Origin of the sequence: Mycobacterium gastri, assembly GCF_002102175.1 — a bacterium.
Taxonomy (GTDB): domain Bacteria; phylum Actinomycetota; class Actinomycetes; order Mycobacteriales; family Mycobacteriaceae; genus Mycobacterium; species Mycobacterium gastri.
In genome coordinates, this window is sequence record NZ_LQOX01000006.1 from 1 (window position 1) to 115,343 (window position 115,343).

A 115,343-nucleotide genomic window follows, 5' to 3' on the forward strand; every position below is an offset into this window, starting at 1 on the left:
TACGAGCAGGCCAACGCCCACGGCCAGAAGGTCCAGGCCGCCGGCAGCAACATGGCGCAGACCGACAGCGCCGTCGGTTCCAGCTGGGCCTGACTTCTGCCGGCCTGAGAGGTTTGCGTTTCCGGCGGCTCATTGCAGCCGGTGCGCTGGCCTCGGCGAGTTGATTGCGCACGCCTACGCATGGGATGCCCTATGCGTAGGCGTGCGCACTTTTTGTTGCGCTGTGACGTGCGGGTCCGGTCGCTAAAATCGCCCGCCGCCACCCATGAACCCGCCGCCGGACGAGCCACCGGACGAGCTGGAAGAACCACCGAACGACGTCGGGCTCCAGCCGCCAAAACCACCCCGCAGGCCTCCGCTGAGCAGGTTGCCGATGATGATGCCGCCGAGGATCGCTCCCGCGTTGTCGCCGCCCTGCCGGGTATAGGCGCGCTGAGCCGCCTGCACGTCGGCGTTGGCCAGCGCCTGGGCGTTGGCTGCCAGCGTCGATGCCGCATTGGCGTGACCGATCGCTTCGGCGACGTTGGTCGAACGTGAGTCACGTGCCGCGTGCAGCTGACGCTTCGCCTCGGCCAGCCGGGTCCGTGCTTCGGGCCCGATACTGCCGCGGCGAGTGTCGATATAGTCCGACACCGCGCGCACCCGCGACTCCGCAGTGAACAACGCCTGCTCGAACGAACGGTTGAGTCGCTCAACGTTGGCCTGCTCTTGGGCCACGGCGGTCAAGAGGCGATTGAGATCCGTGCCGGCTTTGGTCAGCCGGCCAAAAGTGGCGAGCGGATCTACGACGCCGGCGCCGCCAGCGTTGCGGGTATCTTCCAGGGCTTGCGCGGCTGCATCCCGCGCAGCGACGAGTTCGCGGGTTTGCGCCGACGTGTTGCCCGGTGTCTTCTGCAGTTGCTCGTCGGCTTGCTCGATGCCCGCCGCAACGTCAGCCAGGACCGACGGCAGCTCGGCGACCGCGTGCCGGATGTCGCCGGCTGCGCTGTCCACCGCGTCGAGTAGCGAACGGGCTTGTCCGAGCGCGGATTCGGCAGCGCGAACGGCATCCACCAATCCGGACTGCCGGCCGCTCACGGCTTGTGTGGCGAGCTCACGCGCCATGCTGATGTTGCGGTCGGCGAACGCCAGTCGTTCCTGGGCTGCGGTGACGTTGGCGGCGACGGAAGTCAGCGCCATCTCGCCGAATTCGTGGTGCAATTCGGCCAGCCGCTGCTGTGTCGGGGCGATGCGGGTGGTGAGTTCGACGTACTGCTGGGTCAGCAGATCCAGCCGGGACGGGGCGTTGATCACCAAGTCGCGCAGCTTCTCGAAGGCCTCCGTCTGCGCCTCCAATTCGCGGTCGGCCGATGCCGCCGACACGATGACCCGGGTCAGGAGCTCGCGCCGCTGTGCCGGTGTCTCGGGAGCGCTGTCGTCGAGCTGTTGGCGCACGCTGAACGCCTGGGCCAGAGCCGCTTTGGCGTTGTTCACGGCACGGGTGAACGGTGCGGTCCGCTCTTCGCCGAACTCGTCGATCGCGAGCGCGAGCTCGTTGGAGCTGGTGCGCACCGCATTGTCGACAGCGACCACCATCGACCGGGACAAGTCGTCGAGGATGTCCAGCGGCACGGCGGCCAGTGCCCGCTCATCGGTGGGGTCCACGCGTCGTGCCGCAGCCAACGCGTCAGCGCGCCGCCGGCGGGCCCGGTAACGCATCACCACCAGCAGGATCACCACCGCGACGCCAATGAGGCCCAGAGCCACCAGCAATATCACCCGGCCCGACGAACTCGGTGACTTGTTGAGCCCGTTGGCCGCCGCAACAGCGGCACCGGCCCAGTCGCCGCTGCGCAGTGCGGGTTCGATCTGATTTCGGCGGAGCTCTTCGACCTGGCCGGCGCTGACATCTGGCACGGTGGACGGCACCAGGAAGACATAGGACCGGTCGACGGTGGCGACGGCCAGCAGGGCGTCATAGCTCCCCAGCTCGCTGCTGCGGAACGTGCTCTGTCCCCAATTCATCGCGCTCTGCCCGGAGAAGTTGTCGACATAGACCACCCACAGCCTGATGTGGCGATCGGCGTAGAGCTCGTTGACGGCCGATGTGACTTCGGAGCGGTCAGAACCGCTCAGCACGCCGGAGTTGTCGGTCACGTAGCCCGGCAGCCGAAACGGCGGTTGCGCCCCTGAGGGCGGCGCCAGCAGCACGCCCCCGGCGAGGCCCATGGTCAAGATCGTCAGAACCACGCCGAGCAGGCGAGCGATGCGCATACGGCTAATTTAGCCCCGCGAGCGCGCCGGCTTGAGGCACGCGAGGCTCGGATGCGTCCGCCTTGCCGGGACGGGGCCGCAACGACACCACCGGCAGCGACCTGCCTGGCAGACTGTCGGTCGGTGACCACGAATCAGCAACACCCCTATGGCGACTTCGACCGTCGGCGGCGGGTAGCCGAAGCGCCGAAGTCGGCTGGTCTGCCGGGCACGGAAGGGCAGCACCGCACCGACTTCGCCCGGGATCGCGCCCGGGTGTTGCACAGCGCTGCGCTGCGCCGCCTCGCCGACAAGACGCAAGTCGTCGGACCGCGGGAAGGTGACACACCGCGCACCCGGCTGACACATTCGCTGGAAGTGGCACAGATCGGTCGGGGCATGGCGATCGGATTGGGTTGCGACCCGGACCTTGTCGAGCTGGCCGGTCTGGCCCACGACATCGGGCACCCCCCCTACGGGCACAACGGTGAGCGCGCACTCGATGACGTCGCGGCCTGCTGCGGCGGCTTCGAGGGCAACGCCCAGAACTTCCGCATCCTGACCAGCCTTGAGCCGAAAGTCCTTGATAGCCAAGGGCTCAGCGCGGGGCTGAACCTGACCCGCGCAGCATTGGACGCGGTCACCAAATACCCGTGGACGCGCGGTGACGGGCGACGCAAGTTCGGCTTCTACGAGGAAGACCGGGAACCGGCGGCCTGGGTGCGCACCGGCGCCCCGGCTGATCGGCCATGCCTGGAAGCGCAGGTGATGGACTGGGCCGACGATGTCGCGTATTCGGTGCACGATGTCGAGGACGGCGTCGTTTCCGAACGCATCGACTTACGGGTGCTCGCCGATCACGACGACGCGGCCGCACTGGCCAAGCTGGGGGAACGCGAATTCACCAGGGTCAGTGCCGATGAGTTGGTGGAGGCCGCCCGCCGGCTGTCCGGGTTGCCGGTGGTCGCCGCGGTGGGCAAATACGACGCCACCCTGGCGGCGTCGGTCGCGCTGAAGCGATTGACCAGCGAACTGGTGGGGCGGTTTGCTTCGGCGGCCATCGCCGCTACCCGTGCCGTGGCCGGTTCCGGGCCGTTGACGCGTTACCAGGCCGACTTGCAGGTGCCCGACCTGGTGCGGGCCGAGGTGGCGGTGCTGAAAATCCTGGCGCTGCAGTTCATCATGTCCGACCCACGGCATCTGGAAACCCAGGCTCGCCAGCGGGAACGCATCCACCGGGTGGCGCAGTGGCTGTACGCTGGCGCGCCGCGAACGCTCGACCCGGTGTTTGCCGCGGCATTTCACACCGCGACCGGCGATACGGCCCGGATGCGGGTCATCGTCGATCAGATCGCCTCCTACACCGAGGGGCGGCTGGAACGCATCGACACTGGCCCTTCGGCGAGAAGAACAAGGTTTTTCACTGAGCCCTAAGATGAGCGAATGTCGAGTCCGGCAGGGCGCTCCAGGATCTCCGACCGCGACATTGCGGCCATCCGTGACGGCGCCCGCATCGACGACGTGGTCGGCGACTACGTCCAGCTGCGGCGCGCCGGGGCGGACTCGCTGCGCGGTCTGTGCCCGTTTCACAACGAGAAGTCGCCGTCGTTTCATGTGCGGCCCAACCACGGTCACTTCCACTGCTTCGGCTGCGGTGAAGGTGGCGACGTCTATGCGTTCATCCAAAAGATCGAGCACGTCAGCTTCGTCGAGGCGGTCGAACTGCTGGCCGACCGGATCGGTTACACCATCAGCTACACCGGAGCGGCCACCAGCGTGCAGCGCGACCGGGGCAGTCGCAGCAGGCTCATCGCGGCCAACGCGGCCGCGGCCGAGTTCTATGCGGCCGCCTTGGAGTCCGACGAGGCGGCGCCGGCCCGGGACTACCTGACCCAGCGCAACTTCGATGCCGAGGCGGCTCGTCGTTTCGGCTGCGGGTTCGCGCCGTCGGGCTGGGACTCTCTGACGAAACATCTGCAGCGCAAGGGCTTTGAGTTCAAGGAGCTGGAGGCCGCGGGACTGTCCCGGCAGGGGCGGCACGGCCCCATGGACCGGTTTCATCGGCGGCTGCTGTGGCCCATCCGGTCGTCGGCCGGCGAGGTGATCGGGTTCGGAGCTCGGCGCCTGTTCGACGACGACCCGATGGAAGCCAAGTACGTCAACACCCCGGAGACGCTGCTGTACAAGAAGTCGTCGGTGATGTTCGGCATCGACCTGGCTAAACGCGACATAGCCAAAGGACATCAGGCGGTGGTCGTCGAGGGCTATACCGACGTGATGGCCATGCATCTGGCCGGGGTCACCACCGCGGTCGCGTCCTGCGGCACCGCATTCGGCGACGAGCACCTGGCCATGCTGCGCAGGCTGATGATGGACGACAGCTTCTTCCGCGGCGAGCTGATCTATGTTTTCGACGGCGATGCCGCCGGCCGCGCCGCCGCACTGAAGGCCCTCGACGGCGAACAGAACCTGGCGGGTCAGTCCTTCGTGGCGGTAGCCCCGGACGGCATGGATCCTTGCGACCTGCGGCTGGCATCGGGGGACGCGGCCTTGCGGGACTTGGTGGCACGGCGAACCCCGTTGTTCGAGTTCGCAATTCGATCCGCGCTCGCCGAGACGGACCTGAACAGCGCCGAGGGTAGGGTGGCTGCGTTGCGTCGGTGTGTGCCGATGGTGGGCCAGATCAAAGACCCGATGCTGCGCGACGAGTATGCCCGGCAGTTGGCCGGCTGGGTCGGTTGGGATGACGTCGCCCAGGTCGTCGACCGGGTGCGCAGTCAGGCCAGAACCGTAAAAACGCCGGGTAGGGGTGGTCTCGGAGCGCCCGGATCGAAGGCGACCCGGCGGCCTGGCCAGCAGCCCGCTGATGCGCCTTCGGCCGAGCCCGCCGCCGCTCGTCCCGACCCCCGGGAGCCGACGCTATGGCCGCAGCGTGAGGCGCTCAAATCGGCTTTGCAGTACCCGGCGCTGGCCGGACCGGTTTTCGACACGTTGACCGTCGAGAGCTTCACCCACCCCGGCTACGCGGCCGTGCGGGCGGCCATCGAGGCGGCGGGAGGGACATCGGCCGGCGTCACCGGGGCGCAGTGGATGGACATGGTGGCCCGGCAGACCACGTCGCCGTTGACCACCGGCCTGATCAACGAATTGGCGGTGGAGGCGATTGCGGTCGACGACGACAAGCTGCCGCGCTATATCGGCGGAGTGCTGGCCCGCCTACAGGAGGTGTGGATGGGCCGGCAGATCGCCGAAGTCAAATCCAAGCTGCAGCGTATGTCGCCGATCGAACAGGGCGACGAATATCACGCGCTGTTCGGCGATCTGGTGGCCATGGAAGCCTACCGGCGCAGCCTGCTGGAGCAGGCCAGCGGCAACGACCTGACCGCGTGAGGGTGACGCGGCAGGGCGCTATTTCGCCTGGCGCTCGACAACTCTTTCGGCCCGCTCGGCCCGCTCAACTATGGCTGTCTGCTCGTCGATCTCGGTCACCGTCACAAAGCCCGAGTCGGGGGAGATTCGATCGGCGATCTTGCGGCGGCCCCCCTCGATCATCGACCTGGCCACCGGACTCCCGGTCAGCGCGCGGTAGGTGCCGGCGATCTGCTCATAGCGGCGACGGCCGGCCTTCGCCCCCAACACGTACCCAATCCCCAGCACGGCGACATACCCGATCAAAGCGGTCCCTCCGACTATCAGCGCGGTTCGTTCCATCCTGCCTCATCCGCCGGAGTACGGGCGCGCCGACGCCGCGAGGCGGGGGGCCACCGACGGGGCTCGGCAGTCTGGCTGATCCCGCTAGTTGGCGCGGATATGCCAGTACGCTAGAGTCGTCCCGCGATCCGCGACAGCATTGGCGCGGACGTGCCGGTCCCCTGTAGCTCAACTGGCAGAGCATTCGGCTGTTAACCGAAGGGTTGAAGGTTCGAGTCCTTCCGGGGGAGCCAGGTCTGCGCCGGCCTTGACCCGTAGCCGGACTATTCACAGCCGTCTCGGTGTCGGTTAGGGATGTGGCGCTTGGTCCGCCGGCGCTCGACGGAGCCGGGCGACGAACGGGTAAAGCTGACAACCCAGGCAGATGCCGAAGGCGGCATTCAGGAAACAGGCGAATAGCGCGAACGAGGTCGCGACCACGCCTAGCACCGGGACCGCCACGGCGAAGCCGACTACGCCGATGACCGTGAAGACAAGCCCGACCAATTGGGCGAACTTCAACGGTGGCACCGGTTCGCGTTCGGTCACCGGTCCCAGCCGGGGCGCCACAAGCGTGGCGAACAGCAGGCCGTAGGGGCTATTGCGCGGGCCGCGCAGCGCACTGATGGCGAAGACGACGGCCTGGGCAACCAGTATCACCGCCGCCGCCGTGGTGCTGAACACCGAGACGATCAAGGCCACGATGAGGACCGTCGTGGTGATCCACGCGGCAAATCGCGGACCGCGGACGTCCACTTGTCCGGGATGGTTCGACATCAGGACCGCTCCTTTGCGAATGATTTCAGTTGAGCAGGGGCTGTAACGCTGCTCGCAGGTCAGCCACCTTCGGCACACCCGCGGTGCGGTATCGCTGCCGCCCGTCCGCGTCGAAGATGAGGGTGGTGGGTAGCGAAAGCACGGCGATTCGTTGTGCGGCCACCGGATTGGCGTCGATATCGATCTCGACATGTGCCACATCGGGCAAGCCGGCGCACACCTCGTCGACCACGCGGCGCACCGCTGCGCACGGACCGCACCACGCTGCACTGAAGTGCACGACAGTGGGGCCCGTGGCGGACAAGCCGAGATCGGAGGTGTCCTGATGAACTGCGGCGTCGGTTTTCCGCAGCACGCCGGACCGTCGATTGACCATCCACCCGATCGCCGTCGCAGCTGTCAACGCTGCGATGAGCGCAGCCGAGGCCATTGCGATCGAGCTCATCGGCTCGCCACGCTTCCCGTCGTCGTCATAGTCGGGTCTTCCTCAGATCGATCAGATGGAGAAGTCCTCGCCATGCCACACACCGGCTTCGGGCGGCCGGATCACCCGTCCGGCCGGGGGGTGGTGGTCGACTTTCGCCTCCAGCCTGGCCACCCGGGTGAGCAGCGACTGGAGACTGACCCCCACCAAATCGGGCAACACCGAGTCGTCGGGTCTGGACGAACCGTTGCGGTTGATGACCTGCCCGGGGACGCCGACCACCACCGCGGCGGACGGAACCTCTTTGACCACAACGGAGTTCGCGCCGATCCGACTGCCGTCGCCGATCTTGATCGGGCCGAGGATCTTAGCGCCGGCTCCGATGATCACCCGGTCACCGACAGTGGGGTGGCGCTTACCGATATCCGTTCCGGTGCCGCCGAGCGTGACGCCGTGGTAGAGCGTGACGTCGTCACCCACTTCGGCGGTTTCACCGATGACCACGCCGGTCGCGTGATCGATGAACAGGCCCGAGCCGAGGACGGCGCCGGGATGGACATCGACACCGGTCAGGATGCGGGTGAGTTCGGCCAACGCCCGGGCGGCCAACCGCGCACCGTGCAGCCATAGCCAGTGGCTTATCCGGTGGCCCCACACCGCGTGGACACCCGGGTAGCAGAAAACGACCTCCAATACGGTCGGCCGGGCCGGGTCGCGCTGCCTGGCCACCCGGATGTCGCGCCGTATCTCTGCCAGCATGGCTAATCACTCAGGTCCGCGAACAACGGCGTGCTCAGATAGCGCTCGCCAAAGTCGGGGAGTACGACGACGACGAGTTTGCCGGCGTTCTCCGGCCGACGGGCCACTTCCACCGCGGCCCACGCGGCCGCGCCCGAGGATATGCCGACGAGCAGACCTTCCTCCTTGGCCAGCCGCCGCGCCAGGTTGAACGCGTCGTCGTTGGCCACGGTGATGACCTCGTCGACCAAGCCCATGTCGAGCACCGGCGGAACGAACCCGGCGCCGATGCCCTGGATGGGGTGTGGTCCCTTCTGACCCCCGGACAGCACCGGCGACGCGGCCGGTTCGACGGCGACGAACTGCGCCGACGGCCTGCGTTCCTTGATGACCTGCGCGACACCGGTGATGGTGCCGCCGGTGCCGATGCCCGACACGAAGATGTCAACCTTGCCATCGGTGTCCTTCCACACCTCCTCTGCGGTCGTCACGGCATGGACCGCGGGATTCGCCGGATTTTCGAATTGCTGCGGGATGAAGTACCGCTCGTCGGTTTTGGCCAGTTCTTCGGCCTTGGCGATGGCGCCCGCCATCCCGTCGGCGCCGGGCGTGAGCACCAGCTCGGCGCCGAAAGCGCGCAGCAGCATCCGTCGCTCGATGCTCATGGTGTCGGGCATGGTGAGCACGCATTTGTAGCCGCGCGCCGCGGCCACCATAGCCAGCGCGATGCCGGTGTTCCCGCTGGTCGGCTCCAGGATGATGGTGTCCGGCTTGATCAAGCCCGCTTTCTCGGCGGCGTCGATCATGGCTACCCCGATGCGGTCCTTGACACTTCCCGCCGGATTGAAGGATTCCAGCTTGGCCACCACGTCGGCCACTGCGCCGTCGGTGACCCGTCGCAGCCGGACCAGCGGCGTGCCCCCGATCAGTTGAGTGATGTTCTCGGCGATGGTCATTGGCGATCTCCAGCGATGTCGGCGCGGGCCTCGGCGGCCTGCCAGTCGATGTCGAACTCGATTGTCACGTGCACGGGTGTCGTCAGCGCAACCGGCGTGAGCCGCTGAGTTGCACTCTCCAATGCCACTCCGGTCAGCACCTTTCCACCCAGGTGGTTGTGGGTAGTGGTGGCAGTCAGTGTCGTCGCCGTGGCGCCGGGTGCTCGGCGCAGATAGAAGTCCGCACCGGGTTGAACGGTTGCGGTGACGGCACGCCCGTCGGCGTCGACCAGTTCGTGGCCGTCAGGCACGCTGAACGTCAAGGGAATTCGGACCCGGAACGGCCCCACGAGTTCCGAGTCGACAGCGGCGGCGGTGTCGAGGAGGTGCGGTTCGCCATTCTCTCGCAAGGCCGCGTACGCCCCCGCGAGCAGGTAGTTGTAGAGGTGCACGACTCGGTCGGCGTTGCGATAGTGGCTGGAACCGGTCAGCCAGAAGTCGACGTGGTCGATCACCGGCGTGGTGTCGGAAGTGGCGACCAGCCGGTAGCAGCGGTAGCCGTGCGCTCCGTACCCGTGGCTGCTTGTCGATAAGGTGCTGCCGACGCCGAGGGTGCGCTGATAGCGTCCTCGGCCGGCGTCGGTGGTCAGTTGGGATCCGGAGATGTCTTGCCAGACAAGGCCATCCGTCGACTTCTGCAGCTTCACTGCCACCGGGGTGTCGGACGCCGCCCATAGTGAATAGCCGCCCAGCTGTGGGCGCCCGTCGAATTCGAAGGTGAGCACCGGCCCCGGTCCGCGGCACACCGCGATGGGGGCATTGAGCGGGCGGGTGTCCAGCGCCATGCCGTTGGTGAAGTACCAGATCGCCGCCTGCGTTGCGGCGATGGCTTCGTGTTCGCTGATGTTGGCCGGCCCCAGCGGGTACCCGGCGGCGCGCAGCCGTCGGCTCAGCTCGGCGATCGGGCACATCGGGAAGGAGTTGCGCAGTATCCAGTCCACCTCGGCTTCGCAGTCGCGGGTGCGCAGATGTGGCAGTGCGGACCAGGTGCCCAGGCGGTAGGGCGACGGGTGGTGCGGTGCGACGCCGGTGAAATCCAGCGAGTAGGCCTGCACGTTCGGGTGCAGCCTGATCAGGTCGGTGCGGGCGGTGGTGCCGTCGGCGAACACGATCCGGTCGACGGTATGTGAGTACGTCCCGCCTCGGTAGCGGGTCATCCGGGTCAACTCGGTGGGCGGTCGCACCCGGATGCGCCGACGGGTCGCCACCGGGGCCGGCGCGCGGTGCGGGATGGACAAGACAGTCATAGGGGCGGTTGCTCTTCCTGAGGACTTTGGGTCGCGCGCGTCATCATGGCGTGAAGCGCCGCAGCGCGACGATTGCTGAACGGTCAGAAGACGTCAGGAATCAACAGCAACAACAACAGTCCGCGGCGATGCAGCGCGTACGGACAAAGCGCAGCGGTACGGCCTGTTGCATGGCATCCATTATAAGGCATGCCGCATATCAGCTGTTCGGCTCAGCGAAGGTGTAACGCTTTGCGCGGGCAACGGCGTCGAATACGCTCAGCGCACGTCGGGGGCGCGGCCGACGATGACTGCGCCCGACCTCCTGGCCCGGCGCCTTGCGCAGGGATCGATCACGCACGAAAGGCATGGAAGGACAGCGATGAGTTCGCCGCAAAACGAGTCTCAGGCACTGGGTGATCTTGCTGCCAGGCAGCTCGCCAACGCCACCAAGACCGTCCCGCAACTTTCGACGATCACACCCCGCTGGTTGCTGCATCTGCTCAGCTGGGTGCCGGTGGAAGCGGGTATCTATCGGGTGAACCGGGTGATCAACCCGGAGCGGGTGGCGATCAAGGCCGAAGCGGGCGCCGGCACGGACGGGCCGCTGCCGGAGACTTACGTCGACTACGAGACCAGCCCGCGGGAGTACACGCTGCGAACGATCTCCACCCTGCTGGATATCCACACCCGGGTGTCCGACCTTTACTCCAGCCCCCACGACCAGATCGCGCAGCAGTTGCGGCTGACCATCGAAACCATCAAGGAGCGCCAGGAGTTCGAACTGGTCAACAGCCCCGAGTACGGCCTGCTCGCCCAGGCGACACCCGGGCAGACCATCCGGACGCTGGCCGGAGCGCCCACGCCCGACGATCTGGACGCGCTGATCACCAAGGTCTGGAAGACGCCCAGCTTTTTCCTGACTCATCCGCAGGGCATCGCGGCGTTCGGCCGTGAGGCCACCTACCGTGGCGTGCCGCCGCCAGTGGTGAGCCTGTTCGGCGCGCAATTCATCACCTGGCGCGGCATCCCGTTGATTCCGTCGGACAAGGTGCCGGTTGTCGACGGCAAGACCAAGTTCATCCTGGTGCGCACCGGCGAAGAACGCCAGGGCGTGGTGGGCCTGTTCCAGCCCGGGCTGGTGGGGGAGCAGGCGCCGGGGCTGTCGGTGCGGTTCACCGGCATCAACCAATCGGCGATCGCGACCTATCTGGTGACTCTCTACACGTCCTTGGCGGTGCTCACCGACGATGCGCTTGCCGTGCTCGACGACGTGGCGGTGGACCAGTTCCATGAGTACAAGTGAATACCCGCCAGACGCCGCGGGCGACCCGCCGATCAGCGCCGCGGAGCTGGCCGCATTGGCCGGTCAGCTCTACGCCGCCGGCATTCGGCCGGGCTTCGACAGCCCGCCGCAGACGGCTCCGGTGGCCCCGCGCGGCAACGTGCCCGACACGACGGCCGCGGCGTCGACCGGGCGGGCGGCCGCCGGCGCGTCCGATGCGGTGCCGGCCGCGGTTCCGTCGGTCGGCGTAGCAGACATCTACATTCCGGCGCCGACGGCGCCGACGGCGCCGGGGGTGCTGGCGGGGGTGGCGCCCCACGTTCCGGTCGCTCCCCGCGGCTCGATGCCGGTTCTGCGGCCCGACTGGCCGGGTGCGGCGCCGTCGGTTGGCGACCTCGGTTGGTCCGACACGGTGCCGGTCCGCCGCGATACGCCGCTCGGCGACGAGCGCAACTACTCCTTCCTCACCCCATTGCCCACCCCGTTGCTCACCGGGGCCCACCCGGCGCCGAAGCCGGCCGACGATCACCGGGCGATCGATGTCTTCGACGTCGAGGCCGTGCGCGCCGACTTTCCGATCCTTCGGGAGACGGTCAACGGCAAGCCGTTGATCTGGTTCGACAACGCGGCCACCACTCAAAAGCCGCAAGTGGTCATCGACCGGCTCGCGCACTTCTACGCCCACGAAAACTCCAACATCCACCGCGCCGCGCATGAGCTGGCGGCCCGGGCCACCGATGCCTACGAAGAGGCCCGCGACACCGTCCGCCGATTCATCGGCGCCGCCTGTGACGAAGAGATCATCTTTGTCCGCGGCACCACCGAGGCCATCAATCTGGTGGCCTACGCATGGGGCGGAAAACATCTGCGCCCGGGCGACGAGATCGTCATCACCCACTTGGAGCACCACGCCAACATCGTTCCGTGGCAACTTATTTCGCAGCAGACCGGTGCCGTGCTGAAGGTGGCACCGGTTGACGAAGCCGGCAATCTGCTGCTGGCGGAGTTCGAGGCCCTGCTGGGTCCGAAGACCAAACTCGTTGCGGCGACGCATGTCTCGAATGCTCTGGGTACCGTGACACCGGTACACCAGATCGTCGAGCTCGGACACCGATACGGCGCCCGGGTGCTGATCGACGGCGCCCAGTCGATTCCGCACCTGCCGATCGACGTCGCCGAGCTCGGCGCCGATTTCTTCGCGTTCTCCGGGCATAAGATCTACGGCCCCACCGGAATCGGTGTGCTCTACGGGTGCGAGGACGCTCTCGCCGAGACACCGCCGTGGCAGGGGGGCGGCAACATGATTACCGACGTCACCATGGAGCGCTCGCTGTATCAGGGGCCGCCGAGCAAGTTCGAAGCCGGCACCGGAAACATCGCCGATGCGGTGGGTCTCGGGGAGGCGTTGCGTTACGTCGAGCGGGTGGGGATCGAGCGCATCGCCGCCTACGAGCACGGGTTGCTGCGGTACGCGACCCCGCGGCTGGCCGATGTCCCTGGTGTTCGTCTGGTGGGCACCGCGACCGAGAAAGCCAGCGTGCTGTCGTTCGTGCTGGCCGGACACGAGCCGCTCGAGGTCGGCAAGGCACTCAACGCCGAGGGCATCGCGGTGCGTGCCGGACATCACTGCGCCCAGCCGATTCTGCGTCGCTACGGCTTGGAGGCCACGGTTCGCCCGTCGTTCGCTTTCTACAACACCTTCGACGAGATCGACGTGTTCATCAGCGCGGTACGCCGGATCGCCGAGGGCGGCACAAACGCCGGCTGAGCGGGATTATGCCCCGTATTCAGTCGTAGACCGGCAGCCACATGGTGTCGAGGACGGCTTGCTTGACGTCAGCATGGGTTTTGGTGGCTACGCCGTCGTCGACTGCGGCGTGATAGACGGCCTCGGCGACCGTCGCCGAAATCCCGCGGAGGTCCTGAACGTCGGGCAGCAGCGAATCCCCGGTCTTGGCCGGATTAGCCCGGCGCGCAAGGGCTTTGGCCGCCGCGCGCAGCATACCCTGGGTCAGCAGCCGGGCTCCGGCCACGACGACGCCCAGACCGATGCCCGGAAACACCAGCACGTTATTGGCCTGGCCGATGGTGTAGGTGGTCTGGTGGTGCTCGACGGGCGCGACCGGGGTACCGGTGGCAACCAGAGCCTTTCCGTTCGACCACGTCAGAACGTCGGCCGGCATGGCTTCCATCCGCGAGGTCGGATTGGACAGCGGGAAGATCATCGGGCGTTCGCAGGATGCCGTCATCGCTTCGACGACCTCTTGGGTGAACGCGCCGGAGACCGTCGAGGAACCGAGCAACACGGTCGGCGAGGCCAGCTTGATCGCGTCGACCAGTCCGATCCGTGCCGCGGGCTGGACGCCCAGCCGGTTACGGTTTTTCGCATACGGCACCTGGAATTCCCGCAGACCCTCCATGTCGTCGAACAGCAGACCCTGCTTGTCGATGGCCCAGATCTGCGACGTCGCCTGCTCGACGGTGGCGCCGTCGGCCACCATGGCGTCCCGGATCTGGTCGGCGACACCCATGCCCGCGGTGCCGGCCCCGAAGACGATCACCTTCTGGTCGCGGACCGGGACGCCGGTGACATGCGATCCACCGTCGATGGCGGCCACCACCACTGCGCCGGTGCCTTGCACGTCGTCGTTGAACACGCAGTACTGCGCACCGTAGGTCTGCAGAATCATCCGTGCGTTGGCCGGCCCGAAGTCCTCGAAGTGCAGCATCGCCCGCGGAAACATCCGGTGGGCGGTCTCGATGTAGCGCTTGACGAACTCGTCGTACTCGGCGCCGCTGCGCCGGGCGTGCCGATTGCCCAGATAGAACGGGTCCTGCAGCAGCTGCTCGTTATCGGTGCCGACGTCGAGCGACACCGCCAGGCAGCGGCAGGGATCGATGCCGCCACCGGCGGTGTAGAGCGCCAGTTTGCCCACCGCGATCTGGATGCCGCCGACACCCCAGTCGCCGATGCCCAGGATGGCTTCGGCGTCGGTGCACACGATCAGGTCGACATCGTCGGGTCCGAGCCCCAGGGTTTCGAAGGCCACCGCGATGTCGTCGGGTTCGTCGATGCTCAGGAACAGACCGCGTTGCCCACGGTATTCATCGGAGAACCGTTGGATCGCTTCGCCGACCGTGGGCGTGTACACCACCGGCATCAGTTCGGGCAGATGGTCGATCAGCACCTTGTAGTAGAGCAGTTCGTGGCGGTAATGCAGCTGCTCCAGCAGCAGGTTACGGCCCAGATCGGTGGCCAGGCTCTGCAATTGATGCCACACCCGGTCGGCCTGCTGGTCCAGGGTGAGCACCGCGGCCGGAAGCCGACCGACAAGGCCGAGCTGCCGGCGTTGCTCGTGGGTGAAGCCGACCCCGCGATTGAGACTCGGGGTGGACAGTGCTGCCGGAAACCGCGGCACCCGGGCATCGCTCATCACCATCTCCGTCCCTGACCTGACGCGTCAAGTCAAGTCACGGTAACGCCGGGGACGTGATCGCGCGTTGAAGAGCCCGAAGAAGAACGGGATCGGGTCAGTAGACGTCGCGGTGGTAGCGCTTGGCCGCGCTCAGCGACCGCAGGTAGGCGGTGGCCGCTTCGGTATCGAGGTGTCCGTGTTCGGCGGCGATGTCGCGAAGCGTGCGGTCGACGTCCTTGGCCATCGGGTCGGCGTTACCGCACACGTACAGTTGCGCTCCGTCTTGCAGCCATCGCCACAGCTGCGCTCCGCGCCGGCGCATCAGGTGCTGCACATAGACCTTCTCGTGCTGATCGCGCGAGAATGCCAGATCGAGTTCGGTGAGGAAGCCGTCGGCGTGCATCGCCTGGATCTCCTCGCGGTAGTAGAAGTCGGTGGCGGCGTGGCGTTCTCCGAAGAACAACCAGTTCGGCCCGGTGTGGCCGAGCGCGCGTCGCTCCTGCAGGAAAGCCCGGAAGGGCGCGATGCCGGTTCCCGGACCGATCATGATCATGGGTGTGTGCGGATCGCTGGGGGGCCGGAAGCTGCTGGATTTCTGTACATAGACCGCGATCTCGTCGCTGGGGGAGCGGTTGGCCAGATAGGTCGAGCACACCCCGCGCCGGGGCACGCCCTGGAAGTTGTATCGCACCGGCGACACGGTCAGGTGCACTTCCCCCGGGTGCTGTTTGGGGCTGGACGAGATCGAATAGAGCCGCGGCTGTAGAGGTTTGAGTACGGTCAGCCACTCGTCGGCGGTCGCGGTGACCGGCGCCTGAGCCAGCAGGTCGACCAACTGGCGTCCCCAGGACCAATCGGCAAGCGCGGCTTTGTTTTCCGGGCGCATCAGGTTGGCGAGCTGGTCGGCGACGTCGCGGGCTGCGGTGCGCTGCTGGACGAAGTGCAGCAGGGCGGGGCTGATGTGGGCGATCTCGAGCCGATCGGTCAATGCGGCACGCAGCGGCATCGAACCGTGGTTGGCGACCTCGACTTCTGTGTGACCGTCCAATCCGGTCACTGTCAGCCATTCGTCGACCAGCCGGGCGCCGTTGTGTGGCCACACCCCCAGTGCGTCGCCGGCCTCGTGGCTCACCGTTTGCTGGGGCACGCGAAACACCAGTTGCCGCACGTCTTTTGCCGAACGCGGCTTACTGAGCGTGATATTGCGGACCACGCTGGTGACCAGTGGGTTCTTCTTGGTGCAGGCCGTGGGCTTAGCGGTTGGTGACGCGTGCGGTGACGTGACAGTGGTCGGTGCCGTACCGCGCAGCTCGTGCAGAACCCGGCTCAGCCAGCCGGCGGCGGGATCCTCGTAGTCGGGTTCGCAGTCGACGCGGTCGACGATGCGCGTGGCACCCAACTCGGCAAATCGCTGGTCCAGTGCCCGCCCGTGACCGCAGAAATTGGCATAGTTGGAGTCGCCCAGCGCTAGGACGGCGTAGCCGATACCGGTCAGCCGCGGCGCGGTTTCAGCCGCCAGCGCGCGCCAGAAAGCTGCGCCGTTGTCCGGCGGATCGCCGTCCCCGGTGGTGCTGGTGATCAGCAGCAGCCGCCGAGCCGTCGGCAGCTGCGACACCGGGAACTCGTCCATGCCGTGCAACGCGACCGGCAGCTGGGCCGCGCGTAGTTGCGCGGCGACGTCAGCGGCGAGTTCTTCCGCCGTCCCGGTCTGCGACGCCCACAACACCACGATCGGCGCGGTTGCCTCGGCGGCCTCTTCGGGGCGGGTGTCGGCACCGCGAGGTCGGGTGACCGGCACCGGTTGCGGCGTCTCGGCGCGCGCGAACATGCCCGCGAGCAAGCCGTCCAACCATAGCCGGGTGGGGGTATCGAAGGGAGCGCTCACCGGCACGGTGGGCACCCCGGCCATCCGCCGACCGGTTTCGGTACGCAGCCCCGCCAGCAAACCGGCAAGGTAGCAGCGGGCGAACGGATCGAACTGCGGCATCGGCTCGTTCGCCAACCCGAGGAACTCGGCGAGCGCGTCGACGTCAGCCACACCGAGGTGCGGTGTGCCGGCGAGCAACGTCGGTTCCGGTCGGTCGGCCGCGCCGGCGGTGGGTTCGTCTGCCGAATGTGGCCGGGCCGCGGGTTGGGCGACCTTCGTCAGGGTGACCGCACACACCTTGTACTCCGGTTGCCGCGATATCGGGTCGACGGCGTCGTTGGTGACCGCATTGATCGAGAGGTACTCGCCGAAGACGTCGTTCCAGTGGAACGGGGCAAAACAGCTGCCCGGCCGCACCCGGTCGGTGACCAGGGCGGGCAGCACCGCGCGGCCGCGGCGAGACGCTATCTCGACGTGGTCACCGTCGCGGATGTGCAGCTGCGCGGCGTCATCGGGGTGGATCTCGACCAGCGGGCTCGGGTTGAGTTTGTTGAGTTTGGCGACCTTGCCGGTCTTGGTCAGCGTGTGCCATTGGTGCGGCAGGCGTCCGGTGTTGAGCAGGAACGGGTAGTCACCGTCGGGCATCTCGTCGGGCAGCAGATGGGGGCGGGCGAAGAACACCGCCCGTCCGCTGGCGGTCGGGAACGCCAACCGCGGCACCGTGCCGTCGTCGCGCACCAACCGTGTCTGGCTGACCCCGTCGTTGCGGTAGCGGATCGGGTTGCGCCCACTGCTGCCATCGGGTGGGCAGGGCCACTGCAACGGTGTCTCACGCAACCGGTCGTAGCTGATCCCCCGCAGGTCGTACCCGGTTGCCGGGTTCGAGAACCGCCTGATCTCTTCGAACACGTCCGCGGCGGATTGGTAGCTGAACGACTCCGAATAGCCCATCTCGCAAGCGATCCGGGCAATGATCTGCCAGTCCGGCAGCGCCTGTCCGACCGGGTCGACGGCCTTCTGGAACAACGTCATGGTCCGCTCGGAATTGACCATCACCCCCTCGGACTCGGTCCACAGGGCGGCGGGCAGCAACACGGTTGCGTACTCGTTGGTCTCGGTCTCGGCGAACGCGTCCTGGCTGATCACCAGTTCTGCCTTCTCCAGACCGGCCAGCACGGTCTTCCGATTAGCCACGGTGGCAACGGGATTGGTGCAGATGATCCAGCATGCCTTGATGTCGCCGGCGGCCATCCGGGAAAACATGTCCACCACACCGGCGCTGACCTCGGCGCGCAGCGACCCCTGCGGAATACCCCACTGCTGCTCCACGAATTCGCGGTCGGCGGCTGAGAGCACCGAGCGCTGTCCTGGCAGACCCGGTCCCAGGTAACCCATTTCGCGTCCGCCCATGGCATTGGGCTGCCCGGTGAGGGAGAAGGGGCCATTGCCCGGCTTGCAGATCGCGCCGGTGGCCAGGTGCAGGTTGCACAGCGCGTTGGTGTTCCAGGTGCCGTGGGTGCTCTGGTTGAGTCCCATTGTCCAGCAGCTCATCCAATTGGCGGCTTCGCCGATCCAGCGCGCCGCGGTGCGGATGTCTTCGACAGGAAGGCCGGTGATTTCGCTGACCACCTCGGGCGTGAACTGCTCGAGGAAACTCGGCATCATCTCCCAGCCCTCGGTGAACTCAGCGATGAAATGTGGTTCTGTATAGCCGTTTTCGACGATCAGCTGCAGTAAGCCGTTGAGCAGCGCCAGATCGGTGCCGGGGGCGATCTGCAGGAACAGGTCCGCCTTGTCCGCGGTCGCGGTGCGGCGCGGGTCGACGACGATCAATTTGGCGCCGGCCTGGACGCGTTCCATCATTCGCAGGAACAGGATCGGGTGGCAGTCAGCCATATTGGCGCCGATGACGAGAAACACGTCGGCGTGGTCGAAGTCCTGATACGAGCCGGGCGGTCCGTCTGCTCCCAACGACAGCTTGTAACCCGAACTGGCACCGGCCATGCACAGCCGCGAATTCGCCTCGATCTGGTTGGTGCCGATGAACCCCTTGGTCAGTTTGTTGGCCAGGTACTGGGCCTCGATGGACATCTGTCCCGACACGTACACCGCGACGGCGTCGGGGCCGTGCTCGTCGATGATGGCGCGTAACCGCTTGGCGCAGTGGGTGATCGCATCGTCGGTCCCGACCGCTTCGAGGGGCTCCCCGCGGTCATTGCGCAGGTATGCCGACTCCAGCCGTCCCTGTGCGGCGAGCAGGTCGGCGGTGGTGGCGCCCTTGGTGCACAACCGCCCAGAATTAGCCGGATGCGAGGTGCGGCCAATTGACTTGGCAATGTGGCGCTTTCCGGTTGCCGGGTCCGTTGTGACCTGCAGCACAATGCCGCAGCCCACGCCGCAATAAGCGCACATAGTCTCCACGGCGTCCTTACCGGGCGCCATGAGTTCCCTGGCCACGCCTTACGTCCTTTCTGCAACCGCTGCTTAACGCACCGCTGCGCAACGGGGTATTCGCCAAATCCTGCGACAAGGATGTTTCGGTACGGGATGTCCGACGTTTCGGCCGTCTTACGGTTTCGTCGCACCGGGTTAGCCGTGGGTTAGCCGTGCCAGTGCGGTGCTGGGAATCGGCGAACACGCTTGTCGGGCCGTCGCGCTGACCCGGTCATCCCCGGGTCGTCATCGACCGGTGACTCGAGGTCAGATTACCCGCGAGTTAGCTGCGGCGACGCCCGTCGGGGCGGTGCAGCTGCAGTTTTGACCAAACTTGGGGAACATTGACAGTTTTCGCCAAGCTCCCGGACCGGATCTGAGGAGACCCCAAGAGGTTTGCCCACAGAGATTTACCTGGTACTGCACAGATTTCGCTAAGCTCGCGAGGTGTGTCGTAGGCCGACTGTGATCCGTCTGTGCCTGGGTGTGTTGCTGGGGATCGCCGGGATTGCCGGGGCTGCGGGTTGCGCGGGGAAATCGTCGACACCGCCGTCTCCGCCGCCGGATACCTGCAAGCAATCCGACGGCCCGGCAGCCGACACGGTGCGACAGTCCATAGCCGCTGTTCCGATCGAGGTGCAGGGCTCCAGCTGGGTGGAAATCGCACGGGGGCACACCAGGAAATGCCGCCTGTACTGGGTGCAGATCATCCCTACCATCGCCTCCGAGTCGACTCCGCAGCAGTTGCTGTTCTTCGACCGCAACACCCCGTTGGGTTCGCCGACGCCCGATCCGAAGCCCTACATAACGGTGCTGCCTCCCGGTGATGACACCGTGACGGTCCAGTACCGGTGGCGAGTCGGCGGTGATCCCGAATGCTGTCCCAGCGCTATGGGCACGGTGCGATTTCAGGTCGGACCTGACGGCAAACTGAAAGCACTGGGGCCGATACCGCACTCGTAGCGACCGGTAGCGGCCAGTGGCTTTGACGCACAGGCCGGTTCCGGTGACATCACCAATCGGTCACGGTGGGCGCCTACAGGTGTTATCCAGCTGTTCTTCAGCAGATTCAGGCTGCCCACAACGTGCCGCGCGACTGCAAGTTTGGCACTCTGGGAGTTCGTTGTTGCTTCCCGGCGGGAAGCAACGTGGCCGGGGCTAAGGATGGGCTAAGGAGAGTGATGGAACAGCAGATGCTGCTGCAACGCGAGGAGCCGCTGAGCAATTCCGGCCAGGCTCAGCACAATTCGGACACTTCAGCAAGGCGCAGGAGTAGTTCGCGGCATATTTCGCATTGGGACGCCGAAGATGTGGCGGCATGGGAAGCCGGCAACAAGGTCATCGCCCGGCGCAATCTGTTCTGGTCGGTGGTCACCGTGCATCTGGGCTACTCCGTGTGGACGCTGTGGCCGGTGCTGGTGCTGTTCATGCCGCAGAGCGTCTACGGTTTCTCCGCCGGCGACAAGTTCATGCTCGACACCGTCGCAACCTTGGTGGGGGCCTGCACGCGGCTGCCCTACTCGCTGGCCACGACGATCTTCGGCGGTCGCAACTGGGCGATTTTCTCGGTGACCGCGCTGCTGGTCCCCACCATCGGCACGTTGGTGCTGTTGACTCATCCGGGGCTGCCATTGTGGCCGTATCTGGTGTGTGCTGCGCTGACCGGGCTGGGCGGCGGTAATTTCGCGGCGTCGATGAGCAACGCCAACGCGTTCTACCCGCATCGGCTGAAAGGCTCGGCGCTCGGCATTGCCGGCGGCGTGGGAAATCTCGGGGTGCCCACCATCCAGCTTGTCGGACTCTTGATCATTGCCGTGTTCGGGGACGGAAAGCCGTACCTGGTGTGTGGGCTCTACGCGGTGCTGCTGGTCGGCGGGGCCATCGGAGTGACGCTGTTCATGAACAACGTCGAGCAACACCGGGTGAAAGCCAACCGGCTGCGCCCGATCATCTCCGCGGTCGTGTCCATTCGCGACACCTGGTTGCTGTCGCTGCTCTACCTCGGCACCTTCGGCTCGTTCATCGGGTTTTCGTTCGCGTTCGGGCAGGTGCTGCAGACCAACTTCGTGGCAGCCGGCCAAAGCACCGCGCAGGCGGCGGTGCACGCCGCCGAACTTGCATTCCTGGGACCGCTGCTGGCGGCGCTGGCCCGGGTCTACGGCGGCCGGCTGGCCGACCGGCTCGGCGGCAGCCGTCTCACCCTGGCGGTTTTTGTCGCCATGGCGCTGGTTGCCGGGCTGCTGATCGGCGCCGGCAGCCTGGAAGACCGGCACGCCGGTCCCATGCGGGGAGCCAGCATGGCCGGTTACTTCGTCTGCTTCATCGCGTTGTTCATCCTGTCCGGGTTGGGCAACGGGTCCGTGTACAAGATGATCCCGACGATCTTCGAGGCATGCAGCCGCGAGCTGCATCTCGGCTCGGATCTCAGCGAAGCCGAGCGCCGGGACTGGTCGAGGCTGATCTCCGGGGTGGCCATCGGGCTGGTGGCGTCCTTGGGCGCGTTCGGAGGCGTCGGCATCAACCTGGCGCTGCGCGAGTCCTACGTGGCCACCGGCGCCGCGACCGACGCGTTCTGGATCTTCATGCTGTTCTACGCCGGTGCGGCAGCCCTGACCTGGAAGGTCTACGTTCGCCGGCCGGTGGGATACATTCCGGCTCTGCCGCCGGCCGCCGTCGAGCTCGTGGCGCAGCCGGCAGTCGTCGAGTTGGTCGGTCGCTGAGCTCAGTCGGGCAGGTTCTCCGGATGCAACATCTCGGCGTAGCGCAACGGTTCGGGGATCCCGAAGCCGTCCACCACGTCTTTGCGTGGGGGCGTAGCACCCGGCACCGGTCGTTGATGCCGCGGGTAACCGCCTTGGCTCGTTCCGTCGACAGGAACCGGTGCTCGATGTAGCAGGCCTTGTCGTCCTCGATCACCGACAAGGCGTACAAGTCGCACACCGCCTCAAGCACTTCGCGGGCCTCGCGGTCCGGGCACGATTCGATCCCGGCGACGAACGCCTCCAGTACCACCCGGTCGATGTGCGACTGCGCGGCGTGCAGCACGTGATCCTGGACCGCGTTGAAGGCGTCGAACGCCGACATCTGGTTGGATTTGCTCTGCAGCCGGCGCGCGACGGAGGACAGCAGATACTCCTCGCGGTCCTCGAACATCTTGACCTGGGGGCCGCGGTTGAACAGGCTGCCCTCCTCGGCCATGTAACCGGCCCCGCCGCAGGCCTCCCGGGCCTCCTGGATGGCGCGGCTGGTGTGCCAGGTATTGGCGGCCTTCAGCCCGGCGGCCCGGGCTTCCAGCTCACGCAGCTCCTCGGCGTCCGGGTCGTCTGCCGTTTGCAGGTCATGGCACCTCGACACCAGCTCGTTCTGGGCGAATTGCAGCGCATACGACCGCGCGATCAGCGGGAACAACCGCCGCTGGTGGACCAGGTAGTCGATGATCAGAACTTCGCTGTCGTCGTCGTCGGGTGCGCTGAATTGCCTGCGCTGCAACGCATATCGGGTGGCACTGTCCAGCGCGACGCGGGCGGCCGCTGCCGCGCCGCCGCCGACCGTCACCCGGCCGCGGATCAGCGTGTCGATCATGGTGAAGAAGCGGCGGCTGGCGTTTTCGATCGGCGAGCTGTAGGTGCCGTCGGGCGCGACGTCGCCGTACCTGTTGAGCAGATTCACCCGCGGAATACGGACGTGGTCGAACATGATGCGGCCGTTGTCGGCGCCGGGCAAGCCACCTTTGTAGAGGCAGTCCGACGTCGTCACACCCGGCAGGTCGTTGCCGTCGTCGTCGCGGATCGGGACCAGGAAGCAGTGCACCCCGTGGTTGGCCCGCCCGCCGTTTCCGGTGGTGATCAGTTGCGCGAAAACCGCTGCCAGGCAGGCGGTTTCGGCCACCCCACCGATGTAAGTCCTTGCGCGCCGTCGGGGTGGGGGAGTCGATGACGAACTCTTCGGTCTCGGCGTCGTAGGTGGCAGTGGTCTCCAGCGACTGCACGTCGCTGCCGTGCCCGGTCTCGGTCATCGCGAAGCAGCCGCGGATGTCGAGGTTGATGACCTCGTGATGGCGCTGGGTGCCCAGGTTCTCGACGGCACCGCCGAACAGGCCCCACCGCACTCCGGCCTTGACCATCAGGGACAGATCCGACATGGCCAGCATCTCGATCATCGTGATCGCCGCGCCCACGTTGCCGGTGCCGCCATGTTCCTTGCGGAAGCTGTCTTCGGCGGCGCCCGCGGCGGCCAAAAACTGCATCTGCTCGGCCACCTTGGCGCGGGCGATGACGGTGTTGGGTGTGTAGTGCGGGCGGAAGATCTCCAGGTTCAGCCGCCATACCCGAACCGTAACCTCGTCAACCACGGTGTCGGCAAGAGACGGTATCGGCGTCCGAATACGGAAGGCACATATGTCGTTTCGCCCCGGTGGGTTTAGATAGCGCGATGGCGAATCCTGAAGCCGGGTCACAACCAGGCGACTCGGGTCGATCCGGCGAACCGGCCTGGTGCGTGAGATCGGTGTCGATCCGGCCGCCAAGCCGTCGGCGCGGGTGGCAGCCGGGTCGTCGTTCGCGATGTTCGCCATTGGTGCGCTGCTGCCGCTGATCCCCTACCTGCTCGGCTTCGGGTCGTTGGCCGCCGGGCTGGCGTGCGGCGGGGCCGGGCTGTTGGTCGCCGGCGGCCTGACCGCCCGGTTCACCAGCAAAGCGGTGTGGTGGGCGGCGTCGCGGCAACTGCTCTTCGGCGCCGCCGCCGTGGCGGCCACCTATCTGGTGGGATTGCTGATCGCGGCCGTGCTGTGAGCGGCCCGCGACGTCACGATCGGGTACGCAGGGTGCGACCGGGCGGACGCAGCCGGAACAACACGAAACCGGCCCACAACGCGCCAAAGATGACCAGCATGGCCATGTCGAAGGCCCACCAGCCGGTGTAGTGTGTCCACACCCCGTTATGGGCCGCCAGCGGGTCGACCCGGCGCAGATCAACGGTGGAGGCGGCCGCGGCGAAGCCCCAGTGGGCCGGAATCAGCCAGGAGATCTGGTCGAACCCCCAGGTGCCCACCAGCGGCAGCATCCCCCCGCCGAAAAGCGCGGACGCCAGGATCACCGGCACCGCCAGCGGCAGAACCTCCCGTTGCGACCTGCCCAGCGTCGACAGCGCCAGACCGATGATCGCCGAGACGACCGCCGTGGCCGCCACGCTCAGGTAGAGCTCCACAGCGGTATTGCGCAACAGGACCGCATCGTGGACGGGCGGACCTTTGACGGCGACGACGATGGCGGTGAGGATGGCCGCCTGGATCGCCGCGACCAGGCCGAACACCGTGATCTTGGCGACCAGATAGGCCGGCGTCGACAACCCGACAGATTGCTCGCGCCGCAAGATCCGGCGCTCGCCGACCAGATCACCAACCGTCAGCAGGGTGCCCATCAGCACTGCGGCGAGGTTCAGCGCGGCCAGGATCTCGGTGGCCTCGTGCGGGTTGGGCGCCGACCGGCCGGGGCGGTCGAAGCCGGAATCTCCGGGAATCAGCAGCGTCAGGCCGCCCAACACAAACGGCAGCAGCAACAGGCAGACGAAGGACACCCTCCGGGTGACGAACAGGCGGACCTGGCGACGAATCGCCAACCAGAGCTGCTGGTCGGCAGTGAGTTTGGCGGGCGGCCGCCCGGGGGCTGCCACCGCGGGCGGCACCGGCGGTAGTGAACCAGATGCCTGCTGCCGGTTCAGGAACGCCTGATGCGCGCCGCCGGGATCGGCACGGACCTGTGCGAAAACCTCGGACCAGTCGGTAGTGCCCATCGCCGGTTCCAGCTGCACCGGCGGCTCGGCAAAGGCCAAGGTGCCGGCCGGGGTGAGCAGCAACACCTGGTCGCACATGTTCAGGTGAGCAAGCGACTTGGTCGCCACCACGACGACGCAGCCGAGGTCGGCCTGCCGGCGCAGGATCGCCATGACGTGGTTTTCCTGCGGCGGATCGAGACCGGCGCTCGGTTCGTCGACCACCAGCAGCGAGGGCCTGGAGACGAGTTCCGTCGCCATCGACGCGCACCGGCGCACCTCGGGCGTAAGTTTGGCCACCCGGGTGTTGCGATGCGGCGTCAGTTCGAGTTCGTCGAGAACATGGTCCACCACCCGGCCGCGGGTCTCGGGAGTGGTATCGGGCGGCAGCCGCAACTCTGCGGCATAACCCAGGGCCCGTTCGACGGTGAGGCAGCCGGGAACAGCCTCCCCGCGCGGCACCACCCCGATGCGTGATCTCACCCATTCCGGCTCGGCCTGCACGTCGTGGCCGTCCACGGTCAGCACTCCGGAACCGAGCGGTCGAAGGCCCGTAAGCAACTCGATCAGGGCGGTGTTGCGGTTTTCCGACGGCCCGATGACCGAGATCAACGAACCCGGGCGTGCGGTGAACGAGATGTCAGAGAGCAGTTCGCGCCCGTCGACGGTCAGTCCGATTCGATATGCCGCCACGCCGACAGTGCGCGCACCGGGTTTCAGCGGCAGCCGGCTGGTCGCCGGACCCTCCTCCGCCGGGCCGGCGTCGGGTCGAGCCGTGAGCAGCTTTCGGGTGGCGTCGGTCATGCGCTCGACCAGGCCACGTCCCTTGGGCTGCTCACCGGCCGGCGCGGGCTGGTCAGCCGGTGGCGGGTGCCCGGTCTCCGGCGCGGGCGACGTTCCCTGTGGTGTCAATCGGATGGGCTGGGTAGTCCTGCCGAATGTCGGGGCTGCGGGGATTCGCTGAGTCGCCGACTCCGCGACGATGTGCTGCGCTACCGGCTGGGCGGGTTCTGGATGGGTGATCGACTTGGCCGGCATCCGCTGCGTGGGTTGCTCGGTCGGTTTCACAGGTTTGCGCCACTGACCGGTAGGCGGCGGGGTCGGCCGATGCGGCTGCGGCGGACCCGCCGATGCCGTCGGCGCTCCCGCGGGCACGGCGAGCTGGAAGGTAAGCCGGGGCCCCGTGCGGGGATCACCGACCGCGATCGTCTGGCCGTCGCGGATGTCGACCGTCGACAGCCGGGTGCCGTCGACGAAAATGCCGTTGCCGCGGCCGTCCATGGCCACCCAATGGGTGCCGAGGAACCGCAGCACCACATCCGGGGCGGGCCGGTCAACGGGACCGGGGTGGTCCAGGCGGATGTCGCAGTGCTTGCCGGGCCCCACCAGCACGTCCCGGCCCGGGGCAAAGACGTACCGCATCGATCCGAACCAGACGGTCAATGGCGGGGCGTTCGATATCAAGATGCGGCCGCCACCTTTCGTCACCGAATGTCGTCACCGCAGCGACGACCGATATTGACTGAGTACCCGGCGGGCGGGTCTATCTATCCAGGATGCACCGCAGCGGTCACAAGGTGTTGCGGCCCGGGGTGGCCGCCGCGTTGTCGAGCAGCCGGCGCAGCACCTCGACGGCCTCAGCCAACACCTGCCGGTCCGCCGGCCCCAGTCGGGCCAGTTGCGGTTCGATCGCGGCAGCACGGTCGGCCCGCACGGCGGCCAGCGTGCGCTGCCCGTCCGGCGTGATGCGAATGCGGACCGCGCGGGCGTCGCCGGGGTCGACGGTCCGGGTCACCAGCCCGGCCTCTTCGAGGCGTCGCACCTGGGTGGTCATCGTCGGCTGGGAACAATGATCGACCGCGGCCAGGTCGCCGATGCGGGCTTCGCCCTTGGCTTCGATGGTTGCCAGCAGCCGGGCCTGCGCCGACGGCAGCGGCATCTGGATCCGTTGGGTCGCCAGCCGGTTGAGTCGCGCGACCACGCCCAGCAAATCGGCGCCGAGGCCCTGATGGGGCACCGCGGTTCCGGCGTGGTCGGTGGCGGCGGATGAACTCATGGTCCCATCGTTGCATAGCTTTGCTATGTGAGACCAATCGTGGGCGCTGGCAAGCCAATCCGGCGGACGGCTGTGTGCTGCCGCCGCATGCGGCTTCACCTGGCAGAATCGGTGAGGTGACTGTGCCGGCCCCCGTTGCTTCGCGACTTCCGCGACATCGACACGGGCCGCTGCAACCGGTGGAACTGGCCCAGGCGTCGGTGATGGCCGCGCTATGCGCGGTGACCGCGATCGTCTCGGTCGTCGTTCCGTTCGCCGCGGGACTGGCACTGCTGGGCACCGTGCCCACCGGGCTGCTGGCCTACCGCTTCCGGCTGCGCGTGCTGATTGCCGCGACGGTGGCCGCCGGGGTGATCGCCTTCCTGATCGCGGGAATGGGCGGCTTCATGGGAGTGGTCCACAGCGCCTACATCGGTGGCTTGACCGGAATCGTCAAACGCCGGGGCCGGGGCACGCCGACGGTCATTGTGTCGTCGCTGATCGCCGGGTTGGCCTTCGGCGCGGCGATGGTCGGAATGCTGGCGGCTCTGACCCGGCTGCGGCACCTGATTTTCGACGTGATGACCGCAAACGTGGAGGGCCTTGCGTCCTTTATGAGCCGGATCCATCTGCAGGGCGCTGCCGCCGACCTGAAGCGATACTTCGCCGACGGTCTGCAGTACTGGCCGTGGGTGCTGCTGGGCTACTTCACGTTCGGGATCGTGATCGTGTCGCTGATCGGTTGGTGGGCACTGTCGCGGCTGCTGGAGCGGATGCGCGGCATTCCCGATGTGCACAAGCTGGACGCTCCGGCCGGTGATTCAACGGATCCGATAGGGCCGGTTCCGGTGCGATTGGACCAGGTGCGCTTCCGATATCCCGGTGCCGCCCAAGACGCGTTGCGTGAGGTCAGCCTGGCTGTGCGGGTCGGTGAACACGTGGCGATCACCGGCGCCAACGGCTCCGGCAAGACCACGCTGATGCTGGTACTGGCGGGCCGGCAGCCGACGTCGGGCACGGTGGAGCGTCCGGGCGCGGTGGGTCTGGGCAAGCTGCGCGGCACGGCGGTGGTTTTGCAGCACCCGGAAAGCCAGGTGCTGGGCACCCGGGTCGCCGACGACGTGGTGTGGGGCCTGCCTCCGGGCACCAGGATCGACGTCGCCAAGTTGCTCACCGAAGTGGGTCTGGACGGGCTGGCCGAACGTGACACCGGCAGCCTGTCCGGTGGTGAGTTGCAGCGGCTAGCGCTGGCGGCGGCGTTGGCCAGAGAACCGGCGCTGCTGATCGCCGACGAGGTCACCACGATGGTGGACCAGCAAGGCCGCGATGCGCTGCTGGGCGTGTTGTCCGGCCTGACGAAACGTCACCGCACTGCGCTGGTGCACATCACGCACTACAACAACGAGGCCGATTCGGCCGACCGCACGATCAACCTCAGCGACTCTCCCGACAACGCCGACATGGTCGAGACGGCAGATGTTCCGGCGCCCGCCGTTGCGGTGGGTGACCTGGGGCACAAACCGGCCCTCGAACTGATCGGCGTCGGACACGAATACGCCAGGGGCACACCGTGGGCCAAGACCGCGTTACGGGACATCAGCTTCGTGGTGGAACAGGGCGACGGGGTGCTGATCCACGGCGGCAACGGCTCGGGCAAGTCCACGCTGGCGTGGATCATGGCCGGGCTGACGGTTCCCACCGCCGGGGTTTGCCTGCTCGATGGCAGGCCCACCCACGAGCAGGTCGGTGCGGTTGCGTTGTCATTCCAAGCGGCCCGGCTGCAGCTGATGCGCAGCCGGGTGGACCTGGAAGTCGCCTCTGCGGCCGGCTTTTCGCCCCGCGATCACGACCGGGTGGCCGCGGCGCTGCGTGTCGTCGGGCTGGATCGCACGCTGGCCGGGCGCAGCATCGATCAGCTCAGCGGTGGTCAGATGCGCCGGGTGGTGCTGGCCGGGTTGCTGGCATGTTCACCGCGGGCGTTGATTCTCGATGAGCCGCTGGCGGGTTTGGATGCCGCCAGCCAACGCGGTTTGCTGCGGCTGCTGGAAGACCTGCGCCGCGAGCAGGGTCTGACGGTGGTGGTCATTTCTCATGATTTCGCCGGTATGGAAGAGCTTTGCCCGCGGACCCTGGATCTGCGCAACGGCGCCATGCAACCGGCCTCGACGAGCGCCGCGGGCGGGACGGGGAGCATGTCATGACGCTGTCGGCAGCCGGCGCCTCCGACGCGGCAGGAGGCAGCACCCGGCACCCCACCCGACCGGTTGTCCTGCTGGTTCCGGTACCGGGCAGCTCGGTCATCCACGACTTGTGGGCTGGCACGAAACTGCTGGTGGTCTTCGGCATTTCGGTGCTGCTGACGTTCTATCCGGGCTGGGTGACGATCGGGCTGATGGCGGCGCTGGTGCTCACGGCGGCCAGGCTCGCACACATCCCGCGCGGTGCGGTGCCGTCGGTACCCCGCTGGTTATGGGTGGTTCTGGCCATCGGCGGCATCACGGCTGCGCTGGCCGGCGGCACCCCGTCGATCACGATGGCCGGAGTCGAGCTCGAACTGGGTGGAGCGTTGAACTTCCTGCGGATCACCGCGCTGTCGATCGTGCTACTCGCATTGGGTGCGATGGTTTCCTGGACCACCAACGTCGCCGAAATCGGGCCTGCGCTGGCGACTTTGGGCCGGCCGCTGCGGCTGCTGCGGATCCCGGTCGACGAGTGGGCGGTCACCCTGGCGCTCGCGCTTCGCGCTTTCCCGATGCTGATCGACGAATTCCAGGTGCTCTACGCGGCCCGCCGGCTGCGGCCCCGACGGATACCGCGCAGCCGCAAGGCCCGGCGGCAGCGGCGCACTACCGAAGTGATCGACCTACTTGCGGCTGCCATCACCGTGACGTTGCGGCGAGCAGACGAGATGGGCGATGCCATCACCGCCCGCGGCGGCACCGGCCAGCTGTCGGCGTACCCGGCGCGACCCAAACTCACCGACTGGGCGGCCCTGACGATCACCGCCGTGACCGGCGGCGCCGCAGTGGCGATCGAGACGCTGTTGCGGGTCACCTAAGCGGTGGTTCGATGCCGAGCCCATTCAGCGGTTCGCTGCCGGTTTGCGGCAAGCCGGGTTGATAATCAGCCTGGTCCAGTACCAGGAGGGCACTTGCCGGCAACTTCGGCCAGTCTGAGAGAGCAGATGCTGCGGCGCCGCCCGGTGGTCGGTGCCACGGTCGCGGCGGGGGTCGACGGAGGCCTCAAGCGCAGCATCGGCACCTTTCAGCTGACCATGTTCGGGGTCGGATCGACGATCGGCACCGGGATCTTCTTCGTGCTGTCCGAGGCCGTGCCGCAAGCAGGCCCGGGCGTGATCGTCTCCTTCGTCATCGCCGGTATCGCTGCCGGCCTCGCGGCCATCTGCTACGCCGAATTGGCATCGGCGGTACCGGTTTCGGGTTCGTCGTATTCGTATGCCTACGCCACCTTGGGCGAGGGGGTGGCAATCTGCGTGGCAGCCTGCCTGCTGCTGGAATACGGCGTGGCCACTGCCGCTGTCGCGGTCGGCTGGAGCGGTTACGTCAACAAGTTGCTGCACAACGTGTTCGGCTTCCATTTGCCGAGCGCGTTGTCGGCGGCGCCGTGGGATTCGCAGCCCGGCGAACCGCACGGATACGTGAACCTTCCGGCGGTCATTCTCATCGGGCTGTGCGCGTTGCTGCTGATTCGGGGCGCCAGTGAGTCGGCGAAGGTCAACGCGATCATGGTGCTGATCAAGCTCGGTGTGCTGGGCATGTTCGTGGTCCTGGCGTTGACCGCCTGCAGCGCTGATCATTTCAGGAACTTCGCCCCCTTCGGCGTCGCCGGAATCGGCGCCGCGGCGGGCACCATCTTCTTCTCCTTCATCGGTCTGGACGCCGTGTCCACCGCCGGTGAGGAAGTCAACAACCCGCAGCAAAGTGTGCCGCGGGCATTGATGGCGGCGCTCTTTGTCGTCACCGGCGTCTACGTGCTCGTCGCATTTGCCGCGTTGGGCACCCAGCCATGGCAGCGTTTCCAAGGGCAGGAAGAGGCCGGGCTGGCCACGATTCTGGACAATGTCACCCACGGCGCCTGGGCCAGCACCATTCTGGCGGCCGGCGCGGTGATCTCGATTTTCACCGTCACGCTGGTCACGTTGTACGGCCAGACCCGCATCCTGTTCGCGATGGGCCGTGACGGGCTGCTGCCGACACGGTTCGCCGCGGTGAATCCGCGCACACAGACTCCGGTGAGCAACACCGTGATCGTCGCGATCGCCGCGTCGATCCTGGCCGCCGTCGTGCCGCTGGGCCGCCTGGCGGACATGGTGTCCATCGGCACGCTCACCGCGTTCATCGTGGTGTCGGTCGGCGTGATCATCCTGCGGGTGCGTGAACCCGAGCTGCCGCGCGGGTTCTGGGTCCCCGGTTACCCGGTGACACCCGTCCTGTCGGTGCTGGCCTGCGGGTACCTGCTCTACAGCCTGCACTGGTACACCTGGATTGCGTTCACCGCCTGGGTTGTGGCCGCACTGCTGTTCTACCTCTTCTGGGGTCGCCACCACAGCGCGCTCAATAACCCTGCGCTGCTTACGGATCCACGTGCGGAGCAGCTGTGACCGTCGTCGTCGGGTACCTGGCCGGCCGGGCTGGTCCGTCGGCGCTGCAGCTGGCCGTGCGGGTGGCGCGAACGCTGAACACGTCACTGACGGTGGCGACCATCGTGCCGAAGCCATGGCTGTCGGGTTCGCTGTCTCAGCCCGAGTATCAGCGGTGGGCCGATGAGCTGGCTGCTGACTCTGCGATGGAGGCCCAGCGTTACCTTCGCACCGCGGCCGACGGGGTTGAGGTCAGCTACCTCCATCACGAACACCGGTCGGTATCGGGCGGACTGATCGAGGTGGTCGAGGAAGTCCAGGCCGAAATGCTGGTCCTGGGTTCGTTCCCGAACGGGCGACGGGCGCGGGTATTGATCGGCTCGACCGCCGATTGGCTGTTGCATTCGTCGCCGGTGCCGGTGGCGATCAGTCCCCGCCAGTACGATTCCCGCACCGGCCGGCTGACCAGGCTCACCTGCGGTTACTCGGCGGCGCCGGACTCGGCCGGGGTGGTGACGCGGTGTTCCGAGCTGGCCCGGCGATACGGCCTGCCGTTGCGGGTGATCACTTTCGCGGTCCGCGGCCGGACGATGTATCCACCCGAGGTGGGTCTGCACGCCGAGTCGTCGGTGCTGGAGGCATGGGCGGCGCAGGCCCAAGAAATGCTGGAAAAGCTCAAGACCGACGGGGTAGTCGGAAAAGACGTTGTGCTGCAAGTGATTACCGGAAACGGGTGGCAGCACGCGCTGGAGCACACCGACTGGCAGGACGGTGAGATTTTGGCGTTGGGCACCTCACCGCGCGGCGATATCGCCAGAGTCTTTCTCGGCTCCCGCAGCGGCAAGATCATCCGCCACAGTCCGGTACCGGTATTGGTGCTGCCCGGCTAGGAGCGCCGGTCGGCGCTGAGCGGAGTCCTGGACCAAGCGATCACATCGTTAACATTGACCCCAAGTCGATTCGGTGCGCGTTGACTGCCTCACTCGGAAGTTCATGGTGACCACAAATGCTGCTGGTCAACGATGCCGTCGTGCGCAGCCTTGGCCGCCTGGCTCTGTTTCCGGCACACCTTGGGCTCTGTTTCGGCACGCCGATACCGCACCTTCGCTCAAACCTCTTGTGATGGTAGGCGTTCGGGGGATATCTCCCGTGCTCACCGAGTCGGCTGTCATGCCGCCGCATCGAGTGTGCAGTGACGGGTGCGACTGTGTATGGAGGGCGGGAACCGCCGCGATCGGCCGCCCTGACGGCACAGTCGACGCCGTCAGCGCACAGTCGACGCCGCCAGCGCACACTCGCCGCCGTCAGCGCACAGTCGCCGCCGCCAGCCACCGACCCAACCGCACCAGCACGCGATTTCCATCTCCCCACACCGGGGCGCAGCCCCACGACCGCTTTGAGCGAGGAGCCCAGGGGGCGCAACGAATTTGTCGCTACCAGGTGGACAAAACGAGACATCCCGAACCCGCGGAGACCGATGTGGCTGATGGGAAAGCCGCGGTTGCATCCTACAACTTGGGGCACTGGATCAGCGCCGTCCAGCGCGTTCCTAGGGCCCCGCATGTCCGGCCATCAGCGCTGGGCGGCGGCGTTGGCCGCGGTCTGCGCCTGCCTCAGGATGGTCGCGACATCGCCGCGGCCCAGGAACATGTCGTCGAAATAGGGCTTGAGGGCGTCGTTGCCGGCAGCGAATCCGGAACCGCCGGGCGCCGGAATGCGCGGTCCGTTCAGCACGGCGAAAAACGGGGTGACGTCGACGCCCTTGGCTTTCCAGTAGGCGAAGTAAACGGGCTGGGCCGCCAGCACCGCCGGGATGGCCGCACCTTCGCGGCCCAGGTATGTGTTGCCTTCGGTGCTGCCCATCCAGGCCAGTACCTGGCGCACCGCGTCTGGGTGCTTGGTGGCTGAATTGCCGGCCGCAGCAATGCCATTCGTGACGCTTACCCGTCCCACTGGCCCGATCGGCAGCATCGCCACACCCCAGCGGAAGGTGGCGTCGCGGGCCACCGGCGCCAGGCTGTAGGTGCCGGACTGAAACAGCGCCATGCGGCCGGCCAGGAACTGGTTGCGGGAGAAATCGCCGTTGTCGTTGGTGTCGGAGGCGGGCGGTGCGACGTGGTCGTCGTTGATCAGGCCGACCAGATACCGGAAAGCCGTGATGGCAGGCGGATTGTCGAAGGCGAACTCGTTGCCGCGCTGGAATACGCCGCCGGCCGAGCCGATGTAGTTCAGATATATGCCCTGCGGGTCGTTGGCGGCGTCGTAGCCCCACTGGCGGACGCGTCGGGCCTCGAAACCGGGTGTGCCGGCGACATGTCCGTCGCTGTCGACGGTGAGCCGGGCCAACAGCGGGCGCAACGTGTCGTCGACACCCGGGCTCCAGCGCACCCGGTCCAGCTCGGCCGGGTCGACACCGGCGGCGGCCAGCAGGTCGGCGTTGTAGAACACGGCGACTCCGGCGTCGGTCAGCTGCGGCACTCCCCACAGGACGCCGTTGCGGGTGAACTGGTCGACCACCGACGGCTCCCAGCCACCCGGATCGAGCTTTGGGTCGATCTTCATCAACCGGCCGCTGTCGGCATAGGCGGCCAGGTGGGCGTTGGACAGCCAGAAGATGTCGTCGGCGCTGGCGCCGGCCACGTCGGTGCGCAGGGTGTCGAAGTAGGTCGAATAGGACACCAGATTCGTGCGCACTTCGATGCCGGGATGGGTGCGGGTGAACTCTTCGAACGAGCGCTGATAGGCCAATGCGATCGGATCGGCCCACAGCCGGACGGTGACGACGATCCTGCCGCCAGCCGGTTCGCCGGCGCGGTCCAGCATCACCGCCGTAACCCCGAGAAGCGCCGCGATCGACGTGAGCGCGGCGGCGACCAGGGTGGAAAAGCGGGGGCGAGTCATGGTTTGCATCCAGATTGCCGTGACGGTCGTGGATCGGCCAGCACAACAGCCCTGATGGCAATCTCGGCGCAATGACGCGTCATTTGAGCCCCGAGACCAGGATCGACGAGACGATATGTCGCTGAGCCGCGACGAACAGCGCGATCAGCGGCACGATCGCGACCGTCGTCGCCGCCATCACCAGCGTCCACTGGGCGTTGTACCGCGACTGCAGGTCGGCCGTGGCCACCGTCAACACCCGCCACTTGTGGCCGCTGGTGATCACCAGCGGCCACATGAAGTTGTTCCACTGGGAGACCACGGTGATCAGCGTCAGGGCGGCCAGGACCGGACGGCTGGACGGAATCACCACGTGCACCAGCACGTCCAGGGTGTTGGCGCCGTCCAGGAAAGCGGCATTGATCAAGTCGTTCGGGATGATGCGAAAGTGCTCGCGCAGCAAGAAGATCGCATACGGCGACCCGAACATGAACGGCAGCACCAGTGCCCAGAACGTGTTGCGCAGGCCCAGCTGGGCCATCATCAGATACAGCGGCACCACCGTGACCGTCGCCGGCACCATCAAGGTCGCGATGTAGACCCAGAACAACACGTCTCGTCCGGGGAATTCCAGCCGGGCGAATGCGTAGCCGGCCAGCACCGAAAACGTCATCTGCCCCAGCAGGATCACCGCCGTCATCAGCGCGGTCACCACCGCCGCACGGCCGAAGCCAGCACCGGCCAGGTCGGTGTAATTCGACAGCGTCGGCGGGCGCGGCAACTGCAGCGGCGTACCCGTCGCGAACTGGTGGGCGGAGGTGAACGACGTCAGCAGCCCGAGCAAGAAGGGCAGCAGCGTGATCACCGCGCCGAGGATCAGGCCGGCGTAGCTGACGGCGCTGGAAAGGCGCTGGCCGGATGGTCCGGCGCCGCTTCGGGCCGTGCCGGCCCGCGTCGTCGCCGAACGGCGGCTAGGTGAGGTCATAACTGATCCGTCGCCGGAAGTACGTGTGCTGCACGAAGGTGACGCCGACGAGAATGACGAACAGCACCACGGCCATTACCGACGCCCGCCCGATGGCCGCCGAACCGAAAGCCTCGGAATAGATCTGGTGAGCCACCAGGTCGGTGCTGCCCTCCGGTCCGCCGCCGGTCAGCGCGTAGACAATATCGAAAATCTGTGCGGCGCTGACGATCCCGGTGACCAGCACAAAAAAGGTCGTCGGCCGCAGCATCGGCAGGGTGATCCGCCAGAACCTTTGCCAGGCGGTCGCGCCGTCGGTGCGCGCGGCCGCGTGGATGTCGTCGGGGATGGCCAACAAGCCCGCCAGGAACGACAACGAGACATAGCCCACGTTGGTCCAGACGACGACGGCGGCCACCAAGGGCAGGGCCAGGTCGGGGTGGCTGAGCCATTCGACGCGGCGGCCCAGCACGGCGCTGACGGCGCCGTCGGTGGGCGCCAGGATCCAGCGCCACATCACCGCGATCGCCAGTGGGGCGCAGACCCACGGCAGGACGTAGAGCGTGCGGAAGAAATTCGTGCCCGGAAGCCTCCGGGCCAGCATCATCGCAGCCAGCAACCCGAGCACAGTCTGCGCCGGAACCACGATGGCCACGAAGATGGCGGTGACCACCAGCGAGCCGCCGAAGTCGGAGTCGGCCAGCACCGACCGCCAGTTGGCCAGCCCGACGAAGCGCAGCGGGCCCAGCAAATCCCACCGATACAGGCTCAGCCAGACGACCACCAGGATGGGCAGCAACAGGAAGGCGAGCACGCCGAACAGGCTGGGCGCCAGCAGGGCGTACGCCAGCGCGGTGGGTCGGCGTGGCGTGGCGCGCATGGGTGTATTAAAGCGTGGTCGATACGGTGGAGTCGTGACACCGAGCCGTGGGATCGATTCCGACTTCATGGACCTGCCACGCCACGCGCTGGCCGACGCCGCGTTGTCAGCGGCCACCGCCGTCGGGGCCAGCCATGCCGACCTGCGGATTCATCGCACCAGCACCGAGATCATCCAGCTGCGCGACGGAGAGCTCGAAACCGCGATCGCCAGTCACGACCTGGGCTTCGCGGTGCGGGTGATCGTCGACGGCACGTGGGGCTTCGCCTCGCACGCCGAGCTGGCGCCGTCGGTGGCAGCCGATACCGCGCGTCGCGCGGTGCAGGTGGCCACCACCCTGGCCGCGTTGAACACCGAGCGCGTCGAGCTGGCGCCCGAGCCGGTCTACGCCGACGTCAGCTGGGTGTCGGACTACCAGATCGACCCGTTCGGCCTGCCCGCGACTGAGAAGATCGCCGTGCTGCAGGACTACTCCGGCCGATTGCTGAGCGCCGACGGCGTCAATCATGCGTTGGCCAGGTTGAATGCGGTCAAGGAGCAGACCTTCTACGCCGACACTTTCGGCTCGTCGATTAGCCAGCAGCGGGTGTGGTTGTACCCGTCGCTGGAGGCGATCACCGTGGATGCGACGGCGGGCATCTTCGATTCCATGCGCACCCTGGCGCCGCCGGCGGCCCGGGGCTGGGAGGTGGTCGCCGGCGACGAGATCTGGAACTGGACCGACGAACTGGCTCAGCTACCGTCGTGGCTGGCCGAAAAGCTCAAGGCGCCCAGTGTGACCGCAGGCCGCACCGACCTGGTGATCGACCCGACCAACCTATGGCTGACCATCCACGAATCCATCGGCCACGCAACCGAATACGATCGCGCCATCGGCTACGAGGCGGCCTACGCCGGAACCTCGTTCGCCACACCGGACAAACTCGGCACCATGCGCTACGGCTCACCGGTGATGAACGTGACGGCCGATCGCACCGTCGAATTCGGCTTGGCCAGTGTCGGTTACGACGACGAAGGCGTGGCCGCGCAGAGCTGGGATCTGGTGCGCGACGGGGTATTCGTCGGCTATCAGCTCGACCGGGTGTTCGCCCGGCGGCTGGGGCAACAGCGCTCCAACGGCTGCTCGTATGCCGACTCGCCCCATCATGTGCCGATCCAGCGGATGGCGAATGTGTCGTTGCAGCCGGGGTCCGAAGACCTCAGCACCGCCGACCTGATCAGCCGGGTGCGCGACGGCATCTACATCGTCGGCGACAAGTCATGGTCGATCGACATGCAGCGCTACAACTTTCAGTTCACCGGCCAGCGGTTCTTCCGCATCCGCGACGGCCGCCTGGACGGTCAGTTGCGCGATGTCGCCTATCAGGCCACCACCACCGATTTCTGGAATTCCATGGAGGCCGTGGGCGGCCCGTCGACCTGGCGGCTGGGTGGGGCGATCAATTGTGGCAAGGCCCAGCCCGGCCAGGTCGCCGCGGTCAGCCACGGCTGTCCGTCGGCGCTGTTCCGCGGCGTCAACGTGCTCAACACCCGTACCGAAGGCGGCCGATGATCAGTGCGCAGCACGTCGTCAACATCGTCTTGACGGAAGCGGCGCAGCGTGGCCGCGCCGACGAGACCATGGTGCTCGTCGTCGACCGAACCGAGGCGACGTTGCGTTGGGCAGGCAATTCCATGACCACCAACGGGCTTTCGACAAGCCGCAGTGTGACCGTGATTTCGATTGTCCGCCAAGGTGATAACGCCTTCGTCGGCGCGGTGGAGACCGGTGAGGTCGACCCGTCGGTGTTGCCCGGGCTGGTGGCTGCGTCGCAGGACGCGGCCCGTTCGGCTCCCGAAGCCGGTGACGTCGCAACCCTGCTGGCCGACGCCGGGGTGCCCGTCGACTGGGACGCGCCGGTTTCCCGCACCGGTGTCGAGGCATTCGCCGACGTCGCGGCTTCGCTGAGCCGCGAGTTCGGGGGTGGCGACCGGCTGTACGGCTATGCGCACCATAGCCTTTCGACGACATTCCTGGCGTCGTCGACCGGTTTGCGGCGGCGTTACACGCAGCCGGCCGGCGCGGTGGAGATCAACGTCAAACGCGGCGACGCCAGCGCCTGGGCCGGAGTTGGCGCTCCCGACTTCGCCGGTGTGCCAATCGATGTGCTGCTCGATCAGCTGTCGACCCGGCTGGGGTGGGCGCAACGCCGGGTCGAGCTGCCCGCGGGACGGTACGAGACGATCATGCCGCCGTCGACGGTGGCCGACATGATGCTGTACCTGTCATGGTCGATGGCCGGCCGCGGCGCACAAGAGGGCCGCACCGCGTTGTCTGCCCCCGGCGGCGGGACCAGGGTAGGAGAGCGGCTCACCGAACTGCCGCTGACCCTGTTCTCCGACCCGATGGCGCCGGGCCTGGCATGCCGGCCGTTCGTCGCGGTGAGCAACTCTTCGGAGACGCTGTCGGTGTTCGACAACGGCATGGACATCGGCCACGTGGACTGGATCCGCGACGGGGTGATCAACGCGCTGGCCTATCCTCGGGCCACCGCCGCCAAGTACGACGCCCCGGCTGCCGTGGCCGCCGAGAACCTGTTGATGACGGGCGGTTCGGCTGGCCTGGCGGAGATGATCGCGGCCACCGAGCGGGGTCTGTTGCTGACCACGTTGTGGTACATCCGCGAGGTCGACCCGACCACGTTGCTGCTCACCGGGCTGACTCGCGACGGTGTCTACCTCATCGAAGACGGCACGGTGACGGCGGCGGTCAACAACTTCCGGTTCAACGAGAGCCCGCTGGACCTGCTGCGACGCGCCACCGAGGCCGGTGTCAGCGAGATCACCCTGCCGCGGGAATGGGCGGATTGGGCCACCCGGGCGGCGATGCCGTCGCTGCGGATACCGGACTTCCACATGTCGTCGGTCAGCCAGGCGCAGTAGCCGATTGCCGGGACGGGGGGCACGTCCTAGCGTGTGAAAGATGGCGGCGGAGATACCGGTTGGCGTGGGGCTTGCCCGGTTGGTTGCGTGGTCTCCGGACGACGGGAGGGTTGCCGGATTGGTCCGGCAGGTATGTGCGCGAACGCTGTCGCTGCCCGCGGCGCCTTGCGAGGTGGCCGTCGACGAACCGGAGTCCGAGGCGGAACGCGCCGTTGCCGAGTTCGCCGAACAGTTCAGTGCGGACGTCTCCCAGATTAGTGCCGAGCAGCGATCTGGTCTGCTTGAGCAGTTGGGGGACAGCGCATTTGGGGCTGTTGTGTCGATATTCATCGCCGACTTCGTGCCGCGGGTGCGCGCCGGTCTGGAGGCGCTGGGCATCGGCTCGGAGTACCTGGGATGGGCGCGGGGACCGATCAGGTGGAACCACGCGGCGACCGAGGGGCCCGGCGTTTTGTTCAACGACTTTTTGCCCGCTGTGGCCCGGATGCGCGCACTCGATCCCGTCACCTCCGAGTTGGTCCGGCTGCGGGGCGCGGCTGCACACAACTGCCGGCTATGCAAGTCGCTGCGTGAGGGCACCGCCCTGGATGCTGGTGGTTCGGACACGCTGTACGACGACGTCGAGCGCTTCGAGACTTCGATCTTGCTCGATGATTGCGCAAAAGCCGCCCTGCGGTATACGGATGCGTTAATTTGGACGCCTGCGCACCTCGCCGTCGACGTTGCCGCCGAGGTGCGCTCCAGGTTCTCCGAGGCTGAGGCCATCGAGCTGACTTTTGACATCATGCGTAACGCCAGCAACAAGATTGCCGTGTCGCTGGGTGCTGACGAGCCGAGGGTGGAGCAGGGCACCGAACGGTATCTCATCGGGGCCGACGGTCAGACGGTGTTCGGTTGACGATGGGCACCGGAACCATGGTCCGGGCGATGTTGGCCACCGCGGTGGGCGTGGCGTCGGCGTGCGGGCTGGTCGGCTGTTTCGGGACAGGTGGCAAATCCGCCAGGCCGACGACGCCGGTTCACGACCGGGAGGAATCACGACTGCCGCCGATCTATCCCGGGACGACGGTGTCGATCCCGCCGTCGACTACGCCGGCGGGTCCGGCAAGCACCATTGCGGGTGACGGCACCTACCGGGTAGGGGTGGACATCCGGCCCGGAACCTACCGGTCGCAAGGCAGCAATGCCTGTTATTGGGAACGGCTCAGGGGGCTCGGCGGAACCGTCGAGGACATCATCGCCAACGGCGCCGGAACCGGGCCGCAGGTCGTGCAGATTGCGCCGACGGACGTGGCGTTCAAGACGAAGCGCTGCCCGACGTGGACGCCGGATTCCGGCGCTTCGACGAGTTCGACGACTACGACGACTTCGACGACTTCGACGACGCCGGTGACGCTGCCCGAGGGTGCCCACGCATGTCCTGCCACGGCCGGGCCCGCCGGCGGGTTGAGCCAGTCCGCGGTCGGATCGTCGGCGACATCCTGCCAGTTTGCCGAACAGGTTCGGCTTGCCTACGGAGCCAGCGGACCTGCCGGCCCTTCACCTCGGCAGGTCAACGCCGTCAGCCCCGTGACCGGCCAGTCCTACACCATGACTTGCTCGGCCGACGGGGGATTGGTGGTGTGCAGCGGCGGCGACAACGCCGTCGTCTACCTGTACTGAAGCGTTTGACGATCCACGAAAACGCTTGCGTTCGTTGGACTTTGCGGTGGCCAGGCCCTGCCGTCGAAATCCGTGACATAACCACGGGCAGCGACCGTTACGAGTAGGGTGCGTGGATGCCCCACTATGAACCGACCAAGGAGTCACTCGCGACGCATCCGGTGCCCGAGTGGTTCGAGGACGCCAAGTTCGGGATCTTCATCCACTGGGGTTTGTACTCGGTGCCCGGCTGGGCTCCGCTCGAGGCCGACACCCAAGAGCTGATGGCTACCAAGGGACCCGCGTATTGGCTGAAGTACAACCCGTATGCCGAGTGGTATCAGAACACCATCGGAATCCCGGGCAGCCCGTCGCAGCGACACCACGCCGAAACCTATGGCCCCGACTTCACTTACGACGACTTCAAGCCGATGTTCAACAAAGCGTCGAAGCAATTCGATCCCGACTCCTGGGCCGAATTCTTCGAGCAAGCCAACGCGCGGTACGTGGTGCTCACCACCAAACACCACGACGGGTTCACGATGTGGCCCAGCCGACACCCCAACCCGCACAAGGACTCCTGGCATGCCGACCGCGACCTGGTCGGCGACCTGACGAGCGCGGTCCGCGACCGCGGCATGAAGATGGGTCTGTACTACTCGGGCGGGTACGACTGGACGTTCGACCCGACGGTCATCACCGATCTGCCGGGGCTGGCGAGCTCGCTCGTCCAGACAGACGAGTACGCCCGATATGCGGACAACCATATTCGTGAGCTCGTCAACCGCTACCAGCCGTCAGTGCTGTGGAACGACATTGGTTACCCGCCCCAGTCCAAACTCGCTGAGCTGTTCGCGCACTACTACAACCAGGTGCCCGACGGAGTCATCAACGACCGCTGGGCCCAGCTGCAGCTGCCCAAAGTCCCCGGGGTGGAACCCCTGGTCATGGGAGGTCTCGGGCTGGCCGGTGCCCTGTGGAGGTTCCTGCCCGACCGGGTACGGGTCCTGGACTTCCCGACCGGTTTCCACTACGACTTCCGCACCCCGGAATACGCCCAGTACGACGAGATCAAACCGGACAAATGGGAATCGACCCGCGGCGTGGGGAACTCATTCGGCAACAACCGCCAAGAAGGTCCCGACGAGATGCTGACCCTCACCGATCTGGCCCGCAGCTTCGCCGACCTGGTGAGCAAGAACGGCAATCTATTGCTTGGCATCGGGCCATACCCCGACGGGACGATCCCGGAGCTGCAAGCGCGGCTGCTCGCCGACTTCGGCGCATGGCTCGACGTGACCGGCGAAGCCTACTTCGACACCCGCCCCTGGACGACCCCGCAGTCCGCTGCCACCGACGGCTCCCCGCTGCGCTTCACCCAGACCGATAACGCCCTGTATGTGACGTTCCTGCAGGCCCCGGGGGAGCGCCGGGTCGGGCTGCGCGGCCTATCGGGGACCTCGGAGACCACAGTCCAGTTGCTTGGTGGCGGCGCACTCGAACACGAATGCGCCGCCGATCGCATCAACGTCACATTCCCCGACGCGTTGGACGTCTGGCCGGCCTACGCGGTCAAGATCACACCAAAGCCCTAGCCTCGTGAACTGACGCGCGCCTGAGACGTCGCACGCGGCACCGCGGCTGGCACGCCTTTAAGTACTGGCACTGTGCAATATTTCGGCGTTGAATTAGATTTATATGGCCAGGATCGGATTTCCCTCAATGGCAGGTTGAGAAATGAACGCCCATCAGATGAGCTCGCGGGGTCGGTTGATTACCGGCCTCGCACTGATGGTCGTGCTGCTATGGCAGGTTCTGACGTTGCCGCCGCGTGCATCGGCGGACTGCGTCTTGAGCGCGCAGGATCAGCGTTACATCGCACTGCTGGCACACCGCCAGATCGGTGCGGCTTCCGGGAGCACCGACTGCGACGTGGCAGCGCAGGGCCGGCAAATCGCCGACGACGTTCGCGTGGCAGACAACCCGCCGTTGCGGGCATCGACCATTGCGGAGGCCGTGTACGATGAAACGGACTTGACCGTGGAACAGGCTGCGTTCGAGGTCGCGGCAGCGATCTACGTCTACGCACCGGACATGGTCTGGGTAGTTGAAAACACAGCGTTGTAATCAGCGCCCGGGTAGGGCGGCTACGCGCACAAGGAGAACGTCCAGATGATCACCAAAGCGCTGATCAGTGTTGCTATCGCGGTCGGTGCCGCGATCGGGGTGGCCGCACCGGCTATGGCTGATGAGCCGGACGCCCCCGTGACCACGTGTAACTGTGACCAGCCTGTCAACAAGCCCCCTGCCCCCAGCCCACAGCAGATGAACCAGGCCATCCGAGAGGCGCTCGCCACCCTGGAAGCCGGCGAAGTCTGATCCGAAGGGTGGGCCGCACCGCTTAGCCGCCACGTCCTCGATTCCCTCGGAAAGCGCCGAAGCTGATAAGGATCAGTGCCGGTCTTCAGGCAGTCTTTGATGGTGCGCCGCAACCGTCGTGACGGGTATGCCGTCGACCGATGTAACGTCGGTTGCCCTGAGGTCGCGGCGGTGCATCTCGGTACAACTCGCCCCCCTGCCGCGCGTGGATGGTTGTCGCGCGGGACGGTGAGGTGGATGCGCGACGGGTTGACGTCAGCGAGAGCGTGAAGCGCCAAGGCCGACTCATGCGAGACGACACCACGGCTCAAAGTCCACGAGACGGCGGCGGCGAGATCGTCGTGCTCACCACGCGGCAGCACGGGCACCCGGTACACACCGCGTCCGGCACGCTCAAGACGTCCCCGGGCGGCAAGAAGGCGGAGCTGTACAGGGTCGACACCGATGTCCCGTGCATCACGAATCGTGACGTAGCCATGTTGCTCGGCGGCCAGTTCAACCAGCCGATCCCAGATCGCAATGTGCGCAAACGGATCAAATAGATACGCTTTTGCACACAGTTTTGGGCGTCTTGCAACACGTTCAATTCCGTCTCACGCAACGGTGGTGAACTGGTGATCAGCAGCGTCGGAAGCCGGTCGGCGGCGGCGTTGCACAGCGAGGAGAAGGCGTTGGCGAAGCCGGGTCCGGCGGTGGCGAACGCCACCGCCAGGCCGCCGGTCGCGTGGGCGTAACCTTCGGCGGCGTTACCGGCGGACGCTTCGTGCCGGTGGTCGATGATCCGCATGCCCAGCGCCTGGCATTCGACGAGGAAGGAGTCCAGATGTCCGCCGTGCACCCCGAATATGGACCGCACCCCGAACGAAGCCAGGGTGCGCGCGGCGAGTTGACCACCGGTGGCGAGTCCGGCCGCGGCGGGGGAACTGGTCGTGGAGCCGTCTAGCGACAAAGGGTCGCTAGATCTGATCGAGTCCTTACGTTGGTTACAAGTCAGGAACCTACCCACTGCTCCGACTCCCCATCGGAACGCCCGGGAACGCTGCTTACGATGGCCCGCAGGCCGCGCCCGGGATCCCCGAACTCGGCATCGCTCCCGGACGCGCCAGGTTGCTCCGATCCCGTCTGGCGCGGCGACACGGGAGTAGGTCGTCCCAAACTCTGCGCGCGTAGGCATCGACGGCGAAGGTTGTTGGGAATCGCGCAAAGACTCGTCACCATGTCTGTCGCCAGTGCGCGAAGATCGATTCGGTGGCCATGCTATTGGTCGACGGGAGCGGACAGTGCCGGGAACCAGATGTCTGTGAGGACCTCGGCAGCCAGGTCGGCGGAGACGTCGATCGTCGCTTGCATCGCCCAGCGGGTGAAGAATCGCCCGAGCTGGGTCAGGAGGAGTTCGACACGTAACCGTGCCTCATCGCGCCGCCCTTCCGGCCAACGCGACAGATAGCTCGTCATCGCGTTGAGGAGAGCGAGTATCCCGGCCCGGGCGGTAGCTCGGAAATCGGGGTCGAGCACGGTCGCCTCGTCCCAGGCCGGGAGCATCTGCTTGTACTGGTGAAACCATTCGATGGCCCGGGTGATCCAGGCCGTGAACTCCGCACGGGATCCGGTATCGAGCACCCGATCCAGGTCCTGGTAGAACGACAGCGCACTCGGTGCCATGCCGTCGGCGGCGAGCGCCCGGATGATGTCCACCTTCCCCGGGAAATGCACGTAGACGGTCGCCCGGCTGCAACCGACGGCGGCGGCGATGTCGTCGACGGTAACCGCCGCGTATCCGCGCGTGGAGAACAGCACGTGCGCGGACTCCATGAGCCGGGCACCTGCCTATCGAGGAATACCGCAGAGCGTTCGACAAAGCTTGTAATGCTATGGGGATCGCCGGCCTTGTACCGCACGGGCTACGCCATACCACGGCGTCGTTGGCAATCAGCGCGGGCGCTAATGTCAAGGTTGTGCAGAGGCTCTTAGGATAGGCGACAGCGGCCATGACGCTCGACCGCTATGGGCACTTGCTAAGCGACGACTTGGCAGGCGTAGCGGACGCCCTGGGCAAGGCGATCGAAAGCGTTGCGGTATCACTGCGGTATCCAAGAGTCGATTACAACGAGGCAGAACCTATATCTGCAGCTAGTTAGGATCAGGGGCGGTAGCTCAGTTGGTTAGAGCCGCGGACTCATAATCCGTTGGTCGCGGGTTCGAGCCCCGCCCGCCCCACCGAGAAACGCCTGGTCAGACGGTATTAGTGGCGGTCGGGTCGGCTAGGCGGGCTGGGCTTTACCGGCGTCGTACCGGCGTGCGGCGCGGTAGATGCGGCGCGAGCTAACACGCTCGGGGCCATCGAACACACGGACGACACACCCCCGCAACACGCCGAGAAGTGTCGTAGAGCCGCCATAGTGTTGGGGGGCATTCAGGTTGAGCACCAGGGGGTAGAGATCCGGCACTGACCGTGAGCAGCTGGAGCAAATAATTAGCGAAGTCCCAGGGTCACCGATGGTGCGGCGAACCGCTTCACCAGTTCATGCTCGGTGTGTTTGTCCTTAACAGGCCAGTACCACAAGGCGAAGGTGATGCGGATAAGCCATTGCGCGGCTAGTGGGTCGCTGCGCCCGATCATTTCTTCGGCCATCTTGACCACGAAGGGTGATGCGGTCACGGTTCCGGTGTCGTGGTCGGGGCGAATGTCGCCCATCATCAGTTTTCCGAGCGGTTCTGCCCGCATGAAGTCCAGCCCGACGGAGATGGCTGTCGCGACCCGCTCAGTTCCTTCAATCCCGGCTATGGCTTGCCGTATCGAGTCGATGATCCGCTGGGAGAACGCGGAGATCAGGCGTTCGAGGATCGCCGCCTTACCTCCTGTATGGCGATAGATGGTTGCCGGCGAGCAGTTCAACTGCGCGGCCAGCGCATCGATGGTGAAGGCGTCGAACCCATTGCGTGAGACGAGCTCTGAGGCAGCCGACATAATCCGATCACGCGCCTCCGAGCTACGGTCCGCCCCGAGGACCCAATCCTTCCGTGTCACGGCCGTCAACCTTCCCCTTAAATCAGCGATAGACAACAAATCCGTTCTATCACCGCGAGACACATTCGACTAATTGTCTCATCAATATGCGCAGCTTCTGGTCATTTTGAGACCAGGAGTGCTCGTCAGCCCTGTGCGGGGTCTTTCAACTTCGCTGCCACGTATTGACCGTGTGGGCGGCCGGCACCGACTCTGAGATGAGTGCTGTCGGGAAGGGTGCGCTGAATCTTGAAGCTTGGAAAGGTCGCTGACGGTGCGGCCTCGATGTTCTCGCCCCTCATTGCGGCGGGACGATTAAACGTCTCTGCGGCGATCCGCACGCACAGACGTGGCTACAGCGGGTGGACGGGCGCGGTCAATACCGACTATGACCCGTTGGACCCAGCCGTCGCCGCACAACCCCACGCTGCCTATGACGCCTTGCACCGCAGCGGACGTGTTCATTACAACCCTCGGCGCGCGACATGGATTCTGCACCGACTCGACGATGTCCGCGCAGCCCTACGCGACACAGACCGGGTAACCAGCAGCCATGGAGTGACCCGAGTACGGATGGTCGCCGATCTCGTCGTGGTCACCGATGGCGAGCAGCATAGTCGCCTCCGCAAACAAGTCCAGCCGGCGTTCACGAAAGGTGCTCTGGACAGTTGGCGCAACATCATCGACAAGCTTGCCGCCGGACTCGTCGACGACATGATTGCTGCTGGCAACTGTGATGCCGTACAGCGGCTAACGATGCCGATGCCGCTTCGGGTGATCGCCGCCATCCTCGGCGTCCCCGAGAGCGACATCGCCGACTTCCGCCGTTGGTCAGACGACAGCACCCAACTGATCAACTTCACCCCCACGGTGAGTGGCGTTGTGAGTACAGCACGATCCATGCGGGCCGCTGTAGCGCTGCGCCGCTACTTCTTGAAGCACCTCGCAGATGGACACCTCAAGGGATCGGACACCGTCCTTGGCCGGCTGTTGCAACACAGCACCGACGGTGCCCTGACCGACAACCAGTTGTTCTATATCGCCATCCTGCTGCTGATCGCCGGTAACGAGACCACCACCAACCTTCTCGGCGGGATGCTGCACACCTACGCGGAAGAACCCGATCAATACGACATGATCCGCGACAAGCCCGACCTCATACCCCAAGCCATCGAAGAACATGTCCGCTACACCAGCCCCATACAAAACCTCTACCGCTACACCCGTGCCGACTACCGAGTAGGGGATGTGACCATCCCATCCGGTTCACGTGTGCTGATGTCGTTCGGGGCAGCCAACCGCGACCCTCTTGCCTTCGACGACCCCAACACCTTCCGCGCGGACCGAAATCCGCGCTCCCACGTCGGCTTTGGCTACGGCCCACACCTATGCCTCGGAGCCCCGCTGGCACGCATGGAAGCACAAGCCGTTCTCCGTGAACTCGTCGATCGCGTAACGCGAATCGAGATGACCGGACCCACCACGTGGTCGACCAACAGCTCACTACGCGGCCCGATACACCTTCCCGTCGTTCTTCACGCGAAGTCAGCCACATGACATCTATTAGCAAACGTTCCGAAAGATGGTCCTTAATCGGAGGTTCGGCGCTCGCCGCGTCAGGTATCGCGCACCTGCTGTGCCCCCGTGCGTTCGAACCGGTAAACCGGATGGCCTTCAAAGACCGCATACGCGCCCACGTGCTCATCAACGGCAGCATCGAAACAGGACTGGGTCTCTAGCGCTGCTCAACACCCGAACTCGCCGAACCGCCCTCACGGCCACAATCGCCTACCTGACGTACTTCAATGCCAGCCTGTTATGTCGGCAGCGCCCCGGCCCCACCCTTAGCTAACTCGCTCGTACCGGCGAGATACCGGCGACTGAGGGCGTTTTGTAGCCAGATCGGAGGCTGTCGCCCGCCACGGTGATGGGACCGGTTTGAGCTGGGTTTAGCCACGGTCATGGGACCACCCGTTTGCCAGTAATGGGACCACCGGCGTGTCGTGCCGGTGGTTGCTCGATTACTGGATCGGGTCGCTTCACATTGATCGATGTGGAGGAGGTCCGCTGGACGTTTCGGGAGGTTTCGGTGATCGAGGTACGTGAGATGTTGCGGGTGTGGATGTTGGGTGCTGGCTTGCGCAGGTTCGCCACGCTGCAGCTGTCGCCGGGTACACACTTCATGCAGGTGTCGAAGTGGCTGGGCCACAGTACATTCACGCTCACGCTTGACACCTACGACTACATTCCCGAGCAGGACGGTGGGGCCGCGAACAACCTGCCCGAGCCACCCACCGAGGCGATGCAGACAACCCCAGGGAGCAACGTCGTCAGCCTATCCAGGCGATAGTCGGGTTAGTGAGAGAAACTGCCGCCGCATGCAAGCAGAGCAAGGGGTCCGCTGGAGACGCGCTTTAATTCTTCTCCGCGTCCGGTGACCACATGACTACCCCGCAAGGGTTGTTCCCGCGAAACGCCACGCTCACATTCGGTGCCGTGCTCACGTTGGATAGCTTGCACGACGCGGAAGGGCAGGCGTCGCCGGCCGTTTCGACACCCATGACGACAGTCGCGGCTGGCGTTACTGCTTGGTCATCGCGATGTTGAATCGGTCCTTGGCCGTGATCAAGTGGTCGTGGCTGTCCTCGCCGAGGTCGATTTGCACCCAATCGATGACCCCGGAAAACGCATTGCCCGTCGGGCCATACTCGGGGGACGCCGGCGAGCCGCTGTCGGCGCCGACGTCGCACGCCTCGTCGGCCGAGAACGCCATCGGCTGTGTTCTGTCGACCCGTCCGTTTCCGACGGCCTTACCGTCGTAGTACAGCGTGACCGTGCCACCCTTGGCCAATCCATCGCCGTCGTAAGCGAACTCCATGCGCACCTGGTGATTTCCGGCAGGGATCGGGTGCTCGGCCGCCACGATGTAGTAGTCGATGCCAAAAAAGCTGTAGCAATACTTGAGCTTGCCCTCGTGCGCGTACAACGTCCAGCCGCCGACGCTGCCGCCCTGAGTGATGACGACGCCGTTGGCTCCGGTTTCCGGCACCACGACATTTGCGGTCACGGAGTGCGACTTGTTCTTCACGTTCACCACGCAGTTCTCGCTGACCCGCATGCCTGCAAACAGCAGTTGATGGTTGCCGCGAATCAGTTGTGGACGCCCGGCCATGTCGGGGTTAAAGCGCTCGACAGATCGGTCGTCGAGCGGCACCACGTTGTACTTGACCGCCTCGATGAGCCAAAGGCGTTGCAGTTCGCTGAGTTTGTCCGGATTCTCCTTCGCTAGGTTGTGGGCTTGCGTCCAGTCGTCGGGGCCGTACAGTTCCCAGATGTCGTTGGCAAATGGCGGCGCATCTTGCAGCCACGGAGTGCGGTGCTTAGTCACTGCGGTCCAGCCTTGATGGTAGATGCCGCGGTTGCCCATGATTTCGAAGTACTGGACGTCGTGGGTCTCGGGTGCGTCGTTGTCGCGCAGCATCGCCAGCATGCTCACGCCCTCCAGCGGCGCCTGTTGGATGCCGTTGACGAAGGTCGGGGCAGGCAGCCCGGCAGCCTCCAGGATGGTCGGCGCGATATCGATGACATGGTGAAACTGATCGCGGGTCTTGCCTTTATCGTCGAAGCCGGCCGGCCAGTGCACAATAGTGCCGTTGCGGGTGCCGCCCCAGTGTGAGGCGATTTGCTTGGTCCACTGATATGGCGCGCACAACGCGTGAGCCCAGCCGACCGCGTAGTGGTTGTAGGCCCGCGGGGTGCCGAAGTCGTCGATCTTAGACAACAAGAACTCGGTGGTTTCGATGCCGGGCAGGCCGTTGAAGGTGGTCATCTCGTTGAAGCACCCGTTCGGGGTGCCCTCCGCCGAGGCGCCGTTGTCGCCGATGATGTAGAAGACCAGCGTGTCGTCGAGCACACCGAGATCGCCTATCGCGTCGATCACCCGGCCCACTTCGTGATCGGTCTGCTCAAGGAAACCGGCGTAGATCTCCATCTGACGCGCCAGCACCGGTTTTAGGTCGGCAGGCATGTCGTCCCAAGCCGGAATCTCGGCGTGGCGCTTGGTCAGTTCAGCGTTCTCAGGAATGACGCCGAGTTCCTTCTGCCGTGCAAAGATCTGCTCGCGCAACACATCCCAGCCTTCTTCGAACTTGCCCGTGTACTTGTCCGACCATTGCTTCGGCACATGATGCGGAGCGTGGGTCGCGCCCGGCGCGAAGTACATGAAGAACGGCTTGTCTGGGGTCAGGGCTTTCTGTTGGCGCACCCAGGTGACCGCGCGATCCGCAAGGTCCTCGGTGAGCGTATAGCCCTCCTCGGGCGTTTTCGGGGGCTCGACCGCGGTGGTGCACTCGTAGAGGCCTGGGTAGTACTGGTTGGCCTCACCGCCGACGAAGCCGTAGAAGTACTCGAATCCCGAGCCGGTTGGCCATTGATCGAACGGCCCAACGGGCGAGACCTCCCACACAGGCACCTCGTGGCACTTGCCGAACTGCGCAGTCGAGTACCCGTTCAGCTTCAAGGTTTCGGCGATTGGCGCCTTGTTCTTGGGCCGGACACTGCTGTTCCCCGGCGCCGACGTCGCAAGTTCAGTCACGGCCCCCATTCCCACTGAATGGTGGTTGCGGCCCGTCAATAAGGCCTGTCGCGTCGGGGAGCACAGCGCCGTGGTGTGGAACCGGTTGAGCTTCACCCCGCCGGACGCCAACCGCTCCGCCACGGGCGTGTTGCATGGACCGCCGAACGCCGACGACGCGCCGAAACCGATGTCATCAAGCAAGACGATCAGCACGTTCGGGGCACCTGCAGGTGGGCGCAGCATGGTGATCGGCGGATACTTCGTGTTCGGATCCCTCGCGTCGTATGTCGTCAACCCGACATGTTGGGGATCGGGAATCGGCAGCACCTGCCGGCCCGTCGCTGCGGTGCTCGTGGATCCGCCAGTGGGGCGATTTCTACCCTCACCATTGCCCTGAATCTGGTCGTCGGCCATGACCATTCCTCCCTCGAACACTCATCAATCGCAGCGACTTCATCCGATCCATGACCAAACGTAATCAAACAGCTGACACAGTTCTCCGAATCGATTGATTCCCAGCGGAACCGTCCAACACACGTTGCGTTCGCCCGGTAGCGTTCGGATGAAGATGTCTGGGACTCGCGGTACGCGTGCCTTCGAAGGATCGGCGCGATCGTCGGCATCGGAGGCAGCCGTGTGGACGATCTGGACCAACCCGGCCGCGTGGCCCGGGGACATCATCCGCGCAGCAAAGATCAAGGGAGACTTCGAGGTCGGCTCGCGCATCACGTTGAAACCCAAGGGATTACCGACCACCCGGCTGACGATCACCCAGATCGATTTGCAACACCGCTGGGCCGCAGTTTCGAAACTGCCCGGCCTGACCATCGAGTTCGAGCACATCATCGAATCCAGCGACAGCGGCACACGACTCGTCGAGCGCGGCATCTTGACAGGAACTTTCGCCGGCGTCGCGGCGCACCTGATCGGCCATCGCCTCGAGTCAATGTTTGCCGGTCTGACGGCGCAATGCGCTCGACAAGCGGGAACATAACCGCGGCATAGTTGCCTGAACCTCGTGCTGGATTCCGCCAGATGGCACCTACCGATCGCTTCGAGTTGGTCGGCAACCATCTCTCACACGATCACTGGAAAAGTCCAATAAGCCCAGGTTCACGGCCGATTGGTGCCAGGCTGAACTCATTCGATGATCCACACGAGGGCTCGAACCCGAAGGAGCCGAAATGAGCCGTTTCGACATCACGCAGACAAACATCGCAGTGGAGCGATTGATCGAGACGACGGACAATCCCCGCCATGTTTATCTGCTGCACGCATACAACCGGCACCGCTATCTGGAGATGGCCGGCCGTTGGGAGGAGATTTTCACTCCCGACATGACTGTTGACAAACCGGTCTATCACTTCCGCATGTACGGCAAGGACGTGACACTTGACGGAGCGCAGGCCGTCCAGACCGTATATAAGGAGTGGACCCGCACAGGACAGAATGTCTTCTACGTCGACGACGGCGAAAAACTCGCGGTCAGCGACAACATGATCGTCTCGACCTCGACGATGTACCAGCAGACCCCAGGCCACCTCCTCGCAGAGGACGGCGCACCCGTCGATCCCGACGCCATGTATCTGCTCAAATCGGCCGAGCACATGATTTGGCCTTACGACGACAAGGGTCGACTGATCGGCGAAGACGTCTGGGAGTATGACGAAACGGTCCGCGAGGTCATCCCGCTAGACCCTTCCGAGGTCCTGACCACGGAGCAGGCCGGCAAGCTGCTCGATCCGCTCATCAAGCCACTCCCGATCCACAATCCGTTCACCGCGTGATCCCGCCAGCTGCAAATTCTGCGCCAGAGGATCACTTTGCCTGTTGGACTAGGCTGATCAGCTCGTCGGCAACTTCGGCGGGTGCCTCTGTTGGGGTGAAGTGTCCGACATCGTCGAGCAGGCGCCGGCGTGCATGGGGGATGCGCGACGCGAACGCGCGGGCGCTGGCGGGAGTGCAATAGGGGTCGCGAGCGCCGAACAAAACGGTGGTGGGGGCGGTGATCCGCGGGAGGGCCCTGCGTGTACGCACGAATTCGGGAAGGCCGCGCTTATAGGCAGACCAGGTCAGCGCGGCGGCGCGACAAGCATCGGGCTGACGGTACGGTGCATGCAACTCGTCGAGTGTGGCCGCATCGATCGGTCGTGCGCAGGGCCGCAAGAATGCGCGCTTGAACTCGCTCTCGCGCGACAGCGCTTCTGCGACCGTTCGGGGACCGATGACCGGGACCAGAGCCTTGAGCGCCATAGGGGGCGGACGGAATCTCTCGTGAAACATCGTTGTGTTGAGGATGAGCAGCGACGCCACGCGGTCCGGGTTGCGCATTGCCCACATGAGCCCGACCGGTCCGCCGATGTCATGGACGGCCAGATGGATCGGTGCCTCGGGCACCACGCGCGCCAGAAGCTTCTCCAAGAGCCGCGACTGACGGGCGAGCGAGTAGTCGTAGTCCGAGGGCTTGTCGGACTGCCCGAACCCAGGCAGGTCGGGGATGACCATGCGGGCGCTGTCGCCGACCGCTGCTGCGACATCCCGCCATGCAACTGACGACTCGGGGATGCCGTGCACGGCGACGACGGTGGGGCGGGTGGTTGCGGCGGGGGCGGTGTCCACGCAGTACACGGAGAGCCCGTCGACGACGTGTTTGGTCCCGTTGAAGGCGTCTGCGGGCGAGTCAGGTGTTGTCATGGTGGGGAACTCCTTTGCATGTTGTGTGACGTTACGGTCGACCGTCCCGGTCGGGACGGAATTCCTCATCGCCATGGTCACGTGGTCGTTTTCGCTGGTCGGGATGGTGATTTCGCGGCGTAGGATCTTTCCGGTCGCCCCCTTGGGCAGGTTCTCTACGAACCACACCCGGCGGGGTACCTGTATGCGGCAAGACGGTGCTTGACGAAGTCGCGTAGTTCGTCGTGGTCGGCACGGCCGCCATGTTTGAGGGTCACTGCCGCGCCGACTTCTTCGCCCAGCGTGGGGTGGGGCATGCCGATGACGGCTGCCTCGGCTACGGCGGGGTGTTGGTAGAGGATTTCCTCGACTTCGCGGGGATAGACGTTGTATCCGCCGCGGATGATGAGGTCCTTCGCGCGGTCGACGATGTAGTAGTAGCCGTCCGCATCGACTCGGCCGATGTCACCCGTGTTGAACCAGCCGTCAGGGGTGATTGCCTTTGAGGTTGCCTCGGGCTGGTTCCAGTAGCCGGTCATCACGTTGTGCCCTCGGATCTGGATTTCTCCGGCTTCCCCGACGGGCAGTGGGTTGCCTTCGGTGTCGACCACTCGCATCTCCCACCCTCGATGGGGGTGCCGATGGAGCCGGACTTGCGGACCCGGTGTGGATGGTTGAATGAGGCGATCGGTGACGTCTCGGAAAGTCCGTATCCCTCCAAGATGACGCAGCTGAAGGTCTTTTCGAACTCGTTGATGACCTGTACCGGTAGTGGGGTGCCGCCCGAAACGGCGGTTCGTAGTGTCTGTGTCGCTGTGGGCGACACGCACCCTGCGGCCTGCAGCAGCGCCGAGTACCCTGCAGCAGCGCCGAGTACCCTGCAGCAGCGCCGAGTACCCTGCAGCAGCGCCGAGTACATTGTGGGCACGCCCTCGAACACCGTCACACGGTCGCGCTCGATCACCTCCAACGCCTTGTGCGGGTCGAATCGCTCGATCAGCGTGAGCGTGGCGCCGGCCAGCACGGAGGCGTTCAGGGCCGCCGTCAGGCCGAAGACGTGAAACAGGGGAAGGCAGCCGATCACCACATCGGCATGTCCGATTTCGATCAGCGTGCGCGCGGTTATTTCCGCGTTGCGATGAAGACCACCGTGGGTGAGCTGGGCACCTTTCGGCTTGCCTGTGGTTCCGGAGGTGTGCAGGATGACGGCCGTGTCGGTGTCGTCGCGTGGCTCGGGTGTGTGTCCGGGTAGCCCGGCCGTCAAATCATCGAGTGCGGCATCGTCGACGATCCAGCACGCCCGCACCCCAGCTGTGCCGGCTGCCGCGCTGGCCTCGTTGGCGAACACCGGGGTGGCGAACAGCGCGACGGCCCCGGTGTTGGACAGGTAGAACTCGATTTCGCCGGCCTTGAGCAGCGGGTTCATCGGTACCGCGACAGCGCCGCGGTCCATGATGCCGTAGAACGCGATCGCGAAGGCTGGTGTGTTGGGCAGCATGACCCCGACTCGGTCGCCGGGCTGCACGCCGGCCCGGGCAAGCAGTGTGGCGACTCGCCTTGCTGCGGCATCGAATTCCGTGTAGGTGACGGGCAGGTCATCGCACCGCAGCGCAACGTGGTCGGGCTGGGCGCGCGCCGCGGCGATGAGATGCTCGCCGAGATTGGTCACGATATTTCTCCTGGTGTGTTGTTTTTGGCAGTAGGTCAGATGCCGGCGGCGCGTTCGAGCTCCTTGAGGGAGGTCTCGAGATGGCTGAGCAGCCGCTGCAGGTGCGGCACGGCGCGGCGGCATCCCACCAGACCGAAGTCGAGGCTGTCGCCGCCGTTAACCAAGGTGATGTTGAGCGCCTGCCCGTGGGCGGCGATGGACATCGGGTAGGTAGCTTGCAGCCGCGCACCGTTGGCATACAACGGGTTTCGCGCGCCGGGCACGTTGGAGACGCAGACGTTGAACGGCGGGGGGTTCGTGGACATTCCGGTCATCCCGCCCAGTACGACCGGCGAGAGCAGCAGCGCTCCCATCGCGATCGCCTGCGGCCGGGGCAGCTGGGCTAGGACGGCCTTGCTGTTCCGCATGGATTCGCTGATCGTAGCCAGCCGCCGTGCCGGGTCGTCGATGTGCGTGGCCAGATTGGCCAGCACCGCCGACACAACATTGCCCCCGGCCGCGTCGTCGGCGGTGCGCAAGCTCACCGGAACCATGGCCACCAATGGCTTCTCGGGCAACGCGTTCTGGTCGGTGAGGTAAGCCCGCAGCGCGCCGGCGCACATCGCCAGGACCACGTCGTTGACGGTCGCACCGGCCGCGTTCTTGACGTCCACCACACGCTGGATTGACCACGATTGAGCGGCGCAGCGCCGGGCGCCGCTGATCGGGACGTTCAGCATGGTCCGCGGCGCCCGGAACGGCAACGTCAATTGCTGTTCGAGCAGAGCGGAGCGAGCCAGGCCGAGCGTCGAGGCGCCAAAGCGCGGAACCGATTTGATGGTCCGGACCAGCGTTCCCAGCCTCGACGAGGCGCCGGTGGCAGGGTCAGCGGTATTCGGTAGCGCCCACGGCGCCTGAATCTCCTGTTGGTCCGGGTCGCCACTGAGCGAGTTCTGAAACAGGTTGATCGCCGAGACCCCGTCGACCAGGGCGTGATGAACCTTGGTGTAGACGGCGAAGCGTCCGTCGTCGAGCCCCTCGATGACGTGGCTCTCCCACAGCGGAAGGTGCCGGTCGAGCATGGTGGAGTGCAGTCGGGAAGTCAGTTCGAGCAGCTCTCGCACGCGCCCGGGGCTGGGCAGGGCCGAGCGCCGCACGTGGTAGTCGAAATCGATGTCGTCCGCGGATGACCAGCCGGCGTTCAGCCCTCCCGGCAACGTGGCTGGGTGTTTGCGGAAAAGGGGCTGGACATCTTCGCGTGCGCGGATCGCCTCGTAGTACTCGCGGACAAATTCCGGACCCGCGCCCTGTGGCGGCTCGAACAGTTGCAAGCCCGCGACATGCATGGGGTGGCCGGGCGACTCGGCGAGCAACATCATCGACTCGAGGGGTGACATCAGGTTCATGGGGTGTCCTTTGAATGAGTAGTGGTGTGTGCCAGCCGATTACCGGTGGCCCGGCATCGAACATGCTGCAAAAGATAGGCGGCGAGCGGCTAGGATGCTCGTAGCAGCGTGCCAAGGCGGCTCCCGACGATTGTGATCGCACGACAAACGGTCATCGATCGCTGAAACCGACGAAATTACGTTTGCGGTCTGGCCCTGAGGATCGTGTGGAACAGGACTTGGCGCAGCGCGAGCTCCCGTGGGTCACTCCATATGTGAAATCCCAGCCTGTTCATCGCGTACGCATATCCGATGCCGGTGTCGGGGTCGACGAATCCAAATGATCCACCGGCTCCAGGCGTTCCGAACGCCTTGTCGGAGGAACCGAACCTAAACCTGGGAAACGGCTTGACGAAGCCGAGCGAGAAGGCCGTGTCGACCTTCAACACCTTGTCTCGAAAACCCTTGGTGGGCATTGCCGGATCGGCGATCAGGGCGTCGAGTGTGCTTGACGTCATCCCGATCTCTGAGCCACCCGTGGCGACCGAGCCGTATAGTTTGGCCACCGAACGCACCGTCCCGGTGCCGTTGACGGCGGGCATCTCGACGGCGCGGAGGTCAGGAAGGTTGATGTCATCCAGACTGCGCAGGCCGGGAATATGGGCCGCGCGGGCCGTGAGGCTGCGGGGGTTGACAAGTGCAGCCACAAAGCGTGGCGGCAGCGCCCTGAGATGCAACAGCGCCTCGGCTGGGCGCCACCCATGGAGCTGCGCCAGGCGATCACGCGGTACCGAATCCGGTACTCCGATATAGAATTCCAGCCCGAGTGGTTTCGCGATCTCGTCGGCGAAGAACTGGCCGAGGGTACGCCCGGCCGGATCGGCATGGCGGATGAGTTCGGATGTGTACCAGCCCAGCGTGACGGCGTGGTAGCCGTGCCGGGAGCCGGGAACCCATGCGGGTGCCATCTCCGCGATCTTTGCGGATAACTTCGTTGGGTCCGCCATGTCGGCCAGCGTCAACGGCGGGTCGATGACCGGTAGCCCCGCTTGATGCGAGAGCAGCTGCCGCACCGTCACTGAATCCTTGCCGGCCTGCGCAAAGGCGGGCCAGTAGTCGGCTACTTTGGCGTCGTAGGACAACAAGCCCTGGGAAGCGGCGACGGCGGCCGTCATCGACGACACGCCCTTCGTGGTGGAGAACATGGTGACGACGGTGTCGCGCCCCCAAGGGGCCTTGGTGACGCCGTTTCGGTAGCCACCCCAGAGGTCAACCACCTTGACACCGTCGCGGTAGACGGCGACGGCTGCGCCGATCTCCTTGCCGCTCCTCATATTTCGGCGGAACTCGTCGGCGAGTTTGCCGTACCCTTCATCGACAACGCCGGCGATCACGCCGGGCGACGCCTTGACTCTCATTGGCTATTGCGTCGGCTGCGCGGGGCTGAGCATTGCCTCGCGCACGCGTCCCGCTCCGGCCAACCGGGCGAGGCGGCCGACCAGTACCGGGGCGACGGCACCGAGGCCGACCAGTAGGCGCAGGCCGGCCGACGCGACGGTGGTCTCCGGCCGGTCACCCTCGATCGCCTGGGCCACGGCCCGCGCGACGTCCTGCGGCGAGCTGGTCCCGAAGCCCCGTGGAATGGCGACGCCGGTGTCGGCCAGCATTCCGGCGTCGCGGATGGGGCCGGGGAAGATCGTGGAAACACCGACACCCGTGCCGTGCAGCTCCTGTCGCAGGGCCAGTCCAAGCCCACGCAGGCCCCACTTGGTGGCCGTGTACACGGTGCCGTTGCCCGGAGTCGCGACGAGGCCCGCGCCCGACGAGATGAACACAATGTGGCCGGCCCCGCGTTGTTTCATCGCCGGCAACGCCGCGCGCGCCAGCGCGGCCGGGGCGAGCAAGTTGATGCGGATCGCTTGCTCGATCTCGTCGTCGTTCAACATCTCCAGGTCCTCGGGGATGCCGACGCCCGCGTTGGCGACGAGAACGTCCACCGGCGCCGCCCGGGTCATCAGATCGCGTACCTCGTCGAGGTTGGTCAGGTCGGCGGTCAGCCCGCGGGCGGACGGACCCAGATCGCTGACCAGTCGCTTCAGCTCGGTTTTGCGCCGGGCCGTGACCGTCTGCACGCATCCCCGCGCCGCCAGTTCGTTGGCGATGGCACGACCGATGCCTCCGGTGGCGCCGGTTAGCAGAACGTGTTTGCCTTCGAGTCGCATGTCAATTCCTCGTTTCGGTTGGTTATTTGGCGAGTTCGGCTAGCCGCGCGGCGGCCCACCGGGCCAGCGGCGGGACGGCGCGAGAGAGCCCGTACATGGCGTGGGCCTCGGCGGCGATCGGTGCCACTGCGCGGTTGCGGTCGACCGCGCGCAGGATGTTGTGCGCGACGCGCTCGGCCGTATATCCGCGCTTTGCGTAGGTCGATGCGAGCCGCGTGCGGCGCTGGTCGATGTCGCCGGAGCCGCGAATCGGGCTGGTCTGCGTGATCGCGGTGTTGATGATGCCGGGACACACGGCCGTGACGCCGATGCCGTGCGGCTTCAGCTCCATTCGCAGCGCCTCGGACAGTCCGAAAACCGCGAATTTCGTTGCGCTGTAGGCGGTTAACTGCGGATTGGCCAGCACGCCGGCCGCCGAGGACAGGTTGACGACGTGTCCGCCGCGGCCGGGGCCAATCATGCCGGGCAGGAAGGCGTCGCAGCCGTGCACCACGCCCATGAGGTTGATGCCGATCAGCCACTCCCAGTCCTTGCGGCTGGTGTCGAGGAACCCGCCGACCAGCCCGACGCCGGCGTTGTTGACCAATAGGTCCACCCGGCCGAACCGGGCGAACGTCGCCCCGGCGAATCGCGTCATCGCCTCGGCGTCGGAGACGTCGACGCGCGTGCTCAGGACCTGCGCGCCCACGGTTCGCGCCGCGTCGGCGGTCTCGGCCACGGCGGCGTCGTTGATGTCGCACAGCGCCAGGTCGGCACGCCGTCGTGCGCACAAGAGGGCCAGTTCGCGGCCGATGCCGCCACCAGCTCCGGTGACGGCTACCACCCGGCCGGCGAGGTTTTTGGTCTTGAGCATGACGGCAAGCTACGGCGCCGGCGGCCATCGATACTCGTGCACAGATACCAACATCACGGATCTTCGTTGTGACGCCGTCACAGCGGAGTATGTTTTGCCGCCATGGAGGTCGGTGACCAACGCGTCTGGCGGGAGATACTGCGGCCCATCGCCACCGAGATGCGTGACCGCGCGCCGGAGCTGGCCGAACGGACTGTGGCTCGGATGCGATCGGAGATGCCACAGCTGTTTGCCGACGCGCAAAGCGTCGAGGAGAATCTTGTCAGCGCGCAGGCCGGTATTCGGCAGGTCGCCGAGATCATCGAACTGGCCGGTGACCCACGGGAATTCGAGCTTCCAGTGTCGACGTTGGCGATCGCCCGCGCCGGGGTGCAGCGACAGATCGCCCTCGCCAACTTCATGCGGTTCTACCGATTTGCCCAAGACGTCGTGTGGCAGTGGATGTGTGCCCGGATCACCGCGTCGGCGCCCGACGCGACCCAACAAGCCGCGGCCCTGCAGCTCGCTACGAGTTGGATATTCGGCTACATCGACGCGGCGCTCATCCGCGTCGAGGAAGCCTACGAAGCCGAGCGTGAGGCTTGGCTGCGCGGCGCGGCGGCGGCCCGCACCGAAGCCATTGACGACATCGTGGCCGAACGCGAACGCGATCCCCAACGGGCGTCGAAGCGGTTACGCTACGACGTCAACCGTCACCATGTCGCTGTCGTGGCGTGGGTAGACACAGTGCCGACCGATAGCGACGCGCAGCGACTACTTGCGGAGGCGGTGGCCGACGCGGCCCGCACGATGACCGCCGAAACCACGCTGATTCACCCGCTAGGGTCACTGGTCATCGCCGGGTGGCTCAGCCGGCGAGAAGCCTTTCCCGCAACGGCGGTCGACAGCGATACGCCAGTATTCTCCGCGGCGCTGCCGGCGGGGGTGAGGATAGCCGTCGGACAGCCGGGCCAGGGCCTACAAGGCTTCCGCCGCAGCCACATTGAGGCGTCCCACGCGCGTCGCGTCGCGTCGCTGGCCGGACCACGCCTGGGGTCGTTGACCCGTTATCGTGACGTGGCGGTCGCCGCATTGGCCAGCGCCGACCCCGAGCATGCCGCGTCATTCGTCGGCCGGGTGCTCGGCCGGCTGGCCGACGACGACGAGGCCACGTACCGGGTGGCGATGACGCTATCGGTATATCTGCAGGAGAACCGCAGCCGCGCCCGCTCCGCCAAGCGACTCACCGTGCATCCCAACACCGTGAGCTACCGCGTCGATCAGGCCGAGTCCATACTCGGCCGCAGTATCGATACCGACACCCTCGACCTCGTCGTCGCGCTGGCGCTGCTGCCCACGCTGCCGGGGCTCGTCCGGGGTCATCCAGGAGCGCCGGGCCGTCGAACTGTGATCTGAGCACAACCAGAGCCCGAATCCTTGGCGCCGCGCGCCGAGTCATTCCGGTGCCGGGACTCCTACCGTTTCGGGCATTCGGCCGACCAGCCGTAGAAACACCCCGACACGAGGAGATCCGATGCAAACCCTGCAAGAGCTCGACGTCAACTACATGAGCGGCACCGACAATCCGTGGATCCCGTTCACCCCGCTGAGCGACCAGGTATTCCTGAAGTACTGGAAGGTCGATCCGGTCCGTGGCGAGATCGTCGTCTCAATGAAAATGCCCGCCGGACTTGAACTTCCGCCGCACTACCACACCGGCATCGTGATCGCCCACACCGTCAAGGGCGCGTGGCGCTACAAGGAGAACAACTGGGTTTCGCGCGAGGGCGACACCGTCTATGAGGTCGCCGGCTCATCGCACACCCCCCAGACCGTGGAAGACAGCGAAATCTTCTTCGTCCTGATCGGCGAGCTGCTGTTCCTCGACGAGGAAAAGAAGCTCCTGTGGCAAGAAAACCACAAGACGATGATCGAGCGATACACCGCGTACTTCGCCGCCAATGGCATCGAGCCGCGCGACGTGACGAGCTGGGACGCCTGAGCCATGGCCTCCATCGAACCAAGCCCGGCACAGCGGACGACGCTGATCAAGACCGCGGTCAACAACCCGGAACCGGTCGTGATGATCAACCTGCTGCAGTTCGGGCCCGACGGCGCGGCCAGCTATCAACGCTACGCCAAAGAAGTGCAGCCGTATCTCGATTCGGTCGAAGCCACGGTGGTCTACGCCGGCGACGCCAGTCACGTCGTCGCCGGCGACATCGACCGGCCATGGTGGGACGCAATCGTGGTTGTTCGGTACCCGTCACGCGCGGCGTTCGTCGCCATGGTGACCAACCCGGGTTACCACGAGAACGCCCACGTGCACAGGGCCGCCGCGCTGGAGAGCACCCATCTGATTGCGACGGAACCATGGCCGCTCAATCAGTAACCCGTGCCGTCGGACTGCGGCTAGCTTTGACCTGTGGCATCGCCGTTAGCGTTGGGCTGTGCGGTGTTTCGCAGCCGCGGCCGCTCCCACCGGGCTCACCCATACGACGGCCAGCGTCAGCGTGCCGCTTCGAAACGACCGTCAGCACGTTATGAGCAGCACCGCAACACCGCCCGCGGTGGATAGCGTGCGGCACAGGTTCATCGATCTAGGCCAAGGTGTGATGATCCACCTTGCCGAGGCGGGCCCGGCCGACGGCGCCCCCGTCATGCTCGTCCACGGGTTCCCGCAGCACTGGTGGCAGTGGCGCGAGATCATGGGGCCCTTGGCGGCCGACGGCTACCGGGTGCTATGCCCTGATCTGCGTGGCGCTGGCTGGAGTACCGCCCCAACGGGGAGCTACCGCAAGACCGACATGGCCGACGATCTCGCCCAGTTGGTACGGCGGCTGAACGTCGGACCCGTCGCGGTCGCCGCCCACGACTGGGGTGGCCCGGTGGCGTTCATTATGATGCTGCGCCATCCCGATCAGGTGGCCGGGTTCATCGGCATAAACACCGCCGCGCCATGGCTCAGAGCCGACGGGGCACTGCTGAGACATCTGTGGCGGTTCTGGTACCAGGTCCCAATCGCGTTGCCAGTGATCGGGCCGAAGCTGATCGCAGACCCGAAGGGGCGGTTCATCCGCAGGGTGTGCAGCTGGGCCGGTGCCGGTTTTACTCCGGAAGTCGACGTCTACCTGCGGCCACTGCGACAGCGCGCTCACGCCATCGCGGGCTCACGTTGGTACCGCACTTTCCTTGTGCGCGAAGCGGTTGCATGGATGACAGGCGAATTCACCGATTCGCGGGTGAAGGTTCCGGTGCGTTGGCTGCACGGCACCGCAGACCCCGTCATCACTCCGACGCTGCTCCGTGACCATCCCGAGCGGATCGGTGACTTCGACATCGAACTTGTTGACGGAGCTGGTCACTGGATCGTCGAGCAACGACCTGACCTGGTCCTGCAGCGGCTACAGGCCTTCCTGCAGCAACTACATCGCCCCTGCCGCTGCGAGGGCTACAGTCGGTCGCGTGCCTGCAAGCAAAGGTAGCTGCGGCAAGATTCCAGCCCAGCGTCGTCCCAGCTAAGGTTCAACGCAGGTTTCTCGCAAACCTACGGTATCAATCGATAGCCTCCGGTAGAGGCCGACCGGCCGACCGACAGCGGAATAGGTTGTGGGATGGAGGAAGCCGGCAGGAGCAAGGCTCTGGCCAACATCAACTCCAGTGAGACAGGTCGCAACGCCTGGCGACGGACTGTACCCCCGGGCGCATTGCCCATCCAGGTTCGAATGCTGAAGCTTAACCGCCATCTGCGCCTGGCTAACACCGCCGCGCACAGCTCCAGCCCGGCGTCGGCCTCTCGCGTCCGGCGTAACTAACACCCCTCAACCCATCTCACCCCGGCGTCACCCCGGCGACCGAGGGCGATTTGTAGCCGTACTCGAGCCGTACTCGAGCCGCACCCCCAACAGTCAATTTCACTGTGTTACAGGTGATTTGAACCGTTTCGGCTAACCATTCTTGCTGGTCGCAGTGAAGTTGGCTAAGGACTCATAATCCGTTTTTCGCGGGTTCGAGCCCCGCCCGCCCCACATCAGGCCCCATTCTTCAAGATCAGTTTGTGGCCGCCGACGTTTATTCAACGTTATAGGACCGACTCTGCTCGGTCAGTCGCCGACAGCCCGCGCCCACGCGCCTCGTACCGTGGCCAGTGCTTCGTTTGCCGAGACGGTGAGGCGGGTTTGGCCAGCGAGCTGGGTCTGCCACTCGGCTTCGGTGGGCGCCCTGGTGAAGTCGTTCGGCGCCGGTGGCCGGTTGGTTGGGCGGAAGCGCCGGTAGAGCTCTACGGCCGCGGCATCGATGGCGCCGATGCCGTTCAACGCCCAGAGGTCCCACAAGTCGCGGGGGGCGTGTCGATCGGTCCACGTCGCGGTCTTTGATGCGGCGAAGGCGGGAAGTGTTGGAACCCACAGCTTTGCGGTGGGCGCGTCGGCGTAGCGCTGAACCAGTGACCGTCGCTTCGTTGGCCACGCCGTCCTGTCCCGTGCGGAGAGCAACTGCAGTCGCACGGAAAGGCCTGCGGCGGTTCGAAGAACCGCCGAGCGGGTGTCGCGGACGGTGCTGAGCGCCGGGTCGAGAACGAGTCGCCCGTGAGTGCGCGCGAGCGCCCGCGGCAGGGCGGCGTCCATCTCGGCAGCGACGGTCTTGCGATCGTCGATCGCGATCAAATCGATGTCTTCACTGAGCCGCCCATCCGGAAGGTAGGTTCGGGCGAGCGCTGTGCCGCCGATGAAGTGGATTCGGTCGCCGAAATCTCGGCTGAGGAAGGCAAGTAGGTGGGAGATGAGGTGGTCACGCTCGACTTGCTCCACCGTGACCCCGAATTGGGTTGCCACGGTACGTTGTTCGTCGCTATTCACTGCCAGCCCAGGTTTCCGCGCGCTGTAGCGACGCTCGGCGCCGCTGGTTGGCCGCCAGGGTGTGCAGCCGGCCTTTGTCACTGCGTTCGTACAGTGCTGCGACAGCGGACCGAACCTCGGCTTCCGCGTCCCCGAGTTCGGGGCGGTGCGCGAGGTCGAGGATCGTCTGCTCGGGCGTGGTGACCAGCGTCGGTCCTAGCTCGGTCTCGTAACGCTCGGCGTCCAGGCCGTGGGTGTTGCGTTTGACGAACCGCACGACAGCCGGGCGGTCAGACAACACGATGGGGCGGTGCTGCTCAGGCGCGGCGACGATCGCGGTGGCCAGCGCGCGCGGTATCGCCCCGTGCAGTCGTGCTGCGCTGACGCCCATCACAACGATGTTGTCGGTGCCGTAGATCGCCGAAGCGATTCCCGCGGCGGCGATCTCGAGGCCCGGCATCCATGCGCGCCCGACCATGTCCTGCAGGACCACCACGTAGTACCCATTGGCAAGACGATGCAGAAGCCCGCGCTCGATGAGGCGGGCCAGCTGTGGGCGGGGGTGAGCATAGGTCTGCGCGGCGTCGCGAGGACGAATCGTCCTGAGCGGCGCCTGGGCCAAACCGGTGGGCAACGGAGTACTGCGGTCCTGCACCATTTGACTTCCAAGTATGCGAAACGTACCTCTGTAGAGTACGTATTGCATACCCGTGACCGCAACGGGCCTACTCTCAGCGGGCGCCAAGGTGTCCCGTGGCCCAGTTGCGGCAAAGTCTGCTTAAGCATGCGATTACAAGCATAAGCCCTTGACATCGATCTATCAGCTATCGCATACTCCTTATGCATCGAATTACAAGCATAAGGATAAGATGGCTGGCCCAAGGCGGACGCGACCGCGTTCTGAGGCGACTATGCCTGAAATTACACGCATAGGCCGCGCGTTTGCGGAGCGCCGGATCGCATTACGGCTCACCCAGCAGACGCTGGCCGACCTCGCTGGCGTGTCCCGCTCGAGTGTCCAGGCGTTGGAGCGGGGGAGCGGCTCGATCAAATTCGGCTCAGTCATTGAAATTGCCGAGGTGCTCGGGATGCATGTCGACATCAGCACGGCATCCGAATGACTACACCAACACGGCTTGATCTACGCGGGATTGCCGAAGCCGACGTGTATCTCGGTGACGATCTCGTGGCCCACTTGGTGCGCGGGCCACGCGACACGATCAGCTTTGACTACATTCCCGATCAGCACTCGGCCGATGAGAGCGTGCGCGAACGGTCCGTGTCATGGTCGCTGCTGCGCACCGATAGCTACCCCGTCGTCACCACAGGTGGCGCAGTTCCAGCCTTCTTCGCAGGGCTCCTTCCCGAGGGCGTCCGGCTGGGTGTGGTGACCTCATCGACAAAGACCTCAGCCGACGATCACCTGACACTGCTGTTGGCGATCGGCGCGGACACCGTCGGCAATGTCGGGGTGGTGCCGGCCGGCGCTGACCGTGTTCGACCGATACCGATGTTCGACCCCGAGCGTGACACCGACTTTCGGGCCGTTTTCAACAAACTCGTCGGTTCGGTTGACGCAGATCCTGTCGGATTGGCGGGGGTCCAGCCGAAAGTAAGTGCTGCGATAATTTCGGCGCCCACACTGACTCGCTCCGGACCGGCGATCCTCAAGCTCAATTCTGGGCACTATCCGTTGCTGGTTGAGAACGAGCACTTCTTTATGTCGATGGCCGCGGCTTGCGGATTACGAGTCGCCACAACATCTTTGCTCCACGATGCTGACGGTCGGAGTGCATTGTTGGTGCGACGATTCGACCGAGACGGGCCGACGTGTATCGCGCAGGAAGACGCCTGCCAAGTCGCCGATATCTACCCGGCCTCCAAGTACCGCATCAAGGCCGAGACCGCCATCGGCACCCTTGCCGACGCATGTGCGCACGGCGGCGGTTCCAGGGCGGCGGCCGCCCTGGAATTGCTCAAAACCGTTGTGTTCTCCTGGCTGATCGGCAACGGGGACCTGCATGGTAAAAACCTGTCGATCTACAACCCCGACGGTGTGTGGCAACCGACGCCTGCCTACGACCTGCTGTGCACCCAGCCCTACCTGCGGTGGCGTGATCCTATGGCGCTCAGCCTGTTTGGGCGTGCGAATCGGCTTACCCGGGCTTGCTTCGTTGATGCTGGCGAACGGCTCGGCCTGCGCCCACGCGCTACGTCGCGCATGATTGATTCGATCGTCGACGCCGCGCAGGAGTGGCCGGTTCGGTGCGGCGACATCGGATTTGATGACCGGCAAACCGAGCTTCTCGCGCACATGCTGCGCACGAGAATCGGCAGCCTTGAATAGGCAGAGGACTAAGCGGCGACTACTGTGTTAGCGGCGGCCGATCGAGCTCGTCGAACCTTGCGAGCGCGGCATCAAGGTCTTCCTCGTCGAACATTTCGAACCGGCAGGGCAGTTCGCCTGCAAATGCGAAAAGGCCGATCTCGCGCCACTCGGCATCGAAGCCCTCCTGCGAGGTCCCAGTCACTACCTCTGTGATGACCGTTCCAAGGTTGCTCAACCGGTGCACAGCCTCGATGTGACCCTGGACGTCCGGGGCGACGTCATAGGTAGCACGTATGTAGGGCATCATGTCGCCGGGCGCGAACGCTCTAGCTCGCCGATGATCGATGTTCACCCAGTCCTCCGTCGTCGGCCCGGAGACTTCGTGTCGGTTGTACGCGGTTTGGACCTGCGTGACGGCCGACCACGTGCGCGAGTACGCGGCCGCTTCGCCGGCGAGGTAGCGGGCGTCGAGTTCGGCGAAGGCGGCGTCGACGTCGTCGACGCCGAACGCGATCTGCGCCGCGATCCGCTCGTCGGTGTCGATTTCGGCGATGATGAGCATCTCGACGCTGAACTCCCCGTACCGAGGGTCGCTATTCGGTGTACAGATACGAGTGAGGGCGAGGCGCTCGCCACGGGTCGCGATCACGGCCCACGTTGTGGGCGCCCCCTCGGCCAGGGCTTGCAGGTTTGCGATCACGGCATCGCGGCCGTCCCAGAACCCGGTATTCACCACGTCGTGGCGATCGTGGATGAAACTGTCGTCGGTCAGGATCTCGACGACGGTCGTCGGCGGTCTCCAGGCGGAGCTCGAAAACGTGCTCGGGGCGAGTGAGGTTGCGCAACTGGCGCATTCCTCGGTCGGCGAGCGCCACGTCGTCGGGCAACGTGTCGACCACGAGCTCGGCGGTCGCACCCGAGCACAGGATCTGGCCGCCCACGGCCAACGACCGCAGCCGGGCGGCGCGATTGACCGCCCGACCGAAGTAGTCGCCGTCGCGCAGCTCGACCTCCCCGGTATGCAAAGCCACGCGAATCCGCATGGGCTCGCTCAGCGCCCACGGCTCGTGGGCGATCGCATCTTGCAGCTCGATGGCGGCGGCGGCCGCCGACGGCCGCTCGAAGACCGAGAACGTCGCATCGCCCTCGCCGCGCGTCTTGATCAACCGTCCCCGCGGGACGTGACGACCTGTTCGAGGAGCTCGTCGTGTCGCGCCAGCGCCACCGCCATGGCGTCGGCGTCCGCCTCCCAGGCGGCCGTTGACCCCTCGATGTCGGTCAGCAGGAAGGTCACCGCACAAGTTACCGAGGGAAGATGTTGTGCCACGGGCATTTCCAGCGCAGAGTCCTGAGCGACGATCGCGGTCTCGAGCCGCCGAAGCTCCGGCCCGGGGTCGACCCCCAGTTCATCGGCCAGCTGCGCCCGCGCCCGTTGATATGCGCCGAGGGCTTCGCCCTGCCTGCCGGCGCGGTAGAGCGCGAGCATCAGCTGGCCCCAACGCCTTTCGCGCAGCGGCGCCTCGGCGACGCCGGCCTCCAGCTCGCCGATGATCTCCGCCGCGCGGACCGTGGCCAGCAGCGCGTCGGCCCGATCCTCGAGCAGCGCGGCGTGGTCCTCGATCCAGCGCGTCTTCTCCGATGTTCCCTGCCGGCCATCGGGCAGTTCGGGATTGCCCCGTCACGGGGCAAGCGCCTCCTCGAAGCGCGCCACTGCCCCGCTGGTGTCGCCGGCGGCGGCGGCGTCGCGTCCGAACCGGGCGGCCGCTTTGTAACGCGAGGCATCAACGTCGGTTTCGGCCGGGGTCCAACCCGTGCCCTTCGTCAACACGAAGCCGTCGCCCAGGCTGCGGCGCAGCGCGGAGATATGGGTCTGCAGGGCCTTGGCGGCGGTGCGCGGCGGGTCCTCGCCCCACAGCAGTTCGACGAGTGTCTCGGCCGATACAACGAAACCGCCGTGCAGCCCAAGCATGGTGAGGATGGCCCGAGGTTTAGCGCCCGGGATTGCGACCGGCGTGCCATGCTGCCGGACCTGGAGAGGTCCCAAAACCGCCCAGTTCCACCACTGGAGGCGTAGTCACATTCGCGATCGTCGGGGAGACGATTCAACACCCGGTCAAGATCGGGTAAAGGTGGTGCTGCCTGCAATTCTGGTTCGGCCACACCACAACCTTCCCGCTGCCGCTGGCGGACGGTGCTGCGGTCGGTATGCCGCTAGCAAATCACCTGACTTAGCCGGCACACCGCCTGGCAACAAGCAGTCTACAGATTTGGTGGAAATGCAGTTTATCGCCGTAACCAGTAGTAGAGTTCAGCGCTTCAGTACATGCGCCAGTTCGTCGGCGGAGGTGCGGCGCGGTGTGGACCAGGCGAGCCAGCAAAGCGGCCGCGCGGGGACGCGTGGGGATGCGGTGGCCGGATGTGGCCGCGTCGTGGCGCACGCACGCCGGGCCGCTTCGAGTGGCGAGGTTGGTCGCCGATCAGCATGACCGCCGCCGCACTGGCCGCTAGGCAGGGCAGATCCAGCTAGGAAGGGATGTGTGTCATGGAATTCGTTGTGCTGCCGCCCGAGGTCAATTCGGCGCGGATGTATGCCGGTGCGGGTTCGGAACCGATGCTGGCCGCCGCGGCCGCTTGGGAGGGGCTGGCCGGCGAGCTGGACTCGGCGGCGTGTTGGTTTTCGTCGGTGACAACGGGGTTGGCAGGTTCATCCTGGCAGGGTCCGGCGTCGGCGGCGATGGCGGCCGCGGCCGCGCCGTACGCACAGTGGCTGAACGCGGCGGCGGCCCAGGCTGGGTGCGCGGCGTCGCAGGCTCAAGCGGTGGCGGCCGTCTATGAGGCGGCGCGGACCGCGGTGGTGCATCCGGTGGCGGTGGCCGCCAACCGCAGCCAGATAGTCTCGCTGGTGGTCTCGAACCTGTTGGGACAGAATGCCCCGGCTATCGCGGCCACCGAGGCCGAATACGAGCAGATGTGGGCCGAGGATGTGGCTGCGATGGCGGGTTATCACGGCGGGGCTTCGGCGGCAGCCGCACAGTTGTCACCGTGGGGGCAGGCGCTGCAGTCCCTACCGGGCCCATCGGCCGGCGCGTCTGCCGCGCCTATTCAGCCGTCGCTGCCTTCGCCCGCGCAAGGGATAACCGAATATGGGGCCATTCTGGCGTTCCTGGCCAGTCTGATCACCATTGCCATCACACCGCCTCAACCTCTTAGTCAGGCGATTAATAATGCCTTCAATTCGGTAGTCAAACAGCTCAACGCGATAGCTTTCACTAGCGAATCCGTATTGGCCAGCCAGAGCGGTTTTAACCAGTCGGAACTCGCTAATGCGCAAGCTGTGACCAGCAACAACATCAATCGGGCCGTTTCAGCTCTCGGCTCAGGAAACCTCGGTGGGGCAGCTGCCTATCTGGCTGCCGCGGGCTTGTATGACGCCGGCACGGCCGTGAACCTCGTCGGTAGCAACGCTGTCTTGCCGCTGACCTTGCTCGGTGCTGACCTACAGGCGCTCGGCACGGCCCTCGCCCCGTGAACACCACGCTGCTGAAGGATCGACTTCCGAGAATTCGTTGACGGCGTGAAATGGCCGGCTGGCGACGCAGTAATAGCCGCGGGTTAGGAGACACCGGCTGAACGGTGGACCCTGAGGTTCCGGCCGCATCGGTGGCCCGGACCGGGTCAGAACCTGCGTTACGGCTGAAATTCGGACCTCGGGTCATCGACTATGCCGCGGCCCAGGCTTGGCTCGCCCCGTCGCAATCCAAACATTGACAGTGTAATAGTAACAGTGTCAGTATCGAAACATGGCCGAGCGGGCGTCGTGGACGCTGGACGAGCTGGTGCGACGGGTCGCACTCAGCCTGGCCGATCCCGCGTATCCGGGAGCGCCCAACGGGCGGGTCCGGGAGCTGCCCGACCGCCGAGCCGTGCGGTGGTATACGACGGCCGGACTCGTCGACCCGCCGGCCAAGCAGGGACGCACCGCGGTCTACGGCCCACGGCACCTGCTACAGATCGTCGCCGTCAAACGCCTTCAGGCGCATGGCCATTCGCTCGCCGAGATCCAGGCCGGACTGGCCGGGGCGACCAACGCAACACTGCGCAAGGTCGCCGCCGTCCCCGACGCAGTCATGGCGCAGCCGGAGCCGTCGTCACAGAGGACACCGGTACCCGGCCGTCGAAACCGCTTCTGGGCCGCCCCGGGCCCTGGCGAACTAGCCGCCGAATCAGCGGCCGAACCGATGCCGAACGGCGCTGACACTGTCACCGAGCTGGCCGCGGTGAATCTGCCCGGCGGCGCCTTGTTGGTGCTGCCGGCCGCACCCGACGAAGACGACATCGACGCCATCCATACCGCCGCTCGGCCACTGCTCGAACTGCTGGTCGACCGCGGCTTGCTGTCAGGCCCGCCCCTCGATGAACGGAGCCCATCATGACCGTCCGCATCACGTCGATGACCGACGCGGAGACAGCCGCGGACCACCATCCGGGACCGGGCACCCTGCACGCCGAGCGGGGCAACCTGCCGCTCGACCGCGTCGACGTTCGGGTGGAGATCACCGGGCTCACCAGCCAGGTCGAGTTGACCCAGGACTTCGTCAACGCCTTCGACGTACCACTGGAAGCCACCTACGTATTCCCGCTGCCGGATCGAGCGGCGGTCACCCGAATGCGGATGAGCGTCGACGGGCGGGTGGTCGAGGCGAAGCTGCTGGAGCGCGAAGCCGCCCGCCGAGCCTACGACGACACCATCGTGTCGGATCGGCGCGCGGGCATCGTCGAGGAGGAGCGGCCGGACGTCTTCACCATGCGGGTGGGCAACATCTTGCCGGCCCAACGGGTCCGCGTGGCGCTCACGCTGGTCAACCCGCTGGCTTACGCGGACGGCGAGGCCACGTTTCGCTTCCCGCTGCTGGTCGCGCCGCGCTACATTCCCGGCGCCCCCCTGGCGGATAGCGCTGTCGGCGACGGCTACGCCGACGACACCGACGTAGTCCCCGACGCCTCGCGCATCACCCCGCCGGTGCTGCTGCCCGGTTACCGGTACCCCGTTCTGCCGACCATCGACGTCGGCATTGACCCCGCCGGCCTCACGCTGTCGGAGGTGCGGTCGAGCTTGCCCGCGGTATCGACCGACGACGGCCGGATAAAGGTGCAGCCGGGCGAGCGGGCCAACAAGGATTTCGTGCTACGGCTGCGCTACGGCGCCGAAGACCTCACCGATTCGCTCGTGCTGGTACCCGATGCCGACGGTGATGAGGGCACCTATCAACTCACCGTGCTGCCGCCGGCATCAGGGGCGCCGCCGCGTCCGCGGGACGTGGTGCTGCTGCTGGACCGCTCCCGCAGCATGGCCGGATGGAAAATCGTTGCCGCGCGCCGGGTTGCGGCGCGGATCGTCGACACGCTCAGCACAGGTGACCGGTTCGCGGTACTGACTTTTGGCGACCGCATTGACCGTCCCACCGGTTTGCCCGACGGGCTGGTCGAGGCCAGCGACCGGCACCGGTACCGGGCCATCGAGCACCTTGCCCGGGTGGACGCGCGCGGCGACACCGAGCTGCTCGCGCCGCTGCGGCAGGCTCTCGCCTTATTGCGTGGCTCGCAGGGACGTGACGCCGTGCTCGTCTTGGTCACCGACGGGCAGGTCGGCAACGAGGACCAGCTGCTCCGCGAGCTGTCGGACGAGCTGCAGCGGGTGCGGGTGCATACGGTCGGCATGGACCAGGCCGTCAACGCCGGCTTGCTGGACCGCTTGGCCGGGGTCGGTGGGGGACATTGCGAGCTGGTGGAAAGCGAGGACCGCCTCGACGAGGCAATCCAGGCCATCCGGCGTCGCGTCGGCGCGCCACTTGCTCACTCCCTGGCACTGCACGCCCAAGGGCTGAACACCATCGCGGACACCACGAGCCCGGTTCGGCTACCCGACCTGCTTCCGGGAGTACCGCTGGTGCTGACTGGGCGGTACCGGGGAAGCGCGACCGGCACACTCACCCTGCGCGGCACCACCGGCGAAGGCGACGACTGGTCGGCGACGGTCACCGGAAACCGCCACGAAGCCCCGGCCGTCACCGCTGAGTGGGCGCGGGCCCATCTGCGTGACCTCGAGGACCGCTACGTCGCCGCCGCCGGCGGTCTCCGAGAGGACTTGGAAAAGCGGATCGTCGACACCTCGTTGCGGTTCAACGTGCTGTGCAGGTTCACCGGATACGTCGCCCATGACAGCCTGGTCACCCGGGTGCTCGCCGAGGGGGAAGTGCAGCACCGCGTGATCCAACCCGTCGAGGCGCCGGCCGGATGGGACCGATGGCCGGACCGGGGCACCGCCGGCACCCGCGCGGCGCAGCCGGCGGCGAAGGCGCCGCCGGCCACCCCGTGGGCCACCCCGTCGGCCTTGGCCGCGCGAACGATCAAGCTGCGCAACGCAATCGCGTTGGCCATCGTCAGTATCGTGCTGGTCGGTCTCGGCTGGGCGTGGTCGCTCAACCGCGACGGCTTGCCCGTCATCGCCCGCGACTCGGGAGTGGCCGGCAAGCCCTCCGAAACAGCCGACGCCGCCCTTCCCGAGACCAAGGGCGGCATCACCGAGAACACCCTGGCAGCCCCGCAGGCGCCGGCGCCGCCGCCGGACGGCACCTACAAGCGCGACATCGTCACCACCGGTTCGCTGCAGATCGTGGTCGCGGAGCCCACTCAGCTGGCCGACAAGCTCGTCGCTGCGGTCACCGACGCCGGCGGGCGGGTGGACTCGCGCTCGGAGCAGTCCGGCACCTACTCCCAGTCGCCGGTGGTCAATCTGGTGGTCCGCATTCCGGCGGACAAGCTCGACGCCGTGCTGGCCGACGTCAAGAAACTCGGGGCCGTCAAGTCGATGTCGATCAGCCACGCCGACGTCACGTCGCAGCGCGTCGACCTCGATGCCCGCATCGAGGCATTACAGACCTCGGTCAATCGGCTGCTGGAGCTGATGCGCCGGGCGGACAACACCGCTGACCTGCTGGCCGCGGAGTCGTCGCTGACCCAACGCCAGGCCGAGTTGGACTCGCTGCGGGCCCAGCGCGCCACACTTGGCGACCAGATTTCCTACGCGACGCTCAACGTCAGCATCTCCGCCGAACCGACCGTGACCCGGGTTGGTTTCCTTGGTGCACTCGAACGCGGCTGGCACTCGGTGCTCTCGGCTGCCTACGGCATCATGCTGACGGCCGGGTTCCTGCTGCCGTGGTTGCCGGTGCTGGCCGTGCTGGTGTTGGCGGTCGTCTTGGTGCTGCGCCGCTGGTCATTCCCGCGAGCATCCAGTGCGCCCAGCGGCCCGACGACAAGCTCGTGACCATCCTCAGCCCTTGATCGACCCGGTGCGTTTGACCTTGGTGGTGGCGATGCAGACCACGTCGCGGTCACCCTGGTTCCAGGTCGCCTGGGTGGGATACAGCACATAGCTTTCGAAGTCCTCGCTGTCTGCGGCATTGGGCGCATAAGCGGCGAACGCCGACAAGCACCGCTCCCGATAGTCGCTCTCCAGGCTGGACTGGCCCGGGGAAAGTACTTGCGGTCACCGTTGCAAGTGAGTGATCTTTAGTGGTCACGCGACTTGCACCCCGTCCCGGGGTTGTTCGGCAGCCGTGTGGCTGCGTCCCTTCCGCGCTTCACGGCCACCTGCCGGGCGCAGCCCGGTCTTACGGTCGGCTCCACGCTTGACGGCGGCCCCAACTGGGCCGACGACGCTATCGGGTTCCTCGTAGCGTGCGAGGTTGATGGCAGCGCAGTCGTCACGCTGATGACGTGCTGCGCATTGGTCGCAGTGCCAGGTTTCGTCCCAGCCGATGTCCTGAACATGCCGGCAGGCGTGGCAGGTTTTCGACGAGGCAAACCAGCGGTCGGCGACGACCAATTCCGACCCGTACCAGCCTCTTGTAGGACAGGTGCCGGCGCGGGGTGCCCAGGGCGGCGTCGGACAGTCCGCGCCGCCGGGCGCGGGCACCCGGCAGGCCCTTTCGCCGCAGCATCCCGGCAGCGTCCAAACGTTCAACAGCGATGCGGCCGTGGGTCTTAGCCAATCGTGTTGTCAGGACGTGCAGGTGATGGGTGCGGACATCGTTGACCCGGCGATGCAGCCGGGACATCTCGTTGGTTCGCTCACGATACTGACGTGAACCTCTCGTGCAGCGCGAGCGGGCGCGACTGACGTGCCGCAACTTTGTAAGCGCTGCGTCCAATGGTCGTGGATTGGGCACCCGCTCAATAACATTCCCGTCAGCGTCGGCGACGGTGGCCAGGCGACGCACACCGACATCGACACCCACCCGGGAATCAGGTCGGGCGAGGGTGGGTTGTTGGGGCCGTTGGACCAGTACCCGCACACTGGCATCCAGCCGGGTGCCGTTGCGGCGCACACTGATTGCCAGTACCCGCGCCCGACCTTTCGCGATCAACCGTTGCACGCGGCGGGTGTTCTCGTGGGTACGGACCGTCCCGATCACCGGCAATGTCAAGTGGCGACGATCCGGTTCGACGCGCATGGCCCCTGTCGTGAAACACACCCGATCGGCGTCCCGGCCCTTCTTCTTGAACCGCGGGAAACCCACCCGCTTGCCGGCGCGCGTGCCAGCACGGCTCTGCTGCCAGTTCCAGTACGCATCCACCGCGCCCGCCACCCCGTCGGCGTAGGCCTCCTTGGAACATTCCCGCCACCACACCTGCCCGGTCTCGTCGTTGACACACACGCCGTCCTTGGCCTGGTTCCAGCGGGCCCGCATCACCCGAAACGACGGCTTCGCCGTCTCGGTTCCGGTGGCATGCCAGGCCGCGATGTCGGCTTTCAGCGTCGCGACGGTCCAGTTGAAAGCCTTGCGCCGGGCGCCGAAGTGCCGTGCCAACGCGCGAGCCTGGTCCTCTGTCGGGTCGAGGGTGAACCTGAATGCCTGTACCGTCCAGCCTTCGGGGATCTCGAATTTCGACACCTTCAGGCCGCCTCGCGATCGTCGGCAGCGGCAGCGGCAATAGCGCGCTTAGCCCGGTTGGCCGCGGCGCGCCTGCGGTAGAGGCGTGCGCACATGCTCGTGAGAATCTCGGTCATATCTCGCACAAAGTCGTCGTCGACCTCAGCTGAATCGACCACCACCAATACTCGGCCCTGGGCAGCAAGCGCGGCTTCGACATACTCAGAGCCGAACCGGCAGAACCGATCCCGGTGTTCGACCACGATCCGCGTCACCACTGGATCGCGTAGCAGCGCAAGGAACTTACGGCGGTGTCCGTTCAACGCCGAACCAACCTCGGTCACCACCTTGTCGACAGGGAGTTGTTGTGCGGTGGCCCACCCCGTCACACGCGCGACTTGCCGATCCAGATCTGATCTTTGGTCCGCAGACGATAACCGCGCGTACACCACCGTCCGCCCGCGCCGGGACTCCTCGACTGCCGGATCGTTCACCAGAATGAGCCGACCCACTCGTTGCGCCGGGACCGGCAACAGCCCGGCTCGGAACCAGCGATAAGCGGTCACCCGCGCAATACCGTTGCGCTCAGCCCACGCCGCCAGATTCATACGCCTGTTCCTACAGCACACCACTGACATTTAGGTTTGGTACGTGCCCGCAGACGACCAAACCACCGACTGGAACCGTTGGGATTCCTGGATTTTGAGTGGTCGCCGCGGGCACGGTCTCAAGGACCCGCTGGTGTCCACGTTGGAGAACTTGGAGCCGCTTTAAGTGCGTCGCAGGCTCAACGGTGTCGTCACCCGGATGTGGAGCCTGCTGGCCCCGGCCTACGACCTGCCGGTGTTGCAGCGGTGGGTGTACCGTCCGCCGCACGACGAGGTGATTGCGCAACTACGCGCGCACGGATCGCGCAAGATCGCTGACATCGCCTGTGGCACCGGCATTCTCAGCGACCGTGTGCAGCGCGAATTGGATCCCGACGAGATCTACGGCGTCGACATGTCCGACGGCATGCTCAATCAGGCTCGTGCCAAATCCAACCGAGTGCAGTGGGGGGGCGTCGATGTGACTCGTCCGCGCGGTGACCTTTCATGCTGCGGCCGCTACGGGCAATCACAACGCCTCGTTGTCACGGCAAGACGCGCCTCCAAAGGCTGGCGCGACGATGGTTGTCGCCGTCGAGAAGCCGACGACGGCGCTCCTCGGTTACCCGAGGGCTGTTACCGGTGACCGGCTACGTGGTGTCGCACCGCGACGACGCGATCAGTTGTTCGTGCCCGGGTGGTCTCAGGCCAAGAGCGTGCAGCAGTTCCTCGCGACCCCACGGCCGGCTGCGCTCGTCGTTGCGGGAGTCCTTCCGCAGGGTGTCTTCATCGTGAATCTCTAACCGCGACTTCAGTTTTCGGCGCAAACCGCGAAGATTCACGGGAACCAGCAGCAACGGTTTGTCGCGTTGGTGAACCCGGTGCGCCGGGCCGTCCGAGCGCGCCGGAGTGCCCGGCTGAGCCGTGTTGGCGGGATGCAGCGGGTTGCCCTGGTGCAGCGGTTGCGCCTTGGCGGCCCCGGGTAACGGCGGTTCCGCAACCCTGGAGGCCGCTCCACTGGCTGCTCCAGTCGCCGCCGGTGCGGCCGGCGCAGCCATGCCGCCCACGGCGGCGGAATCGCCGATACCGCTGCTCCCCAGGCTCCAGCCGGCCACGGCGGGCCCGCCGTAACCCAACGGCCAGCCGCCATAACCACCGGGACTGGTGGTGCCGTCGTGGTAACGGGCCTCGGCCGGCGAACCGGCGCCACCGGCTCCCCCGGAAGTCGGGACGTCGGTGCCCACGGCACCCCCGGCCCCACCGGGGCTGGCGCCCCCAGGGCTGGCGACCCCATCACCACCGCCACCAGGGTTTGCGACCCCGCCGGCCGTACCGCCGCCGTGTTCGGCGCCGACAGCGCCGCCGCTGTGACCACCACCGCCGCCGCCGGGCTGATCAGACACACCGGCGGCTACCCCGCCGGTGCCACCGTGTTGTCCGCTGGCACCGGCCGCGCCCAGGCCGCCGCCATTGCCGATGCCATTGCCGATGCCGGGGCCAGCGGGCTGAGCCAGGTGCTGGTTGGGGATGACACCGGCGGGCCCGCCCGCGTCGGCCGAAGCGTGGTTCATCGCGTTGCCGTTGCCGAGCCCGCCGGCCCCTCCGCCGCCGCCCGCGTCGTGCTGGTTCGCCATGCCGCCTCCGGCCGGGCCGCTGTGCTGTCCGACCCCGCCGCTGCCGATTGACCCGGAGTCCGCACCTTTTCCGCCGGCCTGGCTGACACTGCCGGCCCCACCGGCGGCAGCCGCATTTCCGGAGCCGCCGGCGCCGCCACTGCGCCCGGCGCCCGACCCCATGTCTACGGCGGCGGCGTTGGTGGCCTCGGTACCGGCATACGATCCCGCACTGGCGCGGAGGATCTGCACAAATTGGTCGTGAAACGTTGCCAGTTGCGCACTGATGGCCTGATAAGCCTGCGCGTGCATGCCAAACATCGCCGCGATGCCCGCTGAGACCTCATCGCCGCCCGCGGCCGGCACCCCGGTGGTAGGGGCCGCTGCGGCCGCGTTGGCGACGCTGATCGTCGAACCGATCGCCGCCAGGTCCCCGGCCGCGGCCGCCAGCATCTGGGGCTCCGCAACCACATACGCCATTGAGCCAGCTCCCGTGTGCCCTGGTCACTACCTGGGGCAAAATCGTATCCCTATCCGGGGCGCACATCCCGGTATTCCGGCAATCGACTTGGTGAGCCGATGCTCAGGCCTCCCGCAACGTCAAACACTGGTTCGGTCAGTCGTCCGCTGGCCGGGTGACAGCCATGGGCACCGTCCAGGTCCACGCCGTCTCGCCGGTGTCCGGCGTGGTCATGTCCAGTCGTGCACCGCGCCCGGCAAGCTGCTGGGGGAGTAGGGCCGTCGGGTCGGTGGCCGCCGTCGGACTTGGGGTTGTTCTGGATTTTTCGATCACGGTGACCACCAGGTCGGTCTCATAGGTGGCCTGCAAAATGATCTCGTCGGCGATTGCATGCCGCAGAATCACCGTGACCAGCTGCTGCACCGCGTCGTAGAGCGCGCTGGTGATGGCTCTGTCGACGGTGTCCAACGGGCCGGTGAAGAAAACCTGGAATCTGGCGTCCAGAGCTTCGGCCACTTCGCCGAGCAGATCCGACATGCGCAGCCGAAAGTTGGTCTCGTCGCCGGTGGGTATGTCGAGCTGGTTGATGGTGTTGCGGACGTCGTTGATGACGGCGTCGAGTTCGCTGACCGACTCGCCGATGCGTTTGGCGACGGCCGGCACCCGCGCCAGCGGCAAGACTGCGCTGAGTTGCAGGCTGATGAGAAACAACCGCTGAGTCACCGAGCGATGCAGTTCCAGCGCGATGCGTTCGCGCTCGGCCGCCACTCGTAAGGTCCGTGCGTGCGCTTCGGCGAATCGCAGATTCACCAGGTTGTCGACCCGCGCTCGCAGCTCGCCCAGCTGGAACGGCTTGGGCAGGTAGTCGTTCGCGCCCGCTTGTAGCAATGCCAGCCTCGACTGGTCGTCGGCGCGGGCGGTGAGGATCAGCACCGGTGTGTTGGCCAACGCCGGGTCGGCGCGAACCTGATGCAGCAGTTCGTCGCCGCTGAGCTGCGGCATCATGATGTCGCACACGATCAGGTCCGGGCGGTACGTGCGTGCCAGCTCCAGTCCGGACCGCCCGTCGAACGCCGCCTTGACCCGGTAGTGCGGCGACAGTGCTTGGCACACAAAGGCATTGAGGTCGACGTTGTCTTCGATGACCACGATGACAGGTTTGGAGTCTGCGATGTCCGGTTCGCGCTGGGCTGACGTTGCCGAGACCGCGGTGATTTCGGCGATCGCGCCGGCGGCATCCCGGCTGGAGCGCTCGGCGCCGCCGGGACTGGCCTGCTGCACCGGCAGACCCGCGGGCGCGCACCGCGGAAGGTCGACGATTACCAGCGCTCCACCTTCGCGGGCGTCACTGATGGTGACACTGCCCCGGTGCAATCCCACCAGGTCGCGGACAATGCTCAGTCCTAACCCGGTGCCACCGACCGCCCGCGTGGGACCGCCCTCGACCTGGTGGAATCTGTCGAAGACCGCCGCCCGCTGCTCGAATGGTATTCCCGGGCCGCTGTCGGCGACCTCGATGATGACTCGATGGTCGGGATCCGTCGAGACCGAACAACGCACGGTGCCACTCGGTTGGGTGAATTTAAAAGCATTGGACAACAAGTTCACCAGTATCTGGTGCAAGTGCTCGGGGTCGAGTTCCGCCGTAACGGGCTGGTCCGCATCGACGCTGAATTCGATGTCGCGGTCCACCGCAAGCGATTCGAACAGCGAGGCGCCCAGGCGCACATGCTCGGCGACGTCCACGTGCGCGTAATTGGGTTGGACGGTACCGGCTTCCAACCGAGCGGCGTCCAGCAGGTTGTTGACGTGCCGTTGCAGCAACCGGGCATTGCGGACGATCAGCTCGAGATCGGCACGTGACGGCTCCGCCGGTTCGGTCGATTCCAGCAGCTTGCGGGCGGGCTCCAGGATCAGCATCAGCGGAGTGCGCAGTTCGTGGCTGATGTTGGCGAAGAACTGGCTTTTCAGGTCGTCGAGTTCCTTGGCCCGCGCGTAGAGATCGGCCAGTTCGGCGTTGGCCTCCTTGAGCTTTCGGCTTGTCTCGGCCACCTCGTAGGCGCGGGCGAAGACCTCCTGCTCCATCTGCTGAGTGGTGGCGCGCAGCGCGGCCGTCTCCTGCTGCTGGGCCGTGTCGGATGCTTGCAGGCGGACGAACTCGGTAACGTCCTCCACGCGATGAATGACGTAGCGCAACGCGCCGGCCCAGTCCAGCACCGGTGAGTTGGTGGGGCTCCAGAAGCGTTCCTCGAAGTCTCCGTCCGGGCGCCGAATGTCGTAACGCTGCACCGGCATCGCGTCGGGAACGCGATCGCGCACCACCCGATCCAGCGACACCCGCAGGTTGCGGACTCCTTCGGCATTGGGGTCATCCGGGTTGTCCGGAAAGGTCTCGAAGATGAGGTGCCCCAGAATCCGTGTTCGCTCGGTCATCGTCGCTTGCAGGTAGGCGTCGGTGACGGCAATGATCCTCAAGTCGGGATCCAGTACCAAAAACAGGCCCGGAGCTGACTCGAACAACAGCCGGAAGTCGACAGCCTCAGTCAAACGCGCACCTACGTTCTTGCATCGTGTTAACGCTACTATCGCGCCCCTGACTGCCAATGCCCCCGACCGGCCAAACCGAAACGTCGATCCAACCCCGGCCCGTCGATCGGCAGCCGATGACGATGCGGATGCGGCCGTGCCGCAGACCGTGCACGTAGGCTCCCGCCATGCATATCGACGCGATGACGTTTCCCGAGCCGTTGGGCAAGATCGGTGAGGTGGCCCGGCAGGCCCAGGCGGCCGGATTCTCCGGTCTGGTGTTCACCGAGGCGGGCCGCACCGCCTATCTCAGTGCTGCCGTGGCCTCGCAGGCGGCTTCGGGCCTCGACTTGTCCACCGGCGTCGCGGTGGCCTTTCCGCGGAGCCCCTTCGTCACGGCGGCCACCGCGTGGGAGCTTCAGGACGCTACCGGCGGCAGATTTCGGCTGGGCCTGGGCACCCAGGTGCGCCGTCACGTCGTGCACCGCTACGGGACGGCTTTCGACCGGCCCGGGCCGCGGTTGCGCGACTACGTGCTGGCCGTCAAGGCGTGTTTCGCCGCTTTCCGCACCGGGACGCTCGATCACCACGGCGAGTTCTATGACCTCGACTTCATCACGCCGCAGTGGAGCCCGGGCCCCATCGACGCCCCCGACCCCGAAGTCGATATCTCGGCGGTAAATCCGTGGATGCTGCGGATGGCGGGCGAAGTGGCCGACGGCGTACACGTCCATCCGATTGGCGAGCCTGGCTACATCGCCCGCCACGTTGTGCCCAACCTCGCCCAGGGCGCGGCAAAAGCGGGGCGGGCGTCGTCGGACATCGCGGTGATCGTGCCCGTGCTGACGATCGTCGGCGATAGCGACGAAGAGCGTGACAAGGAGCGAGAAGCTGTGCGAGCCAGCATCGCCTTCTACGCCAGCACACCCAACTATGCGTTCATCTTGGACGAGGCCGGATTCGAGGGCACGACCGCCCGGATCCGGGAAAGACAGAAGGCCGGTGACTTCGCCGGCATGGCCGGCCAGATCACCGATGAGCACATTGCCGTCTTCGCCACGGAGTCGACCTGGGACGGGTTGGCGGACGCGCTGGTCGACAAGTACGCCGCAATCACCGACCGCCTCGTCTTCTACAACGCCCGAGGCGATCGGGAGCGTTTCGAACGCTACGGCGAGGTAGCACGCCGGCTGGCGGCTCGCTAAATTCGAGACGCGATCTCGTCGAAAGGAATGTCATGAACGCGCATGTCGAGCAGCTGGAGTTTCAGGCGGAGGCCCGGCAACTGCTGGATCTGATGGTCCATTCGGTGTACTCCAACAAGGATTCCTTCCTGCGGGAGTTGATTTCCAATGCTTCCGATGCGTTGGACAAGCTGCGTCTGGAGGCACTGCGCAACAAGGACCTGGAGGTTGACACCTCCGATCTGCACATCCAGATCGAGGTGGACAAAGGCGCCAGGACTCTGACAGTTCGCGACAACGGCATCGGTATGACGCGCGCCGAGGTCGTGGACCTGATCGGCACGCTGGCCAAGTCGGGTACCGCCGAGTTGCGGGCACAGTTGCGCGAGGCCAAGGACGCGCTCGCATCTGAGGAGCTGATCGGTCAGTTCGGCATCGGCTTCTACTCGTCCTTCATGGTGGCCGACAAAGTCGAGCTGCTCACCCGCAAGGCCGGCGAGAGCGAGGCCACCCGGTGGGAATCCAGCGGCGACGGCACCTACACCATCGAATCCGTCGACGCATCATCCGCCGGGGCTCCGCAGGGAACGTCGGTCACGCTGCACCTCAAGCCCGAAGACGCCGAGAACGATCTGTACGACTACACCTCGGAGTGGAAGATCAGGAGCCTGGTCAAGAAATACTCCGACTTCATCGCCTGGCCGATCCGGATGGAGGTCGAGAAGCGCACCCCGCCCGCCGCCGACGAAGAAGGCGGCGAAGAAACCGTCACCGTCGAAACCGAGACCCTCAACTCCATGAAGGCGCTGTGGGCCAGGCCCAAAGAAGAGGTCTCCGCCGAGGAGTACCAGGAGTTCTACAAGCACATCGCCCACGCCTGGGACGACCCGCTGGAAGTCATCGCGATGAAGGCCGAGGGCACCTTCGAGTATCAGGCCCTGCTGTTCATCCCCAAGCACGCCCCGTTCGACCTGTTCAATCGGGATGCCAGCATCGGAATCCAGCTCTACGTCAAGCGTGTGTTCATCATGGGCGACTGTGACCAGCTCATGCCGGAATACCTGCGCTTCGTCAAGGGTGTGGTCGACGCACAGGACATGTCGCTCAATGTGTCCAGGGAAATCCTGCAGCAGGATCGCCAGATCAAGGCCATCCGTCGCCGCCTGACCAAGAAGGTGCTGGCCACCATCAAAGATCTGCAGACCGACCGGGCGGAGGACTATCGCACCTTTTGGACTCAGTTCGGCAAGGTCGTCAAGGAGGGCCTGCTGTCGGACTTCGACAACCGGGAAACGCTGCTGCAGATATCCTCCTTCGGCTCGACCCACAGCGAGGAGGAAGCCACCACGCTGGCCGAGTACGTGTCGCGCATGAAGGAGGGCCAGGAGCAGATCTTCTACGCCACCGGGGAGTCGCGTCAGCAGATCCTCAAGTCCCCGCATCTCGAGGCGTTCAAAGCCAAGGGCTACGAGGTGCTGCTGCTCACCGACCCGGTCGACGAAGTGTGGGTCGGGGTGGCGAGCGAGTTCGACGGCAAGCCGCTGCAATCGGTTGCCAAGGGTGAGGTGGACCTGGACTCCGCCGAGGACCAGAGCGAGGCCGAGCGCGAGGAGCAGCAGAAGGAGTTCGCCGGCCTGCTCGCCTGGCTGAAGGAGACCTTGAGTGAGCACGTCAAGGAAGTGCGGTTGTCGACGCGGCTGACCGAGTCGCCGGCCTGCTTGATCACCGACGCCTTCGGGATCACCCCGGCGCTGGCCCGCATCTACCGGGCTTCGGGGCAGGAAGTTCCGGTCGGCAAGCGAATCTTGGAGCTCAATCCCAACCATCCGCTGGTGACCGGCCTGCGTCAAGCACACCAAGACCGCAGTGACGATCTCTCGTTGCCGGAGACCGCGGAATTGCTTTACGGCACAGCACTTTTGGCCGAAGGCGGGACACCGGAGGATCCGGCGCGGTTCGCGGAGCTGCTGGCCAGCCGGCTCACGCGCACGATATAGCTAGCGACGGCTCAGCTTTTCGCGGACCGTGTCGGTGAGGAACTGCCTCGTCGACGTTGGACGAAATGCCCTGGCCGCCTTGGTGAGTGCTTCACGGGACTGCGCGGGGAGCTCGATATCGGCTGCGGCAACGTTGAATTCGAGCTGTTCGACGCTGGATGCCCCGGGAATCGCCACCACTCCCGGCAGGCTGATCAGCCAGGCCAGCGCCACCTGGGCCGGCTTGGCGTTGACCTCCGCGGCAACCGTGCGAAGCGTCTGCAGCAGCGGCTCGATGCGGCGCAGATTTTCCGTGCCGAACAGCGGGTTGACGGCACGAACGCCGCCCGGCCGGTTGTCCACGCCGTACTTGCCGCCCAGTAGCCCCTGCGCCAGCGGGCTGTAGGCGATGACGACGCGGTTCTCCCGCTCGGCGAACGGAACCAGGTCGTCGAGCGCGCCCGGGTGGGCAAGGGAGAAGTGCACCTGGTTGCTGATGACCGGGCGGCCGAGCGCGGCGTCGGCTTTTCGCCATCGGGTCAGCGAGTAGTTGGACACGCCGGCCGCGCCGATCTTGCCGCTGTCGAGGAGCTCGCGCATTCCGGGCATGATCACCGAATCGGGGACCACCGGATTGGGTTGGTGAACCTGGTAGAGCGGGATGCGGTCGAGCTGCAGCCGCCGGGCGCTGGCTTGCGCGCGCTGCTTGACGACGGCGGGTAACGGTGCGACCGGGAAGATCTTGCTGGCCACCGCAACCTTGTCGCGGCGGTCGCCGAGTGCTTCGCCGAGAATCCGTTCGCTTTTGCCGAGGCCGTAGACCTCGGCGGTGTCGAACAGCGTGACGCCCAGGCCGAGGGCGCGCTGCACGATGTCGCCGGCCGCGCCGGAGGCGTAACGGTCTCCGTATCCCCATTCGCGCGAACCGAACTGCCAGGTTCCCAGCCCGATGCGGCTGACTTTTCCGATTCCGTCGACGTCGAGATATTTCATGTCACACACCGTAGTGAGCGCATACCGACACCGACACCCCCCGGCTGCTACGTACCGATCGATTCGACGAACGGCGTGAGCAGGCGCGCCATGCCCGTCGCGGCTTCGTCGGCGTCGGCCGGGGGCAGCGCGAGAAAGCTCAGTGCGGCCCGGACCACGGCCTGACCCATCACGGCCGCGTCGCATTCGTCGGCGTTGACCCAGCTGTGCTGGAAGGTCTGCGACAGCTGGCTCGAGGCATGGTCGACCAGAAACTGGCTCTCGACGGTGATCAACCGGAGAATGTCGTTGGGCGCGTCCTCGGTTCGCAACACCTGGACCAGGGGATCGTGGTCGACGCGGTCGAAGAAGTCGCGAAAGACCGTCCGCGTGGCACCGTAGCCGTCGCCGTGGTGTTCGTCGATGGCCGTTCGCATTCCGGTGACGATGGTGTCCGTCAGCCGTAGGGCATAGCTACGCGCCAGGCCGCGTCGTGACTGGAACTCGTTGTAGATGGTGCCACGGCTGACGCCGGCCGCCGATGCCACGTCGGCCATTGTGATCGACGACCACTTCCGTTGGAGCAGCAAGCCGTGCAGCGCGTCGAGCACCCCGTTGTGCATCAGGCTCAACGCGGTGCTCTGATACGGGTTGCGGTTTCGCGACGGCTCGGTCTCGACCATGTGGCTGAGATTAGTGCGCATCGACCGTGCTTTCGGCGTCGTGCCCGCGGGGCCGGGTTCGGTACCCGCGGGCGGACCCCGGGCATGCCGGCGGCCATCACCGGGTTCCGTAGCGGGCCAGGACTTTATCGCGCTTGCGCGGATCGATGTTCACCTTGGTGAGGTCACCGCCGTAGTGCTCGATTACGCGGTGGTCCATCACCTTTCGCCACAGCGGGGGAAGGTAGGTCAGGGTGATCAGGGTGGCATACCCGCTGGGCAGGTTGGGGGCACCGGCCATGCTGCGCAGCGTCTGATAGCGGCGCAGGGGGTTGGCGTGATGATCGCTGTGCCGCTGCAGGTGGTAGAGGAAGATGTTGGTGACGATGTGGTCGGAGTCACCTAGGTCACCGCCTGGCGGCGGGGCCGAACGTGGCGTGGCGGGTTGAACATATCATACTATTTGTTCAATTGATAGATAAATCATCGGATTTGTTCAATCGGGCTGGCCGCCGCCTGTTAGCCCGCAGTGACGTGCGCGCTGACGCCCAAATTGCGGTGCTGCGTCGCGAAATCGATTACTCTGCAGGATGTTTCATACGGTTGGCGTCAACCCAAGCCGACGGGAATTGCGCGGGCCGGGTTTGACCGCGGCGCCGACGGGGTATCAGTTGCGCCATGACCAGCGCTCCCGCCGTTGCCCCCACGCGCACTCTCGATGTCTGGCCCGGCCGGGCCTACCCGCTGGGCGCGACATTCGACGGGGCGGGGACCAATTTCGCGCTGTTCAGCGAGGTCGCCGAGCGGGTCGAGCTGTGCCTGTTCGGCGGCCACGGCACCGAGACCCGGATCACCCTGCCCGAGGTCGACGCCTTTGTCTGGCACGCTTACCTGCCGACCATCCAACCCGGCCAGTGCTACGGGTATCGGGTCCACGGTCCCTACGACCCCCGCGCCGGCCACCGGTGCAACCCGAACAAGTTGCTGCTGGACCCGTATTCGAAGGCCATCGACGGCATTTTCGACTGGAACCAGTCGCTGTTCGGCTACACCTTCGGTGACCCGGAGAGCCGCAACGACGACGACTCGGCGGCCAGTATGCCCAAGGCCGTCGTGATCAATCCGTACTTCGACTGGGGCACCGACCGCCCGCCGAATCACCACTATGCCGACACGGTCATCTACGAGGCTCACGTCAAAGGCTTGACGAAAACTCACCCGGACATCCCGGAACACCTACGCGGCACCTACGCCGCGGTGGCGCACCCGGCGATCATCGACCACCTCACCGGCATCGGTGTCACCGCAATCGAGCTGATGCCGGTGCACCACTTCGCCAACGACTCCACGCTGGTCGACAAGGGCCTCTCGAATTACTGGGGCTACAACACCATCTCGTTCTTTGCGCCCGACCCGAAGTACTCCAGCGCTACCTCGGCAGGCGGGCAGGTTCAGGAGTTCAAGGCGATGGTGCGCGCCCTGCACGAGGCGGGCATCGAGGTCATCCTCGATGTGGTCTACAACCACACCGCCGAGGGCAACCACCTGGGCCCGACGCTGTCGATGCGCGGCATCGACAACGCTGCCTACTACCGGCTGGTCGACGGCGACAGGCGCTACTACCTGGACCACACCGGCACGGGCAACAGCCTCAACGTCGGTCATCCGCACTCGCTGCAGCTGGTCATGGATTCGTTGCGCTACTGGGTGACCGAGATGCGCGTCGACGGCTTCCGCTTCGACCTGGCCGCGACGCTGGCCCGGGAGTTCTACGAAGTCGACCGGCTGGCAACGTTTTTCGAACTTGTGCAACAGGATCCGACGGTCAGTCAGGTCAAACTCATCGCCGAGCCGTGGGACGTCGGGCCCGGCGGCTACCAGGTGGGCAATTTCCCGCCGCAGTGGACGGAGTGGAACGGAAAGTACCGCGACACGGTCCGCGACTTCTGGCGCGGTGAGCCCGCCACCCTCGACGAGTTCGCCTACCGACTGTCCGGATCGGCCGATCTCTACGAGCACACCGCGCGCCGGCCGGTCGCCTCGATCAACTTCGCCACCGCGCACGACGGGTTCACGCTGCGCGACCTGGTGTCCTACAACGACAAGCACAACGAGGCCAACGGCGAGGACAACAACGACGGCGAGAGCTACAACCGGTCGTGGAACTGCGGCGCGGAGGGGCCGACCGACGACCCCGGCATCAACGAGCTGCGCGATCGCCAGCAGCGCAACTTCCTCACTACCTTGCTGCTGTCCCAGGGCGTGCCGATGATCTGCCACGGCGACGAACTCGGACGTACCCAGAACGGGAACAACAACGGCTACTGCCAGGACAACGAAATCACCTGGATCAATTGGGCAAAGGCCGACACCGGCCTGCTGGATTTCACTCGCGCGGTGTCGGCGCTGCGCGCCAACCACCCGGTGTTTCGCAGGCGCCGGTTCTTCAGCGGCAAGCCGGTGGGCCGTCGCGGCCACAACGGTTTGCCCGACATCGCCTGGTTTGCCGCCGACGGGTCGGAGATGACCGACGAGGACTGGGGCGCGAGTTTCGCGAAATCCATCGCGGTGTTCCTCAACGGCCACGGCATTCCAGACCGCGATCTACGGGGTCAGCGGGTGCTCGACGACTCGTTCATCCTGTGTTTCAACGCCCACTACGAGCCGATCGAATTCCGGCTGCCGCCGGCGAAGTTCGGCGAGAGGTGGCGCACCGTGATCTACACCGGTGCCCGGCAGCTGGCGCCCTGTGACGAATTGCCCGCCGCGGCAACGCTCACCGTCGATGCGCGCAGCGCGGTGGTGCTGCAGGCCGCTGTCGCAGACATGGCCGGGCAGTAGCGGCCGGCCGTCTCGCCGAGACTGTAGTTTTGCAGGCCCGTACTCGTACTTTGTCTGCAATAACGCAGTTTCGGTGAACCGATACGCTGTGGCTCTGGCGGGTCTCGTCGCACCTGGCGCTCGGGGTAGGAGGCGGATATGTCGAAAACGGTGGTCATCGGCGCCTCGAGCGGCTTGGGGCGCTGCATCGGCGTCGGACTTGCGCAGCGCGGCGACGACGTCGCGCTGCTCGCGCGGCGGCTCGAGCGAACCCAGGTCGCGGCCACCGAGGCCGGGCCCGGTGCCATCGCCCTGGAATGCGACGTCACCGAGGAGTCGTCGTGCCGATCGGCCATCGCCGCGGCCGCCGAGGCGCTCGGCGGAATCGACAACCTCGTCTACGCCCCGGCGATCAGCCCATTGGTCCGCCTGGTCGATACCGATGCCGACACCTGGCGGCGAGTCTTCGACACCAACGTCATCGGCGCGGCCGTGGCGACCGCGGCAGCGGTGCCACACTTGGCCGCCGTGTCGGGCAAGGCGGTCTACCTGTCATCCGACACGGGTGGTTACACACCGCCGTGGCCCGGCCTCGGCGCGTACGGGGTCAGCAAGGCGGCCCTCGAACGGCTGGTCGAGGCGTGGCGAGCCGAACATCCGGATATCGGGTTTACCTGCCTGATCGTCGGCGAGTGCGCGGGCGGCGACGGCGATGCGCGGACCGGAATGAACATCGGCTGGGACAGCGATCTTGCCAGGAAGGCCTATCCACTGTGGCTGTCCGCAGGCGCCATGCCCGGCAAGTTGATGCCGGTCGCGGACCTGGTCAATGTGGTGCACACCATCCTGGCCACCGACGCCGCAACGTCGATGCCGATCGTGGTCGCCAGGGGCGCATCGGCTGCCGGCGGACCGGTTCTCGACGGCGGTTGACCCGCCCTGACGCGGAAAGCGAGCGTTACGCTCGGCGAAAAATCGCTGCGGCGCAATCTGGCGTCACCCGGTTATCAGGCTCCAGAGCCCAGCTGACCCCGCTTCCAGTGCCGCATGGGTGACCTGCTCGTCCCAGTAGTGGACCGAACCGAACTCCGAGCGCCACGCCAGTGCCGCGCGGGTGTACTCGTGCAGGCGGTGTTCGCGCGTGGTCCCCATCGCGCCATGGACCTGGTGGGCATTGCGCACCACGACCGAACAAGCCTGACCCGCACACGAACGCGCAACGGCGACAAGGAAATCCAGGTTCGGCGCGGACCAGTCGCTGCGAACCGCCGCGGTGAGCGCGGCCTCGGTCGCGGCCCGGGCCAGGGCGGCCTCGGCGGCGATGTCGGCGATCAGGTGCTGGATCACCTGGAATTTCGACAGCGGCCGGCCGAATTGGAACCGTGATGTCGCATGCTCGATGGACAGCCGCACAATCCGGTCCAGTGCCGCACATACCTGGATGGCGCGCACCAGCGCGGACTTCAACATTAGCGTCGCCACCACTTGCCCGGCGACGGGAAGCCCGCACAGCACGCCGGTATCCGCCGATACCGTGTCGCGCGGTTCACCGATCAGGTTGGTGCCAGAGGTGATAATGAGCGATTCAGCCGCCACGTCGGCCAGCTGGTATTCGGGGCCGGTGTGCCAGACCACCACGATCCGGTCGGCGCTGCTGGCCCAGGGTACGTCGTCGGCCACGCCCCGGTCGTCGAGCAGACACACCGTTCGCACGGTGCTGTCGGCGGGCATCTGGTTGGCCTGCAGCAGCCAGCACGCCAACAAATCGTGTTCGGCCAACGGAATTCGCACCGCATGGCGAACCGCCGCGGCAAGCAGCTCGGCCGCTTCGTACCAGCCGGCCCCGCTGCCGCCGGACTCTTCGGAACCGGTGAGCCGCACCAGGCCAAGATCGTCGAGGCGTCTCCACAGTGCCGCGTCACGCGTCACGCCCCCTGGATGGGATTCGCGGTAGTCGGCGAAGACGGCGTCCATCATCTCGGCCAGGGCGGGGTCGACGGCGCCGGTTGGGTCGACGGTGCCTGTCATCGCAGCCCCAGCCCCCGCGCGATGACACCCCGCAACACCTCGTTGGTTCCGCCGCGCAGCGTGAATCCCGGACGCTGGTCGATCGCATGCGACACCAGATCGGCGTAGTGCGAATCACCGCCTGCGTGCCGGTCGGCGAAGTCGGCGATGTCACCTTCGGTGGTGGTACCGAGCACCTTGACCACCGCCGCGGGGATGTCGGCTTGATCATGGCGCTGCAACGCTCCGGCCACGGCGGCCGACATCTGGTGCAGACCGGCAGTCCGCGCCACCAGCCGCCCCAGCTCGGCATCGTGGGAAATACCTTGCGTGGCCATGCATTCGGTGGTCGACGCCAGCAATACGAAGGTCGACAGGAAGCGTTCGGGCCCGCTGCGCTCGAAGCTCAGTTCGGACGTCACCTGCTGCCAACCGTTGCCGATTTCGCCGAACACCATCTCGTCGGGCACGAACGCTTCGTCGAGGATGACCTCGTTGAAGTGGTGGTCGCCGTTCATCGAGATGATCGGACGGATCTCCACGCCGGTCCCGCGCAGGTCGACGATGAACTGACTGAGCCCGGCATGCCGGTCGGCTCGATCCACTGGTGCGGTGCGGGCGAGCACGATGAATGCATGTGCGCGGTGGGCGCCCGACGTCCAGACCTTGGTGCCCGACAGCGACCACCCGTCCACGACACGGTCGGCCCGGGTGCGCACACTGGCCAAATCGGAGCCGGAGTCCGGTTCGCTCATGCCGATGCCGAAAAAGCACTCGCCACGCACAATCCGGGGCAGGAAATGGGATTTCTGCGATTCGGTGCCGTATTTGAGCAGCGACGGCACGATCTGGCGGTCCGCGATCCAGTGCGCGGCGACGGGAGCACCGGCTGCCAGCAGTTCTTCGGTGACGACGAACCGCTCCACAAACGAGCGTCCGTGGCCGCCGTATTCCACGGGCACGGTCATGCCCAGCCAGCCGCGTGCTGCCAGCGCGGCGGTGAACTCCTCGTCCCACTGCGTCAGCCAGGCATCGACGGACGGGGTGAACGCACCGGCGGCCTGTTGCTCGGCGAGAAACGCGCGGACCTCGGCGCGCAACGCGTCGGTCACCGATGGGTCGACGACGGCGGGCGGCACCAACCTGGGCGCTGCCATCAGCGCGTCTTCCACTTGGCGATGCGGTGCTGGTGCTCGGGGTCGCGATGGGCCAGCGGTTGCATGGCCGCGGCCAGCCCCAGCGTCGACTCCAGCGAACCGGTCCGCGACTCCTGCAGCAGACGCTTGGCCATCCGCAATGCGTGGGCGGGATTCTTGCTGATGCGTTCGGCCAGCGCCTGTGCTTCGGTCAGCAGTTCGTCGTGCGGCACCACGCGGCTCACCATGCCCCACTGCAGGGCGGTCGCGGCGTCCACCCGGTCGCCGGTGAACGTCATCTCCGCGGCGCGTTCGTAGCCGACGATCCGCTGCAGAAACCAGGTGCCGCCGTCGCCGGGGATCAGCCCGAGCTGGACGAAGCTTTCGGCGAACCAGGCACGCTCCGAGGCGACCCGGATGTCGCACATCATCGCCAGGTCGCAGCCGGCGCCGATGGCCGGCCCGTTGATCGCCCCGATCAACGGAACCTCGAGCCGGGTCAAAGCCCGCGGGATCCGCTGGATGCCGTCGATATAGGCGTGCCGCTGGTCGAGTGCGTCCAACCCGAACATCCCGTCCCGGTTGGCCATCTCCTTGACGTTGCCACCCGCGGAGAAGATTTTGCCCGTCCCGGTCAGAATGACCGCGCAGCTGCCGGTGTCGGCGTTGGCGTCGTCGACGGCGGCCTCGAATGCGGTGATGAAATCCTTGCCGGTGATCGCGTTCCCGACGTCGGGCAGATTGATCGTCCAGATCCGGATCGGTCCGTTGGTGGCAATGTCCAAGACGGTGCTCATGACCGAAACTGTAGGGACTCGGTCTGGTGCGAACCTGCTCGCGGTGTCCGAATGGACCTGGCGGCTTTCGCCGATGCCACGTGATGCTGGCTTGCAGCGCGGAGGAGGAACCATGCCCGACGTCGCGAAGTACGGCCCGTGGGCGGTGATCGCCGGAGGTTCGGAGGGCGTAGGAGCGGAGTTCGCTCAGCAGTTGGCCCGTGACGGGTTCAACCTGGTGCTGATCGCGCGCAAGCCGGGGCCGTTGGCCGACACCGCTGACAGGTGTCGGGAGCTCGGTGTGCAAGTGGGCACGATCGCCGTGGATCTTCTTGACCCCGAATCGATTTGGCGCATCAGCGCGGAAACGGCCGACCTGGAGGTTGGGCTGCTGATCTACAACGCCGGCGCCAACACCTGCCGGCAGAAGTTCCTCGACGCCGACCTCAGCGACGTCGGCCGAGTCGTCGACCTCAACGTGTCCCGAATGCTCGAACTGGTACACCACTTCGGGGCTCCGATGCGGGTTCGGCGTCGCGGCGGCATCTTGTTGGTCGGTTCGACCGCGGCCACGTACGGTTCGATGCGGCAGTCGGTGTACACCGGCGTCAAGGCGTTCAGTCGGCTGTTCGCCGAGAGCCTGTGGCTGGAACTGCGCGACTACGGGGTTGATGTTCTCGAGCTGGTGCTGGGGGTGACCCGCACGCCGGCCATGCAGCGAGCCGGACTGAACTTCGACGTGCCGGGGATTTCGGTCGCCGAACCCGCCGACGCGGCGCGCGAGGGGTTGGCGAACTTGGCAAGCGGCCCGGTATTCATCGCCGGAGACAACGCCGCGGCGGTGCACCGCGGCAGTGGACCCGATCGTGCCGCGATAGTCCTCGGCGGGTACCGGCTGATGGAGAAACTCCTCGGTGCCTCGCGGCGCGATGTGCAGACAGGCTGACGTGATTGTCAGCTGCCCGGCCCGATGACGAAACAGCGGCCGGTGCTGGTGTCGAAAAATACCTCTGCGACCGCAGATTGGTTGATGGTCGCAAACTCGAAGCGGTGTACTTGTTGTCCCGCTTGGATATCGGCTTCCTGGGACTCGGTGGTGCCGTCTTTCTTGCGCACCACCGCGGTGACCTTGTCGGGTGTCGACATGTTTTGCGGCTCATGGAAATACCACACCTCGATGCCGGCCCCGGACGACGTCGCCTGCCAGCCGTCGGAATAGAAACACGCGGGATTGCCCTCGGCGTCCGGCGGCGGCGGTGGACAGATCGACAACCCCACGCACGGTGCGGTGGTGGTGGGAGTCGGCGCCGAGGTACCGGGTTGGGTGGTGCTCGCAGTGGTCGTGCTGACGGTCGTCGACGTCGAACTCGAGGCCGACGCGCGCGGCGGCGCCTGCTGCTGCGACGCGCATGCCGCGATCCCCGGCCAACTCAGCGCGAGAACGGCCAGCAACCCGATTGTCCGCATCGGACTCCTTCGGTGCTCGTCTCGCGGTGGGTATACGGCTAGACCTATCGGCGGGTGATTGTACGCACCACCGGGCTTGAGATCACGGATACGTCGACATCGGCCCGGCCAGGCCCGGTGCCGGTGGCCAAGGACCCGCCGCAGCCGGGCATTACGGCCCTAGCAGGGACAACGTCGAGCTGGTGAACTCGACTGCGGATTCGTTCAGCTGTGTCGCGCTCTGCTGCGGTGGACGTCGAAAGTATCGGTAAACGATAGGATTTTCGAGGTGGTTGGCGATACGGCAGCTGCGGGCGGCCGGTGGCTGTCGCGAGTTCGCCGACTGATCGAACCGGCCCTGGTGGTGTTGACCGTCGGTCTGTTGGCCGCCGGTGGGATTGCCTGGTTGCTCGGTCGGCGCGGCATAGCCGAGGGCTGCTGGGTCGCGGGTACGTTGCTGGCTGTCGTGCCGGCCGCCGTCTGGGTGTTGGCGGCGTTGCGCCGGGGCCGGATCGGTGTCGACGTCATCGCGGTGTTGTCGTTGATCGGCACCCTGCTGGTGGGCGAATATGTGGCCGGCGCATTGATCGCGGTGATGCTGGCAAGTGGTCGTGCCCTTGATGCGGCCGCCGAACGCCGCGCGTCGCGCGACCTGCGGTCGCTGCTCGAGCGGGCGCCGCGGTTTGCGCGGCGACGTGCCGGTACGCAGGTGAGCCTTGTTCCGTTGGCGGACGTGGTCGTCGACGACATTGTCGTCGTCGGCCCCGGCGAGGTGGTCCCCGTGGACGGGCGCGTCGTCGACGCGGTGGCCGTCCTGGACGAGTCCGCGCTGACCGGTGAGCCGCTGCAGGTGGAACGTGCGGTCGGCGAACCGGTCCGCAGCGGTGTGGTCAACGCCGGCAGCGCTTTTGAGCTGCGTGCTACCGCAACCGCCGACGAGAGCACTTATGCCGGCATTGTCCGGATGGCGCAGCAGGCGGGTGCGGAGACGGCGCCGATCGTGCGGTTGGCCGACCGCTACGCGGCATGGTTCCTGCCGCTGTCGCTGCTGCTGGCCGCGGCGGCCTGGCTGGCGAGCAGGTCGGCCGTCCGCGCCGTGGCGGTCCTGGTGGTGGCAACCCCATGTCCGCTGCTGCTGGCCGCGCCGGTGGCGATCGTCTCCGGCCTGTCCCGGGCCTCCCGGGCAGGGGTGGTGATCCGCAGTGGAGTTGCGTTGGAAAACCTCGGGCACGCAACGACTTTGGTGATGGACAAGACCGGCACTCTGACGATGGGCCGTCCTGCTGTGCTCGACGTGGTGGCCGCCCCCGGCCGGGACGCCACCGAGACGCTGCGGCTGGCTGCCTCGGTGGACCAGCTTTCCCCGCACGTCCTGGCCGAGGCCATCGTCACCGAGGCGCTCAGCCGCGGCTTGCACCTGTCGCTACCGGCCGATGTCATCGAAGAGCCGGGCCGCGGTGTCAGCGCCAACATCGACGGGCATCGCGTCACGGTCGGCAAGTTGGCCGCCGACACCCTGACCGGAACCTGGGTGCGAGCCGCGGTCAATCGGGCCCGGTTGGACAGCGCGGCGATCGCCTGGGTCTGCGTCGACGGTGGCCTGGCCGGGGCGGTGTTGCTGCGCGACCCATTGCGCCGGCACGCGCCGCGCACCGTGCGACGATTGCGCGAGGCCGGTCTTACCCGGCTGATCCTGCTCACCGGCGACCGGGCCGAACCGACGCGGGAGGTCGCCACCGTTTTGGGCCTGGACGAGGTCTACGCCGACCAGAGCCCGGCCGACAAATTCGCCGCGGTGCGCGCCGAATCCGAACGGGCGGTGACGGTGATGGTCGGTGACGGCGTCAACGACGCCCCCGCGCTGGCGGCGGCCACGGTCGGGGTGGCGATGGGCGCCCGGGGAGCCACCGCATCTTCGGAGGCCGCCGACATGGTCTTGACCACCGATCGGCTCGACCGGCTCGCCGATGCGATGGATATCGCGCGCTGGTCCCGGCGCATCGCCGTGCAGAGCGCGGTCGTCGGCATGGGCCTGTCGCTGCTGGCCATGGCGATTGCGGCGCTGGGCTGGCTGCCGCCGGCGGCCGGTGCATTGTTGCAAGAGGGTATCGATATCGCGGTGATCGGCAACGCGCTGCGGGCGTTGCGGGGTAACCCGGACACCGAGTTGCAATTGGCCGCCGGTACCGAGCAGCTGCTGCACCGCTTCGCTGACGAACACGACCAGCTGCGGGACACCATCGGACTGCTGCGCACCGCCGCCAACCAGGTGGTCGCCAGACCCGATGCCGCGGCGCTGGCGTCGTTGACCGCGGCACACACCTTGCTGACCGAACGGATCCTGCCGCACGAACAGGCGGAGGAGGCTCAGCTTTACCCGGCGCTGGCGCGCCCGCTGGGCAGCGGTGAAGCCACCGCCACCATGAGCCGCACCCATGCCGAAATCCAGCGGCTTTCCGATCGGATCGCGACCCATCTGGCGTTGGCGCAGTCGGCCGGGGCAATCCAGCACGACCAAGTCGATGACCTGCTGGCCTGCCTGTACGGCCTGTATGCGCTGTTGCGGCTGCACTTCGTGCAGGAAGAGGAAAGCTACTTCACCCTTGCCGAGGACGACGCCGCGACCGGCCCGCCACCGCGGCCCGCGGGCGCGCGAGCGCGCAAAACCTGAATCACGGTTCGCCGGCGTGGCGTCGAAAGGACGTTCGCCGATTCGGCAATGGCACAAAGTCCTTCGCTACAAGGACGCCGTGCCCTCGTCCGGCCGATGTGATTGCGCAATCGTTGGTAGGACGACTCCGCCGATCGAAAGGAGCAACGACCATGACCGCGTATTTCCCGGATGCCGGCACCGTCCGCACGGCCCTGACGCTGGCTTCTCGGGCGCCCTCTGTGCACAACACGCAGCCGTGGCGGTGGCGGGTAGGTGAGACTTCCCTGCATCTCTACTCCGACACGAGCCTGCAGTTGCCCAGTACCGACCCGGAGGGGCGCGACCTGATTCTGAGTTGCGGTGCGGCGCTGAACCACTGCGTCATCGCCCTGGCCGCGACGGGTTGGCAAGCCAAAGTATGTAGGCTGCCCAATCCGGCGGACCCGAGTCATCTTGCCTCGATCGAAGTGTCTCGTCAGAACGCCGATCAGTTGGATATCATGCTGGCCGCGGCGATACCGCGGCGGCGAACCGACCGGCGACCCTACAGTTTCTGGCCGGTGCCGGTCAGCGACATCGCGTTGATGGCTGCGCGAGCGGCCCGCAGCGGGGTGACGCTACACCAGGTCGACGCCATGGACAAGCTGAATGCGGTTGTGGCCAAATCGGTTTGGGATCACGCATCCGACAATGACTATCTCGCCGAGCTCACCGCGTGGAGCGGCCGGCACGCCTCGGCGGTCGGCGTTCCCGCCCGCAATACGCCCACACCGGATCCCACGGCGCCGCTACCCAGCCGGCGATTCGCCGCCCCGGCGCTGGCCATGCCGCCCGATGCTTCACCCGCCGACGACAATGCGGTGATGCTGGCCCTGGGAACGCGCACCGACGACCGGCTGGCACAGCTACGCGCCGGTGAGGCAACCAGCGTCGTGCTGCTGACCGCGACGGCGATGGGACTGGCCAGTTGCCCGGTCACCGAACCGCTGGAAATCGCCGAAACACGTGCGGCGGTTCGTGCCGATGTCTTCGGCGATAGCCAGTATCCGCAGATGCTGCTGCGGGTCGGCTGGGCACCCATCAATGCCGATCCGTTGCCGGCGACGCCGCGACGTGACCTCTCGGAGATCGTCGAGTGGATTGCCGACGGCGAGGAATCCGTCAACGGATAGGTGTCTGATAACCAAGGCCCGCCAGAAGTTTCAGGGAAGTTGCGATGGAGACGTTCACGATAGACCCGCGCTGTTGGCGGCTCGCCCGCTTGGTCGGCCGCAATCCGCTGCTTCGGCGCACCGACCGTCTCGAAGCCCTGGTGCTGCTGGTCGCGCTGATCGCGTCGCTTTTCCTGATACCTGCTACCGCTGTCGTGGGCGCCGAGGTCTTCGACGCCCGGGATCGCCAGTACGCCGCGCAGGCACAGGCACGGCACCCGGTCACGGCCACGGTCACCGGTGCCACGCATAGTCCGAACTCCGAAGGGATTGTCGTGCAAGTGCGCTGGCCGGCGGCGGCCGGCGAGCGCACCGGCTCGTTCCGGCACAGTGCCCCGCTCAATGTCGGGCAGGGCGTCGAAATCTGGGTGGACCGGGACGGGAATCTGGCCAGGCCGCCGACGCCGAGGTGGCATGCGGGTGTGGACGCGGTCGTCACCTCGGTGCTGATCGTGCTGACATGCGGTGTCGCGATGGCGTTAGTGGTCGGCTCGGTCCGCTCCCGGCTCGACCGGGCACGCGATGCCGCGTGGGAGCGTGACATCAGGTGCCTGCAGGACGACGGTGGCCGGACGAATCGGTATTGAACACCTGTGCCGGGACAAGATTCAGATGCCACAGCATTCGCCAGCGTTTGTGAAATAGGCTGATGACGTGTCGATGACCAGACATGGGGAAGACTCCGATGCTGCATTGCTGGACACCGTCGGGTTGCGCCGCCTGGTCGAGGTACTGATCAAGCGCGGCTATCGCGTCATTGGTCCGACGTTGCGCGACAACGCGATTGTGCTCGCTGAACTCGACTCGGCCGACGATCTTCCGCGCGGCTGGGGCGTCGACGTGGCGCCGGGGCACTATCGGGTGCGCCGGCGCGACGACGACGCGGTGTTCGGGCATTCGGCCGGGCCGCAGTCGTGGAAACAGTTCCTGCACCCGCCTCGGCAGCGGTTGTGGGCCGGCACCCGGGACGGCTTCGGCGCCACCGGATCCGAGGATGTTCCGCGGTATGCGTTTCTTGGTGTGCGCGGCTGCGATCTGGCCGCGATCGCGACGCTCGACCGGGTGCTGGGCGGTGCGGCATATGCCGACAGCACCTTCGTCGGCCGCCGGCGGCAGGCTTTCGTGGTCGCCGTGAATTGCACCGAACCGGGCGGGTTGTGTTTCTGCGCCTCGATGGGCACCGGACCGGCGGTCGGCCCCGGTTACGACTTGGCGTTGACCGAGCGCGTCGGCGCCGACGGGGTGACCTACCTGGTGGATGTCGGCAGTCAAGACGGCGCCGACGTGCTCGCGGAGTTACCGCATCGGCCGGCTGGCGGCGACGAAATCGATTGTGCGCGCGCCGATGTCGAGGCCGCATCGCATCGGATGGGACGGCAGATGCCGGACACGGATCTGCGTGAGCTACTTGTCCGGTCACGCGAGTCGCCGCAGTGGGAAGAGGTGGCCAGCCGCTGTCTGACCTGTGGCAACTGCACGATGGTGTGCCCGACCTGCTACTGCACCAGCACCGAAGACGTCACGGACCTGACCGGTGAGCACGCCGAACGCTGGCAGCACTGGGCGTCCTGCTACGAATTCGACTTCACCTATGTCCACGGCGGCGGCAGTGTGCGCCGGTCCGGCGCGTCGCGTTACCGGCACTGGCTCACCCACAAACTGGGTACCTGGCATGACCAGTTCGACATGTCGGGCTGTGTCGGCTGCGGGCGCTGCATTGCCTGGTGTCCCACCGGCATCGACATCACCGAAGAAATGAACAAGATGGCCCGCGATGACCGAGGGGGCTGACCGGGTGACCAGCGCCGCGCCGCCGTCTGCGATGGCGCCGGTCCCGTACCGGGTGCGCAGCCGCGTCGTCGAAAGCCCGGATGCGGCGACGTTGTGTCTGGACCCGCTCGACGTGGTGCTTCCCGCTCCGCAGCCCGGTGAATTCATGATGCTCTACGCATTCGGCGTCGGCGAAGCGGCGATATCCATCAGCGGCGATCCCACCGTCACCGACGGCTCGATTACCCACACCATCCGCGCGGTCGGGGCCGTCAGCCGCGCCCTGCACGACGCGCAGCCGGGCACCCTGATCGGGGTGCGCGGGCCGTTCGGCACCACCTGGGGACTCGACGAGGCGGCCGGACGGGATTTGCTGATGGTAGCCGGCGGCGTGGGACTGTGCCCGCTGCGTCCGGCAATCCTTGGCGCGTTGGCGAACCGCTCACGCTACGGCAGACTGATGCTGGTCGTGGGTGCCCGCTCCAAGGCCGACTTTCTGTTCGCCGCACAACTGGAAACGTGGGCGGACGACCCGCACATCGAACTCCACCTGACTGTCGACGTGCCCGTCCAGGACTGGAGCGGTGAAGTCGGTCTGGTGACTGAGCCGTTGCGCCGGCTTACGCTGCGGCCCGACCGCACCACCGCGTTCCTGTGCGGGCCCGAGCCCATGCTCCGGTTCGGGGCAGCTGCATTGGTCGCCAAAGGCATGGCGGCCCAAGATATTCGGGTATCGCTAGAGCGGAACATGCAGTGCGGTGTCGGCTGGTGCGGCCACTGCCAGCTGGGCCCATTGCTGGTGTGCCGGGACGGGCCGGTCGTCGGTTACGACGTCGCCGGCCCGCTACTACGGGTCAAGGAGCTGTAGATGAGTCCCAGTCTGGCGGTGTGGAAATTCGCCTCGTGTGACGGTTGCCAGCTGACCTTGCTCGACTGCGAGGACGAGCTGCTCACCCTTGCCGACCAGGTGCAGATCGCCACGTTCGCCGAGGCCTCCAGCGCGATGGTCGGCGGGCCGTACGACATATCACTGGTCGAGGGCTCCATCACCACCCGCCACGACGAGCAGCGCATCCGGGAGATCCGGGAGCAGTCGAAGGTCTTGGTCACCATCGGCGCGTGCGCGACCGCCGGCGGCGTGCAGGCGCTGCGCAACTTCGCCAACGTCGCGGAGTTCACCTCGCTGGTCTACGCGAACCCGGAATACATTGACACCCTGGCGACTTCGACGCCGGCGGCCGCCCATGTCAAGGTCGACTACCAGCTGCAGGGCTGCCCGATCGACCGCGGACAGCTCCTGGACACCCTCGCCGCGCTGCTGGTCGGGCGCAAACCGCGGCTGCCGGCCAAGACGGTGTGCACCGAATGCAAACTGCGCGGTACGACGTGTGTCGTTGTCGCCGACGGCATTCCGTGCCTGGGACCGGTCACCCATGCTGGCTGCGGCGCGTTGTGTCCCAGCCATCATCGCGGCTGCTACGGCTGTTTCGGTCCGTCCGCGGCACCGCAAACCGCCACGCTGATCCCGCTGCTGCGCCGCGACGGGATGTCCGACGGGGATGTCGACCGGGTGTTCTCGACGTTCAACGTCACCGCGTTCGCCGCTGAACGAGCCGCTGAACGAGCTGATGTGCGGAGCGATCGATGACCCCGCAAAACCGGACGCTCAGCGTCGGCACCCTGACCCGCGTCGAAGGGGAAGGGGCGCTGCACGTCACGCTGAAGGACGGCGCGCTGGACAGCGTGCAGCTCAACATCTACGAGCCGCCAAGGTTTTTCGAAGCATTCCTGCGGGGACGGGCCTATACCGAGCCGCCTGACCTGACCGCGCGGATCTGCGGGATCTGTCCGGTGGCCTATCAGGTCAGTGCCTGCAACGCGATCGAACAGGCCTGCGGCGTGGAGATCGATCCGGAGCTCATCGCCCTGCGCCGGCTGTTGTACTGCGGCGAATGGATCCACAGCCATGTCCTGCATATCTACCTGCTGCACGCACCGGACTTCCTCGGCTGTCCGGACGTGATCGCCCTGGCCCGGGACCAGCGTGCGGCGATCGAGCGCGGGCTGCGACTGAAGAAGGCGGGCAACAAGCTGATGGAATTCATCGGCGGGCGCTCGATACACCCGATCAACGTGCGCCTGGGCGGGTTCTACTCGGTGCCCAGCCGGTCTCAGTTCGCGCCACTGGCTGAGGTGTTGCGCCGGGCGCTCGACGACGCGTTGGCGACGGTGGAGTGGGTCGCGGCCTTCGAGTTTCCCGACCTGGAACTTGACCACGAGATGCTGGCGTTGAGCCAGCCGGGTCAGTACGCGATCGAGAACGGCGCCATCGCCCGCAGCGCCGGCCCGTCGTTCCCGGTGGCCGAGTTCACCGAGCACGTGCGCGAGTCCCAGGTGCCACATTCGACCGCCCTGCATGCAGCCTTGGACGGCGGCCGATACCTGACCGGGCCGATGGCGCGGTACTGCCTCAATTCGTCGGCGCTCTCGCTTGTGGCTGCCGAGGCTGCCGCAGCCGCGGGACTGTCCGGCGAATGCCGAAACCCGTTCCGCAGCATCGTGGTTCGTGCCATCGAGGTGGTCTATGCGATCGACGAGGCGCTGCGCATCATCGACGGATACCAGCGGCCGTCGCGACCGTTCGTGGAGGTCCCGACCCGTCCGGGCGTCGGTCACGGTGTCAGTGAGGCGCCCCGCGGCCTGCTGTACCACCGATACGAAATCGACGACGACGGGCTGATTTCCGCGGCGACGATCATCCCGCCCACCTCGCAGAACCAGGCGGCCATCGAGGACGACCTGGCTCGTGTGGTTTCGGCGAACCTCGCCCTCGACGACGCCGAGTTGACCACCCTGTGCGAACGGGTGATCCGCAACTACGACCCGTGCATCTCCTGCTCGGCGCACTTCCTGACGCTCACGGTGCGACGCGGATGACCGCGGGCGTGGTTGTCGTCGTCGGGCTGGGCAATCGCTACCGCCGCGACGACGGCGTCGGCGTTGCCGCCGCCGCCGCGCTCGACGAATTGGCATTGCCCAATGTTGTTGTGGTGACCGACATCGTGGAGCCAATGAGCCTGCTGGAGGCGTGGTCAGGTGCTGGGCTAGCCATCGTGATCGACGCTGCCGTCGCGACGCCGCCCATGCCAGGCCGGGTAAGTCGTTGTGCCATAAGCGATTTAGCTGCACATCAGGCGACGAGTTCGCACCGCGTCGACCTCGCCGCCACCTATGCACTCGGTAAGGCCCTCGAGCGGGTGCCCGACGCGCTGACGCTGCTCACCGTCGAAGTGGCCGACACCGGCCATGGGGTCGGTTTGACACCGCAGGTGGAAGCGGCCATGCCGAGGGTGATTGGCATGGCCGTCGATGAAATCGAGCGAGAAGTAGGTAGCGCGGCTGACGTTTCCTGCTGAAAAGGCAATATCGCATTGACCAGAGCGGTGGCCATATCGGGGCCAGCAAGCACCTACTGCCACAGAAAGCGGCGATTTCTATAGAAAAATTCGCCGAACTCGGGCAAACTCCAACCGAACCGACGAAGGAGAGCCGTATGGATACCCACCGCAACCACAAGTCTCTCGGCACCGTCGCGCTTCGGCCGGTTGTCGTCCGCTGCGCCGCACTGGCCGCGGCAATTGCGGTACTCGCCGCCTGCAGTTCGAACAGCCAAAGCGGCAAAGCCTCGACGACCACCCCCAGCGCGGCCACTTCGACGGCTTCCACTGGCTCAGCCGCCAGCACATCGCCCACCGCCAAGGCCACCACCGTCCAGCCCGGTCAGTACGACCAGCTGGCGCTTCCCATCCTCGACGCCATCATCCGGGGCGACTTCACCGCAGCCACTGCGAATTTCGACAATCAGATGCGGCAAACAGTGCCGCCCGACAAGCTGCAGTCGGCATGGGCGGACTATCAAGCGACCTTCGGCAAATACCAATCGCACGGGGATCCGAAACAGGTTCCCCTCGGAGATCTCACCGTTGTCAACATTCCCCTCACGATGGAGCAGATGCCGGGCGAATTCCGGGTGACGTTCCATAACGATGGAACCGTGGCCGGGCTTTGGTTGTTGAAAGTCGGAGTTCCCCTCCCAACGGGCTAGCTGCGGTTAGACATGGGGAGGCTGAGTGTCAATGTGTGCGATGTCGCTAACCTGAGCGCGGATCATGGTCCGCTTTCCGTTGATCTCGATGACGAGTGTTCCAGATACTTGGGGCTGCGCGGATTGTTCAGGGATAATGATTGCGCGCTCGTGCGGCGCCAGGTCGAGGATTTCCAGTGCCCGATCCGGACTCTGCTGAACCAGGTGGTCTCCGGCTAATTGCCAGACGGTCTGCGGAACGGTGGTGCTCATATCGGAGCAGTTCCAACTGGAATAGCTCAGCGTTGCGGGCCCGCCCGCCGGCCACTGTCCCTCGCAGCCGACAAGCAGTGCCGCACAAACTTGAATGGTTGTGGCTATTCGAAATGATGCCCGGAGGATGCGATGACTTACTGTGCTGTGTGGATTCAATTCTAGTGCGCTCCAAGAACTCTCAATGCGGTAGCGTAATACTGGTCTCGGTCGGCTTTATTGGTTAGTCCGCCGTTAATTGTGCGAGTGATGTCATCAAAGTTGGCGGGGCCGCCATCGGCGAGGGTATTCAGGTTGTGGGTGGTCCAATACCACTGGGCAATACGGAAGCCTATGTCGGGGCATGCCTCGGCGACGCCACCTGCGGTGGACTGATCACTGACTCGGCTCTAACGGCTGCGGCACGTCGAACCGGAAACGCCGCCCCGTGACCACGTCCGGAAGTATCCGCACAAAGTGCTTTTTCTCGGTTGCAATCCACGTCAGCAGCTGGGCGCGTTCGGCCTCCTCGATCTCCTCGTCGCTACGAAGTGAGCGCGCCCTGCCTTGGATGATCACGCTCCAGCCCTCGACGGCAGTGTGATCGTCGACTTCGAACAGCACCTGACTGTTCATCGCGGCGCTGACCAGCTTGGTGCCCTCGGCGGTGCGGAACAGGATGGTGCGGCGCTGGACGACGAAGTTCACCGGGAAGATCTGCGGACGGCCGTCCACGCTGGTGACTAGCCGCCCCAAGGTCACGCTTTTGAGCAGCTCCCAGCATTCGCTCACGGGCAGGATGGTGATCACTTCACCGGTTTCCGACATCAGCCAACCCCTCTCGTCTGATCGACCACAAGCATGAGGCTATTGGAATCGGCCCCGCAAAGCGGCGGTCGGGCCACCATGTTCAGGCCGTCTTGGCCGCGTGCTTGTCGACGTAGTTCACCACATCGGCGAGGGTGCGAAGCGACGCGTAGTCCGACTCCGGAATCTCGACGTGCATCCGTTTGTGAATTCCAAGGAGGAAGTTCAGCCAGTCCATCGAATCGAGGTCGACTTGATCGCGCAGCAGCACGTCGTCGCGAATGTCGTCGGCATCGACTTCAGGCGCGATGGTGGTCAACACGGACAGCACCGCGTCACGAATGTCTTGTTGGGTCGTCATGGCTGCATCACTTTTCCAAAAGGTCGGGTTGCTGGAGGAGTTCATTGATGGCGCTCAGGAACAGGGCGCCGCGGTGGCCGTCGCTGGCCCGGTGGTCGGCGGCAACGGTGCCCTGCACGGTGGTGACGACGCGAATGCCGCCGTCGATGACGCAGACCCGCTGGTTCGGCTTACCGAAGCCGACGATGGCCACCTGCGGTGGGTAGATCACCCCGAAGACCGTGTCGACGCCTTGGTCGCCCAGGTTGGTCACCGTGATAGTCGGGTCCGACATCTCCGAGCTCCGCAACGAAAAGGACCGTGCCCGCGCCACCAGATCGGTGAGATTGCCCATCAATTCGTCGAGCTTCTTTTCGGGGACATCATGGATGGCCGGCGCGACCAGCCCGCCGCCGCGCAGCGAAATCCCCACGCCGACATGAACGCCCGTCGCGGGCTGGAACCCGTCATCGCGCCAGAAACCGTTGAACTCGCTAAACCGTTGGGCCGCAAGGCCGACGGCCTTCAACAGCAGCACGGCCGGCAGCACCCGTTCGGTGATGGATCGTTGGGCGTTGCGCGCGGTCAGCCAGGTCAGCGACTTTTCCATGATGATTTCGTCGGCAAGGTAATAGTGCGGAATCTCACGCTTGGACCGGCTCATTGCCGCCGCAATGGATTTGCGCATCAGCGCGGCGCGGTCGGCCGCCGTCGGCTTGGTGGGAACCTTGGCGGCCGGCTTTTCGGCCGGCTTGGCCGCCGCGGCATGCTCGACGTCGTTGATGGTGACCGCTCCCTGCGGACCGGTGCCGGTGACCGTGTCGAGATCGACGTGCAGCGACTGCGCCAGGCGGCGGGCGGCGGGGGAGACCCAGCGACGATGCGGCGGCGGCCCCGGCGGGGCTACCGGCGCGACCCCGGCACCCGACGGTGCCGACACCGGAGCCGCCGCGGCTGCGATCGACGGCCGGGCCCGCTTGCGCGGTTGTTTCGTCGGGCGCTCACCCGGTTCCAGCAACGTGGCCAACGGGGTTCCCACTTCGACGGTTTCACCCACCAGCACCAGCAACTCGTTGACGGTGCCCTCCTGCCAGCACTCGATTTCCACTGCGGCCTTGGTGGTTTCGATGATCGCCACGATCTGTCCGCGGGTCACCTTGTCGCCGGGTTTGACCAGCCATTCATTCAGGGTGCCCTCGTCCATGTCGGAGCCGAGCGCGGGCATCGTGAACTCGATCATGGTTGGTCACCGAACATGTCGTGCACCGCGGCGACGATCTTGGCGGGCTGCGGCAGCGCCGCCTCCTCCAAGTGTTTGGCATACGGTATGGGAACTTCTGCGCTGCACACCCGGCCAACCGGTGCGTCCAGGTCGTAGAACGCCCCCTCCATGATTTGCGCCGAGATTTCCCCGGCCAAACTGCCGCTGCGCCAAGCTTCGTCGATCACCACCGCGCGATGTGTCTTGCGGACCGATTCCAGGATGGTGTCGGTGTCCAGCGGTCGCAGCACCCGCAGATCGATGACCTCGCAGTCGATTCCGGTCAGCGACAACTCGTTTGCCGCGTCGAGCGCCTTGGCCAGGCAGCCGCCGTAGGCGATCAGCGTCACGTCGGCGCCGCTGCGGCGCACCGCCGCCCGACAGATATCGGTCGGCTTGAGCACATCGACATCTGCCGAGGTGTTGTAGAGCTGGACGTGCTCGAAAATGATCACCGGGTCGGGGTCGGCCAAGGCGGGGGCGAGCATGCCGTAGCCATCCTCGACGGTAGCCGGAGCCACCACCTTGATGCCCGGAATGTGGGCGTACCACGGCTCGAGGCTATGTGAGTGCTGCGCGGCGAGCTGACGCCCGGCCCCGGTCGCCATCCGGACGACGATCGGCACCGAGAATTGCCCGCCGGACATGTGTCGCAGCGCCGCAGCGGTATTGACGATCTGGTCCAGCGCCAGCAGGCTGAAGTTCACCGTCATGACTTCGACTATCGGGCGTAATCCGTTGAGGGCAGCCCCGATTCCGATACCAACGAAACCCAGCTCGGACAGCGGGGTGTCACGCACCCGGTCCGGGCCGAATTCCTCCAGCAGGCCCTTGGAGGCGGCGTACGTGCCGCCGTAGCGGCCGACATCTTCACCCATCAGCACAACACGCGGGTCGTTGCTCAAGGCGTCGCGAATGCCGTCGTGAACCGCGGTTCGGTAGGTCGTCTTCATCGCGTCGGCTCCGGTGTCAGCACGTCACGACCGAGATCGGCCGCGTCCTCCCACGTCCCGGCTTCGGCGTAGGCCACCGCGGCCTCGATCTCGGCGGCGGCCGCATCTTCGATCTCCCGCACGTCGTCGTCGGTGAGCGTGCCGTTGTCCAGACACTGTTGGGTGAATAGCCGGATCGGGTCACGCTCACGCCACCGCTGGACTTCGGCCTTGTCCCGGTACAGTTCCGGGTCGAACATCGAATGCGCGCGGAACCGGTAGGTACGGAACTCGATGAAGAACGGGCCGCCGGTGTTGCGGATGTGGTCGACACCCTGCTGGGTGGCGTTCAGGCACGCCTCGACGTCCATCCCGTCCACGGCCAGCGTCGGAACCCGGTACGAGGCCGCCTTGACGGTGAGGTCGGTCTGCGACTGCGCCCGGTCCAACGCGGTACCCATGGCGTAAAGGTTGTTCTCGCACAAGAACAACACCGGCAGATTCCACAGGGCGGCCATGTTCAACGACTCGTGGAAGGCGCCCTCGGCGACGGCGCCGTCACCGAAGTAGCAGGCGGTCACGCGATTGCGCTTGAGCATGGCGTCGGCGAGCGCGATGCCCACCGCCAGCGGTAGGCCACCGGCGACGATCGCGTTGCCTCCGTAGAACCGCCTGGACTTGTCGAACAGGTGCATCGACCCGCCGCGGCCGCGCGAGCAGCCCTCCTGCTTGCCGAACATCTCGGCCATGATCGAGGTCATCGGAAGGCCGCGCAGCAGCGCATGTGCATGCTCGCGATAAGTCGCCACCACCGCGTCGTCCTCGGCCAGGGCGTGCAGCGAGCCGGCGGCCACCGCTTCCTCGCCGACGTAGAGGTGCAGGAACCCCCGAATCTTGGCTGCGCTGTAGAGCTCCGCGCACTTTTCTTCCATCCGGCGCACCCGGACCATATCCGCCAGGAGTTCCTGCGCCAGCTTGGTGTCGGTCATCGAGGTCACTGCGAAACCTCCTGGGGTCGGGGAGCGGTCAAGTTCTCCACGGTGGACGTATCGCCTTCGGGCAGCCCGAGTTCGCGAGCCTTCAGCAGCCGCCGCATGATCTTGCCGCTGCTGGTGTGCGGCAACGAATCGACGAACTGAATCTCCTTGGGCGCCACGGCGGCTCCAAGCCGCTTGCGGGCGTGGCCCAGCAGCTGCAGCCGCAGGTCGTCGTCGGCGACGAAACCGTCCTTCAGGGTGACAAAGGCTTTGATGACGGCCCCGACGGTCGGATCCGGCTTGCCGATGACGGCCGCCTCGGCCACCGCCGGATGGTCGGTCAGCGCGCTTTCCACCTCGAACGGCCCGATCAGGTGGCCGGCCGATTTGATCACGTCGTCTTTGCGGCCGACGAACCAGAAGTAGCCGTCGGCATCCTTCTTGGCCAAGTCCCCGGTGAGATAAAGCCCGTCGCTGAAACACTTTCGATAGCGGTCCTCGGCGTGTAGATAGCCGCGGAACATCGACGGCCAGCCCGGCTTGAGGGCCAGCTCACCCTCCACGTCCGGCTCCTCGATCACCGACGTGCTGCCGTCGTCGTTCTCGCGCACGATATAGGCGTCTACCCCGGGCAACGGCCGGCCCATCGAGCCGGGCTTGATGTCGAAGGCCGGCGTATTGGCGATCATGATCCCGCCGGTCTCGGTCTGCCACCAATTGTCGTGAATCGGCAAACCCAGCACCCGTTTTCCCCACCAGACCGCCTCGGGGTTGAGTGGTTCGCCCACACTGGCGATGAAACGCAGCTGCGGGAAGCGATATTGCGCCGGCAGTTCGGGCCCCGCCTTGATCAACATCCTGATGCCGGTCGGTGCGGTGTACCAGACCGACACACTTTGGTCCTGCAGTATCCGGTACCACCGCTCGGCGTCGAATTCCGCTTCGTCGACGACGGAAGTCACCCCATGCAGCAGTGGGCTGATGATGCCGTATGACGTTCCGGTGACCCACCCGGGATCGGCTGTGCACCAGTAGATGTCGTCGGGATGCAGGTCGAGTGCGTACCGGCCGGTGACATAGTGCATCGCGGCGGCGCCGTGAACATGGATGGCGCCTTTCGGCGTGCCGGTGGTGCCGCTGGTGAAGTGCAGCAGTGCCGGGTCCTCGGCGGTGGTGGGTTCCACCGGCGTGTTCTCGTCGGCTGCGTTCATCCAATCCCAGAAGTTGAGCGTTCCGGGTAGTTGCTCGCCCGTTTTGTCGTCGTCTACGACGAGCACGTGGCGTACCGAGGTCAACCGGTCGCGGATCTTGGCGATCTTGCGCTGGTAGATCGCCCTCGTGGTGACCAGCACATCGGCTTGCCCGATGGCGACTCTGGTGGCGATGGGCTCCGGCCCGAAAGCCGAGAACAACGGCGAAACGATGCTGCCGTTGCGAAGCGCACCCAGCATGGTGATGTAGAGCTCGGGGATGCGGCCCATGATCGTGAACACCCGGTTGCCCTTGTTCATCCCGAGCGCCTGTAACACTCCGGTGAACCGCGCCGCGAGCCGCATCAGCTCCCCGTAGCTCAGATCCCGAGTGGACATCGCGCCGTCCCAGCTCTGGTCGGTGACGAACCGCAATGCGGGGTGTGTCGCGGCCGGGCCGGCCACGTGTCTATCTAGGGCGGCGAAGCCGATGTTGCATCTGCCCTCGCCCATGCCCTCGCACAGCGCCGGCACATCCGACCAGCGAAACTGGGCACGGGTCCGCTCGTAGTCGGTGAGATTGGGCGCAACGCGGTAGTCGTGGGGCGTTTTGTGAATGACATCCATAAATCGTCCTAAAGCTAGAACCCAGCAGCGTTAACGGCCGGCGGTTTTCATCGTTTTCATCGTTTTCATCGTTTTCCGGGCACTCGCCACCCAATAGAGAAGAAAGTCATCAAGTCCACTGCCGGTTGTCCTTCGACGCGGGGCCGCGCGGGTACCGAACGTCAAGACGGGAGGTTCGGTGCCCTTCAAGGCCCAATGCCATGGGGCCGGGGACCAAGGACTCTGGCGTCGGTTCCCGGTCTCGACGAAAGTCGAAGTCAGATCAGAAGGCAGGTGAATGCGATGACCGAAACGATGGTCGACAGCGGGGTAATCACGAAGGCCGTGGAGTTGGCGTGCCATGCTCCTTCACTGCACAATAGCCAGCCCTGGCGGTGGTTGGCCGGCAGCACGGCCGTCGACTTGTTCCTGGATCCGCACCGATTGGTGACCTCGGCAGACAGCTCGGGTCGCGAGGCGGTGATCAGTTGCGGTGCCCTGCTCGATCACTTTCAGGTCGCCATGGGCGCCGCCGGCTGGAACGCAGCCGTCGACCAATTTCCCAACCCCAACGATCTGAACCACCTGGCCTCGATCGACTTCGCCCCGATGGACTATGTCACCCAACCCCGGCGTGACCGGGCCGATGCGATATTGCGTCGCCGAACCGACCGGCGTCCGTTCCGGGCACCACATGAATGGGCGTCGTTCGAATCGGTGCTGCGCAGCTCGTTCGAAAACGACGGGATCGAGCTTGCGGTATTGGCCGACGAGGCGCGGCTTCGACTTGCCGAGGCGTCGCGGCTCACCGAGGCCCTGCGCCGCTACGACGACTTATACCATCATGAATTGGCTTGGTGGACAGCGCCTTCCAGGGAATCAGAGGGGATACCCGAAAGCGCGCTGGCGTCCGGGTCGGCGGCCCGGGCGGTGGCGGTGAATCGCCGGTTTCCCGCCGACTGGCATAGCGAGCGCAGTTCGGCCAGCAGACCTGATCAAGCCAGAATCGTGGTGCTGTCGACGCCCGGGGACACCCGCGCCGACGCCCTCGACTGCGGCCGGGCGCTGTCGGCCGTATTGCTGGAGTGCACCCTTGCCGGATTGGCGACCTGCCCGGTCACCCATCTCACCGAGATAGCAGCCAGCCGCGCCATCGTCGGCGATCTCACCGGCAGCCCGGCGATACCTCAGGTGTTGATCCGGATCGGCGTGGCACCTTCCGGCGAGGTTCCGCCGCCCACACCGCGACGGCCGCTGGGCGACGTGCTGGAGTTTCGCCGCTGAGCCATGGCGATCGGGGGCTCGATAACCAGCGGACACGCGTCGACCTGGGGGTCGCTGCATAGCCTGAGATTTGACGCGCATGGACTCAGTTCCCGTGAGGCCGCGCGCCGTCTACAGGTTTATGGGCCTAACGAGTTGCCGACGGCCGGCCGAAGTCGGCGCTTAATCGCCTTGTTGCGACAGTTCACCCATCCGCTCGCATTGCTGTTGTGGCTGGCAGCTGGCCTGGCGATGGTGTCGGGTTCGGTAGTGCTGGGATTGGCGATTCTCGCGGTGATCGTGCTCAACGCACTGCTGGCGTTCTTCCAGGAAGAGCATGCCGAGCACGCCGTCGAGGCGCTGAACGCATACCTGCCTCAGCATGCCTGGATTCTGCGCGACGGACACCGCACCCAGGTCTTGGCGCGCGACCTGGTTCCCGGTGACGTGTTGTTCATCGACGAGGGCGAGCGCATCTCGGCGGATGCCCGGTTGATCGACGGAAGCATAGAAGTCGACATGTCGGCGCTCACCGGTGAGTCGGTGCCGGTAGAACGTGGCGGCGGTGACATTGACGAATCGCAGCGTCCGCTTGATTCCCCGGTCCTGGTGTTCAGCGGAACCACCTGCGTCGCGGGGTCCGCCGTCGGGGTCGTGCACCGCACCGGCAGCCACACCGAGCTCGGACGGGTCGCCGCGCTGTCCCGTCAGGTGCGCTCCACCATGAGCCCACTGGAGCGCCAGGTCCGCCGAGTCGCCTGGCTCATCGCCGCCGTCGCCATCGCCGTCGGCCTGCTGTTTCTTCCGCTGGGGCTGTTCGCCGGGCTCAGCCTGGCTGCGGCGTTCCTGTTCGCCATCGGGCTGTTGGTGGCGAACGTGCCGGAGGGGCTGCTGCCCACCATCACGTTGGCGTTGGCGGCCGGCGCACGATCGCTGGCTCGCCTCGGCGCGGTGGTCAAACGATTGTCGTCAGTGGAAACCTTGGGATGCACCGCGGTGATCTGCACCGACAAGACCGGGACGTTGACCCAAAACCGGATGCGGGTGATCGAGGTCGTCCCCGATGGCGCCAGCGAACCGCTGATCTCCGCGGCGGCGCTATGCACCACCGCCACTGCAGGCGCCGACCAGCTCGGGGATCCCACTGAGATTGCGCTTCTGGACCACGCATCCGCGGCCGGGCTTTCGATCGAGCCATCGCGGCGAGACAACCAACGCCTCCGGCTCTTCCGCTTCGAACCTGAACTCATGCGGATGTCGACGCTCGACCTTGTTGGTGATCGAAAGGTCCTGCATACCAAAGGTGCTCCGGAGCAGGTACTGCCGCGGTGCACGATGAACGACGAGGCTGGGCTGCAGTGGCAGCGACGGGTCGACGACATGACCGCGCGGGGGTTACGGGTGCTGGCTGTCGCGATACGGGACTTGACGGCCGAAAACCCCGATATGGACCGCGAAGCGGCCGAACGGCAGCTGACCTTTCTCGGACTGATCGGCATGCTTGATCCACCTCGGCCGGAAGTCGCCGACGCGGTGCGGCAATGCCACAACGCCGGTATCCGCGTGCATGTGGTGACCGGCGACAACGGCCGCACCGCCGCCGAGATCGCGCGTCAGGTAGGTATCCGTGCCCAACGAGTGATCGATGGTGCGGCACTTGACCAGATGAGCGAAAACCAGCTCGACGATGTGCTCACCAGCGGCGACGAGATCATCTTCGCGCGGGCGTTGCCGGAGGCCAAGTTGCGCATCGCCGATGCGCTCCACCACCTCGGCGTGGTGGTGGCCATGACCGGTGACGGTGTCAACGACGCACCGGCGTTGCGTCGTGCCGACATCGGGGTGGCCATGGGACGCAGCGGCACCGACGTGGCTCGCGAGGCGGCCACGGTGGTGATCACCGACGACAACTTCGCGACCATTACCGCCGGCATCCGCGAAGGCCGACGAGTCTTCGCCAATGTCCGGAAATTCGTCATGTACATCTTTGCGCATGCGGTGCCCGAGGTGGTGCCGTTTGTCGTCTTCGCGCTGGCGGGCGGCACCGTCCCGCTGCCATTGACGGTCCTGCAGATCCTGGCTATCGATTTGGGTACCGAGACGCTGCCGGCCCTGGCTCTCGGCCGGGAGCCCGCGGAGGCCGGTCTCATGGATCAACCGCCGCGATCGACGTCGGAGAACGTCATCACCCGCCGATTGCTATGGCGGGCATGGGGCTTGATGGGAACCGTCTCGGCTATTGCGGTGATGGCCGCGTTTTTTGCGGTGCTGCTGCGTAGCGGCTGGCATCCGGGCGATCCCACGGGCCCGGGGACACCCTTGTATCACACCTACTTGCAGGCAACGACAATGTCGTTCGCGGCGATCGTCGCCTGTCAGGTCGGTACGGCGTTCGCTTCCCGGACCGCCTGGGCGTCGCTGAAGTCGGTCGGCGTCACCACAAATCGACTTGTGTTGGGCGGTATCGCATTCGAGTTGATCTTCGCTTGCGCGGTGATCTATCTGCCGGCACTGCAGTACGTTTTCGGCTCGGCAGCCCTGGACGCATGGATGTTGTTGCTGCTGCTGCCGATGCCGCTGGCCGTCTGGGGTGTCGACGAAATCTACCGCTGGCGGTTGCGCCGTCAGCCGGCGCACAATAGACACGGCCCTCTGCACGCCGCGCGGGTTACCGTCGCACCGGTAGACCACCCCGCCCACAAGTGACTTCAGACCCTATGCGCCAGGTGACAAGCGCCGAATCATGGGGCCAACCGGCGACTCGACGAAAGCCGCATGCACAAAGGAAATTGGTATGGGTTCTCCACTGGGAAACGCTCTGCTATTGACAGATTCCGATCTCGATGCGCTGGCCGTGCAGTTCCTCAACTCGGCATATGCTGACCGCAACAAATATTCCGAGTGGCCGCTGGATCGGCGGATCGAGGGGTTTCTGCTTCGCCGGGGACTCGTCCGTGTTGCCGAAGACGGCGACGCATACGGCCTGATCCTGGACCGCGTCATGGCATATCTGGGGGCAGCGCATCGTCGAGGTCCCGGCACCGGCGACAGAGCCGACTAACGGCCCCGCCGGCCAGGGACTTCGGTCCCTATCGTCGGCCGGGATTGACTGGTCGGATAGAAATCGCCACCACGACGAGTCGAAAATCGAGGAGATAATCATGACTTCTTTCTCCGTGCAGCGCCGGCCCAGGTCACTGTTCCCGGACTTTTCCGAACTGCTCGCCGGCTTTCCGTCGTTTGCCGGTCCGCGTCTTGCGGCCGAAAGCCGGCTGATGCCGCTCGAGGACGAATTGAAGGACGGCCGCTACGAGGTGCGCGCTGAAATCCCGGGTGTCGACCCGGCAACGGACATCGACATCACCGTGCACGACGGGCGGCTGACCATCAAGGCCGAACGAACCGAGAAGAAAGAATTCGATGGCCGGTCGGAATTCTCCTACGGCTCATTCGTTCGTACCGTCACGTTGCCCGCCGGCGCCGACGAAGACAGCATCGAGGCCACCTACGACAAAGGCATCCTCACCGTCTCCGTTGCCGTGTCGGACGCCAAGCCAGCCGAGCGCCGGATTCCGATCCACCGCGCCAACTGACTGAGCGCCTAACGTCATGACCAGCTCAGCGAAGACCACCCGGCACGCGCCGCGGCGGGTATTTCGCGACCGCGGCGAGGCCGGCCGGGTGCTGGCAAGTCTGTTGAGTGCCTACCGCGACCACCCGGACGTGATCGTGCTGGGCCTGGCGCGGGGCGGCATTCCCGTCGCCTGGGAGGTGGCGGCGGCGCTGCACGCTCCGCTGGACGCCTTCATCGTCCGCAAGCTCGGCGTTCCCGGCCACGAAGAGTTTGCTCTGGGTGCACTGGCAAGCGGTGGCCGCGTCGTCGTCAACGACGACGTGGTGCGGGGGTTACGCATCACTCCGCAGCAACTGCGCGACATCGCCGAGCGCGAAGGGCGCGAGTTGGTCCGCCGCGAGGCCATCTATCGCGAGGGGCGCCCGCCGCTCGACGTCGCCGGCAAGACGGTGATCCTGGTCGACGACGGGTTGGCTACCGGCGCAAGCATGTTCGCGGCGGTGCAGGCGCTGCGTGAAGCCGAGCCCGAACAGATCGTGATTGCGGTGCCGGCCGCCCCGGAGTCCACCTGCCGGGAGTTCGCCGGCATCGTCGACGACGTGGTCTGCGCCTCCATGCCCACCCCGTTTCTGGCGGTCGGCGAGTCGTTCTGGGACTTTCGC

The 115,343-nt window shown here is 66.0% G+C and carries 89 protein-coding genes, 2 tRNA genes and 14 pseudogenes (1 of these 105 running past the window's edge); 56 read left to right on the top strand and 49 right to left on the bottom strand.

Going from position 1 to position 115,343, the window contains the following annotated elements; translation table 11 throughout:
- Nucleotides 1-93, top strand: a pseudogene (gene esxL / locus AWC07_RS00905) (type VII secretion system ESX-5 protein EsxL); the annotation flags it as partial.
- Between the two features lie 150 nt (nt 94-243).
- On the opposite strand, the gene AWC07_RS00910 reads toward esxL, so the two are convergent.
- A complete protein-coding gene (locus AWC07_RS00910) occupies nt 244-2,253 on the bottom strand; it encodes a TPM domain-containing protein (RefSeq protein WP_085104912.1) in 2,010 nt (669 codons plus the stop codon).
- A gap of 123 nt (nt 2,254-2,376) precedes the next feature.
- On the opposite strand from AWC07_RS00910, the gene AWC07_RS00915 reads away from it, so the two are divergent.
- Together AWC07_RS00915 and dnaG are read left to right on the top strand one after the other, a co-directional pair.
- Nucleotides 2,377-3,666, top strand: coding sequence for a deoxyguanosinetriphosphate triphosphohydrolase (locus AWC07_RS00915; protein ID WP_036419840.1), 1,290 nt, complete (start codon nt 2,377-2,379; stop codon nt 3,664-3,666).
- 9 nt (nt 3,667-3,675) lie between these two features.
- On the top strand, nt 3,676-5,622 hold the full coding sequence (dnaG, locus tag AWC07_RS00920; RefSeq protein ID WP_036419837.1) for a DNA primase: 1,947 nt from the start codon (nt 3,676-3,678) through the stop codon (nt 5,620-5,622).
- An 18-nt stretch (nt 5,623-5,640) separates the two neighbouring features.
- On the opposite strand, the gene AWC07_RS00925 is transcribed toward dnaG, so the two are convergent.
- On the bottom strand, nt 5,641-5,907 hold the full coding sequence (locus tag AWC07_RS00925; RefSeq protein ID WP_036419845.1) for a hypothetical protein: 267 nt from the start codon (nt 5,905-5,907) through the stop codon (nt 5,641-5,643).
- Between the two features lie 193 nt (nt 5,908-6,100).
- Between AWC07_RS00925 and AWC07_RS00930 the strand changes: the two genes are divergently transcribed.
- Nucleotides 6,101-6,176: transfer RNA gene (locus AWC07_RS00930), tRNA-Asn, on the top strand.
- A 55-nt stretch (nt 6,177-6,231) separates the two neighbouring features.
- On the opposite strand, the gene AWC07_RS00935 is transcribed toward AWC07_RS00930, so the two are convergent.
- From AWC07_RS00935 to AWC07_RS00955, 5 genes are read right to left on the bottom strand one after another with little or no spacing between them, the layout of a single operon-like run.
- The gene (locus tag AWC07_RS00935; protein ID WP_036419835.1) at nt 6,232-6,699 is read right to left on the bottom strand and encodes a DUF4395 domain-containing protein; all 468 of its coding nucleotides are present in this window, start codon (nt 6,697-6,699) and stop codon (nt 6,232-6,234) included.
- Between the two features lie 25 nt (nt 6,700-6,724).
- Nucleotides 6,725-7,144 carry a thioredoxin family protein gene (locus AWC07_RS00940; protein ID WP_036419832.1) on the bottom strand — a complete coding sequence of 140 codons (420 nt, stop codon included), beginning with the start codon at nt 7,142-7,144 and terminating at the stop codon, nt 6,725-6,727.
- Between the two features lie 51 nt (nt 7,145-7,195).
- The gene (gene cysE, locus AWC07_RS00945) at nt 7,196-7,882 is read right to left on the bottom strand and encodes a serine O-acetyltransferase (protein WP_036419830.1); all 687 of its coding nucleotides are present in this window, start codon (nt 7,880-7,882) and stop codon (nt 7,196-7,198) included.
- Between the two features lie 2 nt (nt 7,883-7,884).
- Nucleotides 7,885-8,817 (bottom strand): cysteine synthase A, encoded by a 933-nt coding sequence (gene cysK, locus AWC07_RS00950; RefSeq protein ID WP_036419828.1) that lies wholly within the window; start codon nt 8,815-8,817, stop codon nt 7,885-7,887.
- A complete protein-coding gene (locus tag AWC07_RS00955; RefSeq protein ID WP_036410703.1) occupies nt 8,814-10,103 on the bottom strand; it encodes a TQXA domain-containing protein in 1,290 nt (429 codons plus the stop codon). The genes cysK and AWC07_RS00955 overlap by 4 nt, the downstream gene beginning before the upstream one ends.
- Nucleotides 10,104-10,464: 361 nt before the next feature.
- Between AWC07_RS00955 and AWC07_RS00960 the strand changes: the two genes are divergently transcribed.
- The gene (locus AWC07_RS00960) at nt 10,465-11,388 is read left to right on the top strand and encodes a family 2A encapsulin nanocompartment shell protein (RefSeq protein ID WP_023365582.1); all 924 of its coding nucleotides are present in this window, start codon (nt 10,465-10,467) and stop codon (nt 11,386-11,388) included.
- The gene (locus AWC07_RS00965; RefSeq protein ID WP_036410704.1) at nt 11,375-13,135 is read left to right on the top strand and encodes a family 2A encapsulin nanocompartment cargo protein cysteine desulfurase; all 1,761 of its coding nucleotides are present in this window, start codon (nt 11,375-11,377) and stop codon (nt 13,133-13,135) included. The genes AWC07_RS00960 and AWC07_RS00965 overlap by 14 nt, the downstream gene beginning before the upstream one ends.
- Before the next feature lie 19 nt (nt 13,136-13,154).
- Here AWC07_RS00965 and AWC07_RS00970 read toward each other — a convergent pair whose 3' ends face one another.
- Nucleotides 13,155-14,801: an NAD-dependent malic enzyme gene (locus AWC07_RS00970; protein ID WP_085104917.1), complete on the bottom strand. Its 1,647-nt coding sequence runs from the start codon at nt 14,799-14,801 to the stop codon at nt 13,155-13,157.
- A gap of 97 nt (nt 14,802-14,898) precedes the next feature.
- Entirely contained in the window at nt 14,899-19,092 is a 4,194-nt protein-coding gene (locus AWC07_RS00975; RefSeq protein ID WP_085104913.1) for a bifunctional nitrate reductase/sulfite reductase flavoprotein subunit alpha, read from the bottom strand.
- A gap of 456 nt (nt 19,093-19,548) precedes the next feature.
- Here AWC07_RS00975 and AWC07_RS00980 point away from each other — a divergent pair, with 456 nt between their 5' ends.
- A complete protein-coding gene (locus AWC07_RS00980; RefSeq protein ID WP_051507984.1) occupies nt 19,549-20,046 on the top strand; it encodes an LppP/LprE family lipoprotein in 498 nt (165 codons plus the stop codon).
- 218 nt (nt 20,047-20,264) lie between these two features.
- Nucleotides 20,265-21,803, top strand: coding sequence for a nitrate/nitrite transporter (locus tag AWC07_RS00985; RefSeq protein ID WP_036413161.1), 1,539 nt, complete (start codon nt 20,265-20,267; stop codon nt 21,801-21,803).
- 2 nt (nt 21,804-21,805) lie between these two features.
- Here AWC07_RS00985 and AWC07_RS00990 read toward each other — a convergent pair.
- Nucleotides 21,806-23,455 (bottom strand): annotated as a pseudogene (locus AWC07_RS00990) (acyl-CoA dehydrogenase family protein).
- Between the two features lie 118 nt (nt 23,456-23,573).
- Here AWC07_RS00990 and AWC07_RS00995 point away from each other — a divergent pair.
- A pseudogene (locus tag AWC07_RS00995) lies at nt 23,574-23,873 on the top strand (VIT1/CCC1 transporter family protein); the annotation flags it as partial.
- Between the two features lie 13 nt (nt 23,874-23,886).
- Here the strand turns inward: AWC07_RS00995 and AWC07_RS01000 are convergent.
- Nucleotides 23,887-26,274 (bottom strand): ABC transporter permease, encoded by a 2,388-nt coding sequence (locus AWC07_RS01000; RefSeq protein ID WP_085104918.1) that lies wholly within the window; start codon nt 26,272-26,274, stop codon nt 23,887-23,889.
- 148 nt (nt 26,275-26,422) lie between these two features.
- On the bottom strand, nt 26,423-26,908 hold the full coding sequence (locus AWC07_RS01005) for a MarR family winged helix-turn-helix transcriptional regulator (RefSeq protein WP_075510360.1): 486 nt from the start codon (nt 26,906-26,908) through the stop codon (nt 26,423-26,425).
- A 203-nt stretch (nt 26,909-27,111) separates the two neighbouring features.
- Between AWC07_RS01005 and AWC07_RS01010 the strand changes: the two genes are divergently transcribed.
- The 4 genes from AWC07_RS01010 to AWC07_RS01025 all read left to right on the top strand — a co-directional run bounded on the left by AWC07_RS01010 (nt 27,112) and on the right by AWC07_RS01025 (nt 32,377).
- Nucleotides 27,112-29,088, top strand: a complete 1,977-nt coding sequence (locus AWC07_RS01010) for an ATP-binding cassette domain-containing protein (protein WP_244187402.1) — start codon at nt 27,112-27,114, stop codon at nt 29,086-29,088.
- Nucleotides 29,085-29,945: a CbiQ family ECF transporter T component gene (locus AWC07_RS01015; protein ID WP_051508077.1), complete on the top strand. Its 861-nt coding sequence runs from the start codon at nt 29,085-29,087 to the stop codon at nt 29,943-29,945. Before AWC07_RS01010 ends, AWC07_RS01015 begins: the two co-directional genes overlap by 4 nt.
- A gap of 93 nt (nt 29,946-30,038) precedes the next feature.
- Entirely contained in the window at nt 30,039-31,508 is a 1,470-nt protein-coding gene (locus AWC07_RS01020) for an amino acid permease (RefSeq protein WP_036415465.1), read from the top strand.
- Nucleotides 31,505-32,377 carry a universal stress protein gene (locus AWC07_RS01025; protein WP_036415467.1) on the top strand — a complete coding sequence of 291 codons (873 nt, stop codon included), beginning with the start codon at nt 31,505-31,507 and terminating at the stop codon, nt 32,375-32,377. The genes AWC07_RS01020 and AWC07_RS01025 overlap by 4 nt, the downstream gene beginning before the upstream one ends.
- Before the next feature lie 682 nt (nt 32,378-33,059).
- On the opposite strand, the gene AWC07_RS01030 is transcribed toward AWC07_RS01025, so the two are convergent.
- The 3 genes from AWC07_RS01030 to AWC07_RS01040 form a co-directional block, all read right to left on the bottom strand.
- Nucleotides 33,060-34,388 (bottom strand): ABC transporter substrate-binding protein, encoded by a 1,329-nt coding sequence (locus AWC07_RS01030; protein WP_036415491.1) that lies wholly within the window; start codon nt 34,386-34,388, stop codon nt 33,060-33,062.
- 79 nt (nt 34,389-34,467) lie between these two features.
- Nucleotides 34,468-35,352, bottom strand: coding sequence for a carbohydrate ABC transporter permease (locus AWC07_RS01035; RefSeq protein ID WP_244187396.1), 885 nt, complete (start codon nt 35,350-35,352; stop codon nt 34,468-34,470).
- On the bottom strand, nt 35,339-36,211 hold the full coding sequence (locus AWC07_RS01040; protein ID WP_036415469.1) for a carbohydrate ABC transporter permease: 873 nt from the start codon (nt 36,209-36,211) through the stop codon (nt 35,339-35,341). Before AWC07_RS01040 ends, AWC07_RS01035 begins: the two co-directional genes overlap by 14 nt.
- Before the next feature lie 34 nt (nt 36,212-36,245).
- On the opposite strand from AWC07_RS01040, the gene AWC07_RS01045 reads away from it, so the two are divergent.
- From AWC07_RS01045 to AWC07_RS26405, 7 genes are all read left to right on the top strand, one after another.
- Complete coding sequence (locus AWC07_RS01045; RefSeq protein WP_036415472.1) at nt 36,246-37,763, top strand: TldD/PmbA family protein; 1,518 nt, start codon at nt 36,246-36,248, stop codon at nt 37,761-37,763.
- A complete protein-coding gene (locus AWC07_RS01050) occupies nt 37,760-39,133 on the top strand; it encodes a metallopeptidase TldD-related protein (protein ID WP_036415475.1) in 1,374 nt (457 codons plus the stop codon). Before AWC07_RS01045 ends, AWC07_RS01050 begins: the two co-directional genes overlap by 4 nt.
- Before the next feature lie 40 nt (nt 39,134-39,173).
- Nucleotides 39,174-40,031: a carboxymuconolactone decarboxylase family protein gene (locus AWC07_RS01055; protein ID WP_036415477.1), complete on the top strand. Its 858-nt coding sequence runs from the start codon at nt 39,174-39,176 to the stop codon at nt 40,029-40,031.
- A gap of 2 nt (nt 40,032-40,033) precedes the next feature.
- Nucleotides 40,034-40,795 carry an Rv1352/Rv1906c domain-containing protein gene (locus AWC07_RS01060; RefSeq protein WP_244187397.1) on the top strand — a complete coding sequence of 254 codons (762 nt, stop codon included), beginning with the start codon at nt 40,034-40,036 and terminating at the stop codon, nt 40,793-40,795.
- 116 nt (nt 40,796-40,911) lie between these two features.
- A complete protein-coding gene (locus AWC07_RS01065) occupies nt 40,912-42,369 on the top strand; it encodes an alpha-L-fucosidase (RefSeq protein ID WP_036415480.1) in 1,458 nt (485 codons plus the stop codon).
- 142 nt (nt 42,370-42,511) lie between these two features.
- On the top strand, nt 42,512-42,901 hold the full coding sequence (locus AWC07_RS01070; RefSeq protein ID WP_051508078.1) for a DUF732 domain-containing protein: 390 nt from the start codon (nt 42,512-42,514) through the stop codon (nt 42,899-42,901).
- A gap of 45 nt (nt 42,902-42,946) precedes the next feature.
- Complete coding sequence (locus AWC07_RS26405) at nt 42,947-43,153, top strand: hypothetical protein (RefSeq protein ID WP_036415483.1); 207 nt, start codon at nt 42,947-42,949, stop codon at nt 43,151-43,153.
- A 56-nt stretch (nt 43,154-43,209) separates the two neighbouring features.
- On the opposite strand, the pseudogene AWC07_RS01075 reads toward AWC07_RS26405, so the two are convergent.
- The 3 pseudogenes from AWC07_RS01075 to AWC07_RS01085 all read right to left on the bottom strand — a co-directional run.
- Nucleotides 43,210-43,713 (bottom strand): annotated as a pseudogene (locus AWC07_RS01075) (type IV toxin-antitoxin system AbiEi family antitoxin domain-containing protein); the annotation flags it as partial.
- A gap of 20 nt (nt 43,714-43,733) precedes the next feature.
- Nucleotides 43,734-44,327, bottom strand: a pseudogene (locus AWC07_RS28270) (thiamine pyrophosphate-binding protein); the annotation flags it as partial.
- A gap of 83 nt (nt 44,328-44,410) precedes the next feature.
- Nucleotides 44,411-44,974, bottom strand: a pseudogene (locus AWC07_RS01085) (TetR/AcrR family transcriptional regulator); the annotation flags it as partial.
- On the opposite strand from AWC07_RS01085, the pseudogene AWC07_RS01090 reads away from it, so the two are divergent.
- A pseudogene (locus tag AWC07_RS01090) lies at nt 44,971-45,291 on the top strand (tyrosine-type recombinase/integrase); the annotation flags it as partial. The pseudogenes AWC07_RS01085 and AWC07_RS01090 sit on opposite strands and share 4 nt — an antisense overlap.
- Before the next feature lie 5 nt (nt 45,292-45,296).
- Nucleotides 45,297-45,370 (top strand) — tRNA-Ile (locus AWC07_RS01095).
- Nucleotides 45,371-45,626: 256 nt separating this feature from the next.
- On the opposite strand, the gene AWC07_RS01100 is transcribed toward AWC07_RS01095, so the two are convergent.
- Nucleotides 45,627-46,181 (bottom strand): TetR/AcrR family transcriptional regulator, encoded by a 555-nt coding sequence (locus AWC07_RS01100; protein WP_036411547.1) that lies wholly within the window; start codon nt 46,179-46,181, stop codon nt 45,627-45,629.
- A 264-nt stretch (nt 46,182-46,445) separates the two neighbouring features.
- Between AWC07_RS01100 and AWC07_RS01105 the strand changes: the two genes are divergently transcribed.
- Together AWC07_RS01105 and AWC07_RS01115 are read left to right on the top strand one after the other, a co-directional pair.
- The gene (locus AWC07_RS01105; RefSeq protein ID WP_085104915.1) at nt 46,446-47,717 is read left to right on the top strand and encodes a cytochrome P450; all 1,272 of its coding nucleotides are present in this window, start codon (nt 46,446-46,448) and stop codon (nt 47,715-47,717) included.
- 496 nt (nt 47,718-48,213) lie between these two features.
- A complete protein-coding gene (locus AWC07_RS01115; protein WP_425271203.1) occupies nt 48,214-48,510 on the top strand; it encodes a site-specific integrase in 297 nt (98 codons plus the stop codon).
- A gap of 231 nt (nt 48,511-48,741) precedes the next feature.
- Here AWC07_RS01115 and AWC07_RS01120 read toward each other — a convergent pair whose 3' ends face one another.
- On the bottom strand, nt 48,742-51,150 hold the full coding sequence (locus AWC07_RS01120) for an arylsulfatase (protein ID WP_085104919.1): 2,409 nt from the start codon (nt 51,148-51,150) through the stop codon (nt 48,742-48,744).
- A gap of 220 nt (nt 51,151-51,370) precedes the next feature.
- On the opposite strand from AWC07_RS01120, the gene AWC07_RS01125 reads away from it, so the two are divergent.
- Both AWC07_RS01125 and AWC07_RS01130 read left to right on the top strand, forming a co-directional pair.
- Nucleotides 51,371-51,730 (top strand): SRPBCC family protein, encoded by a 360-nt coding sequence (locus tag AWC07_RS01125; RefSeq protein ID WP_051507942.1) that lies wholly within the window; start codon nt 51,371-51,373, stop codon nt 51,728-51,730.
- A gap of 190 nt (nt 51,731-51,920) precedes the next feature.
- Nucleotides 51,921-52,523, top strand: coding sequence for a hypothetical protein (locus tag AWC07_RS01130; RefSeq protein ID WP_036412455.1), 603 nt, complete (start codon nt 51,921-51,923; stop codon nt 52,521-52,523).
- 31 nt (nt 52,524-52,554) lie between these two features.
- On the opposite strand, the gene AWC07_RS01135 is transcribed toward AWC07_RS01130, so the two are convergent.
- The 6 genes and pseudogenes from AWC07_RS01135 to AWC07_RS01160 form a co-directional block, all read right to left on the bottom strand.
- A complete protein-coding gene (locus AWC07_RS01135; protein ID WP_084293482.1) occupies nt 52,555-53,505 on the bottom strand; it encodes an alpha/beta fold hydrolase in 951 nt (316 codons plus the stop codon).
- Nucleotides 53,506-53,517: 12 nt separating this feature from the next.
- Nucleotides 53,518-55,078, bottom strand: a pseudogene (locus AWC07_RS01140) (long-chain-fatty-acid--CoA ligase); the annotation flags it as partial.
- Between the two features lie 35 nt (nt 55,079-55,113).
- On the bottom strand, nt 55,114-56,463 hold the full coding sequence (locus tag AWC07_RS01145) for a WS/DGAT/MGAT family O-acyltransferase (RefSeq protein ID WP_036412453.1): 1,350 nt from the start codon (nt 56,461-56,463) through the stop codon (nt 55,114-55,116).
- A gap of 176 nt (nt 56,464-56,639) precedes the next feature.
- Nucleotides 56,640-57,860, bottom strand: a complete 1,221-nt coding sequence (locus AWC07_RS01150) for an EstA family serine hydrolase (protein WP_036412449.1) — start codon at nt 57,858-57,860, stop codon at nt 56,640-56,642.
- 3 nt (nt 57,861-57,863) lie between these two features.
- Nucleotides 57,864-58,664, bottom strand: coding sequence for an SDR family NAD(P)-dependent oxidoreductase (locus tag AWC07_RS01155; RefSeq protein ID WP_036412337.1), 801 nt, complete (start codon nt 58,662-58,664; stop codon nt 57,864-57,866).
- A gap of 22 nt (nt 58,665-58,686) precedes the next feature.
- Nucleotides 58,687-59,517, bottom strand: coding sequence for an SDR family NAD(P)-dependent oxidoreductase (locus AWC07_RS01160; protein WP_036412339.1), 831 nt, complete (start codon nt 59,515-59,517; stop codon nt 58,687-58,689).
- 102 nt (nt 59,518-59,619) lie between these two features.
- Here AWC07_RS01160 and AWC07_RS01165 point away from each other — a divergent pair, with 102 nt between their 5' ends.
- From AWC07_RS01165 to AWC07_RS01180, 4 genes are all read left to right on the top strand, one after another.
- On the top strand, nt 59,620-60,912 hold the full coding sequence (locus tag AWC07_RS01165) for a PucR family transcriptional regulator (RefSeq protein WP_051507930.1): 1,293 nt from the start codon (nt 59,620-59,622) through the stop codon (nt 60,910-60,912).
- A 118-nt stretch (nt 60,913-61,030) separates the two neighbouring features.
- Nucleotides 61,031-61,498 carry a 2,4'-dihydroxyacetophenone dioxygenase family protein gene (locus AWC07_RS01170; protein WP_036412340.1) on the top strand — a complete coding sequence of 156 codons (468 nt, stop codon included), beginning with the start codon at nt 61,031-61,033 and terminating at the stop codon, nt 61,496-61,498.
- Nucleotides 61,499-61,501: 3 nt separating this feature from the next.
- On the top strand, nt 61,502-61,888 hold the full coding sequence (locus AWC07_RS01175; RefSeq protein WP_036412341.1) for a DUF1330 domain-containing protein: 387 nt from the start codon (nt 61,502-61,504) through the stop codon (nt 61,886-61,888).
- A 151-nt stretch (nt 61,889-62,039) separates the two neighbouring features.
- Nucleotides 62,040-62,981: an alpha/beta fold hydrolase gene (locus AWC07_RS01180; protein ID WP_051507931.1), complete on the top strand. Its 942-nt coding sequence runs from the start codon at nt 62,040-62,042 to the stop codon at nt 62,979-62,981.
- Between the two features lie 618 nt (nt 62,982-63,599).
- On the opposite strand, the gene AWC07_RS01185 is transcribed toward AWC07_RS01180, so the two are convergent.
- Together AWC07_RS01185 and AWC07_RS01190 are read right to left on the bottom strand one after the other, a co-directional pair.
- A complete protein-coding gene (locus AWC07_RS01185; protein WP_425271204.1) occupies nt 63,600-64,328 on the bottom strand; it encodes a nucleotidyl transferase AbiEii/AbiGii toxin family protein in 729 nt (242 codons plus the stop codon).
- 16 nt (nt 64,329-64,344) lie between these two features.
- Nucleotides 64,345-64,989, bottom strand: a complete 645-nt coding sequence (locus AWC07_RS01190) for a type IV toxin-antitoxin system AbiEi family antitoxin domain-containing protein (protein WP_036412344.1) — start codon at nt 64,987-64,989, stop codon at nt 64,345-64,347.
- Nucleotides 64,990-65,242: 253 nt separating this feature from the next.
- Between AWC07_RS01190 and AWC07_RS01195 the strand changes: the two genes are divergently transcribed.
- Together AWC07_RS01195 and AWC07_RS01200 are read left to right on the top strand one after the other, a co-directional pair.
- The gene (locus AWC07_RS01195) at nt 65,243-65,452 is read left to right on the top strand and encodes a helix-turn-helix domain-containing protein (protein WP_051507932.1); all 210 of its coding nucleotides are present in this window, start codon (nt 65,243-65,245) and stop codon (nt 65,450-65,452) included.
- The gene (locus AWC07_RS01200) at nt 65,449-66,678 is read left to right on the top strand and encodes a type II toxin-antitoxin system HipA family toxin (RefSeq protein WP_036412347.1); all 1,230 of its coding nucleotides are present in this window, start codon (nt 65,449-65,451) and stop codon (nt 66,676-66,678) included. The genes AWC07_RS01195 and AWC07_RS01200 overlap by 4 nt, the downstream gene beginning before the upstream one ends.
- Nucleotides 66,679-66,697: 19 nt before the next feature.
- Here the strand turns inward: AWC07_RS01200 and AWC07_RS01205 are convergent, their stop codons facing one another.
- Together AWC07_RS01205 and AWC07_RS29220 are read right to left on the bottom strand one after the other, a co-directional pair.
- Nucleotides 66,698-67,309, bottom strand: a complete 612-nt coding sequence (locus AWC07_RS01205; protein WP_139829468.1) for a hypothetical protein — start codon at nt 67,307-67,309, stop codon at nt 66,698-66,700.
- A 145-nt stretch (nt 67,310-67,454) separates the two neighbouring features.
- Nucleotides 67,455-68,704, bottom strand: a pseudogene (locus AWC07_RS29220) (BTAD domain-containing putative transcriptional regulator); the annotation flags it as partial.
- 498 nt (nt 68,705-69,202) lie between these two features.
- Between AWC07_RS29220 and AWC07_RS28290 the strand changes: the two are divergent.
- The 3 genes and pseudogenes from AWC07_RS28290 to AWC07_RS01225 form a co-directional block, all read left to right on the top strand.
- Nucleotides 69,203-69,757: pseudogene (locus AWC07_RS28290) on the top strand (PPE family protein); the annotation flags it as partial.
- A 703-nt stretch (nt 69,758-70,460) separates the two neighbouring features.
- The gene (locus tag AWC07_RS01220; RefSeq protein ID WP_036414128.1) at nt 70,461-71,093 is read left to right on the top strand and encodes a MerR family transcriptional regulator; all 633 of its coding nucleotides are present in this window, start codon (nt 70,461-70,463) and stop codon (nt 71,091-71,093) included.
- Nucleotides 71,090-73,987 (top strand): DUF4349 domain-containing protein, encoded by a 2,898-nt coding sequence (locus AWC07_RS01225; protein WP_036414126.1) that lies wholly within the window; start codon nt 71,090-71,092, stop codon nt 73,985-73,987. The genes AWC07_RS01220 and AWC07_RS01225 overlap by 4 nt, the downstream gene beginning before the upstream one ends.
- A gap of 6 nt (nt 73,988-73,993) precedes the next feature.
- Here AWC07_RS01225 and AWC07_RS26410 read toward each other — a convergent pair.
- The 3 genes and pseudogenes from AWC07_RS26410 to AWC07_RS01235 form a co-directional block, all read right to left on the bottom strand.
- Nucleotides 73,994-74,182 (bottom strand): annotated as a pseudogene (locus AWC07_RS26410) (septum formation family protein); the annotation flags it as partial.
- Nucleotides 74,183-74,239: 57 nt separating this feature from the next.
- A pseudogene (gene tnpB, locus AWC07_RS01230) lies at nt 74,240-75,617 on the bottom strand (IS607 family element RNA-guided endonuclease TnpB).
- 2 nt (nt 75,618-75,619) lie between these two features.
- Complete coding sequence (locus AWC07_RS01235) at nt 75,620-76,204, bottom strand: IS607 family transposase (protein ID WP_036414124.1); 585 nt, start codon at nt 76,202-76,204, stop codon at nt 75,620-75,622.
- A gap of 43 nt (nt 76,205-76,247) precedes the next feature.
- On the opposite strand from AWC07_RS01235, the gene AWC07_RS29225 reads away from it, so the two are divergent.
- Both AWC07_RS29225 and AWC07_RS28295 read left to right on the top strand, forming a co-directional pair.
- Complete coding sequence (locus AWC07_RS29225) at nt 76,248-76,370, top strand: hypothetical protein (protein WP_279628846.1); 123 nt, start codon at nt 76,248-76,250, stop codon at nt 76,368-76,370.
- A gap of 33 nt (nt 76,371-76,403) precedes the next feature.
- A pseudogene (locus AWC07_RS28295) lies at nt 76,404-76,652 on the top strand (methyltransferase domain-containing protein); the annotation flags it as partial.
- 181 nt (nt 76,653-76,833) lie between these two features.
- On the opposite strand, the gene AWC07_RS29230 reads toward AWC07_RS28295, so the two are convergent.
- Complete coding sequence (locus AWC07_RS29230) at nt 76,834-78,276, bottom strand: PE family protein (RefSeq protein ID WP_051508017.1); 1,443 nt, start codon at nt 78,274-78,276, stop codon at nt 76,834-76,836.
- A 136-nt stretch (nt 78,277-78,412) separates the two neighbouring features.
- Complete coding sequence (locus AWC07_RS01250) at nt 78,413-80,803, bottom strand: ATP-binding protein (RefSeq protein ID WP_051508016.1); 2,391 nt, start codon at nt 80,801-80,803, stop codon at nt 78,413-78,415.
- A gap of 167 nt (nt 80,804-80,970) precedes the next feature.
- Between AWC07_RS01250 and AWC07_RS01255 the strand changes: the two genes are divergently transcribed.
- Together AWC07_RS01255 and htpG are read left to right on the top strand one after the other, a co-directional pair.
- The gene (locus tag AWC07_RS01255) at nt 80,971-81,987 is read left to right on the top strand and encodes a TIGR03617 family F420-dependent LLM class oxidoreductase (protein WP_036414122.1); all 1,017 of its coding nucleotides are present in this window, start codon (nt 80,971-80,973) and stop codon (nt 81,985-81,987) included.
- Nucleotides 81,988-82,019: 32 nt separating this feature from the next.
- Nucleotides 82,020-83,963 carry a molecular chaperone HtpG gene (gene htpG, locus AWC07_RS01260; protein ID WP_036414119.1) on the top strand — a complete coding sequence of 648 codons (1,944 nt, stop codon included), beginning with the start codon at nt 82,020-82,022 and terminating at the stop codon, nt 83,961-83,963.
- Here htpG and AWC07_RS01265 read toward each other — a convergent pair whose 3' ends face one another.
- The 3 genes and pseudogenes from AWC07_RS01265 to AWC07_RS01275 form a co-directional block, all read right to left on the bottom strand.
- The gene (locus AWC07_RS01265) at nt 83,964-84,935 is read right to left on the bottom strand and encodes an aldo/keto reductase (protein ID WP_036414117.1); all 972 of its coding nucleotides are present in this window, start codon (nt 84,933-84,935) and stop codon (nt 83,964-83,966) included.
- A gap of 47 nt (nt 84,936-84,982) precedes the next feature.
- On the bottom strand, nt 84,983-85,597 hold the full coding sequence (locus AWC07_RS01270; RefSeq protein WP_244187398.1) for a TetR/AcrR family transcriptional regulator: 615 nt from the start codon (nt 85,595-85,597) through the stop codon (nt 84,983-84,985).
- A 97-nt stretch (nt 85,598-85,694) separates the two neighbouring features.
- Nucleotides 85,695-85,976: pseudogene (locus tag AWC07_RS01275) on the bottom strand (alkane 1-monooxygenase); the annotation flags it as partial.
- Nucleotides 85,977-86,254: 278 nt separating this feature from the next.
- Between AWC07_RS01275 and glgX the strand changes: the two are divergent.
- Together glgX and AWC07_RS01285 are read left to right on the top strand one after the other, a co-directional pair.
- A complete protein-coding gene (gene glgX, locus AWC07_RS01280; protein ID WP_036414110.1) occupies nt 86,255-88,417 on the top strand; it encodes a glycogen debranching protein GlgX in 2,163 nt (720 codons plus the stop codon).
- Nucleotides 88,418-88,567: 150 nt separating this feature from the next.
- Entirely contained in the window at nt 88,568-89,329 is a 762-nt protein-coding gene (locus AWC07_RS01285; protein ID WP_208622333.1) for an SDR family oxidoreductase, read from the top strand.
- 63 nt (nt 89,330-89,392) lie between these two features.
- On the opposite strand, the gene AWC07_RS01290 is transcribed toward AWC07_RS01285, so the two are convergent.
- Genes AWC07_RS01290 through AWC07_RS01300 form a run of 3 tightly spaced genes read right to left on the bottom strand, consistent with a single transcriptional unit; the run spans nt 89,393 to nt 92,336 of the window.
- A complete protein-coding gene (locus AWC07_RS01290) occupies nt 89,393-90,424 on the bottom strand; it encodes an acyl-CoA dehydrogenase family protein (RefSeq protein WP_036414105.1) in 1,032 nt (343 codons plus the stop codon).
- Complete coding sequence (locus AWC07_RS01295; RefSeq protein ID WP_036414141.1) at nt 90,421-91,560, bottom strand: acyl-CoA dehydrogenase family protein; 1,140 nt, start codon at nt 91,558-91,560, stop codon at nt 90,421-90,423. The genes AWC07_RS01290 and AWC07_RS01295 overlap by 4 nt, the downstream gene beginning before the upstream one ends.
- Entirely contained in the window at nt 91,560-92,336 is a 777-nt protein-coding gene (locus tag AWC07_RS01300) for a crotonase/enoyl-CoA hydratase family protein (RefSeq protein ID WP_036414103.1), read from the bottom strand. Before AWC07_RS01300 ends, AWC07_RS01295 begins: the two co-directional genes overlap by 1 nt.
- 112 nt (nt 92,337-92,448) lie before the next feature.
- Here AWC07_RS01300 and AWC07_RS01305 point away from each other — a divergent pair, with 112 nt between their 5' ends.
- On the top strand, nt 92,449-93,261 hold the full coding sequence (locus AWC07_RS01305; RefSeq protein WP_036414139.1) for an SDR family NAD(P)-dependent oxidoreductase: 813 nt from the start codon (nt 92,449-92,451) through the stop codon (nt 93,259-93,261).
- Between the two features lie 8 nt (nt 93,262-93,269).
- On the opposite strand, the gene AWC07_RS01310 is transcribed toward AWC07_RS01305, so the two are convergent.
- Nucleotides 93,270-93,782 (bottom strand): hypothetical protein, encoded by a 513-nt coding sequence (locus AWC07_RS01310; protein WP_051508015.1) that lies wholly within the window; start codon nt 93,780-93,782, stop codon nt 93,270-93,272.
- A 268-nt stretch (nt 93,783-94,050) separates the two neighbouring features.
- Here AWC07_RS01310 and AWC07_RS01315 point away from each other — a divergent pair, with 268 nt between their 5' ends.
- The 9 genes from AWC07_RS01315 to AWC07_RS01355 all read left to right on the top strand — a co-directional run bounded on the left by AWC07_RS01315 (nt 94,051) and on the right by AWC07_RS01355 (nt 103,500).
- Nucleotides 94,051-96,432 carry a heavy metal translocating P-type ATPase gene (locus AWC07_RS01315; protein WP_051508014.1) on the top strand — a complete coding sequence of 794 codons (2,382 nt, stop codon included), beginning with the start codon at nt 94,051-94,053 and terminating at the stop codon, nt 96,430-96,432.
- A 152-nt stretch (nt 96,433-96,584) separates the two neighbouring features.
- The gene (locus AWC07_RS01320; protein ID WP_036414101.1) at nt 96,585-97,586 is read left to right on the top strand and encodes an Acg family FMN-binding oxidoreductase; all 1,002 of its coding nucleotides are present in this window, start codon (nt 96,585-96,587) and stop codon (nt 97,584-97,586) included.
- Nucleotides 97,587-97,630: 44 nt separating this feature from the next.
- Complete coding sequence (locus tag AWC07_RS01325; RefSeq protein WP_036414099.1) at nt 97,631-98,212, top strand: Rv1733c family protein; 582 nt, start codon at nt 97,631-97,633, stop codon at nt 98,210-98,212.
- 73 nt (nt 98,213-98,285) lie between these two features.
- Nucleotides 98,286-99,416 carry a 4Fe-4S dicluster domain-containing protein gene (locus AWC07_RS01330; protein ID WP_085104921.1) on the top strand — a complete coding sequence of 377 codons (1,131 nt, stop codon included), beginning with the start codon at nt 98,286-98,288 and terminating at the stop codon, nt 99,414-99,416.
- On the top strand, nt 99,400-100,263 hold the full coding sequence (locus AWC07_RS01335; RefSeq protein WP_036417470.1) for an FAD/NAD(P)-binding protein: 864 nt from the start codon (nt 99,400-99,402) through the stop codon (nt 100,261-100,263). Before AWC07_RS01330 ends, AWC07_RS01335 begins: the two co-directional genes overlap by 17 nt.
- Nucleotides 100,264-101,043 carry an NADH-quinone oxidoreductase subunit B family protein gene (locus AWC07_RS01340; RefSeq protein WP_036417467.1) on the top strand — a complete coding sequence of 260 codons (780 nt, stop codon included), beginning with the start codon at nt 100,264-100,266 and terminating at the stop codon, nt 101,041-101,043.
- A complete protein-coding gene (locus tag AWC07_RS01345; protein WP_036417466.1) occupies nt 101,040-102,332 on the top strand; it encodes a Ni/Fe hydrogenase subunit alpha in 1,293 nt (430 codons plus the stop codon). Before AWC07_RS01340 ends, AWC07_RS01345 begins: the two co-directional genes overlap by 4 nt.
- On the top strand, nt 102,329-102,811 hold the full coding sequence (locus AWC07_RS01350; protein ID WP_036417464.1) for a hydrogenase maturation protease: 483 nt from the start codon (nt 102,329-102,331) through the stop codon (nt 102,809-102,811). Before AWC07_RS01345 ends, AWC07_RS01350 begins: the two co-directional genes overlap by 4 nt.
- Nucleotides 102,812-102,948: 137 nt before the next feature.
- Nucleotides 102,949-103,500, top strand: a complete 552-nt coding sequence (locus AWC07_RS01355) for a DUF3887 domain-containing protein (protein WP_051508170.1) — start codon at nt 102,949-102,951, stop codon at nt 103,498-103,500.
- A gap of 6 nt (nt 103,501-103,506) precedes the next feature.
- Here the strand turns inward: AWC07_RS01355 and AWC07_RS01360 are convergent, their stop codons facing one another.
- From AWC07_RS01360 to acsA, 7 genes are all read right to left on the bottom strand, one after another.
- Nucleotides 103,507-103,752: a hypothetical protein gene (locus tag AWC07_RS01360; RefSeq protein ID WP_036417460.1), complete on the bottom strand. Its 246-nt coding sequence runs from the start codon at nt 103,750-103,752 to the stop codon at nt 103,507-103,509.
- A gap of 375 nt (nt 103,753-104,127) precedes the next feature.
- Nucleotides 104,128-104,559 (bottom strand): pyridoxamine 5'-phosphate oxidase family protein, encoded by a 432-nt coding sequence (locus AWC07_RS01365; RefSeq protein WP_036417458.1) that lies wholly within the window; start codon nt 104,557-104,559, stop codon nt 104,128-104,130.
- Nucleotides 104,560-104,641: 82 nt separating this feature from the next.
- Complete coding sequence (locus tag AWC07_RS01370) at nt 104,642-104,899, bottom strand: acyl carrier protein (protein ID WP_036417455.1); 258 nt, start codon at nt 104,897-104,899, stop codon at nt 104,642-104,644.
- A gap of 7 nt (nt 104,900-104,906) precedes the next feature.
- Complete coding sequence (locus tag AWC07_RS01375; RefSeq protein WP_036417453.1) at nt 104,907-106,118, bottom strand: dihydrolipoamide acetyltransferase family protein; 1,212 nt, start codon at nt 106,116-106,118, stop codon at nt 104,907-104,909.
- Nucleotides 106,115-107,092 (bottom strand): alpha-ketoacid dehydrogenase subunit beta, encoded by a 978-nt coding sequence (locus AWC07_RS01380; protein WP_036417451.1) that lies wholly within the window; start codon nt 107,090-107,092, stop codon nt 106,115-106,117. Before AWC07_RS01380 ends, AWC07_RS01375 begins: the two co-directional genes overlap by 4 nt.
- The gene (gene pdhA / locus AWC07_RS01385; RefSeq protein WP_036417486.1) at nt 107,089-108,060 is read right to left on the bottom strand and encodes a pyruvate dehydrogenase (acetyl-transferring) E1 component subunit alpha; all 972 of its coding nucleotides are present in this window, start codon (nt 108,058-108,060) and stop codon (nt 107,089-107,091) included. The genes AWC07_RS01380 and pdhA overlap by 4 nt, the downstream gene beginning before the upstream one ends.
- 5 nt (nt 108,061-108,065) lie before the next feature.
- Nucleotides 108,066-109,865, bottom strand: a complete 1,800-nt coding sequence (acsA, locus tag AWC07_RS01390; protein ID WP_036417448.1) for an acetate--CoA ligase — start codon at nt 109,863-109,865, stop codon at nt 108,066-108,068.
- Between the two features lie 282 nt (nt 109,866-110,147).
- Here acsA and AWC07_RS01395 point away from each other — a divergent pair, with 282 nt between their 5' ends.
- The 5 genes from AWC07_RS01395 to AWC07_RS01415 all read left to right on the top strand — a co-directional run.
- Nucleotides 110,148-111,128, top strand: a complete 981-nt coding sequence (locus AWC07_RS01395) for an Acg family FMN-binding oxidoreductase (RefSeq protein WP_036417446.1) — start codon at nt 110,148-110,150, stop codon at nt 111,126-111,128.
- Nucleotides 111,129-111,131: 3 nt separating this feature from the next.
- Complete coding sequence (locus AWC07_RS01400; RefSeq protein WP_084293676.1) at nt 111,132-113,813, top strand: cation-translocating P-type ATPase; 2,682 nt, start codon at nt 111,132-111,134, stop codon at nt 113,811-113,813.
- Nucleotides 113,814-113,901: 88 nt separating this feature from the next.
- A complete protein-coding gene (locus tag AWC07_RS01405; RefSeq protein ID WP_036417444.1) occupies nt 113,902-114,168 on the top strand; it encodes a hypothetical protein in 267 nt (88 codons plus the stop codon).
- A 100-nt stretch (nt 114,169-114,268) separates the two neighbouring features.
- Nucleotides 114,269-114,700, top strand: a complete 432-nt coding sequence (locus AWC07_RS01410; protein ID WP_036417442.1) for an Hsp20/alpha crystallin family protein — start codon at nt 114,269-114,271, stop codon at nt 114,698-114,700.
- Nucleotides 114,701-114,716: 16 nt separating this feature from the next.
- Nucleotides 114,717-115,343, top strand: the 5' end (the start) of a protein-coding gene (locus AWC07_RS01415) for an erythromycin esterase family protein (RefSeq protein ID WP_036417440.1). The gene runs 1,416 nt beyond the window's last position; the window shows 627 of its 2,043 coding nt (coding positions 1-627); its start codon is at nt 114,717-114,719; the stop codon falls past the right edge of the window.

Excerpts from the sequence above, each read along its gene's own strand:
- AWC07_RS00910 (WP_085104912.1), bottom strand. The coding sequence starts at position 2,253 with ATGCGCATCGCTCGCCTGCTCGGCGTGGTTCTGACGATCTTGACCATG.
- dnaG (WP_036419837.1), top strand. The coding sequence starts at position 3,676 with ATGTCGAGTCCGGCAGGGCGCTCCAGGATCTCCGACCGCGACATTGCG.
- AWC07_RS00935 (WP_036419835.1), bottom strand. The coding sequence starts at position 6,699 with ATGTCGAACCATCCCGGACAAGTGGACGTCCGCGGTCCGCGATTTGCC.
- AWC07_RS00940 (WP_036419832.1), bottom strand. The coding sequence starts at position 7,144 with ATGAGCTCGATCGCAATGGCCTCGGCTGCGCTCATCGCAGCGTTGACA.
- cysE (WP_036419830.1), bottom strand. The coding sequence starts at position 7,882 with ATGCTGGCAGAGATACGGCGCGACATCCGGGTGGCCAGGCAGCGCGAC.
- cysK (WP_036419828.1), bottom strand. The coding sequence starts at position 8,817 with ATGACCATCGCCGAGAACATCACTCAACTGATCGGGGGCACGCCGCTG.
- AWC07_RS00955 (WP_036410703.1), bottom strand. The coding sequence starts at position 10,103 with ATGACTGTCTTGTCCATCCCGCACCGCGCGCCGGCCCCGGTGGCGACC.
- AWC07_RS00960 (WP_023365582.1), top strand. The coding sequence starts at position 10,465 with ATGAGTTCGCCGCAAAACGAGTCTCAGGCACTGGGTGATCTTGCTGCC.
- AWC07_RS00965 (WP_036410704.1), top strand. The coding sequence starts at position 11,375 with ATGAGTACAAGTGAATACCCGCCAGACGCCGCGGGCGACCCGCCGATC.
- AWC07_RS00970 (WP_085104917.1), bottom strand. The coding sequence starts at position 14,801 with ATGAGCGATGCCCGGGTGCCGCGGTTTCCGGCAGCACTGTCCACCCCG.
- AWC07_RS00975 (WP_085104913.1), bottom strand. The coding sequence starts at position 19,092 with ATGGCGCCCGGTAAGGACGCCGTGGAGACTATGTGCGCTTATTGCGGC.
- AWC07_RS00985 (WP_036413161.1), top strand. The coding sequence starts at position 20,265 with ATGGAACAGCAGATGCTGCTGCAACGCGAGGAGCCGCTGAGCAATTCC.
- AWC07_RS01000 (WP_085104918.1), bottom strand. The coding sequence starts at position 26,274 with ATGCGGTACGTCTTTGCCCCGGGCCGGGACGTGCTGGTGGGGCCCGGC.
- AWC07_RS01005 (WP_075510360.1), bottom strand. The coding sequence starts at position 26,908 with ATGAGTTCATCCGCCGCCACCGACCACGCCGGAACCGCGGTGCCCCAT.
- AWC07_RS01010 (WP_244187402.1), top strand. The coding sequence starts at position 27,112 with ATGGCCGCGCTATGCGCGGTGACCGCGATCGTCTCGGTCGTCGTTCCG.
- AWC07_RS01015 (WP_051508077.1), top strand. The coding sequence starts at position 29,085 with ATGACGCTGTCGGCAGCCGGCGCCTCCGACGCGGCAGGAGGCAGCACC.
- AWC07_RS01030 (WP_036415491.1), bottom strand. The coding sequence starts at position 34,388 with ATGACTCGCCCCCGCTTTTCCACCCTGGTCGCCGCCGCGCTCACGTCG.
- AWC07_RS01035 (WP_244187396.1), bottom strand. The coding sequence starts at position 35,352 with ATGACCTCACCTAGCCGCCGTTCGGCGACGACGCGGGCCGGCACGGCC.
- AWC07_RS01040 (WP_036415469.1), bottom strand. The coding sequence starts at position 36,211 with ATGCGCGCCACGCCACGCCGACCCACCGCGCTGGCGTACGCCCTGCTG.
- AWC07_RS01050 (WP_036415475.1), top strand. The coding sequence starts at position 37,760 with ATGATCAGTGCGCAGCACGTCGTCAACATCGTCTTGACGGAAGCGGCG.
- AWC07_RS01055 (WP_036415477.1), top strand. The coding sequence starts at position 39,174 with ATGGCGGCGGAGATACCGGTTGGCGTGGGGCTTGCCCGGTTGGTTGCG.
- AWC07_RS01060 (WP_244187397.1), top strand. The coding sequence starts at position 40,034 with ATGGGCACCGGAACCATGGTCCGGGCGATGTTGGCCACCGCGGTGGGC.
- AWC07_RS01065 (WP_036415480.1), top strand. The coding sequence starts at position 40,912 with ATGCCCCACTATGAACCGACCAAGGAGTCACTCGCGACGCATCCGGTG.
- AWC07_RS01070 (WP_051508078.1), top strand. The coding sequence starts at position 42,512 with ATGAACGCCCATCAGATGAGCTCGCGGGGTCGGTTGATTACCGGCCTC.
- AWC07_RS26405 (WP_036415483.1), top strand. The coding sequence starts at position 42,947 with ATGATCACCAAAGCGCTGATCAGTGTTGCTATCGCGGTCGGTGCCGCG.
- AWC07_RS01105 (WP_085104915.1), top strand. The coding sequence starts at position 46,446 with ATGTTCTCGCCCCTCATTGCGGCGGGACGATTAAACGTCTCTGCGGCG.
- AWC07_RS01120 (WP_085104919.1), bottom strand. The coding sequence starts at position 51,150 with ATGGCCGACGACCAGATTCAGGGCAATGGTGAGGGTAGAAATCGCCCC.
- AWC07_RS01130 (WP_036412455.1), top strand. The coding sequence starts at position 51,921 with ATGAGCCGTTTCGACATCACGCAGACAAACATCGCAGTGGAGCGATTG.
- AWC07_RS01135 (WP_084293482.1), bottom strand. The coding sequence starts at position 53,505 with ATGGCGATGAGGAATTCCGTCCCGACCGGGACGGTCGACCGTAACGTC.
- AWC07_RS01145 (WP_036412453.1), bottom strand. The coding sequence starts at position 56,463 with ATGAACCTGATGTCACCCCTCGAGTCGATGATGTTGCTCGCCGAGTCG.
- AWC07_RS01150 (WP_036412449.1), bottom strand. The coding sequence starts at position 57,860 with ATGAGAGTCAAGGCGTCGCCCGGCGTGATCGCCGGCGTTGTCGATGAA.
- AWC07_RS01155 (WP_036412337.1), bottom strand. The coding sequence starts at position 58,664 with ATGCGACTCGAAGGCAAACACGTTCTGCTAACCGGCGCCACCGGAGGC.
- AWC07_RS01160 (WP_036412339.1), bottom strand. The coding sequence starts at position 59,517 with ATGCTCAAGACCAAAAACCTCGCCGGCCGGGTGGTAGCCGTCACCGGA.
- AWC07_RS01165 (WP_051507930.1), top strand. The coding sequence starts at position 59,620 with ATGGAGGTCGGTGACCAACGCGTCTGGCGGGAGATACTGCGGCCCATC.
- AWC07_RS01170 (WP_036412340.1), top strand. The coding sequence starts at position 61,031 with ATGCAAACCCTGCAAGAGCTCGACGTCAACTACATGAGCGGCACCGAC.
- AWC07_RS01175 (WP_036412341.1), top strand. The coding sequence starts at position 61,502 with ATGGCCTCCATCGAACCAAGCCCGGCACAGCGGACGACGCTGATCAAG.
- AWC07_RS01180 (WP_051507931.1), top strand. The coding sequence starts at position 62,040 with ATGAGCAGCACCGCAACACCGCCCGCGGTGGATAGCGTGCGGCACAGG.
- AWC07_RS01190 (WP_036412344.1), bottom strand. The coding sequence starts at position 64,989 with ATGGTGCAGGACCGCAGTACTCCGTTGCCCACCGGTTTGGCCCAGGCG.
- AWC07_RS01195 (WP_051507932.1), top strand. The coding sequence starts at position 65,243 with ATGCCTGAAATTACACGCATAGGCCGCGCGTTTGCGGAGCGCCGGATC.
- AWC07_RS01200 (WP_036412347.1), top strand. The coding sequence starts at position 65,449 with ATGACTACACCAACACGGCTTGATCTACGCGGGATTGCCGAAGCCGAC.
- AWC07_RS01220 (WP_036414128.1), top strand. The coding sequence starts at position 70,461 with ATGGCCGAGCGGGCGTCGTGGACGCTGGACGAGCTGGTGCGACGGGTC.
- AWC07_RS01225 (WP_036414126.1), top strand. The coding sequence starts at position 71,090 with ATGACCGTCCGCATCACGTCGATGACCGACGCGGAGACAGCCGCGGAC.
- AWC07_RS01235 (WP_036414124.1), bottom strand. The coding sequence starts at position 76,204 with ATGAATCTGGCGGCGTGGGCTGAGCGCAACGGTATTGCGCGGGTGACC.
- AWC07_RS29230 (WP_051508017.1), bottom strand. The coding sequence starts at position 78,276 with ATGGCGTATGTGGTTGCGGAGCCCCAGATGCTGGCGGCCGCGGCCGGG.
- AWC07_RS01255 (WP_036414122.1), top strand. The coding sequence starts at position 80,971 with ATGCATATCGACGCGATGACGTTTCCCGAGCCGTTGGGCAAGATCGGT.
- htpG (WP_036414119.1), top strand. The coding sequence starts at position 82,020 with ATGAACGCGCATGTCGAGCAGCTGGAGTTTCAGGCGGAGGCCCGGCAA.
- AWC07_RS01265 (WP_036414117.1), bottom strand. The coding sequence starts at position 84,935 with ATGAAATATCTCGACGTCGACGGAATCGGAAAAGTCAGCCGCATCGGG.
- AWC07_RS01270 (WP_244187398.1), bottom strand. The coding sequence starts at position 85,597 with ATGGTCGAGACCGAGCCGTCGCGAAACCGCAACCCGTATCAGAGCACC.
- glgX (WP_036414110.1), top strand. The coding sequence starts at position 86,255 with ATGACCAGCGCTCCCGCCGTTGCCCCCACGCGCACTCTCGATGTCTGG.
- AWC07_RS01290 (WP_036414105.1), bottom strand. The coding sequence starts at position 90,424 with ATGACAGGCACCGTCGACCCAACCGGCGCCGTCGACCCCGCCCTGGCC.
- AWC07_RS01295 (WP_036414141.1), bottom strand. The coding sequence starts at position 91,560 with ATGGCAGCGCCCAGGTTGGTGCCGCCCGCCGTCGTCGACCCATCGGTG.
- AWC07_RS01300 (WP_036414103.1), bottom strand. The coding sequence starts at position 92,336 with ATGAGCACCGTCTTGGACATTGCCACCAACGGACCGATCCGGATCTGG.
- AWC07_RS01305 (WP_036414139.1), top strand. The coding sequence starts at position 92,449 with ATGCCCGACGTCGCGAAGTACGGCCCGTGGGCGGTGATCGCCGGAGGT.
- AWC07_RS01310 (WP_051508015.1), bottom strand. The coding sequence starts at position 93,782 with ATGCGGACAATCGGGTTGCTGGCCGTTCTCGCGCTGAGTTGGCCGGGG.
- AWC07_RS01320 (WP_036414101.1), top strand. The coding sequence starts at position 96,585 with ATGACCGCGTATTTCCCGGATGCCGGCACCGTCCGCACGGCCCTGACG.
- AWC07_RS01325 (WP_036414099.1), top strand. The coding sequence starts at position 97,631 with ATGGAGACGTTCACGATAGACCCGCGCTGTTGGCGGCTCGCCCGCTTG.
- AWC07_RS01330 (WP_085104921.1), top strand. The coding sequence starts at position 98,286 with ATGACCAGACATGGGGAAGACTCCGATGCTGCATTGCTGGACACCGTC.
- AWC07_RS01335 (WP_036417470.1), top strand. The coding sequence starts at position 99,400 with ATGACCGAGGGGGCTGACCGGGTGACCAGCGCCGCGCCGCCGTCTGCG.
- AWC07_RS01340 (WP_036417467.1), top strand. The coding sequence starts at position 100,264 with ATGAGTCCCAGTCTGGCGGTGTGGAAATTCGCCTCGTGTGACGGTTGC.
- AWC07_RS01345 (WP_036417466.1), top strand. The coding sequence starts at position 101,040 with ATGACCCCGCAAAACCGGACGCTCAGCGTCGGCACCCTGACCCGCGTC.
- AWC07_RS01350 (WP_036417464.1), top strand. The coding sequence starts at position 102,329 with ATGACCGCGGGCGTGGTTGTCGTCGTCGGGCTGGGCAATCGCTACCGC.
- AWC07_RS01355 (WP_051508170.1), top strand. The coding sequence starts at position 102,949 with ATGGATACCCACCGCAACCACAAGTCTCTCGGCACCGTCGCGCTTCGG.
- AWC07_RS01360 (WP_036417460.1), bottom strand. The coding sequence starts at position 103,752 with ATGAGCACCACCGTTCCGCAGACCGTCTGGCAATTAGCCGGAGACCAC.
- AWC07_RS01365 (WP_036417458.1), bottom strand. The coding sequence starts at position 104,559 with ATGTCGGAAACCGGTGAAGTGATCACCATCCTGCCCGTGAGCGAATGC.
- AWC07_RS01370 (WP_036417455.1), bottom strand. The coding sequence starts at position 104,899 with ATGACGACCCAACAAGACATTCGTGACGCGGTGCTGTCCGTGTTGACC.
- AWC07_RS01375 (WP_036417453.1), bottom strand. The coding sequence starts at position 106,118 with ATGATCGAGTTCACGATGCCCGCGCTCGGCTCCGACATGGACGAGGGC.
- AWC07_RS01380 (WP_036417451.1), bottom strand. The coding sequence starts at position 107,092 with ATGAAGACGACCTACCGAACCGCGGTTCACGACGGCATTCGCGACGCC.
- pdhA (WP_036417486.1), bottom strand. The coding sequence starts at position 108,060 with ATGACCGACACCAAGCTGGCGCAGGAACTCCTGGCGGATATGGTCCGG.
- acsA (WP_036417448.1), bottom strand. The coding sequence starts at position 109,865 with ATGGATGTCATTCACAAAACGCCCCACGACTACCGCGTTGCGCCCAAT.
- AWC07_RS01395 (WP_036417446.1), top strand. The coding sequence starts at position 110,148 with ATGACCGAAACGATGGTCGACAGCGGGGTAATCACGAAGGCCGTGGAG.
- AWC07_RS01400 (WP_084293676.1), top strand. The coding sequence starts at position 111,132 with ATGGCGATCGGGGGCTCGATAACCAGCGGACACGCGTCGACCTGGGGG.
- AWC07_RS01405 (WP_036417444.1), top strand. The coding sequence starts at position 113,902 with ATGGGTTCTCCACTGGGAAACGCTCTGCTATTGACAGATTCCGATCTC.
- AWC07_RS01410 (WP_036417442.1), top strand. The coding sequence starts at position 114,269 with ATGACTTCTTTCTCCGTGCAGCGCCGGCCCAGGTCACTGTTCCCGGAC.